Consider the following 115343-nt stretch of genomic DNA (forward strand, 5'->3'; position numbering starts at 1 on the left):
GACCTGCACCACGCCCGGCAGCACCGGCGTCACCGGGAAGTGGCCGCTGAAGTAGGCCAGGTCCGGCGGGATGCTCAGTTGCAAGGTCCATTCGCCATCGGCTTCGACTTGCTCCAGCACCTCCGGGGCTTTCGGCCGGGGCGCCAGCAGCAGCGCTTCGATCTCGGCCTGGGGCAGCTTGCCTTGGCTGTTCAGCGGCAACTGTCGCAGTAAACGCCAGCGACGCGGCAGGGCCAGGGCTTCGCAGTGCTGGCTCAAGTGTTGGCGCAGGGTTTGCGTGACGGTGCGCCGGCCCTGGTTGCGCAGGGCATGCAGGCCGTCGGTGCTCAGCACCACGAGGGCGCCGAGGCTGGCGCGGTTTTCCTGGACCACGCCCAGGCGCGTTTCGGCGACCCAGGGGTGCGCCATCAGGGCCTGTTCGAGCATGGGCAGGGAGATACGTTTTTCTTCCAGTTTGACGATGCGATCCAGGCGCCCGAGCAGCTCGAAGCGGCCGTCGGCATGCAGGCGGGCGGCGTCGGCGGTCTGTTCGATATGCCCGGCGGGCAGGTACGGCGAGGCAATGCGCAGGGCACCGTCGGCGTCCTGGCTCAGTTCTACCCCGGCGAACGGCTGCCACGGCTGCGCGCCTTGGCGCCAGGCAATGCCGCCGGTTTCCGAGCTGCCGAGGATTTCCGTCGGCCATTGTTGCAAGCGTTCGTACAGGCTGGCGGCCGCGTCGAGGGGCAAGGCGCCGCCGGAGGAGAACACCCGCGACACTCGGCTCAGGGCCGGCCAGTCGAGGTTGTCGCCCATCCGCTTGAGCAGCGCCGGGCTGGCGACCCAGGCGAACCGTGGGTGCTCGCGGCTGGCGCGCTGCAAATCCTCCGGGAAGGCCAGCTGGCGGCGCACGAAGCTGCGGCCGGCGCACAACGGCCACAGCACGCGGAACAACAAGCCGTAGATGTGTTGGGTGGCGACGCTGCCGATGATGCAGGCGTCGTTGAGGTCCGCGCCCCACAGCGTTTCCAGGGCCTGCACCTCGTTGGCCAGTTGGCGCAGGGTCTTGTCGATGCGCTTGGGTTCGCCGCTGGAGCCGGAGGTACACAGGCTCAATTGGCACGCATCCAGGTCGAGGGCGGCCGGGCTCAACGGCGCCTGATACAACGCGTCCAGGTCTGCGGCGTCGGTCAGCCAGGTGTCGACGGCGTCGGCCCAGCGTTGGCGAGTCTGCGGTTGCAGGTCTGCGGGCAGCAACACGCCGACCCCGGCGCGCCAGGCCCCCAGCAGGGCGATCGCCAGCAGGCCGGCGTCTTCCAGATGCACCGCCACGCGCTGGATACCGCGCGCGTGCAGGCCTGCCGCCAGGCGCAGGGATTGCTCCCACAGCTGGGCGTGATTCATCGCAGGCTCGGTAGTGACCAAGCGCTGTTCCAACGGCTCAAGCAGCAGGTGCTCAAGTTTCAACCCATTCATACGCGGCCTCGAACCCTTTGTCGTACCAGCCATTCCACGGCAAACAACAGCCCCATCAGCCCGTAGGCGATCAGGCCGTTGTACAACGTCCACCAGCTCAGCGGCGCCCACAGGGTGAGGGCGGCGGCCAGCAGGCCATTACACAGAAAAAACACGCTCCACACCACGGTGACCTGGCGCGTATACACAATGGCTTTCGGCGGCAGTTGCGGGTCGGTCATGCGTGCCAGGCGCTCGACCATCGGCGGGCCGTATTTCAGGCTCAGGCCGAACAGCGCCAACATGAACGCGCTGACCAGGCTCGGGTACCAGCGCAGCAGGTGCGGGTTGTCGAACCAGGCCAGGGCCAAGCAGAACAGGATGATCGCCACCGCCATCCAGCGGCTGCCGGGGCGCCGCGCACCCGTGAGCGCGCGCAGCAACCACAGGCTGCCGAGCAGCAGGCCGAATTGCCACGGTGCAAAGTGCTCGGTGCCGTAATACACCGCGAAAGGGTACAGCAACCCCGCCAGCAACAGGCCAAGGCCGATCAGCCGGCTCATGCGGCCGGTTGGACCAGACGGTACACCGCCTCAACCACGTCGTTCACGGTACGCACAGTCTTGAACTCTTCGGCGGCGATTTTTTTGCCGGTCTGGCGTTTGATGTGGTCGATCAGGTCCACGGCGTCGATGCTGTCGATTTCCAGGTCCTGGTACAGGTTGGCTTCGAGGGTGATGCGTTCAGGTTCCAGTTCAAACAGTTCCACCAAGGCAGCGCGCAGGGTGTTGAAAATATCGTCACGAGTTTGCATGGTACGGTCTCAAGCTGCCTGTTTGGCCGTGACGAACGCCGCAAGGCTGGCCACGTTGGTGAAGTGATTGCGGGTGTCCTTGGCGTCGGCATCGATCTTGATGCCGTACTTTTTCTGGATCGCCAGGCCCAGTTCCAGGGCGTCGACTGAGTCCAGGCCGAGGCCTTCGCCGAACAGGGTTTGGTCGCTGTTGATGTCGTCGACGCTGATATCTTCCAGGCCCAGGGCCTCGATGATCAGCGTCTTTATGTCGTGCTCAAGGCTGTTTGAGTTGCTCATCTTCGGCGAGCTCCTTAATAAAATAGTGATGCAGGTAATCGTTGAGCTTGCGTGAGGCCTGGGGCGCGGGGCCGAGTGCGGCGAACGCTTGTGGTTCTATATCGGCACCCACCCGTAAACTGAAGTGAAAGCGGCGTTTGGGAATGCGATACCAGGGTTCGGCCTTGGTCAGGGTGGAGGGGCTGACCTTGATTACCACGGGGGTAATGATTGTCGCACCACGCAACGCAATCGCGGCGCCGCCGCGATGAAAGGCAGGCGCCGCGCCGGGTGTGGTGCGGGTGCCTTCTGGAAAGATGATCAGGGTCTGACCTTCGCGCAGCGCATCGGCGGCGGCGTCGAGCATGTCCGCGCTGCCGTCATTGCTGATGTAGCCGGCATCGCGCACCGGCCCACGGGTGAACGGGTTTTGAAACAGGCTCTGCTTGACCACGCAGTTGGTCTGGCGCATCAGGCCGATCAGGAACACCACGTCGATCAGTGACGGGTGGTTGGCGACGATCATCTGGCCGGGGCGCCCGAGTTTGTCGGCGCCGTCGACGCTGAACGTGAGGATGCCCAGGCGCTGCATCCACCGAATGAACAACCAGAACAGGCGACTGATGGTATGCCGCGCGCGCCGTTGGTGCTGGCTGGCAGTCCCCGGCAGGCAATTGAGCAACGGAAACACCAGTAAGCGCAGGCACAGCCCGCCGACGCCAAACAGCGCGAAGCTGGCGGCGGTGGCGAACAGGCGCCAGTAGTAGGCGTCCCGTGGCTTGTCGTTCAGGGCTTGCGTTGCCAGTTCCATACGCGGTTCTTCCAGGCGTGTTGGCAGGCGCCCTGTTCGGTCAACAGGGTGCGTAGCAGGTTCAGGGCATGAGGCCACTGGGTGTGAGTGTGTTGGACAGTGCCGGTGTGCAGTTCCAGTTGCCACTCGTCGCCCGGCGTCAGTAACAGGCCGAGGGCGTAGGGGAAGGGCACGTCGTGGATCCAGTTGGCGTAGGCCTCGGGGGGCTGTTCCTCGCTGATCACCAGCAATACCGCCGGGGCGCCTTCGTTGAGCAGGGCCGCCGCTTCGAGCATGCCGTGTTCCAGGCCATCGCCGGCGGCGGCGAGGGCGGTCATTTCGCTGGTTTCATTGCGCAGGATCGACCACAGGCCAATCACCGCGTTATGCACCGACAGGCTGAACTGGGTCGGCGACAGCGGCTGGTCGTTGGCCAGGTCGCTGAGGATGTCGAGGGTGCGCGGGGTTTCGCCGTGGCGGGAAACGAACACCAGCGGCAGGTCTTGCAGGCCCTCGGCCAGCGGCCAGCCCACGCTGAAAGCCATGCGCGCCAGACGGCTCAGGCGGCGGCGCTGCATGGCCGGTAAAAACGAGACGTCGGGGGAGGCTTCGCTGGCGGGTAGCAACACTGGCGCCTGGCACCAGGCGCGCCAGTCGTCCGCACTTTCGAGGCCCGGAGCCCAGGCGCGCCATTGGCTGATATTGAAATTGATCACTGAGAAGATATCCCGCCCCTGCGGGCTTCCATGCGCGGCCACTGGCCCCGAATACCGGGACAGGGAGCAGCAGCCGAATGGCGCGCATTATCCCGGTGCTGTGGGGTTCTAGCAAACTTTGGTAAATATTTGTTCACGGCCGATTACAATTTGCTGGGGAAGATTTACAGATTGTCCTTCACTGAGAACCGAGCTGGATTGTCGGACTGTTCCTTTTCATTTGTACGTTAGATGCTAGCCCGGACCATTAATGCAGCAGTGCATGGATGAACGAGGTAGCTAACCGGCGCTTTTGCCCTCTACACTCGGGCATTCATTGGTACACGGAGGTTTTTCCATGCGGCGCGTGGTGTTCAATCAAAAAGGCGGGGTTGGCAAGTCCAGCATCGCCTGCAACCTGGCGGCGGTCAGCGCCAGTGAAGGTTATCGAACCCTGTTGGTGGACCTCGATGCACAAGCCAACTCTACTCAGTACCTCACCGGGCTGACCGGCGACGATATACCGATGGGTATTGCCGAGTTCTTCAAGCAAACCCTGTCTTCCGGGCCGTTCGCCAAGAAAAACCGGGTGGATATCTACGAAACGCCCTTCGACAACCTGCACGTGATCACCGCCACCGCTGAGCTGGCGGACTTGCAGCCCAAGCTCGAAGCCAAGCACAAGATCAACAAGCTGCGAAAGCTGCTGGATGAACTGAGCGAAGACTACGACCGGATTTACCTGGATACCCCACCAGCGTTGAATTTTTATGCGGTTTCGGCGCTGATTGCTGCTGATCGTGTGTTGATCCCCTTCGATTGCGACAGTTTCTCGCGCCAGGCGCTGTATGGCCTGCTGGCGGAAATCGAAGAATTGAAGGAAGACCACAACGAAGGCCTGGAAGTCGAAGGCATCGTGGTCAACCAGTTCCAGGCGCGGGCGAGCTTGCCGCAGCAGATGCTCGATGAGTTGATTGCCGAAGGCTTGCCGGTGCTGCCGGTGTACCTGGCGAGTTCGGTACGCATGCGTGAGTCGCACCAGCAGAACAAGCCGCTGATCCACCTGGACCCACGGCACAAGCTGACGCAGCAGTTTGTGGAGTTGCATAACCTGCTGGAAAACGCCTGACCTAAAGCACCACACAAAACCGATGTGGGAAGGGACTTGCTCCCGATGACGGTGGGTCAGGCGCAACATAAGCTGATTGATACACCGTCATCGGGAGCGAGCTCCCTCCCACACTAGACCCCTTGGCTGCGCAACCAGCTCATCAACTGCGGCAACGGAAACGCCCCACTCTGACGCGCCACTTCGCGGCCGTTCTTGAACAGAATCAAACTGGGAATCGAGCGAATCCCCAGCTGCGCCGACAACTGCTGATTGGCCTCGCTGTCGAGCTTGGCCAGCCGGCACTTGCCTTCCAACTGCGCGGCGGCCTGCTCGAAGATGGGCGCGAACGACTTACACGGCCCGCACCAATCGGCCCACACATCCACCAGCAACGGCAGGTCGCCCTTGATCTGGCTGGCGTAGTCGCCCTGTTTCAGTTCAAAAGGTTTGTTCAGCAGCACCGGCTGCTTGCAGCGCCCGCACTTCGGCGCATCGCCCAGGCGTTCGCCGGGGATGCGATTGAGGCCGTTGCAGTGCGGGCAGGGAATGACGAGAGGGTTGGACATGGTGGCGCTCCTTTGAGACTGGCCAATAGATCCTATTTGGAGTCGGGCATAGGTTTTATCAAGATCGAGGGTGGCGACGCATATGTTCACAGATTCGCCTGGGTTGATTTGCGCGTGGCTATCTAGGCTTTGAGGGCTTGTTCGACATAGCACCATTGGTCCGTTCGCGGTTATAGCAAATTGCGATAATTGGCGGTCGGGTTTAACCTTCATAGCAAGATGCGATAGGGATGTTGCATGCGAGTGATTAGTGCGAAGCAAATCCGAAATGCCAAGGAAAAATGGCCCCATTCAGCCAGTGCGTTGGATGAGTGGTATCGGAAAATAAAAGTCATCAGTCCTGAGGACTTTGCGGCGTTGAGATCGGTCTTCCCCGCGGTGGATAAGGTGGGCGTGCTGCACGTCTTCAATATTGGTGGCAACAAGCTAAGACTCATTGCGGCTGTGCGCTACCGAATGCAACGCCTTTATATCCGGCATGTTCTGGACCACCGGGAATACGACAAGGGTAAATGGAAGGAGTAACTGGAAAATGAGTGTACTGATCGAGCAAGTAGCCGAGCATTGGCAATTCATATCGCCCCTGTTGCGTAAGCCTAAAACGGAGGCTGACTATGACGTCTTGGTGGAAGCGCTCGACGAATTGTTGGATATCGTCGGGGAAGACGAAGCGCACCCGTTGATGGGGGTGGTCGATATCATCGGTGATTGGGTCGAGGCGTATGACTTGGAGCATTGGCCAGTGCCAGAGGCGAGCGGTGTCGACGTATTGCGATCGATGATGCAGGAGCACGGTTTGACGCAGAGTGATTTGCCAGGTGTTGGTGCTCAATCGGTTGTCTCGGAAATCCTCAGTGGAAAACGCCAGCTCAACGTGCGACAGATTCGTTGGCTGGCGGAGTTCTTCAAGGTGCCGGTGGACATGTTCATCTGATCACGACCAGGGTGATGGGCGATTTGTTGTCGATGTCATTCTTAAGATGAACAACTGATCTCCAAATGCTTGCCCCAATCCGGCGGCCGCTGCGCGTACTGCTCCATTCCGGCCTGCTCCTCGAACGGTTTGCGCAACACCTCGTGCAGCCGCCGCACTTCGCTGTAATCCCCCGACTCGGCGGCGCTGATGGCGTTCTGTGCGAGGTAGTTGCGCAGGATGTACAGCGGGTTGACCGCATGCATCCGTGCTCGGCGCTGTTCTTCGCTGTACTCTCCATCGCGCGCCACGCGGGCCTTGTACGCGTCTGCCCAGGCATCGAAGCCGTTCCTGTCGACAAACTCGTCGCGCAACCGCGCCACTGCGAGCGCCGCCGGTTCATCGCCCAGGTGGCGGAAGAACAGCGTGTAGTCCACGCCGCTGTTCTGCATCAATTGCAGCAGGCGCTCCAGCAGTTTCTGGTCATCGTCTTCGGCGCTGGTCAGCCCCAACCGGCGGCGCATCAGGTCCAGGTAGTGCGCCTGGTACAGCGGCAGGTACAGGCCGAGGGTTTCCTTCAAGGCGTCGACGCTGATAAACGGTGTGAGCGCCTGCGCCAGCGCGCTGAGGTTCCACTGCCCGATCGGCACCTGATTGCTGAAGGAGTAGCGCCCTTCATGATCGGAATGGTTGCAGACGAAGTGCGCGTCAAAATCGTCGAGAAACGCAAACGGCCCGAAATCGAAGGTGATGCCGAGGATCGACATGTTGTCGGTGTTCATCACCCCGTGGCAGAAGCCATAGGCCTGCCATTTGGCGATCAGTGCGGCGTTGCGTTCGACGACTTCGCGGAACATCGCCAGGTACGGTTCGGGCTGTTCCCGGCACTCGGGGAAGTGCAGCTTCAACACGTGTTCGGCCAGTGCCGCCTGCTGCTCGGGCTTCTGGGTGTAGTAGAAGTACTCGAAATGGCCGAAGCGCACATGGCTACGGGCCAGGCGCAACACCATCGCCCCGCGTTCCTGCTTCTCGCGCCAAACCGGGGTGCTCGAGCCGATCACACACAGCGCCCGGCTGCTAGGGATGTTCAATGCATGCAGGGCTTCTGATGCCAGAAACTCCCGAATCGAAGAGCGCAGCACGGCGCGGCCATCGCCCATCCGCGAGTACGGCGTCTGCCCGGCGCCCTTGAGGTGCAAGTCCCAGTGTTCGCCGGCGCGGTTATACACCTCGCCGAGCAGCAAGCCACGGCCATCGCCCAACTGCGGGTTGTAGGAGCCGAACTGATGCCCGGAATACACCATCGCCCGCGGTTCGGCTTCGGCCCACAGCTTGTGGCCGCCGAACAGTTCGGCGAACACCGGCGTTTCGGCCACGGCCGGGTCGAGGTCGAGCAGGGCCATGGCGGCGTCGCTCGCCACGACCAGGCGCGGTTCGTCGAGGGGCTCGGGCAGGACGTGGGTTGAGAACGCGTCGCCCAGGCGTGCGAAGCGATTGTCGAAGGTCAGTTCGTCGAGGGCTTTCACCGGCCATCTCCAGCAGAATGTCCGAGCATTCTGCTGGGGATAGGCGTTTTAGTCGAGCTTGGAGGGTGGCGGCTCGGGGGCGTCCACCACTTTGCCCGGCGGCGGTTCCGGTGCGTCGTGCGTCTCGGCCGGGTTGGCGATGGTGCGTTTTTCGTCTTCTACCGGCACCAGCTTGTACTCCTGGCCGTGCAGGTTTTTCAGGTAAACCTCCATCTGCCGGAACGAGATGTTGATGTGGTTGTTCTTGAACTCGCGGTTGATAAAACGGTTCACCTCGTCGATCACCGGGTTGCGGTCACCGAGGTCGCGCACGTGCATGCGCAGTTCGTGGTCGAGGGTGCTTTCGCCGAAGTTGAGGAAGTACACGTGGGGTTCGGGTTCTTTCAGCACCCGCGGGTTTTCGCGCGCGGCCTGGAGCAACAGGGCCTTCACCAGGTCGAGGTCGGAGCCGTAGTCCACGCCGAGCTTGAGGGTGACCCGGGTGATGGTGTCGGTCAGCGACCAGTTGATCAGTTGCCCGGTGATGAACGTCTTGTTCGGGACAATGATGTCCTTGCGGTCGAAGTCGGTGATGGTGGTGGCGCGGATGCGGATCTTGCTCACCGTGCCCGACAGGTTGCCGATGGTGATGGTGTCGCCGATCCGCACCGGGCGCTCGAACAGGATCATGATGCCGGAGATAAAGTTGGCGAAGATCTCCTGCATACCGAAGCCCAGGCCCACCGACAGCGCCGCCACCAGCCATTGCAACTTGTCCCAGCTCACGCCGAGGGTCGATAGGGTCGCCACAAACCCCACGCCGGCAATCACGTAGGACAGCAACGTGGTGGTGGCGTAGGCGCTGCCCTGGGCCAGGTCCAGCTTGGACAGCACCAGCACTTCCAGCAAGCCGGGCAGGTTGCGCGCCAGGGCGAAGGTGATGCCGATGATGATCAGCGCGCCGAGCATGTCGCCGATGCTGATCGGCACCATGCTGATATTGGCCCCGGTGCCGCTGGTGTATTCGTAGAGGGTGACGTTGTCGAGGTAGGAGAACACCGAGATCAGGTCCGACCACACCCAGTACAGCGCCGCGATGAAGCCGCCGAGCAGGGCCAGGCGGATCAGGCGCATGGATTGTTCGTTGACCTGTTCGATGTCCAGGGTCGGCTCTTCGATCACCGCTTCGCCTTCGCCGGCTTCCTTGGCGGCCTGGCGTTTTGCCAATGCCCGCGAATAGGCCAGGCGCCGGGCGGCGACGCCCAGGCCGCGGGCGAATGTGGCTTCGATCACCAGCCAGAACATCAACAGGTACAGGGTGTTGATCAACCGGTCGCTGAGCTTCAGCGCGGTGTAGTAATAGCCGAAGCACACGGCGATAAACAGTGCGATGGGCAGTGCGGTAAACAACAGGCCCGCGGTTTTGCGGAACAGTGAGGCTTTCTCGTGGGTCGTGCTGTGCAACAGCAGGCGACCCAGCAGCCAGGCCATCAGCGCATAGCAGGTCAGCACCACGCCGATGCCCAGTACGTCGTCGGCCAGGGCTGCCGGCTGGTGCTCGGCAATGGCCACCACGGCCACCAGCGCCAGCACCACCAGCCCGAGCTTGCGTACCCAACCTTGCAGGAATGCGACCTGCGGTCGTTCCCAGCGGAAGTGCAATTCGGCGACGCCGCCTGGCGCGAGGATTCGGTAGGCGGTGTAGAACACCAACCACGCCTGGGCGATCTGCAACAGCGCGGCACCCAGGTTGGCGTTTTGCCCGCGGGCGTCGATCTGCAACGCATAACCGCATAACGCCAGGCCCAAGGCCACGGGCATGGCCAGCAGGATATTCACCAGGATCGCCTGGGGCGTGTGCCATTGGCTGTCACGCTTGAAGTGGCCGATGTCCATGTGAACCTTTTTCAGCCGCGCGTACAAGGCATTGCGCCGCCACAACAGTGCGCCGATCAACAGCAGCAACGGCAGGAACAGCAGCGGGCGCTGGGTCAGGCCGTCGTACAGTTCGCTGACGCTGGAGGCCCAGGGCAGGGAGGTGACTTGCTTGCTCAGGTGATCCGGGACGGTTTCCAGCCACTCGGTGTCCAGCGGCTTGTTGCTGGGAATCCAGAACATCTGCTCATCGAGGGTCGCACGCAGGGTGGTGGCGGTGCTCAGCAGTTGTTTCTGGTTCAGTTGCAGGGTGATCGATTCATTGAGCAGCGCGCTCAGCTCGCGGCTCAGGCGCTCGAGCAGGTCGCTGCGGGTGATCGCCAGTTCCAGCAGAGTGCGCCGCAATTGCGGGGTGACCTCATCCGGCGGCTGGTTGGCCAGCAGGTTATCCACATAGGTGCTGGGCGAGCTGATCAGTTCGCGCTGCTGGTTGACCTCGAACTGGTACAGGCGAATGTTGGCGATGTCGTCGGCGAGGTTGCGGTCGACCGTGAGGCGCGGCAAGGCCTGTTTCTGTTTGTACAGAATCTTCGACAGCAGCAGGCTGCCCTTGAGCACGTTGATCTGTTCGTCCAGCGCCGAGTCGCTCTGGGTCACGGTGTCCAGTTGCTGCTTGGTCTGCAGGTTCTTCTGGGTCAGGTCGTTGAGGCGGTCGGTGCTTTTGAGCAGGTAGTCGGACAGCTTCAGGTTGGCCGCGCTTTCCGTGGCCAACAGGCTGCTGCTGCCGGCTTTCTGCGCTTCGATGGACTGTTGGGTCACCGTCTGTTGGGACTGGGCCAGGCGTTTCTGGTTGATCAGGGTTTGCAGGTCCTGGATCTCTTGTTCCAGGCGCGCGGTTTTTTCCACCACCAGGTCATGCTGGCTGTTGCCCAGGTCTTGCAACTGGCTGTTGCCGGCCAGTTCCTGGCGGCGCAGCGGGATCAGGGCATTCAGCGACGCCAGTTCGGCGTTCAACTGGTTGCGCTGGTCGGCGCTGAGGGTTTTGCCATTGTCCTTGCCGGCCTTGAGGGTCGCGTTGATCTGTTGGATGCGCGTCTGGCTGCTGCTGATTTCGGTCTGCGCGCGTTCGGGGCGGGTCTGGGCGGCGATGGTCAGGCTGTTGGCGTCGGCCAGGTCTTTTTGCAGGTCGCCTTGCTGGGTGGTGCGCTGCACCAGCAGTTGTTCCAGTTGCGGCACCGGCAAGGTGGCGTAGCGCTGGGCCACAGGGACGACTTTGGTGGCCTTGAGCCGGGTCAGTTCGCGCTGGTTTTCGCTGGTCTGGCGCGGGGCGTCTTGCAGCTGGCGCTTGAGATCGGCCAGGCGCTGCTCGTAATCCTGCTTGTTGCCCAGGTGGGTCAGCGTCTGCTGCAGGATCGCCTGCAGCGCCTTCATGTCGGCGTCGGGCAGCTTGCGGTCGGGCAGCTTGTCCAGGGTTTGCTGGATAGCGTCGGCGCTGGGCGGGTCGGCGGCGTATACGCTGCCGACACAAAGGGTCAGGCCCAGCAGGGCAGTGGCGAGAAAAGTGCGCAGGGTTGGCATAGAGACCGGTCGAGCAAGGTGAAGAATCGGGGCAGTATTGCCCCGCAGTTTAGAGGAAGAGTCCGGGGCCCGGGCGACTTCCTTCGGGGAATCTGACGCCGACTTTGCCAATCTTGTTCCCGTCCATGACTGCGACGGTCCAGATCGTGTTGTTCCACTCCACCTGGTCGCCGACCACCGGCGCGCCGCCGACTTTCTGGGTGATGAAGTGGCTCAAAGGCATGTCCGGGTCGATGCCTTCGAGCTGCAGGCCGTACAGCGCCGAGACCGCGCCCAGCTGGGCGTCGCCTTCGAGGACGAAGTCGCCGAAGAAGCGCAAATCCAAACCGCGTTGCGGCGCCTGGCTGAACAGTTTGCCCAGGGCCGGCAGGTTGTGTTCGTGACCGATCACGCAGAGCAGATCGTCGGCTTCCAGCACCGTACTACCCGACGGATGGAGCAGTTGTTGGCCACGGAACAGCGCCGCGATACGTGTGCCTTCGGGCATTTTCAGCTCGCGCAGGGCTGCGCCGATGCACCATTTTTCCGCGCCCAGGCGGTAGACGAACAGCTCCCACTCACTGGTGACGTGAACTTCCAGGGCTGCGCGGGAAATCGGTGCCGGCTCCGGTGGCACGGTCACTTTCAGCAGCTTGGCGACCCACGGCAGGCTGGTGCCTTGCACCAGCAGCGAGACCAGCACGATAAAGAACGCCAGGTTGAAGTAAAGCTGTGCATGGGGCAGGCCGGCCATCAGCGGGAACACCGCAAGAATGATCGGCACTGCGCCGCGCAGGCCGACCCAGGCGATAAAGGCTTTTTCGCGGCCGTGGAACGCCTTGAACGGCAGCAGGCCGACCATCACCGACAGCGGCCGCGCAAACAGGATCATCCACAGCGCCAGGCCCAGGGCGGGCAGCGCAATCGGCAGCAGGTCGTGGGGCGTGACCAGCAGGCCGAGCACCAGGAACATACCGATCTGGGCGAGCCAGGCCATGCCGTCGAGCATATGCAAAATGCCATGACGGCTGCGCACCGGGCGGTTGCCGATCACCAGCCCGCACAGGTACACGGCGAGGAAGCCGCTGCCGTGCAGGGCGTTGGTCAGAGCGAAGACGAACAGGCCGCCGGCGATCACCAGGATCGGGTACAGGCCGTTGGCCAGGTTGATGCGGTTGACCATCTGCAGCATCAGCCAGCCGCCGCCCAGGCCGATGAGGCCGCCGATGCCGAACTCGCGCACCAGGTGCAACAGCAGGTTCCAGTGCAGGCCGGTCTGGCCGCTGGCGAGCATGTCGATCAGGGTGACGGTGAGGAACACCGCCATCGGGTCGTTGCTGCCGGATTCGATTTCCAGGCTGGCGGAGACCCGTTCGTTGAGCCCCTTGCCGCCGAGCAGCGAGAACACCGCGGCGGCGTCGGTGGAGCCGACAATCGCGCCGATCAGCAAGCCTTGAATGATGTTGAGGTCAAACAGCCAGGCCGCGGCCATGCCAGTGAGGCCGGTGGTAATCAACACCCCCACCGTGGCCAGCGACAACGCCGGCCAGAGTGCCACGCGAAAACTCGCCACCCGGGTGCGCAAGCCGCCGTCGAGCAGGATCACGGCCAGGGCGAGGTTACCCACCAGGTAGGCGGTCGGGTAGTTATCGAAGATGATGCCGCCGCCGTCGACGCCGGCGACCATGCCCACGGCCAGGATGATCACCAGGATCGGAATGCCCAGGCGGGACGAAAGAGAGCTCACCAGAATGCTCGCACTCACCAGCAACGCGCCGATCAAGAACAGGCTGTTGATGGTGGTCGCATTCAAAGGCAGTACTCCATGGGCAAAATAAGACGGACGCATTCTGACCATGCAGTCTGCGTGCCAGCGATTCTAACCTGTTGAATTGCCGCGCTGTCAAAAAGGTTTTAGCGACGGGCGCCGATCTAAATGTGGGAGGGGGCAAGTCGAATCGTCGCACCGCCCCTCCCACATTCTTAGAGGCGAAACCGCCCGACCATCCCGTTCAAGTCCACCGCCAGGCGCGACAACTCGCTGCTCGCGGCACTGGTCTGGCCGGCGCCGGTTGCCGATTGCACCGACAGATCACGAATGTTCACCAGGTTGCGGTCCACTTCCCGTGCCACCTGCGCTTGTTCCTCCGCCGCGCTGGCGATCACCAGGTTGCGTTCATTGATCTCGACAATCGCCGTGTTGATCGTATCCAGCGACATCCCCGCGCCTTTGGCGATGTTCAGCGTCGATTCCGCGCGCTCGGTGCTGTTGCGCATCGAATCCACGGCATGCTCGGTGCCGGCCTGGATACTGCCGATCATCCGTTCGATCTCGCTGGTCGACTGCTGGGTGCGATGCGCCAGCGCACGCACTTCGTCGGCCACTACGGCAAAGCCACGGCCGGCTTCCCCGGCACGCGCCGCTTCAATCGCCGCGTTCAGGGCCAGCAGGTTGGTCTGGTCGGCGAGGCCGCGAATCACGTCGAGCACCTTGCCGATGTCGCGCGACTCATTGGCCAGGTCGCCGATCAGCGTCGCGGTGGCTTGTACGTCGCCGCTCATGCGCTCGATGGCGCTGACGGTTTCCTGCACCAGGTCGCGGCCGTCACCGGCGGAGGTGGTGGCGTTGCGCGAGGCCTCGGAGGTGCTCACCGCATTGCGCGCGACTTCCTCGACGGCGCTGGTCATCTCGTTGACCGCGGTGGCGGCCTGTTCGATTTCGTTGTTTTGTTGGGTCAGGCCACGGGCGCTTTCGTCGGTCACGGCGTTGAGCTCTTCGGCGGCAGAAGCCAACTGAGTGGCCGAGCCGGCGATGCGTTGCAGGGTGTCGCGCAGCTTGTCCTGCATCTTGGCCATGGCGGCCAGCAGGCGGCCGGCTTCGTCGTCGCCATCGACCTTGATCGGGCGTGTCAGGTTGCCTTCGGCGATTTCTTCAGCCGCGTCCAGGGCCTGGGCGATCGGCAGGGTGATGCTGCGGGTCAGCAGCCAGGCGAACAACAGGGTCAGCGTCGTGGCGATGACCAGCAGCCCAACCACCAGGTCGAAGGCCAGGTTGTATTGGTCTTTGGCCTGCTGATTGGTGGCCAGGGCCATCTTGTTATTGATGTCCGCCAGGCGCGCCAGCACGGCGTTGATCTGCTCGGCGTTGCTCAGCAACTCGCTGTTGAGCAACTCGCGCAGCTCGTCGACCTGATTGGCCCGCGACATGCTCTTCATGCGCTCTTCGATCTGATGGTACTGGGCTAGCAGGCGCACGTATTCGTCGTAGGCCGCGCGTTCTTCGCTGCTGTCGATGAGTTTTTCGTAGATGCCCTGGGCGGTCCGAATCTGCTGGTTGCGCTGTTCGATGGTTTCCAGGGTTTTTTGCTGCGCGTCCGGCCTGCGGTTGGTCAGCAAGCGGTATGACAGCACCCGCAGGCGCAATGTCAGCTGGGTGAACTCATCGAGGGCGCGAATACTCGGGACGCTGGACAGCGTGATGTCTTCTGCCGCCGCGCGGATTTTGCTCATTTGGTTCAGGGCGAACACACCGAGAAACAACATGAGTGCGCCAATCATCGCGAAGCCTAGGAACGCGCGCGGCGCGATATTCATATTACGAAGAGACATGCGGGAGTCCTGGGGAGAAGCGCGATCCATGCGGCTATGAGACAGGGTGAGTATTACCTATCGGCAGTACGACTAAAGTCTATAGTGGCGTGTGTTTTTATCGCATCGGACGAGGGGCCGGGCCGATTCAGGAACCAGATGGGGGAAATGCAGTCACTAAGGCTCGAAAGTGCGGCCCGGCCCTTAACAATCGGGCTGCGCGCCGGGGATAACCCTGGCATCCGAGGTGAATTTTCTTTATCGTCACCGCCCTTTTAAAAAGCCCAGGAAATCAAAATGTTAGAAGCATCCCTCAGCCAACTGGAACAACTGGTCAGCGACCTGGTACAGCAGAATCAAGACCTGTTGGGCACCAATGAATCCCTCAAGGCGCAATTGGCCCGCGCCAAGGATGAGAATGACAGCCTGCAATTGAACCTGATGGAACAGGAAGAAAAGAACGGCGCGACCGCTGCGCGTATCCAGGCGTTGGTTGAGCGTGTGAGCGCAGGGCCTGTCAGCGCATGAACGAAGGGATAAAGGTCGTTTCGATTCTCGGAGAGGATTACTCGATCAAGGCTCCGGCCGGGGAAGATCAAACCCTGATGCACGCCGTGACCCTGCTCAAGGCCTCCCTGGCCACCACCAAGAAAAAGTACCCGACCCTGATCGGTGACAAGCTATTGGTACTGGCCGCGCTGAACCTGTGCGCCGAGCAGATCGAAATGCAACAGCGTCACCAGCAGGAACTCGACCGTTACCAAGAGCAAGTCAGCGCCACGGTCGAGGTGATTTCCAAGGCTATCGGACAGCCTTAGAACCACTCATCCTGCATGCCGAGGCACGTATCGTCGCGGGCCTCCAGTATTGCCAGTTCATGATGGCAGCCCGGTACTTCCCAGGTCAGGAAGTAGCGGGCCGCCTGGAGCTTGCCTTTATAGAACGCGGTGTCCGCCGCATTGCCCTTGGCCAGGCCTTCTTCGGCGCGAATCGCCTGTTCCAGCCAGCGCCAGCCAATCACCGTGTGCCCGAATACCTTCAGGTACAGCGCCGAATTCGCCAGGCTGCTGTTGACCTTGCCTTGGGCGAGATCCGTCAGCAGGCCGATCGTCACGCTTTGCAGGCGCGCCACCAACTGTTCCAGCGGTTCTCTCATGGCCTTCAGCGATGGATATTGCTGCGCCCGTGCGCCTGTTTCGGCGATCAACCGAATCAGTTGCTTCAGGCCCGCGCCGCCGTTCTGCGCGAGCTTGCGCCCCAGCAGGTCGAGGGACTGGATACCGTGGGTGCCTTCATGGATCGGGTTGAGGCGGTTGTCGCGGTAATACTGTTCCACCGGGTATTCGCGGGTGTAGCCGTGGCCGCCGAGGATCTGGATCGCCAGCTCGTTGGCCTTGAGGCAGAACTCCGAGGGCCAGGATTTGACGATCGGCGTCAGCAGGTCGAGCAGTTCGTGAGCGCGCTTGCGCTCGACGTCGGTTGCCAGGGTGGTGGTGTCGTCGAACAGGCGCGCGGCAAACAGGCCGAGGTCGAAGGCGCCTTCGACGTAGGCTTTCTGGGTCAGCAACATGCGTTTGATATCGGCGTGCTGGATGATCGACACCGGCGCGGTACTCGAGTCTTTGCTGTCCGGCAGGCGGCCTTGCGGGCGTTCGCGGGCGTATTCCAGGGAATACAGGTAGCCGGCGTAACCGAGCATCACCGCGCCCATGCCGACGCCGATGCGCGCTTCGTTCATCATCTGGAACATGCAGCTCAGGCCCTGGTGCGGCTTGCCCACCAGATAGCCGACACAATGCCCGTTATCGCCGAAATTCAGCGCCGTGGACGTGGTGCCACGCCAACCCATCTTGTGAAACAGCCCGGCCAGCAACACATCGTTGCGCTCACCCAGGCTGCCATCGTCGTTGACCAGGAATTTGGGCACGATAAACAGCGAAATGCCCTTCACCCCGGCCGGCGCGTCCGGCAGCTTGGCCAGCACCATATGCACGATGTTTTCCGACAGCGGGTGGTCGCCGCCGGAGATAAAGATCTTGTTGCCCTTGAGCCGATAGCTGCCATCCGGTGCAGGCTCTGCGCGGGTACGAATGTCCGACAGCGACGAGCCGGCATGCGGCTCGGTCAGGGCCATGGTGCCGAAGAAGCGGCCCTCGATCATCGGCTGCAGGAAGCGTTGCTTCTGCTCCTCGGTGCCGAAACTTTCGATCAGGTTGGCGGCGCCCATGGTCAGGAACGGGTAGGACGTTGACGCCGCGTTGGCCGCCTGGAAGTGCGCGAAGCAGGCCTGGGACAGCAATGTCGGCAACTGCATGCCGCCGGCTTCGAAACTGCGCGCGGCATTGAGGAAGCCGGCTTCCAGGAAGGCGTCCACGGCCGGTTTGACTTCCGGGATCAGGATGGCCTTGCCGTCCTCGTAGCGCGGTTCGTTTTCGTCGTTTTTGCGGTTATGCGGTGCGAAGTACTTTTCGGCAATGGTGCGGGCGGTACTGATGGCCGCGTCGAAGGTTTCGCGATTATGTTCGGCAAACCGCTCGCGCTGGGTCAGGCCCTCGGCATCGAGGACTTCGTACAGCTCGAAAGCCAGATTGCGGGAACTGAGGAGCGTCTCGGACATGGCGGCTTACCTGTGTGGGAAGGAGCCTGAGTCTAAGTGCGCGAATAGAGGCTGGATAGCAAGATTGATCTGGGTGATGGAGGGGCAGAACGCGGACGAGGAATTGAAATACAGCCAAAATGTGGGAGGGGGCTTGCCCCCGATTGCAGTGTGTCAGTCAGTTCAGCTGTTACTGATCCACCGCCATCGGGGGCAAGCCCCCTCCCACATGTTTACCGCGTTCCGGCAGTTAGCCGATGGTCATCAGGCTGGCGTTACCGCCCGCCGCTGCGGTGTTGACGCTCAGCGCACGCTCGATCACCAGACGCTCCAGGGCAATTGCTGTCTCGCCTTGGGACAAACCATGTACCCCGACAATCGCCCCGCCACGCTGGGCCACTTGCTGGCAAACCGCGCGCAGTTGATCGGAATCGCCGTGGTGCAGGACTGCGTCGAACAGCACATCGTCCTTGGTCCAGTCGGCCACGCGCTTGATCTTCGCCTGAATCGCCTTCGGCAGGCGTGGGAACAAGGCTTTGGTCAGCTCGGTTTCCGGCCATACCGCCGAACCGCCGACGGCTAATACCGCCGCCAGTTGGGTCAGCAGGTCACCTTCTACTTCTGCCAGGCACAGTACGTGCTCGCGGGGCAGGATGGCGTAGCTGTTGCGCTCGCCGGTCGGGCCGGCCAACAGGCGGGTGATACCGCTTTGCGATTGCGTGGCGAACCGGCTGCACAGGGCGCTCAGGTCGCTGAGCGTGTGGCTGTCGGCCCAGGCTTTCAAGGCGGTCAGCGGTTGGCTCATGGCGTCGCGTAGGCGCACGTCCGGTGCGGACAATGCATCGCCGCGAACGAAGGACTGCTCGATCGCATCGGTAGGACGCGTCGACAGCAGGCGGTACAGGTACAGCGGACCACCGGCTTTCGGGCCGGTGCCCGACAAACCTTCGCCGCCAAACGGCTGCACGCCGACCACCGCCCCGACAATGTTGCGGTTGACGTAGACGTTGCCGGCATGAACGTTGTCGATCACCTTGGCGATGGTCTCGTCGATGCGCGTGTGTACGCCCAGGGTCAGGCCGTAGCCGGAAGCGTTGATCTGGCCGATCAACTGGTCGATCTCCTTGCGCTTGTAGCGCACCACGTGCAGCACCGGGCCGAAGATCTCCCGTTGCAGCTCGTCGAAGCTTTCCAGTTCGATCAGGGTGGGCATCACGAAGGTGCCGCGCTTGATCTCTTCGCCGTCGGCGATCGCCACTTGGTACACCGCACGGCCTTTGTCGCGCATGGCCTGGATGTGTTTCTCGATGCCGGCCTTGGCTTCGGCGTCGATCACCGGGCCGATATCCACCGACAGGCGCTCCGGGTTGCCCAAACGGCATTCAGCCATGGCGCCCTTGAGCATTTCGATGACGCGGTCTGCAGAATCTTCCTGCAGGCACAGCACACGCAGGGCCGAGCAACGCTGGCCGGCGCTGTCGAAGGCCGACGACACCACGTCGATGACCACTTGTTCGGTCAGGGCCGAGGAGTCGACGATCATCGCGTTCTGGCCACCGGTTTCGGCGATCAGCGGGATCGGTCGGCCCTGGGCATCCAGGCGTCCGGCGACATTGCGTTGCAGCAGGCGCGCGACTTCGGTGGAACCGGTGAACATCACGCCTTTGACGCGATCATCGCCGACCAGGCGCGCACCAACGGTTTCGCCCTGGCCCGGCAGCAGTTGCAGCACGCCTTCCGGAATACCGGCTTCGAGCAGGATACGTACCGCTTGTGCGGCTACCAGCGGGGTTTGCTCGGCAGGTTTGGCCAATACCGGGTTGCCGGCGGCCAGTGCGGCGGCGACTTGCCCACTGAAAATCGCCAGCGGGAAGTTCCACGGGCTGATGCAGACCACCGGGCCCAATGGGCGGTGGGCGTCGTTGGTGAAATCGTGACGCGCCTGCACCGCGTAGTAACGCAGGAAGTCCACGGCTTCGCGCACTTCGGCGATGGCGTTGGCGAAGGTCTTGCCGGCTTCGCGGGCCAGCAGGCCCATCAGCGGCTGGATCTCGCCTTCCATCAGGTCGGCGGCGCGTTCAAGGATCGCGGCGCGCTCGGCGGGCGGGGTCGCCTGCCAGATCGGGCCGGCGTTGATGGCGCACTGGATCGCGTTGTCGACGTCATCGACGGTGGCTTCCTGTACGTGGCCGACCACATCACGCAGGTCGGACGGGTTCAGCACCGGCGTCGCAGCTTCATTACTGGCGGCGCAACCCAACATCGGCGCGGCTTTCCAGTGGTTGTGCGCGGTGGCCAGCAGGGCGCAGGACAGCGACGCCAAACGGTGTTCGTTGGCCAGGTCGATACCGGCCGAGTTGGCGCGGTCGCTGCCGTACAGATCGCGTGGCAATGGAATACGCGGGTGCGGCAGGCCGAAGCCGCCTTCCAGCGTCGCCATTTGCTCGATGCTGGCCACTGGATCGGCCACCAGCTCCTGGATCGAGATGGACTGGTCGGCGATACGGTTGACGAACGAGGTGTTGGCGCCGTTTTCCAACAGGCGACGTACCAGGTAGGCCAACAGGGTTTCGTGGGTGCCGACCGGGGCGTACACGCGGCACGGACGGTTCAGCTTGCCCTCGGCCACTTTGCCGACGACCTGTTCGTAGAGCGGTTCGCCCATGCCGTGCAGGCACTGGAACTCGTACTGGCCGGGGTAATAGTTCTGACCGGCGATATGGTAGATAGCCGACAGGGTGTGGGCGTTATGCGTAGCGAACTGCGGGTAGATGACTTCCGGCACCGACAGCAGTTTGCGTGCGCAGGCGATGTAGGACACGTCGGTGTACACCTTGCGGGTATAGACCGGGTAGCCTTCCAGGCCTTCGACTTGGGCGCGCTTGATTTCGCTGTCCCAGTACGCGCCTTTTACCAGGCGGATCATCAGGCGGTGGCGGCTGCGGCGCGCCAGGTCGATGACGTAGTCGATCACATACGGGCAGCGCTTCTGGTAGGCCTGGATCACGAAACCGATGCCGTTCCAGCCGCTCAGTTGCGGCTCGAAGCACAGGCGTTCGAGCAGATCCAGGGACAGTTCCAGGCGGTCGGCTTCTTCGGCATCAATGTTCAGGCCGATGTCGTATTGCTTGGCCAGCAGGGTCAGGGACAGCAAGCGCGGGTACAGCTCGTCCATCACCCGTTCGTACTGGGCACGGCTGTAACGTGGGTGCAGGGCCGACAGCTTGATGGAAATGCCCGGGCCTTCATAAATCCCACGGCCGTTCGAGGCTTTGCCGATGGAATGAATGGCTTGTTCGTAAGAGGCGAGGTACTTCTGCGCATCGTGTTCGGTGAGTGCGGCTTCACCGAGCATGTCGTAGGAATAGCGGAAACCCTTGGCTTCGAACTTGCTCGCATTGGCCAGGGCTTCGGCGATGGTTTCGCCGGTGACGAACTGCTCGCCCATCAGGCGCATGGCCATGTCGACGCCCTTGCGGATCATCGGCTCGCCGCTCTTGCCGATGATGCGGCTCAGGGATGAGGTCAGGCCCGCTTCGTTGTGGGTGGCGACCAGTTTGCCGGTCAGCAACAGGCCCCAGGTAGCCGCGTTGACGAACAGCGACGGGCTGTTGCCCAGGTGCGGTTGCCAGTTGCCGGTGCTGATCTTGTCGCGGATCAGTGCGTCGCGGGTGCCTTTGTCGGGGATGCGCAGCAGCGCTTCGGCCAGGCACATCAGTGCCACGCCTTCCTGGGACGACAGGGAGAATTCCTGCAGCAAACCCTGGACGATGCCGGCACGGCCGCCGGCGCTCTTCTGATTGCGCAGTTTTTCTGCAATCGACGCGGCCAGCTTATTCGTGGCTTCGGCCATCTGGGCCGGCAGGCGAGCCTGTTCGATCAGCATCGGCACCACTTCCGGCTCCGGGCGGCGGTAAGCGGCGGTGATCGAGGCGCGCAGTACGGATTGCGGCAGGATGCTCTCGGCGAACTCGAGGAAGCACTGATGGGCGTGGTCGGCCTGGACCTCGCCGGCGTCGTCGGCCTCCTTGCTGCTCAAGCCATTGAGCTCGGTCAGGGTTGCACCACCCTCGAGTTTCTCCAGGTAATTGAAAATCGCCTGCTTGATCAGCCAGTGCGGCGTGCGATCAATGGAGGTCGCGGCCGCCTTCAGGCGCTCGCGGGTCGGGTCGTCGAGTTTGACCCCAAGGGTGGTTGTAGCCATTTTCTTATCCTCATGGGTGCCACTACCGAGTGGCATCAGTTGGCGGCAAGATTAGCTTCGGTCTGGAAGAGGTGCAACCGGGTGCAACCCTTTTTATGCATGAAATTTTCGAGGTTCAATCGGAAAAAATCCCGGACTCGACCGATTCTGCTTCTAGTTGGTGCATTTGCTTCTGAGTTCGGCTGTTCTTGCTCCGAAAAGGAGCAAAAACGCGGTGTTTTCTGTAAAATACATCAAGGTGCAACTTATTCGCGAGAAACTGGTTGCACCTTATTTGCTTTGTTGAATAGCATTCGCAGCCAAGGTGCAACCACCCGCATGGTGTGGTTCATCGGCTGACGGCTTTCCTGGGGAAACGTCAGTCATAAATGCGCGCGATGCAGCTACGTTTACTCACTGGATCAGTGGGTGGCCGTCTGACAGACCGCCGCTACATAAAAACAAAGCCAGGGCGTCACTTCTATGAGCGTTAGTAATCCAACCCTGATCACGTTCGTGATCTACATCGCAGCAATGGTGCTGATCGGCTTCATGGCCTATCGCTCCACCAACAACCTTTCCGATTACATCCTGGGCGGTCGCAGCCTCGGTAGCGTGGTGACTGCCTTGTCAGCCGGTGCTTCCGACATGAGCGGCTGGTTGTTGATGGGCCTGCCGGGCGCGATCTACATGTCCGGCCTGTCGGAAAGCTGGATCGCCGTCGGCCTGATCGTCGGTGCGTACCTCAACTGGCTGTTCGTGGCCGGTCGCCTGCGCGTGCAGACCGAGCACAACGGTGACGCCCTGACGCTGCCGGATTACTTTTCCAGCCGTTTCGAAGATAAAAGCGGCCTGCTGCGGATCATCTCCGCAGTAGTGATCCTGGTGTTCTTCACCATCTATTGCGCTTCCGGCATCGTGGCCGGTGCCCGCCTGTTCGAAAGCACCTTCGGCATGTCCTACGAGACTGCGCTGTGGGCCGGCGCTGCGGCGACGATTGCCTACACCTTCGTCGGTGGTTTCCTGGCTGTGAGCTGGACTGACACCGTACAAGCCACCCTGATGATCTTCGCGCTGATCCTGACGCCGATCATCGTGTTGCTGGCCACCGGCGGTATCGATACCACGTTCCTGGCGATCGAAGCGAAGAACCCCGACAACTTCAACATGCTGAAAAACACCAGCTTCATCGGCATCATCTCGCTGATGGGCTGGGGCCTGGGTTACTTCGGCCAGCCGCACATCCTCGCGCGCTTCATGGCGGCGGATTCGGTGAAGTCGATCGCCAAGGCGCGTCGCATCTCCATGACCTGGATGATCCTGTGCCTGGGCGGCACCGTGGCCGTGGGCTTCTTCGGCATCGCCTACTTCTCGGCGCACCCGGAAGTGGCCGGCCCCGTGACCGAGAACCACGAGCGCGTGTTTATCGAGCTGGCCAAGCTGCTGTTCAACCCATGGATTGCTGGCGTTCTGCTGTCGGCGATTCTGGCGGCGGTCATGAGCACCTTGAGCTGCCAATTGCTGGTGTGCTCCAGCGCCCTGACCGAGGACTTCTACAAGACCTTCCTGCGCAAGAACGCTTCCCAGGTTGAGCTGGTGTGGGTCGGTCGTGTCATGGTGCTGCTGGTGGCGTTGATCGCCATCGCTATGGCTGCCAACCCGAATAACCGCGTGTTGGGCCTGGTGAGCTACGCCTGGGCCGGTTTCGGCGCCGCGTTCGGCCCTGTGGTACTGATCTCGGTGATCTGGAAGCAGATGACCCGCAACGGCGCACTGGCTGGCATTCTGGTCGGTGCGATCACCGTGATCGTGTGGAAGCATTTCGAATTGCTGGGTCTGTACGAAATCATCCCAGGCTTCATCTTCGCCAGCCTGGCGATCTACATCGTCAGCAAGCTGGGCGCGCCGACTGCGGGTATGGTTGAGCGCTTTGATGCTGCGGAAAAAGACTACAACCTCAACAAATAAAGCCTCGGGCGTTATGCGCCCGATGTGTTGAAGAAAACGGCTCGCTATCTTTTGGATAGCGGGCCGTTTTTTTCCTCAACTGGTCAGTCAAAGTAAATGACGATCAGACCTATCAATCCGGCTGCGCCAATAAGCGCCGTGCCATGAAGCATGAGCTTTGTGCTGCGCGGAAAGGCTTGTACCTGCGGGAGGTCAATGACTCCCCGTCTTGCATTTAGCCTGGGTAGTGCGACGGCCACATACACTGCGCAAAGCCTCATCATCCTTTCGCGCGGTGAGTTTCCCCAGTAGCTGCTGTGGAAGGCGACCAGGCGGCACTTGTTCAAGAGCGCTTCCATGGGTTCAAGTTTTCGGTAACACAAGAAGAGCCCGATGATGGTGGTGATGATGACTGCGGATGCAGAGCTGATGGCAATCAAGGAAGTAGCAGGGAGATTCAAGAAGTCATCAATACTCATACAAAAGCTCTCCTACCTTCTCGCCGCCTTCCCCACCTAAGTACCCACCGGCCGCACCTCCGGCTCCCCCGGCGAATAGCATGCAAGCTAAGGATACCGGACCAGTGGTGGGGGCCAATATGGCAAAGCATAGGAGTGATCCGGCAGCGCCGCCCACCACGCCGCCTGACACACCTAACGTCAGTTTCCCAAGTTCCACATATTTTGCTCTTCTGCATTGTTCTTCCCTCCCGGTAGAACACGCCTCCTTGATCTCCAACGCCGTCGCAGTCGTACTCAACGCAATGCCCAGCGGCGTGCCCTTTTTCAGCAGTTTTGCTGTCTTCGAAACTCGCGCAATCGTTTCGCTGTACCTCTTTATCTCTCCGCTGTGCAAATAGCTCTTGGTCGAGATTCCCAGCATTTTTTTGATCGAACCTTCATTGCGTAGCCCTGTGCCATAACGCGCAAAACTACGCATTTGCGCGTCCAGTTTGGCAAACAGGGTTTGGCGTCGAGCGAGGAACTCATCTCGCGCAGCACCGCCACCCCGGCGCAGGAATTGTTTGTGCAGTGCATCAATTTCTTCGAGGGTCTTTGCAATGTTTTGCAAGTGTCGACTCCAGGCATCACCCGCCGTGCCTATCCCCAGCGAAGCGTAGCCCAACAACTTTTTCAGCAAGTCATAGTTGTGCAGTGCAAAAGCATCCCCGCCTTCGGCCATCACGCTATGCCGAATATCCCAGGCGGCTCGCATCAAGTGTGACTCTTGCGGGGTGCAGATCGCAGTGGTTTCGTCACCGATGATCACTAACTGCCCTGGCAGTACGACAACATTGCGAATGTGGGTATTGAGGGTGTCGAACTTGGCTTCGGCGTATGGGCTCAAGCGCAAGCTTGCCTTGAGCTCCACCGAGGTTTGTTGGCGGTCATTGATGAAGGCATAGGGCTGAGGCATTAGCGACTCCCCAACCATGGTGATCGGTTCGAAGGGAGGTCATTGCTTGCCATGGAAACAGTCCTTTTTGAATGAGCATGGCTGCGCAATTTAAATAGCGGTTCGAGCGGTGTCGTGGTTTTGGCGGGGGATTTTTCGGTGGTTTTTTGCTTTTGGGAAAAGGGCTACTGAGTTGCGCCAGGTTTCCGACAGAGGCGTGAATTTTCACTGCCTTTACGCCGACGACCTTGCGGCACAAGGTCGCCTGCTTCACGCGCCATGCAGATGTTAGCCATGGCGCGCGGGTCGCTTATCTGGCCTCAGGCGTGCGTTGCAGCCAGCGCCTGTTGCAGATCTTCGATCAAATCTTCAATCGCCTCGATCCCCACCGACAGGCGAATCATCTCCGGCTTCACGCCGGCCTTGGCCTGTTCCTGCTCGTTCATCTGCCGATGGGTGGTGGACGCCGGGTGGCAGGCCAGGGATTTGGCGTCGCCGATGTTCACCAGGCGTTTGAAGATTTGCAGGGCGTCGTAGAAGCGTACACCGGCTTCGTAACCGCCCTTCAGACCAAACGACAGGATCGCCGACGGTTTGCCCTGCATGTATTTCTGCGCGAGTGCGTGGTGCGGATGATCGGGCAGCCCGGCGTAGCTGACCCATTCGACTTCGGCGTGATCTTGCAGGAACTGCGCGACCTTCAAAGCATTCTCGGTGTGGCGTTCCATGCGCAGGGCCAGGGTTTCCAGGCCTTGCAGCAGCAGGAAGGCGTTCATCGGCGCCAGCGCTGCGCCGGTGTTGCGCAGCGGCACGGTGCGGGCGCGGGCGATGAAGGCGGCGGGGCCGAATTTTTCGGTGTAGACCACGCCGTGGTAAGCCGGTTCGGGCTGGTTGAGGCCGGGGAATTTTTCCGCGTATTTCGCCCACGGGAACGTGCCGCTGTCGACAATCACACCGCCCAGGGAGTTGCCATGGCCGCCGACGTATTTGGTCACCGAATGCACCACGATATCGGCACCGAACTGGATCGGTTTGCACAGGATCGGCGTGGCCACAGTGTTGTCCACCATCAGCGGTACGCCACGGGCGTGGGCCACGTCGGCGAGGGCTTGCAGGTCGATGATGTTGCCCGCCGGGTTGCCGATGCTCTCGCAGTAGACCAGTTTGGTGTTGTCGTCGATCAGTTCGGCGATGGCGGCGGCGGAATCGTCGCGGGCGAAGCGCACATCGACGCCAAAGCTCGGCAGCAGGTGGGAGAACAGGGTGTAGGTGCCGCCATAGAGCTGCGGCGTGGTGACGATGTTGTCACCGGCGCGGGTCAGGGTCTGGATCGCATAGTGGATCGCTGCGCTGCCGGCGGACACGGCCAGCGCGGCGATACCGCCTTCGAGCGCGGCCATGCGTTGCTCCAGCACATCGTTGGTCGGGTTCATGATCCGCGTGTAGATATTGCCGGGTACGTCCAGGTTGAACAGGTCGGCACCGTGCTGGGCGTTATCGAATTCGAAGGCGACGTTCTGGTAGATCGGCACCGCGACGGCCTTGGTGGTCGGGTCGGACTTGAAGCCGTGGTGCAGGGCGATGGTGGCGTCTTTCATGGTTATTGTTGACCTCCTTGGTTTTTAAGGGCGCCCCCGGGCAGGGTGGGAGCTGGCTTGGCTGCGATGGCATCATCGCGGAGTGCAGGTAATACCGCGTCGCTTGTGTCGCGGGCAAGCCCGCACATGCTGTAAGGATTAGATTGTTTTCACAAGGACGCCTGTCTTTGCGGCATAAGCACCGCCCGGCATGCGGCCCTGCACCTTTGCCCGTGTAGCAGGTAAACTTCGCCCCCTGCGCAGGAGCAACCATGAATTATCGTCACGCCTTTCACGCCGGCAACCACGCCGATGTCTTCAAACACCTGACCTTGACCCGCCTCATCGCCTTGATGTCGCGCAAGGAGCAGCCGTTCGCCTACCTCGATACCCATGCCGGTATCGGTCTGTACGACCTGCAGGGCGATCAGGCCAACCGTACCGGTGAATACCTGGAAGGCATCGCCCGTCTGTGGGGCAAGAGCGATCTGCCGCCATTGACCGCCGACTACATGCGCGTGCTGCACGAGATGAACCCGGATGGCCAGTTGCGCTACTACCCCGGTTCGCCGGAACTGGCACGCCGCCTGACCCGCCCCCAGGACCGCGTGCTGCTCAATGAAAAGCACCCGGAAGACGGCGTGCTGCTCAAGGACAACATGAAGGGCGATCGTCGGGTCAAGGTTCACCTGGGCGAAGGCTGGCATGTGCCACGCGCGTTGCTGCCGGTGCCGGAAAAGCGTGCGCTGATGCTGATCGACCCGCCGTTTGAACAGCTCGACGAAATGCAGCGCTGCGCGGCGTCGCTCAAAGAGGCGGTCGGCCGCATGCGCCAGACGGTCGCGGCGATCTGGTACCCGGTGAAGGACCAGCGCATGCTGCGCCGTTTCTACCAGGACCTGGCCGGCACCGGTGCGCCGAAGTTGTTGCGCGTCGAATTGCTGGTGCATCCGTTGGACACGCCCAACACCCTGACCGGCTCGGGCCTGGCGATTGCCAACCCGCCGTGGGGCTTGGAAGAGGAGTTGCGTGAGCTGCTGCCGTGGCTGTCCAAGCAACTGGGCCAGACCCAGGGCGGGTGGCAGATGGATTGGCTGATTGCCGAGTAACCGAGTCTGGCGCAACACCAATGTGGGAGGGGGCTTGCCCCCGATAACGGTGTGTCAGTCCATACATCTGTACCTGATACATTGCTATCGGGGGCAAGTCGAACCGTCGCACCGCCCCTCCCACATTTTTTTAGATCGGGCAGGTCACGCCTGTACCGCCGATCCCGCAATAGCCCTGCGGATTCTTCGCCAGGTACTGCTGGTGATACGCCTCGGCGAAGTACACCGTCGGGGCCTCGTCGATTTCCGTGGTGATGGGGCCCAGGCCAGCCTTGGTCAGCTCTTGCTGATACGCCTGCGCACTGGCCTGCGCCGCCGCCAATTGCTCCGGCGTGGTGGCATAGATCACTGAACGGTACTGGCTGCCGATGTCGTTACCCTGGCGCATGCCCTGGGTCGGGTTGTGCAGTTCCCAGAACATCTTCAGCAAGTCTTCGTATTTCACCTTGGCCTGGTCATACACCACCAGCACCACTTCGCTATGGCCGGTCAGGCCCGAGCAGACTTCTTCGTAAGTCGGGTTCGGCGTGTAGCCGCCGGCATAACCGACCACGGTGCTGACCACGCCATCGCGCTGCCAGAATTTGCGTTCTGCGCCCCAGAAGCAGCCCAGGCCGAAGATCGCGAAGCCGACGTCGTCGAGGAACGGGCCGAGCAGCGGGTTGCCGTTGACGAAGTGCGTCTCCGGCAGCGTCATCGGGGTTTCGCGGCCAGGCAAAGCTTGTTCTGCAGTAGGAAGCACGTTTTTGTTCACCAGAATTTCCGAGCGCAAGACCATGATCAGTCCTCTCGTCAGGTTGAGTTAACAGTAAAGAATCAGACAACCAGTGTGCCCGAGTGTTACAGCGCTGTCAGGCGATTGGCCCGCGTGGGTAGCGTTTAAGCTTCTCGAGCAGCTCTGAACCGGGGATGGGCCGGTCGAACAGATAGCCCTGGCCGACGTCGCAACGGTGCCGACGCAGGAACGCCAACTGCTCGGCGGTCTCGATGCCTTCGGCCACGACCTTGAGCTTGAGGTTGTGGGCCATGGCGATCACGGCGGAGGTGATTTCCATGTCGTCCTGGTTGTCCGGGATTTCGTGGATAAAGCTGCGATCGATCTTGATGATGTCGATCGGGAATTTTTTCAAGTAGCTCAGCGACGAGTAACCGGTGCCGAAGTCGTCCATGGCCAGGGTCAGGCCCAGGCTTTTCAACTGGTCCAGTTGCAGACGGGTGTCCTCGGTGGCCTCCAGCAGCAGGCCTTCGGTCAACTCAAGTTCGAGCAGGTTGGCCGGCAGTTCTTCTTCCTTGAGGATCGAGGCAATCGAGGCCACCAGGTCCGGGTCGGAGAACTGTTTGGGCGACAGGTTGATCGCCACCTGCAGGTTGCCCAGGCCGGCGGCGCTCAGTTGCTTGCTCATGCGGCAGGCCTGGCGGGCGATCCATTTGCCGATGGGGATGATCAGGCCGGTTTCTTCGGCCACGCTGATGAACTGGTCGGGGCGGATCATGCCCTTTTCCGGGTGGTTCCAGCGCAGCAGCGCTTCCATGCCCAACAAGCGGCCACTGCGCAGGCACAGCTTGGGCTGGTAGAACACGTCCAGCTCGTTCTGGGTCAGGGCGCGGCGCAGGTTGTTTTCCACGAACAGTTTGTAGCTGGCCTCGGCGTTCAGCGCTTCGGTAAACACTTGTACCTGGTGTTTGCCGTTGGCTTTGGCCTTGTGCAGGGCCAAGCCGGCGTTGCGCATCAGGGTTTGCGGGTCGCGGCCATGCAGCGGCGCGCAGGCCAGGCCCACGGAGCCGGTGACGCTGATCAATTGGTTGTCGACGAACATCGGCTTGTCGAGGGTCGCCAGCAGTTGGCTGGCAACGAGCTGGCCGCTCTCCAGGTCGGTGTCGTCGAGCAATACCGCAAATTCGTTACTGGCAAAGCGCGCCAGGCTGCCGCCGGCGCTGAGGCTGTTGCGCAGGCGCCGGGCCAGGCTGATCAGCAGCTTGTCGCCGGTCTGGTGGCCGAGGCTGTCGTTGATCCGCTTGAAGTTGTCGATGTCCACCAGCAACAGGCAGATCGGGCTGTCGCTGTCGCGGGCAAAGCGTTCGTCGAGGTTGCGGATAAACGCCGGACGGTTGCCCAGGTTGGTCAGGTTGTCGGTATAGGCCAGGCGCTCGATGCGCTGCTGGGCCAGCTTGGTCTGGGTGATGTCTTCGTAGATGCCGATATAGTGGGTCAGCTCGCGATTGTCGCCATAGACCTTGGAGATCGACAGCTGGCCCCAATAGGGTTCCAGGTTCTTGCGTCGGCTCTTGAACTCGCCCTGCCAGCTGTTGCTCTTGGCCAGGCTCGACGGTGCGTCGAACAGTAATTCGCTGAGGTTTTCCAGCGCGGGCAATTGCGCCAGGCGATGGCCGTGGACCTCTTCGGTACTGTACTGGGTGATCGCGGTGAAACTGGGGTTGACGTACTCCACCACGCCATCGCAATTGACCAGCAGGAAGGCGTTGGCGCTTTGTTCCACCGCGCGCTGAAACAGGTGCAGGGCGCTGGTGGCGGTACGACGGTTGTGATTGTTGATCACTTGCGCGAACTGATCCGCCAGCTCGCCGGCAAAGGCGATCTCGTCGGACTGCCAGGCGCGCGTGCAGCCGTTTTGTTCCAGGCACAACACGCCAACGACCTGGCCATCGACACGGATACTCGCGTCGAGCATCGCATGCACGTCGTTGGCCTGCAGCGATTCGGCCATTTCGCGGGTGCGTGGGTCGCGCATGACATTGGTAGCATCGATCGCCCGGCTGGTCTGCAGGGCTTCGAGGTAGTCCGGAAAGCCACTGGCATCAATCGGTTCGGGCAAGTGGTGGCGCTGATCGGCGCGCTGGTACGCCGAAATCGGTACCAGGCGCTGGCCTTCGAGGTTCCAGATGCTGGCGCAATCGATCTGGTAGATATCGCAGGCGCTGCGGGTGATCAGCTCGGCGGCTTCCTGCAGCGAATTATTCGTGGTGTAGCGCTGGCGCGCGAGCAGCAGGATCAGCTCTTGCTGCGCGCGTACCCGTTCCAGGTGCAGCAACTGTTCCTGTTGCGCGCGCTGGTTGAGTTCCAGGGCGATCTGCAGGCGGCTGTTCTGGTTTTCCAGGTCTGCTGTCGGCGCCGTCGACGGGATCTCGCTGAACAGGCCGTCGACCACCATCAGGTAGCCCCGCAGCAGGTGGCGATTGTGTTGTTTGTAGGCTTCGCCCAGTTCCAGCAAGCTTAGAGGGCCGTCGTTGGTGTGCAGGGTGTAGCGCACCAGGTAATGAGGGCTCTCGGCCAGTTGCTGCTGGATGGCATCGTGCAGTTGATAACGCGCCTGTGGCTCCATCAGGCTGGCGTAGGGCGAGCCGATCAGCGCGCACAGTTCAACCGCCGGCAGGCCGAATTGGCGCTCGCAATTGGGGTCGAGGTAGAGCAGGGCCCAGCTTGCCTCATTCAGCCGCTCGAAACGCAGCATACCGAGGCGCGAAGGCACCGGTAATTGCGTCACTACCTCGGCCGCCGTCCGGGCGACATCGGGTTGGCTTTTCATGGGGAAGCTCACTTGAAAAAACGCACTCGGCGCCGGGCTCACGCCCTCTTTACTGTTGCCTGCAGCAAGGTTGCATCATGCAGCCCAGGCTGACAAGAGAGGATGAAGGCTAAGTGCTATAAGGGTTATATCGGCTGCGCGGTCGATTTCTGCAATCGGGGTGATAGGTGGTGTACAACCCTGTTTTTACTGTCCAAGAAACGCGCAAAAAAAGCCCCGCCAAGTGGCGGGGTTGAGGTACGAGCGTGGCGCTCGGAAATCGATGCAATCGGGCCTCCCTCGTGCAAGGGAGGCCCGTCGCGGCTTACAGCAAGATGGTGCGGATGTCGTTCAGCAGTTGGCTCAGGCGCTGGGTGAAGCGTGCCGCCGCGGCGCCGTTGATCACGCGGTGATCGTAGGACAGCGACAGTGGCAGCATCAGCTTCGGCTGGAAGGCTTTACCGTCCCAGACCGGCTGGATGGTCGCCTTGGAAACGCCCAGGATCGCCACTTCCGGCGCATTGACGATTGGCGTGAAGCCAGTGCCGCCAATGTGGCCGAGGCTGGAGATGGTGAAGCATGCGCCCTGCATGTCGTCCGCGGTGAGCTTCTTGTCGCGGGCCTTGGCAGCCAGCGCAGCGGCTTCGGCAGCCAGTTGCAGCAGGCTCTTCTGGTCGACGTTCTTGATGACCGGTACCAGCAGGCCATCCGGGGTGTCGACGGCAAAGCCGATGTGAACGTACTTCTTGCGAATGATCGCCTTGCCGCTTGGCGCCAGCGAACTGTTGAAGTCCGGCAGCTCCTTGAGCAGGTGCGCGCAGGCCTTGAGCAACAGTGGCAGCACGGTCAGTTTCACGCCGGCCTTCTCGGCCACGGCTTTCTGCGCAACGCGGAAAGCTTCCAGGTCGGTGATGTCGGCCTGGTCGAATTGGGTTACGTGCGGGATGTTCAGCCAACTGCGGTGCAGGCTCGACGCGCCGATTTGCATCAGGCGGGTCATCTGCACTTCTTCGGTTTCGCCGAAGCGGCTGAAGTCCACGACCGGGATCGGCGGAATGCCCGCACCACCGGTAGCATTGCCGGCAGCCGGGGCTTCCTTGGCTTTCTGCATCATGGATTTGACGTAAACCTGCACGTCTTCCTTGAGCACGCGACCGTGCGGGCCGGTGGCCGTGACGGCGTTCAGCTCGACGCCGAACTCGCGGGCCAGTTGGCGCACGGCAGGGCCGGCGTGAACCTTGGCACCGCTTCGTGCCGGTGCCGCCGCCGGGGCCGGTGCGGCCTCGGCTTTTGCGGCAGGCGCTGGAGCTGGAGCCGCGGCGGCCGGTGCGGCTTCAGCCTTGGCAGCCGGCGCAGCGGCCGGTGCCGGGGCAGCAGCCGACGCAGCGCCTTGGACTTTCAGCTTGAGGATGAAGTCGCCAGTGCCGACTTCGTCTTCCAGCTTGACCGCGATGCTTTCCACCACGCCGGCAGCCGGCGAAGGGATTTCCATGGAGGCCTTGTCGGACTCCAGGGTGATCAGCGACTGGTCGGCTTCGACGGTGTCGCCGACCTTGACCAGCAGTTCGATGATCTTGGCCTTGCCCGACGAGCCGATGTCCGGGACATGAATGTCCTGGATGGTGGCTGCGGTCGGTGCGGCAGCCGGGGCCGCAGGGGCCTCGGCAGCAGCAGGTTTTTCAGCCGGCGCTGGCGCTGGCGCCGGTGCTGCCGCGGCAGCTGGAGCAGGGGCCGCAGCGGCGGCGCCCTCGATTTCCAGCTCCAGCAGTTCGTCGCCTTCTTTCAGGCGATCGCCCAGCTTCACTTTCAGGCTCTTGACCACGCCGGCCTTGGGAGCAGGGATTTCCATGCTCGCCTTGTCCGATTCCAGGGTCAGGATGCTCTGGTCGGCTTCGACGGTGTCGCCGACCTTCACAAACAGCTCGATTACTTCACCTTCACCGCTGCCGATGTCAGGTACGCGAATGAGTTCGCTCACAAAAAGTCTCCTCAGCAGTCCAGTGGGTTGCGTTTTTCCGGGTTGATCCCGAACTTGACGATGGCGTCAGCCACCACCTTGGGTTCGATCTCACCGCGGTCAGCCAAGGCTTCCAGGGCTGCCAACACCACGAAGTGACGGTCGACTTCGAAGAAGTGACGCAGCTTCTTGCGGCTGTCACTGCGGCCGAAACCGTCGGTGCCCAGGACTTTGAATTCCTTGGACGGGACCCACTGGCGAATTTGTTCAGCAAACAGTTTCATGTAGTCGGTGGATGCGATCACCGGACCTTTACGGCCAGTCAGGCATTCTTCGACGTAGCTCACTTCAGGCTTCTGACCTGGGTGCAGGCGGTTGTTGCGTTCTACGGCCAGGCCGTCGCGACGCAGTTCGTTGAAGCTGGTCACGCTCCACACGTCGGCGCCGACGTTGAATTCGTCACGCAGGATCTTCGCCGCTTCACGCACTTCGCGCAGGATGGTGCCGGAGCCCATCAGTTGCACGTGATGCGCTGCTTCCTTGGTGTCTTCTTCGAGCAGGTACATGCCCTTGATGATGCCTTCCTCGACACCGGCCGGCATGGCAGGTTGCTGGTAGGACTCGTTCATCACGGTGATGTAGTAGAAAACGTCCTGCTGCTCCTGGGTCATCTTCTTCATGCCGTCCTGGATGATCACCGCCAGCTCATAGCCGTAGGTTGGATCAAAGGTGCGGCAGTTCGGAATGGTGGCCGCCAGGATGTGGCTGTGACCGTCTTCGTGTTGCAGGCCTTCGCCGTTCAGCGTGGTGCGGCCGGCGGTGCCGCCGATCAGGAAGCCACGGGTACGGCTGTCGCCTGCTGCCCAGGCCAGGTCGCCGATACGCTGGAAGCCGAACATCGAGTAGAAGATGTAGAACGGCAGCATCGGCTGGTTGTGGCAGGAGTACGACGTACCGGCCGCGATGAAGGAACTCATGGCGCCCGCTTCGTTGATGCCTTCTTCGAGGATCTGGCCCTTCTTGTCTTCCTTGTAGAACATCACCTGGTCTTTATCGACTGGCTCGTAGAGCTGGCCGACGGAGGAGTAGATGCCCAACTGACGGAACATGCCTTCCATACCGAAGGTACGGGCTTCGTCCGGGATGATCGGCACGATGCGCGAACCGACTTCCTTGTCCTTGACCAGTTGCGCGAGGATTCGCACGAAGGCCATGGTGGTGGAGATTTCACGGTCGCCCGAGCCGTCGAGGATGGCCTTGAGGGTATCCAGCGCCGGTGTTGGGATGTTGACGCTCTTGGCACGGCGCTGTGGCACGAAACCGCCCAGCGCGGCACGACGCTCGCTCAGGTAGCGGGCTTCAGCGCTGTTCGGCTCTGGCTTGAAGAACGGCAGGTTCTCCAGCTCTTCGTCCTTGACCGGGATGTCGAAGCGGTCGCGGAACAACTTCAGGCTGCCGACATCGACTTTCTTGGTGTTGTGCGCAGTGTTCTTCGCTTCGCCGGCACCGGTGCCATAACCCTTGATGGTCTTGGCCAGGATGACGGTCGGTTGTTCTTTGTGGTTGACCGCTTCGTGGTACGCCGCGTAGACCTTGTACGGGTCGTGGCCGCCACGGTTGAGTTTCCAGATCTCGTCGTCGGACAGGTCGGCAACCATCGCCTTGAGTTCAGGCGTGTTGAAGAAGTGTTCACGCACGAACGCGCCGTCTTTGGCCTTGTAGTTCTGGTACTCGCCGTCGATGACTTCGTCCATGCGACGTTGCAGGATACCGTCGACGTCCTTGGCCAGCAGTGGGTCCCAGAAACGGCCCCAGATGACTTTGGTCACGTTCCACTGAGCACCGCGGAACACGCCTTCGAGTTCCTGGATGATCTTGCCGTTGCCGCGAACCGGGCCGTCGAGGCGCTGCAGGTTGCAGTTGATGACGAAGATCAGGTTGTCCAGCTTCTCGCGGCCGGCCAGGGAGATGGCACCCAGGGATTCCGGCTCGTCGCACTCGCCGTCGCCCAGGAAGCACCAGACTTTCTGCTTGCCTTCGGGGATGAAACCACGGGCTTCCAGGTACTTCATGAAGCGCGCCTGGTAGATCGCCTGGATCGGGCCCAGCCCCATGGAAACGGTCGGGAACTGCCAGAAATCAGGCATCAGCCAAGGGTGCGGGTAGGACGACAGGCCCTGACCGTCGACTTCCTGGCGGAAGTTGTTCATCTGTTCTTCGCTGATGCGACCTTCCATGAACGCACGGGCGTAGACGCCTGGCGAGGTGTGGCCCTGGAAGTAGATCAGATCGCCGCCGTGTTCGTCGGTCGGGGCCTGGAAGAAGTAGTTGAAGCCGATGTCATAGAGCGTTGCGCTGGAAGCGAAGCTGGAGATGTGACCGCCCAGGTCAGAATCTTTCAAGTTCGTACGCATTACCATCGCCATGGCGTTCCAACGTACCAGCGAGCGAATGCGGCGTTCCATGAACAGGTCGCCAGGCATGCGTGCTTCGTGGGTAACAGGGATGGTATTGCGATATGGCGTGGTGATGGCGTAGGGCAGTTGCGAGCCGCTGCGGGTCGCGAGTTCGCCCATACGGGTCATCAGATAGTGAGCACGGTCTTCGCCTTCTTTGTCGAGAACCGATTCCAGGGCGTCCAGCCATTCCTGGGTTTCGACGGGATCGAGGTCTTGCATGGCTTGCTCCAGGGCGGAAAGGCTACCAGAATCGGTTGCCTGAAGTTTGCGACTGGCCTTGTGGGCAGACGACATAAATTCTTGGATGGCCGGAGGTTGCTCCGGCGTCCTGTAGTTTTACTACAAATCGTCGGCCATTTCAGCCTTTCGAATGTATATACGAGTAGTAAAACTACACAAGACTGAGCGGATTGCTCGGTCCGTTAGGTGAGCATAATCGTTATTGTTGATCTTTTGCGAAGAAGAAAAGGTAGAAATTTAATGTTACCTGCCAAAATTTATGAATTTTCAGCTATTTCTAACTTTTGTTCGACAGTCATTCATCGCGCCTGCCTCCTGCGTTCACCGCAACAAGCCCTTTACGCGCCGTTCAAGGATAGACCATGAGCCTTCCAACGCTGGCCGAGCTGCCGGCCGTTCTCTTGCCGTTCGCCATTCGGGCCGAACAGTCATTCCGTGACGCAGTGGCCGCGCTGGACGACGATCATGGCCTTTCTGAATGGACGCCGCAACGCTGGGCCGATTTCGCGCGGGTGTGCGCGGCCAGTGATTTCGTGATTGAACAGAGTGTTCGTGACCCGTTGATGTTGCTCGAACTGGTCGCCTGGGGCGAGTTGGACCGTGGCTTTGCGCCGGGCGAGCTGTGCGGGCAGATCGCCGGTGCCGTGCAACAGGCTGAAACAGAAGATGAGTTGGGCCGCGTGCTGCGCCGCCAGCGTACCCGCCAGCAAGTCCGCATCATCTGGCGCGACCTGACCCGCCAGGCGGATCTGGTGCAAACCTGTCGCGACCTCTCCGACATGGCCGACGCCAGCATCGACCAGGCCTACCAGTGGCTGTACCAGCGCCATTGCGCGCAGTTCGGCACGCCGACCGGGCGCCGCAGCGGTGAGCCGCAGCAGATGGTGATCCTCGGCATGGGCAAGCTCGGCGCGGTGGAGCTGAACCTGTCATCCGACATCGACTTGATCTTCGCCTACCCCGAAGGCGGCGAGACGGTGGGGGTGAAGCGCGCCCTGGATAACCAGGAGTTCTTCATTCGCCTGGGGCAAAAACTGATCAAGGCCCTCGACCCGATGACCGTCGACGGTTTTGTCTTCCGTGTCGACATGCGCCTGCGGCCTTACGGTTCGGCGGGCGCGCTGGTGCTCAGCTTCAATGCGTTGGAACAGTATTACCAGGACCAGGGCCGCGACTGGGAGCGCTACGCCATGATCAAGGCGCGCGTGGTGGCCGGCGATCAGGTGGCCGGTGCGCAACTGCTCGACATGCTGCGACCGTTCGTCTACCGCCGCTATTTGGACTTCTCCGCCATCGAAGCGCTGCGCACCATGAAGCAGTTGATCCAGCAGGAAGTGCGGCGCAAGGGCATGGCCGACAACATCAAGCTCGGTTCGGGCGGCATCCGCGAAGTGGAATTTATCGCCCAGGCGTTCCAGCTGATCCATGGCGGGCGCGACCTCAGCCTGCAGCAACGGCCGTTGCTCAAGGTGCTGGGCACCCTGGAAGGCCAGGGCTACCTGCCGCCGGCGGTGATCGCCGAGTTGCGCGATGGCTACGAATTCCTGCGTTACACCGAGCATGCGATCCAGGCGATTGCCGACCGCCAGACCCAGATGCTGCCGGACAGCCCCGAAGACCAGGCGCGCATTGCCTTTATGCTTGGCTTCGCCGATTGGGCCGCGTTCCATGAGCGCCTGATGTACTGGCGTGGGCGGGTGGACTGGCACTTCCGCCAGGTGATCGCCGATCCGGATGAAGAAGACGGCGAAGAAAGCGAATTGGTCGTCGGTGGGGAATGGTTGCCACTGTGGGAAGAGTCCCAGGACGAAGACGCGGCCTGCCGCCAACTGGCCGAAGGTGGCTTCACTGACGCGCCCAAAGCGCTCAAGGCCTTGGCCGGCCTGCGCGGCAGCCCGCAATTGCGCGCTATGCAGCGCCTCGGTCGCGAGCGTCTGGATGCGTTTATCCCGCGTCTGCTGGCGCAGGCCGTCGAGCACGCCAACCCGGACCTGGTGCTGGAGCGCGTCTTGCCGCTGGTGGAAGCCGTCGCCCGGCGGTCAGCCTACCTGGTGTTGCTCACGGAAAACCCCGATGCCCTGCGGCGCCTGTTGACCTTGTGCGCCGCCAGCCCGTGGATCGCCGAACAGATCACCCGCTTCCCACTGTTGCTCGACGAATTGCTCAACGAAGGCCGCTTGTTCAAGCCGCCGTTGGCGCCGGAACTCGCCGCCGAACTGCGCGAACGCCTCACGCGTATCCCCGAAGACGACCTTGAGCAGCAAATGGAAGCGCTGCGGCACTTCAAGCTGGCTCACCGCTTGCGGGTGGCCGCCTCGGAAATCGCCGGCAGCCTGCCGCTGATGAAAGTCAGCGACTACCTGACCTGGCTCGCCGAAGCCATCCTCGAACAAGTGCTGGCCCTGGCCTGGCGCCAGACCGTCGCCCGCCACGGCGCGCCGCAACGGTTGGATGGCAGCGTGTGCGATCCTGGGTTCATCATCGTCGGTTATGGGAAAGTCGGCGGCATCGAATTGGGGCATGGTTCGGACTTGGACCTGGTGTTTATCCATGACGGCGACCCGCAGGCCGAAACCGATGGCGCCAAGCCGATCGACGGCGCGCAGTTCTTCACGCGCCTGGGCCAGCGGATCATTCACTTGCTGACCACGCAGACCAACTCGGGGCAATTGTATGAAGTGGACATGCGCCTGCGGCCGTCGGGCGCATCCGGTTTGCTGGTGAGTTCCCTCGGCGCCTTCGCGCGCTATCAGGAAAACGAAGCCTGGACCTGGGAACATCAGGCGCTGATCCGCGCGCGGGTGTTGGTGGGCAGCCAGGACGTGGGCCGCGCCTTCGAGCAGGTGCGGGCCAAGGTGTTGGGCCGTGAACGCGACTTGACGAAGCTGCGCCAGGAGGTCAGCGAGATGCGCGCCAAGATGCGCGATAATCTCGGGACCCGGGCCACGGCGGCCGGTACCGGCGCGAATGCCTTCGAACCGACGGTGGCGTTCGACCTCAAGCAGGACGCCGGAGGTATCGTCGATATTGAATTTATGGTGCAATACGCCGCTTTGGCATGGTCTGCGCAACATCCATCGTTGCTGCGCTACACCGACAATATCCGCATTCTGGAGGGTCTGGAGCAGGTCGGGCTGATGCCCGCCGCCGATGCCCATTTACTGCGCGAGGTATATAAGGCCTACCGTTCCGCGGCGCACCGCCAGGCTTTGCAGAACGAAGCCGGTACGGTGGCCGGGGATCAGTTCGCCGACGAACGGCGCCAGGTGATGCGAATCTGGCAGGCGCTGGGGTTAAGCTGACACTCGATTAAATGAGCGACGCCAATCTAATGTGGAAACCGGCTTCATGTGGGAGCAGGCTTGCTCGTGATGCAGGCGCTGCGGTCTGTCTAGCGGACCGCGGTGATGCTATCGCGAGCGAGCCCGCTGCCACACAAAGTGCGATCTACAGTAATCATCGAGGCGGGGAGGCGTAAGCCTCCCCGCATCGTTTGTGGAAACTACATGAATATTCTGATCGTTGGGCCCAGCTGGGTCGGTGACATGGTGATGGCGCAGACACTGTTCCAGTGCCTCAAACAACGTCATCCCGACTGCCAAATCGACGTGCTCGCCCCTGAGTGGAGCCGGCCGATCCTTGAGCGCATGCCGCAAGTGCGCCAGGCCTTGAGCTTCCCGCTCGGCCATGGCGCTCTCGAACTGGCGACCCGCCGTCGCATCGGCAAATCCCTGGCCGGGCAGTACGACCAGGCGATCTTGCTGCCCAACTCGATGAAGTCGGCGCTGGTGCCGTTTTTCGCCGGCATTCCCAAGCGCACCGGCTGGCGCGGCGAGTTTCGCTACGGTCTGCTCAACGACGTGCGCAAGCTCGACAAGGCGCGCTACCCGCTGATGATCGAACGCTTCATGGCCCTGGCCTACGCGCCGGGTGCCGAGTTGCCGACGCCGTATCCGCGCCCGAGCCTGCAGATCGACCCGATCACCCGCGACGCGGCCCTGGCCAAGTTCGACCTGGCCCTCGACCGTCCGGTGCTCGCGCTGTGCCCCGGTGCCGAGTTTGGCGAGTCCAAGCGCTGGCCGTCGGAGCATTACGCCAAAGTCGCGGAGACGAAGATCCGCGAAGGCTGGCAGGTGTGGCTGTTCGGTTCGAAGAACGACCATGCGGTGGGTGAAGACATCCGCCAGCGCCTGATCCCCGGCCTGCGCGAAGAAGCGGTGAACCTCAGTGGCGACACCTCGCTGGCCGAGGCCATCGACTTGCTGTCCTGCGCGGATGCGGTGGTGTCCAACGACTCCGGGCTGATGCACGTCGCGGCGGCGCTGAACCGCCCGCTGGTCGCGGTGTACGGCTCGACCTCCCCAGGGTTTACCCCGCCGTTGGCCGACAAGGTCGAAGTGGTGCGCCTGGGCCTGGAATGCAGCCCGTGTTTTGACCGCACCTGCCGTTTCGGCCACTACAACTGCCTGCGCCAGTTGTTGCCGCAACCGGTCAACGAAGCCTTGCAGCGGTTGCAGGGCTCTGTGGTCGAGGTTCACTGAGTTGCGGGTACTGGTAATCAAGACCTCATCCCTGGGCGACGTGATTCATGCGTTGCCGGCACTGACCGATGCGGCGCGGGCGATCCCGGGCATTCGATTCGACTGGGTGGTGGAAGAAGGCTTTGCCGAGATCCCCACCTGGCACCCGGCGGTGGACAAGGTGATCCCGGTGGCGATTCGCCGCTGGCGCAAGAACCTCTGGCAAACCTTCAAAAGTGGCGAATGGCGGCGCTTCAAGCAGCGTATCCAGTCAACCAAATACGACCTGGTGATCGACGCCCAGGGCCTGCTCAAAAGCGCCTGGCTGACCCGCTACGTGCGCGCCCCGGTGGCCGGGTTCGACAAAAACTCGGCGCGTGAACCGATCGCGGCGCGCTTTTATTCGCGGCGCCTGGCCGTGGCCCGCGGGCAGCACGCGGTGGAGCGCCTGCGCCAGCTGTTCGCCGTGGCCCTCGGCTATGACTTGCCCAAGGCCCTGGGCGACTACGGCCTGAGCGTCGACAAGCTGCTCGGCCTGCCGCCGAAAAAGCCGTTTGTGTTGTTGCTGCACGGCACCACCTGGGACACCAAGCACTGGCCCGAAGCCTACTGGCGCGAGCTGGCCGAGCGCATGGGCCGCCTGGGCGTGGACGTGAAGTTGCCATGGGGCAATGCCGCCGAAAAGGCCCGCGCCGAACGCCTGGCCCTGGGCCTGGACAACGCCGAGGTGCTGCCCAAACTGAACCTGGCCGGCGTCGCCCGCGTGCTCGCCGGCGCCCGCGCCTGCGTTGCGGTGGACACCGGCCTCGGGCACCTGGCTGCAGCCCTGGACGTGCCGACCATTTCGCTGTTCGGCCCCACCAACCCCGGCCTGACCGGCGCCTACGGCAAGAGCCAAATTCACCTGGCCAGCGACTTCCCGTGTGCGCCCTGCCTGCTGAAACAGTGTACCTATCAACCCACGGCCGACGATCTGCGTCGGTTCGACATCAAGCGCGAATCGCCCCTGTGCTTCACGCGGCTGAACCCTGAGCGTGTGGCGAGCCGGCTGAGCACGTTGTTACTGGCCGAGGAGATGCACTGATGCAACTGGCGTTTGTTCTGTACAAGTATTTCCCGTTCGGTGGCTTGCAGCGCGACTTCATGCGTATCGCCCTGGAGTGCCAGCAGCGCGGTCATCAGATCCGTGTCTACACCCTGATCTGGGAGGGTGATGTGCCGCCCGGCTTCGAAGTGCTGGTGGCGCCGGTCAAGGCGCTGTTCAACCATCGCCGCAACGAAAAACTCTACGCCTGGATTCGGGCCGACCTGGCCAAGCGCCCGGTGGATCGTGTGGTCGGGTTCAATAAAATGCCCGGGCTGGACCTGTACTTCGCCGCCGATGGCGTGTTTGAAGACAAGGCGCAAACCCTGCGCAACCCGATGTACCGCTGGTTCGGCCGCTACAAACACTTTGCCGAGTACGAGCGCGCCGTCTTCGAACAGAGCGCCAAGACCCAGATCATGGTGCTCTCGGCCCATCAGCAGGAATTGTTCACGCGTTACTACGGCACCCAGGCGCAGCGCTTTCATTTGCTGCCGCCGGGCATCGCCCGTGACCGGCGCGCGCCGCCGAATGCCGCGCAGATCCGCGCACAGTTTCGCGATGAGTTCGGCCTGGCCGAGGACGATTTGCTGTTGGTGCAGATCGGTTCCGGCTTCAAGACCAAGGGCGTCGACCGCAGCCTCAAGGCCGTGGCCGCATTGCCGTCGGCGCTGAAGAAACGTGCCCGGCTGTTTGTAATCGGCCAGGACGACCCCAAAGTATTCCAATTACAGAGCGCCGCACTGGGCCTGGGCGAGCAAGTGCATTTCTTCAAAGGGCGCAGCGATATTCCGCGCTTTCTGCTGGGGGCCGACCTGTTGATCCACCCGGCCTACAACGAAGCGGCCGGCATGGTGCTGATCGAGGCGGTTGTCGCCGGCCTGCCGGTGCTGGTGAGCAAGGTCTGCGGTTATGCCTTCTATATCGACAAGGCCGGTAATGGCCGGGTGTTGGACGAGCCGTTCGAACAGGCGCAACTCAATCAATACCTGGTCGATATGCTCGACGATCCACAAGCGCGCGCGACCATGAGTCGCAATGGTCTGGCCTTCGCCGAGACGGCCGACCTCTATAGCATGCCGCAGTACGCTGCGGACCTGATCCTGGCGGAGCCGAACCGATGAAGTTGATGCTTGCCGAACCGTTCAAGACCCTTTGGGCCGGACGCGATGCGTTCGCCGAAGTCGAGAAGCTGGACGGCCTGGTGTACCGCGAACTCGATGCCCGCCGTACCTTGCGTACAGAGGTCGAGGGCCGCGGTTATTTCGTGAAGATTCACCGTGGTATCGGCTGGGCCGAAATCCTCAAGAACCTGATCACTGCGAAGTTGCCGGTATTGGGCGCCGGCCAGGAATGGCGGGCGATCCAGCGCTTGCAGCAAGTCGGCGTGCCGACCATGACCGCCGTGGCTTATGGCGAAAAGGGCAGCAACCCGGCCGACCAGCATTCGTTTATCGTCACCGAAGAGCTGGCGCCCACCGTCAGCCTCGAAGACCTGAGCATGGACTGGCTCAAGCAACCGCCATCGCCAGTCATCAAGCATGCGCTGATCGCCGAAGTGGCGCGCATGACCGGCATGATGCACCGCGCCGGGGTCAACCATCGCGACTGCTATATCTGCCATTTCCTGCTGCACACGGACAAGCCGCTGGTGGCCGATGATTTCAAGTTGTCGGTGATCGATCTGCACCGTGCGCAGGTCCGCTCGAAGATCCCGCTGCGCTGGCGCAACAAGGACTTGGCGGCGCTGTATTTTTCGGCGCTGGATATCGGCCTGACCCGGCGCGACAAGCTGCGTTTTCTCAAGGGCTACTTCCAACAGCCGTTGCGCCGGATTCTCGCCGAAGAGGCCGCGCTGCTGCAGTGGCTGGAGCACAAGGCGGCCAAGCTCTACGCGCGCAAACAACGTTACGGGGATGCGCTCTGATGGCGGGTTGGAACCTGGAACCCGCATACGCCGGCCTCGCGGATGATTTTGGAAGCCTTGAAGCGGTGTTCGCCCTGCAAGGCGAGCGGCTGACCCGCGACCCGCTGTCGGAAGTGATCCGGGTGGCGCGCGGCGGGGTCAATTACTACGTCAAGCGCTACGTCGGTGCCGGCAAGGGCCTGCGCCGCTACCTGGGCAAGCCGCGGGTGAAGTCCGAGTGGCAGAACCTCAAGCGTTTCGCCAAGTGGGGCATTCCCACCGCCGACGTGGTCGCCTGGGGCCTGGAGCGCAATGGCCTGGCCTACGCCCGTGGCGCGCTGATCACCCGTGAGTTGCCCAAGACCGAAGACTTGTCGGTGCTGGCCGAGCGCAACGACGTGCGCCTCAAAGACCCCAAATGGGTCGATGCGGTCAGCCGCCAGCTCGCCGAATACACGCGTACCATGCACGATCATCACTTCACCCATAACGACTTGAAGTGGCGCAACCTGCTGATCGACGACCAGCACACCCTGTACCTGATCGATTGCCCCAACGGCGATTTCTGGCGCGGGTTCTGGCTCAAATACCGCATCACCAAAGACCTGGCCTGCCTGGACAAGGTGGCCAAGTATCACCTGTCGGCCACCCAGCGCCTGCGCTTCTACCTGCAATACCGCCAGCGCGCGCACCTGAGTGCGTCGGACAAACAGCGAATTCGCCATGTGGTGAAGTTTTTCGAGGGACGCGAATGAGTGATTTCCTGGCGGCCGAAGACCGCGCTCTGCTGGAGCGCAACGGTCTGGCCAGTTTCGATGCCCTGTGGGCCAAGCAACTGGACGCGGTGGACGAGCCGAACACCAGCCGTGGCGGCTGGAGCAGCGTGTTCCGCCTGGAGCTCGACGGCCACGGTTACTACCTCAAGCGCCAGAGCAACTACCTCACGCGCAGCTTGCACCGACCGTTTGGCGAACCGAGTTTTTCCCGCGAGTTTCGTAACATCAGCCGTTATCGCGCGTTGGGTATCCCGGCCTTGCAGGCGGCGTTCTACGGTGAGCGCAAAGTCGCTGGCGAGCACCGCGCGATGCTGTTGACCCGTGCCCTGGACGGCTGGAATGACCTGGACTCGTTGCTCGAACAGTGGCCGCAACTGAGCGACCCCCAGCACCGTGCGATCCTGTGGGCCTGCGGCCAATTGGCGCGCCGTCTGCACGGCGTGGGACAGGTCCACGGGTGTTTTTACCCCAAGCATATTTTCCTGCAGGCCACCGGCGACGGTTATGCCGCGCAGTTGATCGATCTGGAGAAAACCCGCCCGTTGCTGTTTGGCTGGCGTGACCGGGTCAAGGACCTGGAGCCGCTGTTGCGCCGTGCGCCGCAGTGGTCGGATGCGCAAACGCGTCACCTGCTGGCGGCGTATCTGGAACAACCTGAAGACAGCCCGCTGGTCGCCACCTGGCAGCAGCGCCTGACCGCTCGCCGCAGCCACAAGGAGCACCGTTGATGCGTTTATCCGCGCTGAAGCAGGCCGGGCGCAGCCCAAGCCTGCCGCTGACCATCGAACTGGCGGACGCCGCAGGCCCTGGTCAATTGCAATTGCTCAGCCTGTTGCGCGTGTTGCCGGGCCAGCGCTATGTGGGCGCCGGTGTCTGGCGCGGTCGCGCGGTGTTGGCCAAGTTGTTGGTGGGCAGCAAGGCGGCGCGGCATTTTCAGCGTGAGCTCAACGGCGTGCGCCTGCTGGCCGAACAGGGCCTGACCACGCCGCTGCTGCTGGCCGACGGTTTGCAGGAAGGCGAGGGCGGCTGGCTGCTGTTTGAGTTTATCGACGGCGCCGAAAGCCTGGCCGATGCCTGGCAAGCGGTCGAAGGCCTGCCGCCGTTGGCCGATGAGCAGACCGCTGTGCTCGCCGAAGCGCTGGACGCGATCGCCCGCATGCATGCCAAGGGCCTGTGGCAGGAAGACCTGCACCTGGACAACCTGCTGCGCCAGGGCGGCAAGCTGTACCTGATCGATGGTGCCGGGATCTGCGTGGAACAGGCGGGTCAGCCGCTGTCGCGCAACCGGGTGCTGGAAAACCTCGGGGTGTTTTTCGCCCAGTTGCCGAAAAACCTCGCGCCGTTTACCGAAGAGTTGCTGGTGTATTACCTGCTGAGCAACGGCGAGCATGCGTTACCGCTCGAAGCCCTGGAGAAGCAGGTGCGCAAGGTCAGCGCCTGGCGCCTGAAGGACTTCCTCGACAAGGTCGGCCGCGAATGCACGCTGTTCAGCGTGGTGCGCGGCGCGTTTGGCTTGCGGGCGATCCGTCGCGAGGAGGAGCGCGCGATGCTGCCGGTGCTGGAGCAGGCCGATGCCTTGCTCGACCAGGGGCATTTGTACAAGACCGGCGGTGCGGCCAGCGTGGCCAAGGTCGAAGTGGCCGGCCGGCCGCTGGTGATCAAGCGCTACAACATCAAGGGCTTCGCCCATTGGCTCAAGCGTTTCTGGCGCCCGAGCCGCGCCTGGCATTCCTGGCGCGAAGGCAATCGCCTGGCGTTCCTCGGCATTGCCACACCCAAGCCGCTGGCCGTGCTGGAAAAGCGCTTTTTCTGGCTGCGCAGCCGCGCTTACCTGGTCACTGAATACCTGCCGGGGCCGGACATCATCGAGCGCTTCGCACCGTATGTGGAGCAGGGCGACGCGCCTGAAAACGAACTGCTGGCGCTGGACCACCTGTTCGCCGAGCTGATACGCGAGCGCATCAGCCATGGCGATTTCAAGGGCCATAACCTGTTCTGGCACGAAGGCCGTTGGGCCTTGATCGACCTGGATGCGATGCGCCAGCACCGCTCCGATGCCAGCTTCGCCGCGGCGTTTGCCAAGGACCGCGCACGCTTCATGCGTAATTGGCCGCAAGGCAGTGCGCTGTATCAGGTCATTGATCAGCGTTTGCCGAAGGAAGTCGGCGGCGCCGGCTGACGGTCGAGCGGGTTTTTCAGGTAGAACGTGGTCAAGTGTGGGGGCGGGCTTGCAGGGGCCTGTCCCCCAGCAGCCAGTTGGCCTGCACGAACTGCTCGAATCTGGCAATTATGTATCATTTTATACAATGCCCGGTTGCGAGGCTGTCTTGATACGGGTTGCGGGCTTTAAGTAAGTTAGAAGTTGAAACGGATTCGGCGGATAGCGCGAAGTGTGCTGGTTTATATCAGACTTGTCCTAGAGCAATTTATTGGGGCAAGGTATTTGTTTGGTTGTATTGTACTTCTTGTTTTAAACGGATACATGTGTGGCGCATGTTGCGGGTTGAGCATTCTTTTATCGTTCTATAAATTTGTTCTACAACCGATGAGGTTGTTCAATTATTTGTAGGAGGTTTTTATGTCGTCTATCAATGCTAACTCAAACGTGGCTGCTGATTATCAGAGGTACGAAAGTAATAACTTTAATGAGAAGGGGCAAAACAATCCGCTGGATCAGGCGGCCGGGGAAGATGCTGAGTATTTGGATGCGCAAAATCAGCCGATTGATCATGAGATTCAATCCGACGGTAACGGTGGTTTCTATCAGCCAGGTACGGGCAGGGGGCAACCGGGTAATGGTGAGCCAGGGTTAGGAAGCATCAACGTTGGAGCGGGGCATCAAATTGACTTTGATGGTGCGGAGCCTCCGCGGTCGCTGCACTATTAAGGCGCCCGTGGGCGTGTAAGGTCGAAAAGAATGCTGCTGCATGAGTATGCGCAGCATTCATGTCGTCTCGTTGTTATTGCGTTTTTTGGGTAATGGGTTTTATGCCGTTCATCATGTTGATAGTTGCAGGTACGGTTTAAAGGAGAGGGTGGTTTGAATATTAACCAGACGTGTTGATTTTCCCGTCAGCGCTCTTTGCTCCGGTGTGTTCGCGGCGCGAAGCAACTAATCCTGTATTGTCTTATCGGAGCTTTCTCACATGACGTATCGGTGTGTCGGTGTAGGCTATCTTCGCTGGCGATGTTAGTGTGGTCGACCCTCTATGCTGAACGGTGTCGTTCATGATCCGTATGTACTCTGTGTTGCTTGCTGCTCTCCTGGCAATCTCCGGTTGCGGGACCATCAACACCGTCTTTCGCCCGGACGCTGTCGCCAGCCAGAACCTCAAGGAGTCGCGCAGCTACTGCGAAAATATCCCGCGCATCTACAGTGGGGTGATCTACGGGTTTTGTACGCTCAATGCTGAGCCCGCCCCTGAAAAAAGCCTGAATGACCGAGCCCTGTCGGACCACGAGAACAATGCTTTCCCGATCATCGCCATCGAGTTCATCGGCTCTGGCGTGCTGGACACCCTGGTCCTGCCCTACACGATCTACCGTCAGAACAAGGACGGCAGCATCGAGATCTTCCGCTGAACCTCCTCGACGCTCGCCGCTAACAGCTTTCTCCGGCTTTTGAGCTATAATCCCGCCCTTTAGCTGTTTCTCGCCCAGGCGAGAGGCACACTTTTTTCAGGCGTAACGCGCCTGCATGCAGACTAAAAGAGGCTAGACCCCTGTGGCATTGACGATTCTTGGCCTGTCCGGCGCCCTTAGCCATGATCCTTCCGCAGCCCTGTATATCGACGGCAAGCTGATCGCGGCCGCCGAAGAAGAACGCTTCGTGCGCGACAAGCATGCAAAGCACCGCATGCCCTACGAATCGGCGAAATTCTGCCTGGAACAAGCCGGCATCAAGCCTTCCGACGTTGATGTGGTCGCGATCCCGTTCGCCCCGATCAGCCTGTTCGGCGAAGCGCGCTGGCACTATGCCAAGCGTTACTGGTACGCCCCGGACCGCGCTCTCGATGCGATCCTGATGGGCAACCGGCGCTACAAGCGCTACCGCAACAAGATCGTCTGGTGCCTGGAACAGCTGGGCTTCGATCCGAAGAAGATCAAGATCGAGCCGGTAGAACACCACTTGGCCCACGCCTCCAGTGCCTACCACTGCTCCGGCTTCAAGGAGAAAACCGCGATCCTGGGGATCGACGGCAAGGGTGAGTACGCCACCACGTTCTTCGGCTACGGCGAAAACGGCAAGATCCACAAGATCAAGGAATTCTACGATCCGGACTCCCTCGGCGGCCTGTACGGCGCGGTCACCGAGTTCCTCGGTTTCGAGATGCTCGACGGCGAGTTCAAGGTCATGGGCATGGCGCCTTATGGCGATGCCAGCAAGTACGATTTCTCGCGCCTGGCCTCCTTTGAAAACGGCGAGCTGGTGATCAACACCGACTACGCCAACGTCATCGGCCTGCGTCGTTATAAAGAGAAGGGCAAGGGTTTCTACTTCTCGCCCAAACTGATCGAGTGGCTGGGGCCCAAGCGCGAAGGCGACATCGCCGACGAGCCGTACATCCACTACGCGGCCAGCATGCAGGCGCTGTTCGAGAAGCTGTCCCTGCAGATGATCGACTACTACCTGGGCGACATCCTCAAGGAAACCGGCAAGCTGGCCTTCGCCGGCGGCTGTGCGCTGAACGTCAAGCTGAACCAGAAGATCATTGCCCGTGACGACGTGAAAGAGCTGTTCGTGCAACCGGCGTCCGGCGATGCCGGCACCGCCGTGGGCGCCGCCGCTTACGTGTCCAACGCCCGTGGTGTGCCGGTGGAGAAGATGGAACACGTCTACCTCGGCCCGTCCTACAGCAACGAAGACGTGATCGCCGCTTGCGCCAAGCACCCGAGCAAGCCGGACTGGCGCAAGATCGACAGCATGCCTAAGCGCATTGCCAAGATCATGGTCGACGGCAACCCGGTGGCCTGGTTCCAGGGGCGCATGGAGTTTGGCCCGCGTGCCTTGGGCGGTCGTTCGATCATTGGTTGCCCGAGCGCTACCGGCGTGGCGGACCGCATCAACCATCAGATCAAGTTCCGCGAGCGCTGGAGGCCTTTCTGCCCGTCGATGCTCGACACCGTGGCCCCGCTGATGATCAAGGTCGATCACCCGGCGCCGTTCATGACCTTCACCTTTGAAGTGTCGGAAGAGTGGAAAACCCGCGTGCCGGAAGTGGTCCATGAGGACGGCACGTCCCGCGCCCAGGTGCTCAAGCGCGAATACAACCCGCGCTACTACGACATGATGAAAGAACTCGAAGTGCTGACCGGCAACGGCGTGTCCCTGAACACTTCGCTCAACCGTCGTGGCGAAGCGATGATCTGCTCGCCGACCGATGCGCTGAACATGTTCTTCGGTTCCGACCTGCAGTACCTGATCATGGAAGACATCCTGGTGGTCAAGGACGGCGTGGACCCTTATGACGCTGTGGTTTAAATGCTGAATCGCTTCCAGGGTTGGCGTGAACGCGGCTGGGTACCTGTCGAGGCCGAGGTCTACGCCCAGGCCTGGCAGCGGTTTGGCGGCAGCGTGGCGACGCATCCGCTGATCGTCGAGCGGTTGGCGGACCTGGCGCAGATTCCGGTGCGCTACCTGGGCTGGGAGCAGGATGGCGAGCTCAAGGGCGCGATTGCCACCTGGGGGCGCGACCTGGCCTTGTCCAAGGACGTGCTCAAGCGGCGCGGCAAGAAAGGCGTGTTCGATCTGGGCAATGCCGAAATCATCCTGCCGATCGCCGCCGACGCGCAGTTGCCGGTGCGCCACCGTGGGCGCTACCTGTCGGCGTTGAACGAGGGGCGCGTCAGCACCCTCAAGCCCCAGGCCGAGCAGTTGGCCATGGCGCGCACCCCGGAAGACCTGTCGAAGAAGTTTCGCTACAACCAGCGCCGCGAATTGCGGTTGCTCGAAGAAGCCGGCGGCGTGGTGCGGGCGGTGAGTGAGTTTTCCAGCAGCGAGCTGGCGGCCATCTACTGCGACCTGTTCCAGCGCCGCTGGGGCTTCCCGGCCACCGGCGCCGAGCATCTGGCGCAGGTGCTGGGCTTGCTCAAGGAGTTCCTGGTGGGCTCGGTACTGTTTCTCAACGATGCGCCGATTGCCGTGCAACTGGTGTATCGCGTCGAGGCGCCCGAGTGGGTCAGCATCGAATACGTCAACGGCGGTGTCGACCCCCAGACCCGTGAATTCAGCCCCGGCAGCGTGTTGAGTTTCCTCAATACGCAAAGCGCCTGGGAACAGGCGCGGGCCGTGGATAAACCGCTGCGCTTTTCCTTCGGGCGCGCCGACCGTGAATACAAGGAGCGCTGGTGCAACCCGGTGCCGGTGTTCAGCCTATGAGCCGCAAGCAGCAACTGCTCAAGCGTCATCGGCGCACCAAGCGCATCGCGCTGCTGATTGGCTTGCTGGTGCTGATCGCGGCCGGTGTGCTCGTGGCCTGGTGGCTGCCGTTGATTCTGGCGGTGGTGCTGTGGGCGGCCCATGAAGCCTGGTTTGCCGATCATCTGTTCTATTCGCCCAACGAGGATTATGCCTACGCATTCCCTCACGGCAGTGAAGTGCCAGGCCTGCGCCTGGACGCGGGGCGGCTGTTGCTGGACGCGCCGCTGGCGGCGGACGACACCCTGATCGTCGGCATCGAGCTGCAGAGCTCGTGGCTCGGGCGTTTCATCGACCCGGCGGTGGAACTGCTGGGCCTGCAAACGCCGGACCGGCAAGTGTTCGAGCGTGGCGTCGGCGGGCGCCGTTACCTCAACCTGACCGGCGCCGCCGACGCATTGGCCGCTGGCAAGCTACAGGTACGCGGGCGTTTTTGCCGGATCAACGGCCAGCCGACGCTGTGGCGTTTCCGCCAGCCGGATTATCGCCAGCAACGTGTGATGGTGATTGCGCCCCATGCCGACGACGCCGAACTGGCGGCCTTCAGCCTGTACAGCCAGGCGGCCGAAAGTTGGATCGTCACGTTGACCGCCGGTGAAATCGAAGCCGAGCATTATCAACAGATGGGCCTGCCCAAGGCGCAAGCGGCGCAACTCAAAGGGCGCCTGCGGGCCTGGGACAGCATTGCCGTGCCGCGCTGGGCCGGCGTTCCCGAAGCACAGTGCGTGCAATTGGGCTACTTCTGCATGCAGTTGGCGGCCATGCAGGCCGCGCCGGACCAGGCTCAAGCCTCCCGCGAGGCGCAATTGAGCGATACGCGGCTGTTTCGTCAGTTCAATGCCTTTGCGCTGCCCGGTGACGAGGACGGCGCGCCGACCTGGCACAACCTGATCGCCGACCTGCGCGCGCTGCTACTCAAGGCGCGGCCGCAGGTGATCGTGCTGCCGACGCCGTTGCTCGACCCGCACGCCGACCATATCTGCGCTCACGCGGCGATACTGGAAGCCCTGGAGGGCCTGGCGTGGCAGCCCGACACATTGCTCGGCTACGCCAATCACTTGCATGATAACGACCGCTGGCCCATGGGCGACTCGGGCGCCGGCGTGGCCCTGCCGCCGCGTTTCGACACCGCGGACGAACTGGTCCCCTGCAGTTTCACGCTCGCCTTGAGCCAGCAGCAGGACAAGGCCATGGCCCTGGGCATGATGCACGACCTGCAACCGCGCGCGCCGTTCAAGCGCCGTGTGCGTCGCTGGTTGCAACAGGTGCTGGCCGGGCGTAGCCCATCGCCATACGGAGAGAACGAATTCTTCCGCAAGGCTGTGCGTCGGCATGAATTGCTGTGGGTCCTGAAACAGGACTGAGACCTTATTTACGGCAGACCGCATCCGTTTGCCGCACCATTTTTTGCCGGGCTGCGCGCCCGCAGCCAGATCGCTGCATGGAGAGTTATGAAGCCTCGTTTCAAGGTTTTGCAGTTACAGCCGGACTACAACGTCAAGACCAATGACTTCGCCGACCTGGGTGAGCAGATCGTCAAATCGTTGCCGGTTGAACGCTTCGAGGTGACATCGGGGTATCTCAGTGGTCGCCCGTTACCGGGCCAGCCGCTGAGCGTGGCCGAGCACTCCCACTATTTTGAACTGCCGGAGAAGTCCCTCAAGGGCATCCGCTTTGGCGCCATGTGGCAGATCTACAAGTATTGCCGCGAGCAGAAGTTCGATGTGGTCATCTGCAACCGCTTCAAGTCGGTGAACATGATGCTGTCCCTCAACCGCTGGTTGAAGATCCCGCTGTGCATCGGCATCTCCCATGGTTTCGGCGAGTACGCCCGTGGCTACCGCCGGCGTCAGACCCAGCGCTGGGTGAGCCCGGCGTGGCGCTTCGTCGGCGTGTCGGAGGCGGTGCAGGAGTACCTGGTGGCGCTCAATTGCGGGTTCACCCGTGAAAACACCACCTATGTCACCAACGCCATCGACATCCCGCAGGCAGAAGCCTTGCAGTTGCCGCGCGATGAAGCGCGCAAGGCCCTGGGCCTGCCGCTGGACGCGCGGATGATCGGCGCCCTGGGCCGCCTGGTGCCGATCAAGGGCCACACGCATCTGCTGCAGGCGTTTGCCACGCTCAAGGACAAATACCCGCAGGCACAGGTGGGGATCATCGGTTCCGGCCGCGCCGAAGCCGACCTGCGTGCCGACATCGAGCGCCTCGGCCTGACCGGTCGCGCGCACCTGTTGGGGTTCCGTGAAGACGGCATGAAGTACGTGCGCGGTTTCGATATCTGGACCATGCCGTCGCTGTTCGAAGGCCTGGGCCTGGCGCTGCTGGAAGGCATGAGCGGGCATTTGCCGGTGATCGCCTCCAACGGCCCGGCGATGCTGCCGCTGGTGCAGGGCGCGGGCGGGCTGTCTCACGATCCGGGCAACGTCGAGCAACTGGCCGCGGCGCTGGATACCTACCTGGCACTGAGCGATGAGCAATTGCGTGCCAAGGGCGAGGAGGTGTTCCGTTACCTGGTAGCCAACCACACCCTGGACGAGTTCAAGCACAAGTACCTGACCCTGATTGAAACCGGTTTGCGTGAAGTAGGTAGAGCATGAATCAGCCACAACCCCTGGTCTCGGTGATCATCGCGTCCTACAACCATGGCCCGTACATCGAGCAGAGCATCCTCAGCGTGCTGGGGCAGACCTACGCGAACATCGAACTGTTGGTGGTCGACGATGGCTCCAAGGACGACAGCGTCGAGCGCATCCGGCGCTTGCAGGCCGAGCACGGCTTTGATTTCCAGGTCCAGCAGAACCAGGGGCTGACCAATACGCTCAACGGCGCGATCGCCCGGGCCAAAGGCACGCTGATCGCGCCGTTCGGTTCCGACGACATCATGTTGCCCGAGCGCATTGCGGCCCAGGTCGCCTACATGGAAGGCAAGCCCAAGGTCGGCATCTGCGCGGGCAACATCGAGTTGATCGATGGCGATGGCCAGCCCTATCCCGACAAGAAGCAGCACCGGGACCTGCCGTTTCGCAGCCTGGACTTCGATGACCTGTTCCTGGACCGCAAACCGTTCCCGCCGGCACCGACCCTGTTGATCCGCCGCGAAGCGCTGGAGCAGGTGGGCGGCTTCGATCCGCTGATTCCGCTGGAAGATTTGCTGATCGAATTGAAGATCACCCACGCCGGCTACACCATCGACGTGTTGAACATGGTCATGGCGCGCTATCGCCAGCACGCCACCAACACGTACAAGAACCATCGCTACATGATTCAGAACATCCTCAAAACTTATGGATTGTTCAGCGAGCACCCGTCGTATGACGCGGTGCGCTACAACTTCCTCAACTCGATGTTCCTCAAGACCGCCGACCGTGACCGGCCGCTGGCGCGGGAGATCCTCAAGCAGATCCCGTTGAAGTTCTGGGGGCGCAAGACCCTGCGCGGGCTGGTGCGGTTGTACCTGGCGCCCCTCAGAAGCTGAGGCGGCGGTGGCAGTGAAAAAGGCGACTATCAGCGGTGATAGTCGCCTTTTTTATCAGGCGGCCGGGCTAGCCAGGCCCTGGACCTGCTCGCGGATTTTTGCCGTGGCTTTTGGGCTGGCGATGCTGGCGTAACCCTTGGCCAGTTGCTCGAAGTGCGCTTCGAACAGCCAGTTGCGGTCCTGCGGGTAACGTTGCATATGGCGCAGGTTGCGTTGGCGCAAGGCATTGCGCAGGGCCGACGGGAAGATGCGCAGGTCGGCGATATCGATCAGCGCGAACTCGCCGTCATCCATCAGCAGCACGTTGCCCAGGTGCAGCGAGCGGAAGTACACACCACGCTCATGCAATTGGGCCATGAATCGACCGAAGCGCTCGATCAGCGATTCGCGCAGGCTGCTGTCCAGGCTTTGCAGGGCCTGGCGCAGGGTCAGGCCGGGCAGTGGCGAGTAGGTGACGGCACTGCTGGCGTCGCGCAGGCTGTAAACGCCGAGGATTTGCGGGGTGGGAATGCCCAGGCTGCGCAATTGTTCGGCGTTGCTGGCAAACCGCTCGGAATAAGGGTTGAAGCTGCCCGAGGTGTACCAGCGGCGTGCGCGGAAGACCTTGAGGAAACTGCCGTCTTCCAGGCGCAGGACTTTCGGGCCCAGGCCGTCGGCTTCAATCACATGGGCGTTGTGGCACAGTTGATCGAAGGCCTCGGTCTTGAGGGTTTGCACCGGCATGCGCAGCAGGCTGTGGCGGCGCTGGGCGATGCTCAGGCCGGCGATGATCGCCAAAGGAATCCACAGCAGGAACCAGTGTTCCTTGGGCCGCGACAGGATGCCGCCGCCCTCGGTCAGGCCGGCGCCGATGCCGTAGGCCAGCAGGGAGGAGGCGAGGATGAACAGCGGTTGCGCCCGTTCTTTGAGGCTTTTATACAAGCCCCAGCCGAGCATGAAGGCCCACGGGATAAAGCCGATGATGCCGACGTAATACAGCACGCCCAGGGCAAAACTGTGGGGTTCGCGCAGTTGGAAGCCGTTGGCCTGAGCCAGGGTCAGGTACAGCTCGGAATCGTAGCTGTGGCCTATCCACGGGTGTTCGGCGATGCGCTGCAGCGTCATGCTCCACAGTTCGAAGCGGAACGAGCTGCCGCGGTTGGTGATCAGTTCAGGGTAGAACAGCAAGAGCGCCGCGGCGCTCAGGACCAAGCCCGCGATCATCATGGCCGAGCGGCGGTTGCGGCTGACAAAACTCATCCACAGGATGGCCAGGGTCAGGGCCACCAACGGTGTGCGGGAACCGGTGGCCAGGACCGCGGCGGTCATGATGGCCAGGGCCGGTACGCTGAACCACAGCACCTGAAAGCGCTGGCTGGTCATGCAGACATACAACCAGTAGACGCTGAAAAAACCGAACACGTGGGAACTGAGCAGCGGGTTGTCGAGGGCGCCGCGGCCGCCGATCATGCGTATTTCAAGGCCCGGCTCAAACCCCTTGGCGAAGGCCACCAGGTTACACAGGGTCGCCACCAGTGCGATCACTGCCGCACTGAAGAACACGGGCTTGAACAGGTCGTTGCGGTAATGCAGCAACAGCCCGCAGCCGCCAAACAACATGAACGTGTGCAGCGGTCGCTTGAACAGGTCGGTGTCGGGATGAAACTCCGGGCTCCAGAACAGGCTGGTCAGGGCCCAGGCGGAGAAGACCAGGAATGCGATGGCCAGCGGCTCACGCAGCAATTCCATGAATTCCCTGGGGCGCAGGCACAATAGCAACAAGGTTGGCGCGCTGAACAGGACGTAGTAGAACCTGTGCAGCACGTTGCGATTGGTGACGAAGAACAGCGAACTCAGCAGAAGCAACAAGCCAATGGGCAAAATCCATAGGACCAGGAAGTCGAAGACGCGATTTGAGCCATAGGTAAGACGCTTGCACTGCATACGGTAAAAAGCCATTTCAGAAATAGAAAGCCGACCATCTTAGAGTAGTGGCTATATAATGTCGCCGGTTGGATTTCGCCGGCCCGCGGGTCATGTGGGGTGCAAGTACAACAGAGAAGCTGTGCTAAAGTCAGCCTCCTTTTTTAAAACGCCGCGTGATATGACCGACTCCAGTCCGAGCGCAAGCCCTTCGAGCTTGAAAATATACTTCCGCCTGCTCAGTTACGTCAGGCCCTATGCGGGTTTGTTCGCGCTGAGTATTGTCGGATTTCTGATTTTCGCGTCGACCCAGCCGATGCTGGGGTACATCCTCAAGTACTTTGTCGATGGCCTTTCGAACCCGCAAGCCGTGTTGTTCCCCAGCGTGCCGTTCCTGCGCGACCTGCAGCTGCTGCAGGCCGTGCCGCTGCTGATCATCCTGATCGCCGCCTGGCAGGGCCTGGGTTCGTTCCTCGGTAACTACCTGCTGGCCAAGGTTTCCCTGGGCCTGGTCCACGACCTGCGGGTGCAACTGTTCAACAACCTGCTGACGCTGCCCAACCGCTACTTCGACAATCACAACTCCGGGCACCTGATTTCCCGCATCACCTTCAACGTGACCATGGTCACGGGGGCGGCGACCGATGCGATCAAGGTGGTGATTCGCGAAGGCATGACCGTGATCTTCCTGTTCGCTTCGCTGCTGTTCATGAACTGGCGCCTGACGCTGGTGATGATCGCCATCCTGCCGTTGATTGCGGTGATGGTCAGCACGGCCAGCAAGAAATTCCGCAAACAGAGCAAGAAGATCCAGGTGGCCATGGGCGACGTGACCCATGTGGCGTCTGAAACCATCCAGGGGTACCGCGTCGTGCGCAGCTTCGGCGGCGAGGTCTACGAGGAAAAACGCTTCCTCAAGGCCAGCCAGAGCAACACCAACAAGCAACTGCGCATGACCCGCACCGGGGCGATCTACACCCCGGCGCTGCAACTGGTGATCTACACCGCCATGGCCGTGCTGATGTTCCTGGTGCTTTACCTGCGCGGCGACGCATCGGCCGGCGACATGGTGGCCTACATCACTTTGGCCGGTCTGCTGCCCAAGCCGATCCGTCAGTTGTCGGAAGTCAGTTCGACCATCCAGAAGGGTGTGGCGGGCGCCGAAAGCATTTTCGAACAGCTGGACGAAGAGGCTGAAGTCGACAACGGCACGATCGAGCGCGACAAGGTCAGCGGCCATCTGGAAGTGCGTCACCTCAACTTCACCTATCCCGGCACCGAACGTCCTGTACTCAAGGACATCAGCTTTACCGCCGAGCCTGGGCAGATGATCGCCCTGGTGGGGCGCTCGGGCAGCGGCAAGTCGACCCTGGCCAGCCTGATCCCGCGTTTCTACCACCATGCAAGCGGTGAAATCCTGCTCGATGGCGTCGAGATCGAAGACTACAAACTGCTCAACCTGCGCAAGCACATCGCCCAGGTGACCCAGCACGTGACCCTGTTCAGCGACACGGTGACCAACAACATCGCCTACGGCGACCTGGCCGGCGCACCACGGGCCGACGTCGAAGCCGCCGCGATGGATGCCAACGCCAAAGACTTCATCGACCAGTTGCCTAAAGGCTTCGACACCCAGGTCGGCGAAAACGGCGTGCTGCTGTCCGGCGGTCAACGCCAGCGCCTGGCAATTGCCCGCGCCCTGCTCAAGAATGCGCCGCTGCTGATTCTCGACGAGGCCACCTCGGCCCTCGACACCGAGTCCGAGCGCCACATTCAGGCGGCGCTGGACAAGGTCATGCAAGGCCGCACGACCCTGGTGATCGCGCACCGCCTGTCCACCATCGAGAAGGCCGACCTGATCCTGGTGATGGACGACGGGCGTATTGTCGAGCGCGGCACCCACGGTCAATTGCTTGCACAGAACGGCTACTACGCCCGCCTGCATGCCATGGGCCTGGATGCCCCGGTGTCGGCGGATATCACCTGATACCCTTGGTGGGGCGGGCAATCCGCCTCACCAACGTTCCTGCAACATCTTCTGTCACACCCCCACAAGCCTTCTGTAACCCTGTGCTAATATCGCGCCCCTGTTCATTTTGTATGTGGGTTGCTCCATGAAGTTGTCCATGCCGCGATTCGATCAAGCCCCTGTCTTGGTGGTCGGCGATGTCATGCTCGACCGTTACTGGCATGGCGGAACCTCACGGATTTCCCCTGAGGCGCCGGTACCGGTAGTCAAGGTCGAGCAAATCGAAGACCGTCCAGGTGGCGCTGCCAACGTTGCCCTCAATATTGCCGCCCTCGGCGCCCCTGCCTCCCTGGTGGGTGTGACCGGCGACGACGAAGCCGCCGACAGCCTGGCCAACAGCCTGCGCGGTGCCGGCGTGCGCGCGCTGTTCCAGCGCATCGCCCATCAGCCGACCATCGTCAAGCTGCGGGTCATGAGCCGTCACCAGCAATTGCTGCGCATCGATTTCGAAGAACCCTTCGCCACCGACGCCCTGGCCCTCAGCGCGCAGGTCGATGAGTTGCTCGAAGGCATCAAGGTGCTGGTGTTGTCCGACTACGGCAAAGGCGCGCTGAAGAACCACCAGATGCTGATCCAGGCCGCCAAGGCCCGCAATATTCCGGTGCTGGCCGATCCCAAGGGCAAGGACTTCTCGATTTATCGCGGCGCCAGCCTGATCACGCCGAACCTCAGCGAGTTCGAAGCCATCGTCGGCGGTTGCGCCGATGAGCACGAATTGGTGAGCAAGGGCGCGACGCTGATGGCCGAACTGGACCTGGGCGCCTTGCTGGTGACCCGTGGCGAGCACGGCATGACCTTGCTGCGCCCGGGCTATGCGGCGATGCACCTGCCGGCGCGTGCGCGTGAAGTGTTCGACGTCACCGGCGCCGGCGACACCGTGATTTCCACCCTGGCCGCCTCCATCGCGGCCGGCGAGGAATTGCCCCACGCCGTGGCCCTGGCCAACCTGGCGGCGGGCATCGTGGTCGGCAAGCTCGGCACCGCCGCGATCAGCGCGCCCGAACTGCGCCGTGCGATCCAGCGTTCCGAAGGCTCCGAGCGTGGGGTGTTGAGTCTCGAGCAATTGCTGCTGGCGATTGACGACGCGCGCGCCCACAACGAAAGCATTGTGTTCACCAATGGCTGTTTCGACATCCTGCATGCCGGTCATGTGACCTACCTGGAACAGGCGCGCGCCCAAGGCGATCGCCTGATCGTCGCGGTCAATGACGATGCGTCGGTCAGCCGCCTGAAAGGTCCGGGCCGCCCGATCAACAGTGTCGACCGACGCATGGCGGTCCTGGCCGGCCTGGGTGCGGTGGATTGGGTGATCAGCTTCCCCGAAGCCACCCCGGAAAACCTGCTGGCCCAGGTCAAGCCCGATGTGCTGGTCAAGGGCGGCGACTATTCCGTCGACCAGGTGGTCGGCGCCGACATCGTCAGCGCCTACGGCGGCAAGGTCAAAGTGCTGGGGTTGGTTGAGAACAGCTCGACGACCGCGATCGTGGAAAAAATCCGCAATCACGAATAAGGCCCGCGGCCGTAGGAGCGGGCCTGCTCGCGCCTACGGTCTGGCCTTCTTTGGCACGATCTTGCGCAACATCTGCCGCGCCTTGCCGGTCAGGCGCTTGAGCTTCGACTCTTTCTCCGGGACGGCCAGGCCTTGCTGCCTGAGCCAATCCTTCCAACGAATCCGCTCGTCGCGCACCACCCAGCCGTCCTGCTGGGCGAAGCTCTCCGCCAGGTACAAACCCCGCGTGCTCGCCGGGTACAGCTGATCTTTCTTGACGGTATACAGTTCGGCGAGCGGCTGCCCGTCCTTCAAGGGCATCAGGTACAGGTCCGGGCGCTGGCGGTCCAGGCGCGCGACCAGTTGATCGCCTTCGAGTCGCTCATCCACATGGAACAAGCTCAAGGATTTGGCTTCCTTGGGCACCTCCAGGCGCAAGTCATAAATCAATTGCAGCGAGGCCGTAGGCAAGTGGACGTAGGCCCGTGGGCGCTCGATCAGTTGCGTGGTCGCGCAGCGCACCGGGCGGGCCGCGCCGGACAAGGGGCTCAAGCGAAACGGCAAGGCTTCGCGGTAGTGCAGCGCGGCAGAGTAGGGCGCCGGCAGCCAGGTGTCGTTGAAGCGCCCGCTGAGCCAGCCTTCGGGCGTCTCCAGCAGGCACTCTTCGGCGATTTCCTGGATGGCGGTGTGCAGCGGCAGGTTCAGCTCATGGGCGGGGACATAGCCGGAAATCAGCTTGAGTACCACGTCGCCACGGTCCTGGCGGCGTTGGCGCACCAGCACCCAGTAATCCTTGTTTTGCCAATGCAGGGTCAAACGCACCGACACGCCGAGGTTGGCCAGCTCGAGGGCGAAACGCTCCGGGTCTGTCACTTCTACCGGCTTGCGCCGTTGCAGGGTCTGGGCAAAGTTGAGCGGCATGCCGACGCTCTGGTAGCTCAGGCCTTCGGGGGTGGCTTCGACATGCAGTGGCAGAGTCTTGAAGTTGCTGGGGTTTTTTCTTATGAGCGTTCGCGACATGTCGGCTCCTTCTTACGTCGGGGCGGCCGCGTCGGCGGCATCAGAGTTGACGAATGACCTGGGCAGCGGTCGCCACGTTGTGAGCCAGGTGCAGCGGATTAATGGTCCCGACAATAGCACTGGCGACACCCGTTTGCGCAAACAACAACATGAAACTGGCACGTATGGGGTCCATTCCCGGTTCCAGGCAGACGTGGCCGCTGGCGAGGGCTTTTTTCACCAGGATGCCTTTGCCATGGGCGGCCGCATAATCAATGACGGCTTTCTCGGCCTGTTCGTTCAGATTGTAGGTGACCATTGCGCAATCGCCCTGTTCCAGAGCCTTCACGCCGCCTTCGACGGTTTTGCCGGAGAAGCCGAAACCGCGGATTTTGCCCTCTCGTTTCAAGTCCGCGAGGGTCTGGTACACCTCGCAGTCGTTGAGAATGTGCAGGTCGTTGCCGTCGGAATGCACCAGCACCAGGTCGATAAAGTCGGTTTCCAGTCGTTTCAGGCTGCGTTCGATCGACATCCGGGTATGGGCCGCGCTGAAATCGTGACGGGACACGCCGTTGTCGAATTCTTCGCCGACCTTGCTGACAATCACCCACTCGTTGCGCTGGCCCCGCAACAGCGGCCCCAGGCGTTCTTCGCTGCGGCCATAGGCCGGCGCGGTATCGATCAGGTTGATGCCCAATTGACGGGCCTGGCGCAGCAGCAGGCGCGCTTCGTCGTCATCGGGAATCTGGAAGCCGCTGGGGTATTTCACCCCTTGGTCGCGACCGAGCTTGACGGTGCCCAGGCCCAGCGGCGACACCAGCAGGCCGGTACTGCCCAGCGGGCGGTGCAGGTCGTGCAGGGTGGGCAGGCTCATGGCAACAGTTGCTCCCAGGCCGGTTGGCCGATGGCGGGTTTGGGCAGCTCGGGCAGCGGGGTGGCAGGCCCGGGTTGGATGCCATCGCGTTCGAGGACGTGGAACACCCGGTCGGCGAAGTCCGGCGCCAGGGCCAGCTTGGTCGGCCAGCCCACGAGCAGGCGGCCCTGTTCGGCGAGGAAGGCGTTGTCGGGGCGAGTCAGGCCCGATTGCAGCGGCTCGGCCCGTTCGACGCGCAGGGTGGCCCATTCGGTGTGGCTCATGTCGATCCACGGCAGCAGAAGCGCCAACTCGTGCTGCGCGGTGGCGATCTGTTCCTGTGGCGTGCGTGCTACGCCGTCGGCCTCGGCGATGTCGCCGCCCATGTACCACACCCAGTTGCCATCGGCGGCCGGGTGTGTGGTCACGGTGAGGCGCGGTTTGGTGCCGCCGCCCAGGCAGTGGGCGTACAGCGGTTTCAGGCCTGGGCCTTTGGCGATGATCATGTGCAGCGCACGCTTTTGCATGGCCGGCTCGCTCAGGCCCAGAGCGGCGAGCAGATCGGCAGTGCCGCCGCCGGCGCTCAAGACGATGCGCTGGGCGCGGATCTCGCGGCCGTCGACTTTCAGACCGACCAGTGCGTCGTTTTCCCGCAGCGGTTCGATGTGTTGTCCGGCGAGCAAACCATCGCCGGCCAACTGCGCCAGGCGTCCGATCAGGCTCGGCACGTCGACCACCAATTCCGACAGGCGATAGACCTTGCCCTTGAAGCGGCGGTCCTGCAGGGCTGGCGGCAGGGCGTCGCCCTTGACCTGATCGACGCGGCCGCGCACGGCCTTGCTGGCGAAGAAGCTGGTGAGGTTGCCGGCGAGCGTGCCGGGGGACCACAGGTAATGGGCTTCGGAGAGCAGGCGCACGCCGGTCAGGTCCAGTTCGCCGTGACCGGCCAGGGCCTCACGCCAGCGCCGCGGCATATCGGCAATCGCTTCGGAGGCGCCGGTGAGCGCACCGTGCAGCGCGTATTTCGCACCGCCGTGAATGATGCCTTGGGACTTCACGCTTTGCCCGCCTCCCAGGGTGGCGTTTTCCACCACCACCGTGGAAAACCCCTGGCGGCGCAGGCGCGCATTCAGCCAGAGGCCGGCAACTCCGGCGCCGACGATCAGAACGTCGGTGGAAATAACGGATGGCATGGGCAACCTCAGTGTTCAAATCAAGGTGCCAAGTATACAGACTCAACGAATGGATCTTTGCGCGGGATCAATATTGACGCGTGAGGTCAGTGCCCCGCCGTTTTCGAGAACAGTTGAATCACCACCACGCCCAACACAATCAAGCCCATCCCCAGCATTGCCGGCAGATCGAGCTTCTGCCCATAGATGAACAGTGCCGCGACGCTGACCATCACGATGCCCATCCCTGCCCACACGGCATACGCCACGCCGACCGGCACTGTACGCACCACCAGGGTCAGCATCCAGAACGCCACGCCGTAGCCGACGATCACCAGCAGCAGTGGGATCGGTGTGCTCCAGCCCTTGATGGCTTTCATGGAAACGGTGGCGATGACTTCCGAGCAGATGGCGATGGCCAGGTAGTAGTAGGCAGGGGTCATGGTGCGGTCCTCGGTGTGTAGCGCGCTGGATAAGGTCGGCATTCTAGAGGCTCGTCAGATGGGGTAAAGTCATTACCTATCCGAATTAAAGATGGGTTGTGCCATGAATGTGCAGTGGAACCTGGAACAGATGCGCCTGTTCGTCAGCGTCGCCGAGCAGCGTTCTTTTTCGGCGGTAGCGCGTCAGCAGCGCAAGGCTCAGTCGGCGGTCAGCAACGGGATCGCCTTGCTGGAAGCGGACCTGGGCGTCAGCCTGTTCGAACGAAGCAGCGGCCGCCAGCCGCGCTTGACTGAAGCCGGCACGGTGCTGCTCGAAGAGGCTCGGGAAGTGCTGCGCCAGTGCGAACGCCTCAATGGCCGCGCACTGTCGTTGGTGCGCGGCGAAGAAGCCTGCCTGCGCCTGGCCCAGGATGAAGCGATGCTGTACCAGCCGGTCCTCGACAGTCTCGACGCCCTGGCCGGCCAGTTTCCCAACCTCGAGGTGCAGCTTTCCAGCGCTGCCCAGGGCGATGTCGCACGCAAACTGGTGGAGCGCAGGGCCGACCTGGGCATGTTGTTCTATCACGATCAAATCCCCGAAGCGCTGGAGCGGCGGGTCGTCGGCAGTGTGGAAATGGTCACGGTGTGCGGGCGCCGCCATCCGCTGGCGGCGCAGCAAACCGTGGACTGCCAGGGGTTGGCGCAGTATCGCCAGTTGCTGATGTCGACCCAGACCAGCGTCTACCCCGGCAGCGAGGCCGCCAGCCCGCAGGTGTGGCGCGCCGACAGCTTCTACGTGCTGGCCGAATGGCTTATCCGTGGCCTGGGTTGGGCCTGGTTGCCCCGGCATGTGGTGCAATACCCCGCGTACCAGAACCAAATGGTCGAACTCGACAGCGAATGGACCCCGCCGGCGCTTGTGGTCGAGCTGGTGTGGCGCCGCGATGAACCCCTGGGCCCTGCCGCGCGCTTTCTCGCCGAACGTTTTGCCGAGTGCTTGCAGGCGATCGATTGAAAAAGCCGATAAACTCCGCCGCCATGAATAGAACTCTCTACAGCTGTCTGTTTTACCTGGCGCTGCCGTTGGTGGCTTTACGTCTATGGCTGCGCGCGCGCAAGGCGCCGGCCTACGCCAAGCGCGTGGGCGAGCGCTTTTCCTACGGCTTGCCGCGGATGCAACCGGGCGGGATCTGGGTGCATGCGGTGTCGGTGGGCGAAAGCATCGCCGCCGCGCCGATGATCCGTGGCCTGCTGGAGCGTTATCCGCAGTTGCCGATGACGGTCACCTGCATGACGCCCACCGGCTCCGAGCGTATCCAGGCATTGTTCGCCGATGAACCGCGCGTCCAGCATTGCTACTTGCCCTATGACTTGCCCTGCGCGGCCAAGCGTTTTCTCGATCGTGTCCAGCCGAAACTGGCCGTGATCATGGAGACCGAGCTGTGGCCCAACCACATCCACGCCTGCGCCCAGCGCGGGATTCCGGTGGCGCTGGCCAATGCACGCTTGTCGGCGCGTTCGGCCAAGGGCTACGCACGTTTTGCCAGACTGACGGCGCCGATGCTGGCAGAAATGAGTCTGATCGCCGTGCAGACCGAGACTGAGGCCGAGCGTTTCCGCAGCCTGGGTGCGCGTGCGGACACGGTGCAGGTGACCGGCTCGATCAAGTTCGACCTGACCATCGACCCGCAACTGCTGGCGCGCGCGGCCGCGTTGCGCGAACAGTGGGGCGCCGGCGAGCGTCCGGTGTGGATCGCGGCGAGTACCCACGAGGGCGAAGATGAGGTGGTGCTGGCGGCCCATCGTCAACTGCTCGCCAGCTATCCCAATGCGCTGCTGATTCTGGTGCCGCGCCATCAGGAACGCTTCGGCCCGATGTTTGAGCTGTGCCAGCGACAAGGGTTCGCCACGGTGCGTCGCTCCAGCGGCGAGCCGGTCACCGCGCACACCGCCGTGTTGCTCGGCGACACCATGGGCGAGTTGCTGTTTTTGTATGCCTTGGCCGACAGCGCGTTGGTGGGTGGCAGCCTGGTCGCGACCGGCGGGCACAACCCGCTGGAACCGGCGGCGTTGGGCAAGCCGGTGATCATGGGGCCACACCGGTTCAACTTCCTCGAAATCAGCGCAATGCTGCGCGACGCCGGGGCGTTGCGTGAGGTGGATGATGCCGAAGGTTTGGCCGAGGCCGTGCGGCAGCTGTTCGAGCTACCGCAGGATGCCCAGCGGATGGCGCAGGCGGGGCTTAAGGTGATGCAGGCCAACCAGGGCGCTTTGAAGCGATTGTTGGATGGCCTTGATCGCCTGATGACTCACTGACGCAATGCCGATCCAAATGTGGGAGGGAGCAAGCCCCTTCCCACATTGGTTCTGTGGTGCGATCAATAACCCGGGCGGGCCTTGAGCTGCTCGGCGGCGGCCTTGGCCAGGTCCGGCGGCAGGAAGTCGCGGTCCGGGTTGTAGTCGGCCTTGAGATAGCGCGTCAGGTCTTGCAGGTCCCCAGGGTTCAACGTGCCGGCTGCCTGCTTCAAGCGCAGGTTGTCGAGGATGTAGTCGTAGCGGCTGTTGTTGTAGTTGCGCACCGACGCATAGAGCTGGCGCTGGGCGTCGAGCACGTCGACGATATTGCGCGTACCCACCTGATAACCGATTTCCGTGGCTTCCACCGCGCTCTGGTTGGAGATGATCGACTGGCGGCGTGCCTGCACCTGCTCCACGTCGGTGTTGACCGCGCGATGCAGGTTGCGTGTGTTTTCCACCACCTGGCGGCGCAGGCTTTCGCGTTGCTGCTCGGTCTGGCCCAGGCGCGAGTACGATTCGCGCACTTGCGAGCTGGTCAGGCCACCGCTGTACAGCGGGATATTCAGGCGCAGGCCAATAGTGCGTTGCGAGACATCGCCGCCATAAGGCGTGCCGAAGGCATTCGGGTTACTGAAGCCGAGCGCGTCGTTATCGCCCTTTTCATACTGCGCCACGGCGTCCAGGGTCGGCGCATGCCCGGCCTTGCGCTGCTTGAGGGTTTCCTCGGCGGCGGTGACGGCGTAGTTGCTGGCGAGCAGGTTCAGGTTCTGGCGGCCGGCGGTTTCGACCCAGGCCTTGGCGTCGTTCGGCAGCGGCGGCAGCACCGGCAGTGTATGCACAATGCCCTGGATCGAATTGTATTGACGGTTGGTCAGCGCGATCAGTGCTTCGAACGCGTCGTCCACCTGGCGTTGCGCGACGATCCGGTTGGCCCGCGCGGTGTCGTAGCTGGCCTGGGATTGCAGCACATCGGTCTTGTCCGACAGGCCCACGTCGAAGCGTTCGTTGGACTGGTCCAGTTGGCGCTTGAAGGCGTTTTCTTCGGCCTTGGTGGAGGCCAGGTTGTCCTGGGCGCGCAGCACGGCGAAGTAGTTCTCGGCGCTTTGCAGGATCAGGTTCTGTTCGGTGGCTGAAAGTTGCAGCGCAGCCTGTTCGTTGACGGCTTCGGCGGCTTGCAGCTGGAACCAGCGGTCGGCGCGGAACAGCGGCTGGCTCAAGGTCGCACGCCAGGAATGCGCGTCGCGGTTGGCGGTGGCGGCCGGGGTGTCGATCTGGGTGCGCGAATTGTTGATATCGGCACCGGCCGACAGGTTGGGCAGCAAGCCGGCGCGGGCCTGGGGCACCACTTCTTTCTGCGCACCGTACTGGGCGCGGGCGGCGGCCAGGTCGGCGTTGTTGTCCACCGCTTCCTGGTAGACGCTGACCAGGTCGGTTCGGGCGGACAAGGGCGCTTCAGCTGCCCAGACCATTCCGTTGGTCGCACAAGACACGGCGAGAGCCAGTGAGAGTTTGCGCAGCATGAATTGATCCCTAGGTTTAATATTACGATGATAATTTAACGCCCAAGGCTACGGTTGGCCATTCCTGGCGTCAAGCGTCGGGGCAGTCACCGAGTGTAGTGGTGGTTACACGGCGCAACAATCCTGCAATTGCGCCATTCATCACGCTGAATGCTCCGTTATTGGCAATTTGCCCTCACCCTGTCTAGACTGGCCGGGTTCTTGTCGGGGTGCCTTGTTGGAAGGCTGAGATCGGTAAATACCGGATCCCGTTGAACCTGATCAGGTTAACGCCTGCGTAGGGAACAAGATTTCTCGTCACCCGGCGAGTCCTCTTGTGCTTTGTCCGGGATGTTGTTCGACCTTCGAACAACCCTCGAGTACCCAGCACAGCACTGCTTCCAGTGCGTCCATCCGCCACAGGTTCGCTCCGACAAAAATCCACCGCCTGGATAGTTGGAGAGCCCGTGATGAGTACAACACCAAAAAATACCGTGCATTTGAGTGAATCGGCCAAGGTCGACTCCGGCTCCGTGCAACCGTTTACCCGCTCGCAGAAAATCTACGTGCAAGGCACTCGTCCGGACATCCGCGTGCCGATGCGTGAAATCAGCCTCGACGTCACCCCCACCGATTTCGGCGGTGAGATCAACGCCCCCGTGGTGGTCTACGACACCTCCGGCCCCTACACCGACCCCAACGTCATCATCGATGTGCGCAAGGGCCTGGGCGATGTGCGCTCGCCGTGGATCGAGTCGCGTGGCGACACCGAACGCCTGTCGGGCCTGAGCTCGCACTTCGGCCAGCAACGCCTGACCGATGCCGAACTGACTGCGCTGCGCTTCGCCCATGTGAAGAACCCGCGCCGCGCCAAGGCCGGTGCCAACGTCACGCAGATGCACTATGCGCGCAAAGGCATCATCACCGCCGAGATGGAATACGTCGCCATCCGCGAAAACATGAAGCTCGAAGAAGCCCGCGCCAGCGGCCTGCTCGACCAGCAACACGCCGGCTACAGCTTCGGCGCCAGCGTGCCGAAGATCATCACCCCGGAATTCGTGCGCGAAGAAATCGCCCGCGGCCGCGCGATCATCCCGGCCAACATCAACCACACCGAACTGGAACCGATGATCATCGGCCGTAACTTCCTGGTGAAGATCAACGGCAACATCGGCAACAGCGCCCTGGGTTCGTCCATCGAAGAAGAAGTGGCGAAACTGACCTGGGGCATTCGCTGGGGCTCGGACACGGTGATGGACCTGTCCACCGGCAAACACATCCACGAAACCCGCGAGTGGATCATCCGCAACTCGCCGGTGCCGATCGGTACGGTGCCGATCTACCAGGCCCTGGAGAAAGTCGGCGGCGCCGCTGAAGACCTGACCTGGGAGCTGTTCCGCGACACCCTGATCGAACAGGCCGAGCAGGGCGTCGACTACTTCACCATCCACGCCGGCGTGCTGCTGCGCTACGTGCCGCTGACCGCCAAGCGCGTTACCGGCATCGTCTCCCGCGGCGGCTCGATCATGGCCAAGTGGTGCCTGGCGCACCACAAAGAGAACTTCACCTACACGCATTTCGACGAAATCTGCGAAATCATGAAGGCCTATGACGTCAGCTTCTCCTTAGGCGACGGTTTGCGCCCGGGTTCGATCGCCGACGCCAACGACGCCGCGCAATTCGGCGAGCTGGAAACCCTCGGCGAGCTGACCAAGATCGCCTGGAAGCACGACGTGCAAACCATGATCGAAGGCCCCGGCCACGTGCCGATGCAGCTGATCAAGGAGAACATGGACAAGCAGCTCGAATGCTGCGACGAGGCGCCGTTCTACACCCTCGGCCCGCTGACCACCGACATCGCGCCGGGCTACGACCACATCACCTCCGGCATCGGTGCGGCGATGATCGGTTGGTTCGGTTGCGCCATGCTCTGCTACGTCACACCCAAGGAACACCTGGGCCTGCCGAACAAGGATGACGTGAAGACCGGGATCATCACTTACAAGATCGCCGCCCATGCAGCCGATCTCGCGAAAGGTCATCCGGGCGCGCAGATCCGCGATAACGCACTGAGCAAGGCACGCTTCGAGTTCCGTTGGGAAGACCAGTTCAACCTCGGCCTCGACCCGGACACCGCGCGTTCGTATCACGACGAAACGCTGCCGAAGGACTCGGCCAAGGTCGCGCATTTCTGCTCGATGTGCGGACCGAAGTTCTGCTCGATGAAAATCACCCAGGAAGTGCGTGAGTACGCGGCCAACCAGCGCATCGATGCGGTGGATGTGGAGGTGGCCAAGGGCTTGGCCGAGCAGGCGGAGCGGTTCAAGCAGGAAGGCAGCCAGCTCTACAAGAAGGTCTGACCCGAGGTTGTAGGCGCTTTCAAGGGCCTTATCGGGGGCCAGCCCCCTCCCACATTTTGAATTGTGAACACATTCAAGTGTGGGAGGGGGCTTGCCCCCGATAACAATCTTTCAAACAACAAATGCCCCTCAGAGATTCCATCCTTGAGCATTCAACCCAGCACCTATTCCCCTGACATCGCAGTGCCGACGAACAAACGCGTCTTCGGCGCCCGCGACCTCTTCTCCCTGTGGTTCTCCCTCGGCATCGGCCTGATGGTCCTGCAAACCGGCGCGCTGCTCGCGCCCGGCCTGGGCCTGGCCGGTGGGTTGCTGGCGATTTTCCTCGGCACCCTGGTCGGCGTGCTGCTGCTCGCCGCTGTCGGCGTGATCGGCAGCGACACCGGGCTGTCCGCCATGGCCGCGCTCAAGCTCAGCCTCGGCGCCAAAGGCGCGAGCCTGCCGGCATTGTTGAACCTGCTGCAACTGATCGGTTGGGGCGCGTTTGAAATCATCGTCATGCGCGATGCCGCCAGCCTGTTGGGCGCGCGGGCCTTCAGCGACGCCAGCCTGTTGGCCAGCCCGATGCTGTGGACCCTGTTTTTCGGTGGCCTGGCGACCTTGCTGGCGGTCAGCGGCCCGCTGACGTTCGTGCGCCAGATCCTGCGTAAATGGGGCATCTGGCTGCTGCTCGCGGCCTGCCTGTGGCTGACCTGGAACCTGTTCGCCAAAGCCGATCTCGCCACGCTATGGGCCCAGGCCGGTGACGGTTCGATGCCCTTCGCGGTGGGGTTTGATATCGCCATCGCCATGCCGCTGTCGTGGTTGCCGCTGATCGCCGATTATTCGCGCTTCGGCAAACGTGCGAAAAGCGTGTTCGGCGGCACGGCGCTGGGCTTTTTTATCGGTAATTTCTGGCTGATGAGCCTGGGCGTGGCCTACACCCTGGCGTTTGCGCCGAGCGGTGAAGTCAACGCGCTGTTGCTGGCGCTGGCCGGCGCGGGGCTGGGGATTCCGTTGTTGCTGATCCTGTTGGATGAGTCGGAAAACGCCTTTGCCGATATTCACTCGGCGGCCGTCTCCAGTGGGATTCTGTTGCACCTGAAGGTCGAGCACCTGGCCTTGGCCATCGGTGTGCTCTGCACGTTGATCGCCTGCTTTGCTCCGTTGGCGCAGTACCAGAACTTTCTGCTGTTGATCGGTTCGGTATTCGCGCCGCTGTTTGGCGTGGTGCTGGTCGATCATTTCATCCTGCGCCGCCGCGGCCAGGGCGCGCTCGCCACGCTACGCTGGACGGCGCTGCTGGCCTGGCTGGGCGGCATCGGCACCTACCACTTGCTGGCCAACCTGTATCCGGATATCGGCGCGACCCTGCCGGCACTGGCGCTGGCAGGGCTGTTGCAGTTCATCCTCGGGCGCGCCTTCAGCTGCGCGCGGGCACCAGCTCAGGCTTGATGATGCCTTCCAGGCGCGAGTAAGGAATCTGCAGCTCGATGTGGCCCAGGGCATACGGCGCGATCGTGGTGGTGGGGTACTTGAGGGTCACGCTGCCGGAGGTCAGCGCCACGTTCGGGGTTTTCTGGAACGGGTAGCGCTTGACGAACTCCGGCTCCAGGCTCAGGCGGGTGCTGATCAGCCAGCTGTTGTGCGCCACCTGGGCGGCCTTCCAGAATGCTTCTTCCTTGCCGGGCAGCAGCATGTCGCTCAGCGACAGGGCTTTTTGCTGCGGGCGCGAATAGTTGATGAAGGCGCGGCCCGGTTCGCCGTGGGTGGCGCCCTGGTCCAGGTAGCTGGACAGCTCGATGATCACCAAGCCGTCATGCTGTTCGCGTACCTTGGCCTGCAAGTACATGCTGTTGCGTGGCGCGGCGGTGCTCAGGAACTGCTCGCGGTACGTCGCCAGGCTCGACGGCAACGGGTCGCTCGACCGGGTGCGGGTCATTTCCAGCAGGCGTTGTTCGATCAGTGCGTCGAGCTTGGGCTCCTTGGCAAAATGCACGGTGTCGATATTCACCAGCGGGCAATCGGCGTTGGTGCAGTCCGGCTTGCTTTGCTCGCTGGCGTCGCGGGTGGCTTCCAGCGGGGTGCTGTAGTTCGGTTGGAACAGGCTCTGGCAGGCGCCGAGCGTCAAGGCGATACACGCCACGGAGGCGATTTTTAAAAGTGACATGTAGGGTCTTCGTCCGTCGATAAGAGCGAAATTCGTGGAGCTTCGACTACCGGCATGGCAGTCAGTTCGCCACTAAGCTCATTAGAGTGAGTTTGACGCCCGCCGTCTATCCCGGCAACCGTAAAGGGGCTGCGCCAACGGGCAGGAGCGCGTTAGGATGGCGCCAATTGCACGGGCATAACGAGGAAGGATATGACGGACATCGCGAAATCGACGCCGAGCACGATCGAGATTGTTCAGCGCGACAATGCCTATCAGGGTTTCTACAAGCTCGATCGCGTGCAACTGCGCCACGAAAAATTCGACGGCGGCATGAGCCGAGTGATCAACCGCGAGGTCTTCGTGCGGCATGACGCCGTGTGCGTGCTGCCCTACGACCCGCAGCGCGATGAAGTGGTGCTGATCGAACAGTTTCGCGTCGGCGCCATGGGCCGCGCCGCCAACCCGTGGCTGGTGGAAATGGTCGCCGGCCTGATCGACAAGGACGAACAACCGGAGGAGGTTGCACACCGCGAAGCCGAGGAGGAAGCTGGACTGACATTCTCCGCACTGTGGCCGATCACCCAATATTTCCCTTCGCCCGGCGGCAGTACCGAATTCGTCCACTTGTACCTGGGCCGTTGCGACAGTTCGGGCGCCGGTGGCGTCCATGGACTGGAAGAAGAGGCAGAAGATATCCGCGTCAGCACCTGGGCTTTCGAAGATGCCTTGCAAGCGGTGCGTGATGGTCGGATATCCAATGCGCCCAGCATTATTGCCTTGCAATGGCTAGCGCTCAATCGCGCGGAAGTGAGGGGGTTATGGCAGTAAAGGCACGGGAACGATACCGGGTTGACCTGATCGGGCTGCAAGCCGCCTGCGAGGCCAACTATGCGCGGCTGATGCGCCTGCTGCCGGACATGCGCCACACGCCCGAGGCACGGCGCATCGCCGTGACCCATGGCGACCAGATGCTCGGCGTGCTGACCCTGGAAGTCATCGTCAATTGCCCGTACACCACCACCCTGCGCGTGCGCCAGGAGCACAGCCTGCCATGGCTGCCGGTGCCGCAACTGGAAGTGCAGGTGTACCACGATGCGCGAATGGCCGAAGTCATCAGCGCCGAACATGCGCGACGCTTTCGCAGCATCTATCCTTACCCCAATGTGTTCATGCACCAGCCCGATGAGAAAGCACAGCTCAATGTGTTCCTCGGTGAATGGTTGAGTCACTGTCTGGCCCTGGGCCACGAGTTCGAAGTCGTGCGGTAGATGTGAACTGCATCTGCTTCCCTGGGTTTCCTCTTTGTGTCCTGCCCCAGCATAATCGCGCCATACGTCCATTCCTGTGATTGCCTTGGGAGAGCACCTTGCCCCGCGTACCCACCGTGACCCCCGATGCACCGGCAGTGCTGGTGCAACTGTCCGACAGCCATCTGTTTGCCGAGGCCGACGCCACGCTGGTGGGCATGAACACCCGTGAGAGCTTGCAACGGGTGATCGGCCTGGTGCGCGAGCAGCAGCCCCGGATCGACTTGCTGCTGGCCACGGGGGACTTGTCCCAGGACGGTACGCTGGCGTCCTATCAGCACTTCAGGGAGATGACCGCGCCCTTTGGCGTGCCGGCGCGCTGGATTCCCGGCAACCACGATGAGCCGCAGATCATGGCCCACGCCGCCCTGCACAGCGACCTGCTGGAGCCGGTGGTCGACGTCGGCAATTGGCGCATTACCCTGCTCGACTCCGCCGTACCCGGTTCGGTGCCGGGTTATCTGCAGGACAGCCAGCTGCAACTGCTGGCCCAAGCCTTGAGCGAAGCGCCGCACCGCCATCATCTGGTGTGTTTCCACCATCATCCGGTGCCCGTCGGCTGTGCGTGGATGGAACCCATCGGCCTGCGCAACCCCGAGGCACTGTTTGCCGTGCTGGACCGTTTCCCTCAGGTCCGGGCCTTGCTCTGGGGGCATGTACACCAGGAGATCGACCGCGAGCGCAACGGCGTGCGCCTGCTGGCGTCGCCGTCCACCTGCATCCAGTTCACGCCGGGCAGCGAGGACTTCAACGTCAGCACCGAGGCGCCGGGCTATCGCTGGCTGCGTCTGCATGCCGACGGGCGGTTGGAGACCGGGGTGGAGCGGGTCAAAGGCTTTGCCTTTACCGTGGATTACGCCAGCAACGGCTACTGAAGGTGGGAGGGGAAGACAGGGGACTCACCACTCCGATCCCTGTAAACTGCGCCTTTTTTGGCGCAAGCACGGAGAGCCCGGCATGTCCGCTTCGATCCTGTATATCCACGGTTTCAACAGCGCGCCTGCGTCGAACAAGGCCAGCCAGTTGATCCGCGTGATGGACACCCTCGGCTTGGCCGAACAACTGCGCGTGCCGGCCCTGCATCATCACCCTCGCCAGGCGATTCCTCAATTGGAGGCGGCCATCGCAGAACTGGGGCGGCCGCTGCTGGTCGGCAGCTCGCTCGGCGGCTACTATGCAACCTGTCTTGCCGAGCGCCATGGCCTCAAGGCGCTGCTGGTCAACCCGGCGGTCAGCCCCCATCGGATGTTCGACGGTTACCTGGGCACCCAGAAGAATCTCTATACCGATGAAACCTGGGAACTGACCCACGATCACGTCACGGCGTTGGCCGAGCTGGAAGTCCCGGCGCCCCAGGATGCCGCGCGTTATCAGGTGTGGTTGCAGACCGGGGACGAAACCCTGGATTATCGCCTCGCCCAGCAGTATTACCGGGCCTGTGCCTTGCGCATCCAGGCCGGTGGCGACCACGGTTACCAGGGGTTTGCCCGGCAGTTGCCGGCGTTGTTGAGCTTTGCCGGCATTGGCGCGGATCAGTATCAATCCTTCGATTTCTCGGCACTGTAATTGCCTTGGAAACCGCAGGTCACTTTTTAATCGAACGACTCACGACGAGACCCCATGGCCACTCCCAGCGCTAGCTCTTATAACGCCGACGCCATCGAAGTCCTCTCGGGCCTCGACCCGGTGCGCAAACGCCCCGGCATGTACACCGACACCAGTCGGCCGAACCACCTTGCCCAGGAAGTCATCGACAACAGCGTCGACGAAGCCTTGGCCGGGCACGCCAAGTCGGTGCATGTCATTCTCCACGCTGACCACTCCCTGGAAGTGTCCGACGACGGTCGCGGCATGCCGGTGGACATTCACCCGGAAGAGGGGGTGTCGGGCGTCGAGTTGATCCTCACCAAGCTGCACGCCGGCGGCAAGTTCTCCAACAAGAACTACCAGTTCTCCGGCGGCTTGCACGGTGTCGGTATTTCCGTGGTCAACGCCCTGTCGACGTTGGTGCGGGTGCGGGTCAAGCGCGACGGCAACGAATACGAGATGACCTTCGCCGATGGCTACAAAGCCACCGACCTGCAGGTGATCGGCACCGTTGGCAAGCGCAACACCGGCACCAGCGTGTACTTCGCCCCGGACCCGAAATACTTCGATTCGCCGAAATTCTCCGTCAGCCGCCTCAAGCATGTGCTCAAGGCCAAGGCCGTGTTGTGCCCGGGCCTGCTGGTCACCTTTGAAGACAAAGGCAGCGGCGAAAAGGTCGAGTGGCACTACGAAGACGGCCTGCGCTCCTACCTGGAAGACGCCGTCAGCGATTTCGAACGCCTGCCCAACGAGCCGTTCTGCGGCAGCCTGGCCGGGAACAAAGAAGCCGTCGACTGGGCGCTGCTGTGGCTGCCCGAAGGCGGCGACAGCGTGCAGGAAAGCTACGTCAACCTGATTCCCACCGCCCAGGGCGGCACCCACGTCAACGGCTTGCGCCAGGGCCTGCTCGACGCCATGCGCGAGTTCTGCGAATACCGCAGCCTGCTGCCGCGCGGCGTGAAGCTGGCGCCGGAAGACGTGTGGGAGCGCATTGCGTTCGTGCTGTCGATGAAAATGCAGGAGCCGCAATTCTCCGGCCAGACCAAAGAGCGTTTGTCGTCCCGCGAGGCGGCGGCGTTTGTCTCCGGTGTGGTCAAGGATGCGTTCAGCCTGTGGCTCAACGAGCACCCGGAATTGGGCCTGGCCCTGGCGGAACTGGCGATCAACAACGCCGGCCGTCGCCTCAAGGCCAGCAAGAAGGTCGAGCGTAAACGCATCACGGCGGGCCCGGCACTGCCGGGCAAGCTGGCCGATTGCGCCGGGCAGGACCCGATGCGCTCCGAGCTGTTCCTGGTGGAAGGTGACTCCGCCGGCGGTTCCGCCAAGCAAGCGCGGGACAAGGAATTCCAGGCGATCCTGCCGTTGCGCGGCAAGATCCTCAACACCTGGGAAGTCGACGGCAGCGAAGTCCTGGCCAGCCAGGAAGTGCACAACATCGCCGTGGCCATCGGCGTCGACCCCGGCGCGGCGGACATGAGCCAGTTGCGCTACGGCAAGATCTGCATCCTCGCCGACGCCGACTCCGACGGCCTGCACATCGCCACCTTGCTGTGCGCGCTGTTCGTGCAGCACTTCCGCCCGTTGGTGGACGCCGGTCACGTCTACGTCGCGATGCCGCCGCTGTACCGTATCGACCTGGGCAAGGAGATTTTCTACGCCCTCGACGAAGGCGAGCGCGATGGCATCCTCGACCGCCTGATCGCCGAGAAGAAACGCGGCAAGCCGCAGGTCACGCGATTCAAAGGCCTGGGTGAGATGAACCCGCCGCAACTGCGCGAAACCACCATGGACCCGAACACGCGGCGCCTGGTGCAGTTGACCCTGGACGACTTCGCTGCCACCTCGGAAATGATGGACATGCTGCTGGCGAAGAAACGCGCGCCGGACCGCAAGTCCTGGCTGGAGTCCAAGGGCAACCTCGCCGAGGTCCTGGGCTGATGCGTACAGGTTTCGCCCTGGCGATCCTGATGTTGAGCGGGTTGGCGGCCACCCAGGCGGTCGCCGCGCCCGTGGCTGAGCTCAAGCTGGTGTCCGAACACCCGGTGGACGGCATGCGCGGCGGTAACCTGTCGAGCCTGGCTTTGTGTGGCAACGCGTTGTGGGCGGTTTCCGACCGCGACGACGACCAGATCTACCGCCTGGATATCAGCGCGCCGACCTGGCAGGCCGAAACGGTCAAGCTCGACGTGCCGCCCGTGCCTGACTCCGGCCTGCCCTGGGGGCTGCGTTCGCGCACCAAGGCGGCGTCGCTGATTCGCGGCGGCGACCTGGATTTTGAAGGCATCAGTTGCGATGCCGCGGGTAACCGCTACGTGGTCAGCGAAGCCCATGCGGCGGTGCTGAAAGTGCCGGCGAGCGGTGCGCCCGAGTGGTTGAAGATTGCCCCCGGCATGGTGCGTGAAGCCCGCGCCAGCGGCATGTTGCTGCATTTCAATGCGTTGTTCGAAGGCCTCGCGGTGAACCCCGAGGGCAATCAGATCTGGCTGGCGGCGGAGCGTGAGCGGCGCGGGCTGATTTCCATCAAGCGCCAGCAAAGCGTGTGGGATTGCGCGGGGGCGTGCGTGCTGTTGAGCGAGGCCGGCCAGGAAGTGCAGCCGGCACAGTTTCCCAACGCCAAGGCGGTGTCCAAGGATTTTTCCGACCTGGCGCTGTTCAACGGTAAGTTGTTTACCCTGGAGCGCAATGCGTTCCAGATTTGTCGGCGCGATGCGGTCACGGCCAAGGTCGAGCTGTGCTGGTCGTTCGCCGACGAGACCCTGACGCCCGAACGGCGCTACGCCCAGCCTTATGGCCTGGCCGAAGCCCTGGTGCTGGATGCAGACGGTGCCTGGTTGGGCATCGATAGTAATTTCGGCGCCCGCGCCGATGGCGAAAAACGCCCGGTGGTCTATCGTTTCGCCGCCCCCGCCGGTGGCTGGAGCGCCCAGCCATGAGCCACCCCTGTTTTGAATTGACCCGGTGCCGCGGCATTTCCGCTGCGCCTTACCAAACAATGATGAGGCCCGCATGAGTGACATCCTCGCAGACAGCTTAGACGGCGTAGAACGCCGGTCGCTGGCTGACTTCACCGAAAATGCCTACCTCAACTACTCCATGTACGTGATCATGGATCGTGCCTTGCCGCATATCGGCGACGGCCTGAAGCCCGTACAACGGCGCATCATCTACGCCATGAGTGAGTTGGGCCTGGACGCTGATTCCAAGCACAAGAAGTCGGCGCGTACCGTCGGTGACGTGCTCGGTAAGTTCCACCCCCACGGCGACTCGGCCTGCTATGAAGCCATGGTGCTGATGGCCCAGCCGTTCAGCTACCGCTACACGCTGGTGGATGGCCAGGGGAACTGGGGTGCGCCGGATGATCCCAAGTCTTTCGCGGCCATGCGTTACACCGAGGCGCGCCTGTCGCGTTATTCGGAAGTGCTGCTCAGCGAACTGGGCCAGGGCACCGCGAACTGGGGCCCGAACTTCGACGGCACCCTCGACGAGCCCCTGGTGTTGCCGGCACGTTTGCCGAACATCCTGCTCAATGGCACCACCGGCATCGCCGTCGGCATGGCCACCGACGTACCGCCGCACAACCTGCGGGAAGTCGCCACGGCCTGCGTGCGCTTGCTCGATGAACCCAAAGCCACGGTCGAGCAGCTCTGCGAGCACATCCAGGGCCCGGATTACCCGACCGAAGCGGAAATCATCACGCCGCGCGCCGACCTGCTGAAAATGTACGAAACCGGCAAGGGCTCGGTGCGTATGCGCGCCGTGTACCACGTCGAAGACGGCGACATCATCGTCACCGCGTTGCCGCATCAAGTGTCCGGCGCCAAGGTGCTGGAACAGATCGCCGCGCTGATGCAGGCCAAACCGTCGAAATTGCCGCAGGTCGCTGACCTGCGCGACGAGTCCGACCACGAAAACCCGTGCCGCATCGTGATTATTCCGACCAACAGCCGGGTCGACCATGAAGTGCTGATGCAGCATCTGTTCGCCAGCACGGACTTGGAGTCCAGCTACCGGGTCAACATCAACATCATCGGCCTGGACGGCAAGCCGCAGCTGAAGAACCTGCGCAATCTGCTGGTGGAGTGGCTGGAGTTCCGCGTCCAGACCGTGCGTCGTCGCCTGCAGTTCCGCCTGGACAAGGTCGAGCGCCGCCTGCACCTGTTGGACGGCTTGCTGATTGCCTACCTCAACCTGGATGAAGTGATCCACATCATCCGTACCGCCGAGCACCCGAAAGCCGAGCTGATCGCGCGTTTCGAGCTGAGCGAGATCCAGGCCGACTACATCCTCGACACCCGCTTGCGTCAGTTGGCGCGACTGGAAGAAATGAAGCTGCGCGACGAACAGGACGCGTTGCTCAAGGAGCAAGCCAAGCTGCAAGCCCTGCTGGGCAGCGAAACCAAGCTCAAGAAGCTGGTGCGCAGCGAGCTGATCAAAGACGCCGAGACCTATGGCGACGACCGCCGTTCGCCGATCGTTGAGCGCGCCGAAGCGAAAGCGCTGACAGAAACCGAGCTGCTGCCAAACGAGAAAATTACTGTCGTTCTGTCGGAAAAGGGTTGGGTCCGTTCCGCCAAGGGGCATGATATCGATGCGACCGGCTTGTCGTACAAGGCTGGCGACGGCTTCAAGACCGCCGCCGCCGGGCGGTCCAACCAGTTTGCGGTGTTTATCGACTCCACCGGGCGCAGTTACTCGGTGCCGGCCCACACCTTGCCGTCTGCGCGCGGGCAGGGCGAGCCGTTGACCGGGCGCCTGACGCCGCCACCGGGGGCGAGTTTCGAATGCGTGCTGCTGCCGGACGACGACTCGCTGTATGTGATCGCCTCCGACGCGGGTTACGGCTTTGTGGTCAAGGGTGAAGACCTGCAGGCCAAGAACAAAGCCGGTAAAGCACTGTTGAGCCTGCCGAATAACGCCAAGGTGATCCTGCCGCGGCCGGTGGACGATCGCGAGGGTAATTGGCTGGCGTCGGTGACCACGGAAGGGCGTTTGCTGGTGTTCAAGATCAGCGACCTGCCGCAGTTGGGCAAAGGCAAAGGCAACAAGATCATTGGTATTCCCGGCGAGCGGGTGGCCAGTCGCGAAGAGTACGTGACAGACATCGCAGTGATCCCGGAAGGTTCTACCCTGGTGCTCCAGGCCGGCAAGCGCACGTTGTCGCTGCGCCCTGACGACCTTGAGCACTACAAGGGCGAGCGTGGCCGACGCGGTAATAAACTGCCTCGTGGCTTCCAGCGCGTGGATGCTTTACTGGTGGAAACGCCGGTTTAGCGCGGATTAGAGCTCTTGATCTACGATTTAACGCGTAGATCGACGCTTTCGCGCTGGAGTCATGGCGCATATTCACGGATGATATGGCCTTTCCAGCGCCGGCGTGGCCGAGCGTGTTTAGGTTATTTTTAGTATTACATTGTGGTTTGCCTTGTGGCAGCCGCCTGGATGGGATGATGACTGCTCCACGCCTTCCTTTTATTTTTATGCTCGCTGGCCTTCTGGGGTTGGCGGGTTGCAGCACGCACCAGCCGGTGTCGCTGTACCAGCTGGACAGCGGAAGTCCCGCTCAGCCAGCTCAATCCGCCGGCATGGCCGTCTTGCTCGGCCCGGTCGTCGTCGCTGACTACCTGCAACGCGAAACATTGCTGCAACGTCAGAACGACGGCAGCCTGCAAGGTTCCACCGATGGTCGTTGGGCGGGCAGTTTGTCGTCCGACATCAATCAACTGATGTTGCGCCAGGTGGCGGGTCAGTTGGACAGTCAGCGTGTGGTCCTGGCGCCTGCGCCCGCCGGTTTTTCCCCGGATGTGCAGGTGTTGCTGACCATTACCCGACTCGACTCCGGCACCTCGCAACCGGCGATCCTCGATGCGCAATGGCGCTTGATCGACCGCCGCGGCCAGGTGCGTGATAGCCGCATCGTGCATCTGCAGGAAGAGCATGCCGGCACCACGGCGTCCCAGGTCCAGGCCCAGGGCGTGCTGTTGCAGCATCTGGCGCAGCAGTTGTCGGTGGCCCTCAAGCCATTGGCCAACCAGCCACCAGTCGCCGAGGCGCCGCGCAAGCAAGCGCCGGTACAGGCCAAACCGGCGGCTCCAGGGAAACCGAAAATGCCGATGGCTACGCCGATCCGCACGGATATGGAAGTGTTCAGGTTCTGATCTGAATGGCTCCAACCCAAAAGGCCCGCTTATTCAGCGGGCCTTTTTGTTTGTGCGCGTTTTACTTGAGGCTTGTGGCGTCCAAATGTGGGAGGGGGCTTGCCCCCGATGACGGCGTGTCAGTCAAAACGGCGGCAACTGACACATCGCTATCGGGGGCAAGCCCCCTCCCACATTGGTTCAATGGTGTCCCTAGGGCTTGACGCGGGACTCGTGCATTCGCGCCAATTGCCGCTCCAGCATCGACGGATACGGCTCCATCAAGCGCTCTACGCAACTGGCGCCCTCGGGGCTGGCAATCGGACGGATGCGCGCGCGTTGGCGGATCAGCGTGTCTTCGCTGATCTTGCGCTCCACCAGCAGCAGGTTGCGGCTGTGTTGGGACAAGGCCAGGGCGTCCTGGGCGATTTCGGTCAGCAGCAGGTCGATCTGGGTCATGCCGAACAGGTCGTCGCCAACGGTCAGGCCCAGTTGCAGTTGCAGCGTGATGCCGCTGTCGGCCACTTCGATCTGCAGCTCATGGCCCAGGGCGCGCAGCAGTTCGCCGCAGCAGATGGCGTTGGTCAGGTAGTCTTCGCCGCTGTCTTCGCTGTGGAACAGCATCAGTGTGCTGCCATCGTTCAGGGTGTGCAGCTCGCTCTGGTAGAGCGAGGCGGCCTGGTCGAGGCAGTCGCGGTAGCGTTCCAGCAATTCCGTCAGGCGGGCGCGGGGCAGGCGGCGCAGTTGGTCCTGGGCGCCCAGTTGCACGGCCAGGACCGCACTGTGTTGGGGTTCGGCGTTCTTTGCCGGCACGGGCTTCGGCGCGACAGCCGGGCTGCTGGCCGAGGTGTCGCGCAGGTCGGCGAACGGGTCTTCGTCGTCCAGCTCGTCTTCTTCGGCCTTGATTACATGGCGTGGCGCAGGCTTCAGGCCCGCGACCGGCGCGCTTTCGTCAAAGCCCGGGTCGCGCAGGTTGCGCACTTCAAAGGCAGGTTCGTCGTAATCGCTGTCGTCGAACTCGGGCTCGGGTTCAACCTCGTGTACCACCGGTTCCGGGGCGAAGCTGGCGTGAAGCTGGCGCGCAAGGTCGCCGATCTCGTCCTGACGATCGGTGGCCGGGGTGTGCTCGTCGATATCCCGCAGCCAGATGCGCAGTTGCATCAACGGTGTGGAGATATGCCGCCCCAGACGCAGGCTCAAGGCCAGGGCCAGCGCCAGCAGGATCGCGCTGAGGATGCCCATGCTTTGCAGGCTGATGGTCATCGGCTGCTGGAATTGCTGCATGTCCAGGCTGATGCGCAATTGGCCGGCTTTCACATCCTGAAACGTGATATTGCTCTGGTACAGGCCTTCGGCTTCACCCAGCAGGCCGTTTTTCGGGCGTTGCCCGGCTTCGGCCATGATCCGGTTGTCCACGCTGTAGATGGCGGCATGGGCCACCAGCGGGTTCTTGGTCAGGTTGTTGAGCAGCACGTTGAGGCTGAGGATGTCGTTGGACACCAGCAGCTCGGTCGCCGAGGTGGCGGTCTGGGTGGTCAAGCTCTCGCCCAGGGCATCGGCTTGTTCGTGCATGGCCTGTTTGAACTGCAAACCCATCACGCAGGCGTAGATCACCAGGGCCAGGGCGACCAGGATCACGTTATGGCTGGCGATGCGTAATGCGATCGGTACACGGCGGTGGCGCAGTGCCCGGAAGATCAGCAGGAAGAAGTTGTCGGTTTTTACTGGCGTGGGCCGGTTCACTTGAGCTCGGCTCTTTAGTCCGTGAAGTTGACGCGCAGTATAGCGACAGGCCCAAGACCGGCAAAGCGCTGGCTGTGCCCGATGGTCACTGAAAGTGGGTAGAATGCGGTTTTTTTCCAGCCTGGGGGTGCGCTTTGCGCGAAATTGTCCTGATTAACATCACGGGGGAAGACCGGCCAGGTCTGACCGCCGCCATTACCGGGGTTCTGGCCCAGGGTGGTGTGAACATTCTCGACATCGGCCAGGCGGTGATCCACGACACCCTATCCTTCGGGATTCTGGTGGAAATCCCCAGCACCGAGCAGGCGTCGTCTGTCCTCAAGGACATCCTGTTTACCGCGTACAAGCTGGATCAGCAGGTGCGTTTCACCCCGGTGTCCGAAGAGGATTACCGGCATTGGGTGTCCGGCCAGGGCAAAAAGCGCCATATCGTGACCTTGCTGACCCGCAAGGTGACGGCCGAGCAGTTGCAGCGCGTCAGCTCGATCACCGCGCAATATGGCTTGAATATCGACCATATCGACCGTCTGTCGGGCCGCATGCCATTGGACACGCCAGATGACCAGGGCAAGGGTTGCATCGAGTTTTCCGTGCGCGGCGAACCGGCCGATCCCCAAGCCTTGCGTGCCGACTTCCTGAGCGTGGCCCAAGAGCTGAATGTCGATATCGCCTTCCAGGAAGATTCGCTGTTCCGCCGCAACCGCCGCCTGGCGGTGTTCGACATGGACTCCACGCTGATCGAAGCCGAAGTCATCGACGAACTGGCCAAGGCTGCCGGTGTGGGTGAGCAAGTCTCCGCGATCACCGAGCGCGCCATGGCCGGCGAGCTGGATTTCCGCGCCAGCTTCAAGGAGCGCCTGGCGTTGCTCAAGGGCCTGGATGTCAGCGTGCTGGATTCGATCGGCGCCTCCCTGCGCCTGACCGAAGGCGCCGAAACCCTGTTCGCCGAACTCAAGCGCCTGGGCTACAAGACTGCGATCCTGTCCGGCGGCTTCAGCTACTTCGCCAAGCAATTGCAGGCCAAGCTGGGCATCGACTATGTGTTCGCCAACGAGCTGGAAGTGGTGGATGGCAAGGTGACCGGCGTGGCCGTGGAGCCGATCGTCGACGCGCAGCGCAAGGCCGACTTGCTGCGGGAATTGGCTCACAAGGAAGGTTTGCGTCTGGAACAGACCATTGCGGTCGGCGACGGTGCGAATGACTTGCCGATGCTGGCGATTGCCGGGTTGGGCGTGGCGTTCCGCGCCAAGCCGCTGGTCAAGCAATCGGCCAAGCAGGCGATTTCGACCCTTGGGTTGGACGGAGTGCTGTATTTGCTGGGCTTTCGCGACCGCGACGGGCAGCTCTAACTGAAACAATGCGCTTAAAAATGTGGGAGGGGGCTTGCCCCCGATGGCGGTGGCTCAGCTACAAATAAGTGACTGACCCACCACTATCGGGGGCAAGCCCCCTCCCACATTGGATCTTTGCAGGCTTCGGATCAGGCTTTCGGTAACGCGATGCCCTGGCCCATCTGCACTGGCGAACCCGCCACCAGTGTTTCTGCCCACTGCACCTGATCCGGCCCGAACAGCACGATCGCGGTCGAACCCAGCTTGAAGCGACCCATCTCTGCGCCTTTCTCCAGGTGAATCGGCGCACGCGCGGCTTCGTCGTAGCGGAAGGTTTTCAGCTCGCGCTTGGGCGGCGTGACCAGGCCGGCCCACACGGTTTCGATCGACGCCACAATCATCGCGCCCACCAACACCACGGCCATCGGGCCGCGTTCGGTGTCGAACAGGCAGACAACCCGCTCGTTACGCGCAAACAGCTCCGGCACGTTTTCGGCGGTGGTCTGGTTGACCGAGAAAATCCGCCCTGGCACGTAGACCATCTCGCGCAAGGTGCCCGCCAGTGGCATATGCACCCGGTGGTAGTCTTTCGGCGACAGGTAAATGGTGGCGAAATCGCCGCCCATGAACGGCGTAGCCATGGCCGCATCGCCGCCCAGCAATTCCAGCACGCTGAAACTGTGGCCCTTGGCCTGGAACACGCGACCATGCTCGATCGGGCCGAGCTGGCTGACTGCGCCATCGGCTGGGCTCAGCACGGCGCCCGGGGTTTGATCGAGTGGGCGCGCGCCGTCTTTCAGGGCGCGGGTGAAGAACGCGTTGAAGTGTTCGTAGGCGCTCAGGTCTTCAACCAGGGCCTGGGACATGTCCACTTGATAGCGCTTGGCGAACCAGGCGGTGAAGGCGTTCTTGAACCAGCGCACGCGGCACTCGGCAATGCAGCCGGCCAGGCGCGACAGCAAGTGGTGCGGCAGCAAGTACTGGCTGAGGATGAACAACTGCTTTTTCATTAACTGTCCTTAAACCTTAAATCTCGACGGGGGTGTCGGGGTGGTTGCCCCATTCGCCCCAGGAACCGGCATAACCTTTGACTCGCGGATAACCGAGCGCCTTGGCCACGAGGTAGGTGAAGCCAGAGCGGTGGTGAGTCTGGCAGTGGGTGATGATTTCTTTGTCGCGGGTCAGCCCGAGGTTTTCGAGGATCTGCGGCATGTCGCGGCGGATGCGCAGGTTGCGCGCCTTGTCCATGCCGGCAGTCCACTCGAAGTTCACGGCGCCGGGGATGTGACCGCCCTTGGCTGCCAGGACCTTTTCGCCGGAATATTCCAGCGGGCCGCGTGCGTCCCAGATGCCCAGGTCGGCGGCGCCGAGACGGCTTTGCAGGTATTCGCGGGTCGCGGTGGGGCCGTCATGCAGCGTGAGGCTGACAGGCCCGCCAGCCGGGGCCGGCACCTCGGTGGACAGCGGGAGCTGGTCTGCCAGCCACGCCAGCAGGCCGCCGTCGAGGTAGTGGTATTTCGTGTGGCCGATCACGTCGAGCAGCCAGATGAAACGTCCGGCCCAGCCACCGCCTTCGTCGTCGTAGACCACGTAGGTCGCGTCCGGGGTGTGGCCCAGCTCGCCGAACAGTTTTTCCAGGTCTGCCTTGTTCGGCAGCAGGCCGGGGGCTGGCGGCTGGCCCAGTTGGGTGCGCTTGGGGTCAACGAAATGCGCGCCGGGGATATGCCCTTCGGCGTAGCGGGCGGCGCTGGTGAGGTCCACCAGAATCAGTTGGTCGGCATCAAGGCGGCCAAGCAGGTCGCTGGGTTCGATCACCAGCGGCAAGCCAGAGAAGTCAGGCATGTGAGGTCTCCTGGGCACAAATGTTGGCGATAAAAGAGGGCGATTGTAGCGCAAGCATCAGCCGGTGCGGTTGGTAAAGCTGTGCAGGGCTTTCTCGATGCATTGAGCGGTTTTGCCGAAGGCCTGCACGGTGGTTTCCGAGAACGGCCCGCCGCCCTGGTCGGCGATCATCAGCATGACCACCCGGCCGTTGCAGCTCAGTGAGCGCAACAGCAGGTGTTCACCGTTGAACAGGCGACGCAGGATCGGCGGCAACAGGGCGGCAAATTGCGCGTGATTGTCGGGCGTGAGGCGCACCTGGGCGGATTTTTCCAGCATGCGTTGCAGCAGCGTGCTGTTGACCACGTCCAGGCTCAAGTTCGCGGCGTCCTTCGGCAGGCCGGCGGCCTGGTGGACGCGCAGGGTGCTCAGGGCGCGATCGGCCATGAACAGCAAGACGCGCTGCATGCCGCTGGCCTCCAGGGCTTCCTTGGCGCAGGTGGTCAGGTGCATGGCGTTGGCGAAGCGGCTTGGCTCCACCAGCAGTTCGGTGCAACGGCTGCGCCAGACGGCCAGGGCCTCGGCGGTTGGCGGCGGTGCGGGCAGCAGGCCGCGATGGATTTTCTGTACATTCCACGGCCAGATCAGCGACAGCGCCGGGTGCCAGAGGTCGGGCATCAGGGTTGCGCGAGCGCTGATCACCGCTTGCTGGTGAACCTGTTGCTGCACCTCGCTCAACGGCTGTTGCAGGTACAGCGCGGTGAGGTATTGCCAGCGCTCGGTATGCGGGCAGGTCCAGGATTCCTGGGCCGACATCGCCAGGCCGTTGGCCAGCAACACCGTATTGGCCGGCTGGTTCAGCCAGCGCCGCAAACTGGGTTCGGCATCCAGCAGTTGTTGCTGGCGCAGTGGGTCGTCTTCCCGGGCGATGCGCAATGCCTTGACCAGCAAGCGTTGCTCGGTCAGCAGCAGGTGATAGCCCTGGGATACCCAGATCGGCAGGTGCCAGGTTTCGGTCAGGCCAAGGCACAGGTCGAGCAGGCGCACGCCGAACAATTCCTGTTCGACCTGACGCGCCGATTGGCCTTTGTGGATCACCCGCAGTTCCCATTCTTCCAGGAGCTTGGGATAGGCCACCGCCATCGGCCACAACGGCGCCAGGAACAGCAGGCTGCCCCAATGAATGTCTTGCCACAACCGCGCCAGGCGGCTGGCGAACAAGCCGCTGGCTTGCTGCGACGCGTGGCGGCTGACCAGCACCAGTTGGCGAAAGGCGACGGGGATTTCATTCATCGGCACCGACGGCAGCCGTTCCAGCAGGTCCTCGGCGCGTTTGAGGCCGAGACGGTTAAGCGCCACCTCAAGGTTTTCTGCCGGTTCCGCCATGCTGCCATGGGTGTGGCTGTTGGCCTCGCGCATTACGCTGAGTACCAGCGACGGGCTGTTCTGCATCAGCTCGGCAATATCTCGCAAAGAACTGCGGCTATCGCGGATGGCTTTGCACACGCGCTCGTGGCTGGCCTGGGGAACGGGCAACCGGACTTCGTCCAGGCACTTGATCCAAGCGGCGAGAGAGATGGGTCTTACAGATGGGGCTGTCTTTTCATTGGCCATGATTGGGGCGCGATCATCACTTACTTCAACACGCCCTGAACGGGCCGAACTGGCTTTTCGCCTTGACGGCCTATAGTCTGGCGCAGTTTTGCCGATAAGTAGAACAAGAGTTTTTCAGTTACCCCAAATATGTCCATGAACCCGACGGCGCAAGTACAAAACCCCTATGGCTAAAATAATCGGCATCATCGTCGTCTTTGCAAGTGTGCTCGGTGGCTATGTCCTGTCTCACGGCAAGATTGCAGCGTTGATCCAGCCCTTCGAAGTGATGATTATTGGCGGCGCGGCATTCGGCGCATTCTTGCAGGCCAACCCCGGCTACATGACCATGCACGTGATCAAGAAGTCGCTGGGCATGTTCAGCTCGCGCTTCTCCCACACCTTCTACATGGAAGTGCTGGGCCTGGTTTATGAGATCCTCAACAAGAGTCGCCGTGAAGGCATGATGGCCATCGAAGCGGACATCGAAGACGCTGCAGCGAGCCCGATTTTCGCCAAGTACCCGGCAGTGCTCAAAGACGAGCGCATGACCGCCTACATCTGCGATTACCTGCGCATCATGTCCTCCGGCAACATGGCCCCCCACGAGCTGGAAGGCCTGTTCGACATGGAACTGTTCAGCCTCAAGGAAGAGCTGGAGCACCCGTCCCACGCCGTCACCGGTATTGCCGACGGCATGCCCGGCTTCGGTATCGTTGCGGCGGTACTCGGTATCGTGGTGACCATGGCCTCCCTCGGCGAGGGCGACCAGGCGGCCATCGGCATGCACGTAGGTGCGGCGCTGGTGGGTACGTTCTTCGGTATTCTCGCGGCCTACGGTTTCTTCGGTCCGCTCGCCACCTCCCTGGCCCACGATGCCAAGGAAGAAGTCAATCTGTATGAAGCGATCAAGGCCAGCCTGGTGGCTTCGGCCTCCGGCATGCCGCCTTCGCTGGCGGTGGAATTCGGTCGCAAGGTGCTGTACCCGAAACATCGCCCGAGCTTTGCCGAGTTGGAACAAGCGGTTCGCGGTCGCTAAGCCATGGAAAACAACCAGCCGATAATCATCAAGCGCGTCAAGCGCTTCGCTGCGGGGCACCATGGTGGCGCCTGGAAAATCGCCTTCGCCGACTTTGCAACGGCGATGATGGCGTTCTTCCTGGTGCTGTGGCTGATGTCCACCGCGACCCCCGAGCAGAAGATCGCCATCGCCGGTTACTTCAAGGACCCGATTGGCTTCTCGGAAAGCGGCACACCCTTCGTGATCGACCTGGGCGGTTCGCCGCAGTTGGCGCCGGAGCGCACCATCAACCCTGAGGTCAAGACCGAGGCGCCGCAGGAAAAAATTCCGATCGAGCGCGACACCGTCGAGAGCCTGGCCGAACAGGTCGAGCAGGAACGCCTCGAATTGTTGCTGAAGGAATTGCAGACCAAGGTCGAAGAAAACCCGCAGTTGCTGAAATTCAAGGATCAGATTTCCTTCGAGATCACGCCGGATGGCTTGCGCATCCAGATCACCGACGCCGCCAACCGGCCGATGTTCGACTCTGGCAGTGCGCGGTTGAAGCCGTACTTTGAAGACATCCTGCTGGCCATGGCCGACACCATCAAGGCGGTGCCGAACAAAATCAGCATCAGCGGTCACACCGATGCCAAGCCGTATTCGGGGCAGGGCGACTTCGGCAACTGGGAGCTTTCGGCCAACCGCGCCAACGCCGCCCGACGTGCGCTGGTGGCCGGCAGCTACCCGGACTCGCAGGTGGCGCGGGTGGTGGGTTTCGCTTCGTCGCAGCTGTTTGATTCGAAGGACCCATTCAACCCGATCAACCGTCGGATCGATATCGTTGTGCTGACCAAAAAGGCCCAGCGCGCGATTGAAGGTGATCAGCCGCCACCGCCACCGCCCCCAGATACGGGCACGCAGGGCGCAGCACCGGCCGACCCGAACGCGATCCCGCCGGGGCAGGAACCGTTGCCGGCGCATGAGCTGCGGCAGAAGCTGAACCTGTTCGAGGGCGGCGGGATGAAAGACCCTACGGTGCCGGGTACGGGATCGTAAGCTGTATACGACAAGGCCGCGATAAACGCGGCCTTGTCGTATGTGCTGTTTAGTAACTGCTCTCGGGCAAACTCGCAATAATCGACCGATAGCTGTTCATCCGTTGCTGCTGCACGCGGCCATCTTCCAACGCCTTGAGCAGGGCACAACCGGGTTCGCGGTCGTGTTTGCAGTCGCGGAAGCGGCAGGTGCCGATCAGGTCGTTGAACTCGATGAAACCGGCTTCCACGTCGCTGCGGCTGACATGGCCGAGGCCGAATTCACGAATGCCCGGGGAGTCGATCAGCTCACCGCCGCCGGGGAAGTGGAACAACCGCGCGGTGGTGGTGGTGTGGGTGCCCTGGCCGGACAGCTCCGACAGCGGGCCGACACGGGTGTCGACTTCCGGCAGCAGGCTGTTGACCAACGAGGACTTGCCCACGCCAGACTGGCCGACGAACACGCTGATGCGCCCGTCCAACTGGTGTTGCAGCTGTTCCATGCCATTGCCGTGATGAGCCGACACTTCCAGCACCGGGTAACCCAGGGTGCGGTAGACCGCGAGCAACGCGTTGAGCGCCGGGGCGTTCTGTTCGTCGATCAGGTCGAACTTGTTCAGCAACAACAGCGGGCGAATGCCGGCATGCTCGGCGGCGACCAGGTAACGGTCGATCAGGTTGGCATGGGGCTCGGGCAGCGGTGCGAAGACGATGACGATCATGTCGACGTTGGCCGCCACCGGCTTCAACTGGCCGCGGCTGTCGGGACGGCGCAGTTCGGTGGTGCGGGGCAGTTGCGCGACGATCACGCCGATGCCTTGGTTGCCGGCACGCCACACCACTCGGTCGCCGGTCACCAGCGCCGGCAGGTTGGCGCGCAGGTGGCAGCGGAAGACCTGGCCGGCGAGTTCGCCTTCGAGCGCCTCGACCTCGACCTGCACACCAAAGTGCGCGATCACCAGGCCCGTTTGTTCGGGGCCCAGGTCGCCGCCCTCGAGCGCTTCCACGGCGGAGGATTCACGTTTGGCGGCGCGTGCGGCGCGTTCGCCCTGAATCTTTTCGATGCGCCAGTTTTGGCGACGGTTGAGCTGGCGTTTGGCCATTGGTGTTCCGTGTCGATAATGCAAAGGTTGGGTGAAACGGTCGCGAGTCTAGCACGGCCCCGCCTGCTAAACTGCGCAGCTACGCCAAGGTGCCAAGAGAATCAAGCCATGCAAAACCCACAGAATCTGATTTGGATCGATCTGGAAATGACCGGTCTGAACCCCGACACCGACGTCATCATCGAGATGGCGACCATTGTCACCGACAGCAACCTCAACACCTTGGCCGAAGGTCCGGTGATCGCCATCCACCACAGCGACGCCGTCCTCGCCACCATGGACGAGTGGAACACCCGCACCCACGGCAACTCCGGCCTGACCCAGCGCGTGCGCGACAGCCGTGTCAGCATGGCCGAAGCCGAAGCCGAAACCATCGCCTTCCTGGAAAAGTGGGTGCCCAAGGGCAAGTCGCCGATCTGCGGTAACAGCATCTGCCAGGACCGCCGCTTTCTTTATAACCACATGAAGGCGCTGGAAAGCTACTTCCACTACCGCAACCTGGATGTGTCCACGCTCAAGGAGCTGGCCGCGCGCTGGGCGCCGGAAGTCAAAGACAGCTTCCATAAAGGCAGCACTCATTTGGCGCTGGATGACATTCGTGAGTCGATCGCCGAGTTGCAGCACTACCGCAAGCACTTCATCAAGGCTTGATGCTGGGGGCGCCTCGGTCTTTCGCCAAGCGCCCTCTTTTGGTGCCGTCAGCAAATGATTAGACTGCGCGCCTCTTTGTAAGGATCGCCATCATGCTGCTGATGCTCTACCTCGTCGCCATCACCGCCGAAGCTATGACTGGCGCCTTGTCTGCCGGTCGGCGCGGCATGGATTGGTTTGGCGTGGTGCTGATCGCCTGCGTGACGGCGTTGGGTGGCGGTTCGGTGCGCGATGTGCTGCTCGGGCATTACCCGCTGACCTGGGTCAAGCACCCGGAATACCTGGTGCTGACCTCCGTTGCCGCGCTGGTGACGATCTTTATTGCGCCGCTGATGCGCCGCCTGCGCTCGCTGTTTCTGGCGCTGGATGCCGTGGGGTTGGTCGCCTTTACCCTGATCGGCTGCATGACCGCCCTGGAAATGGGCCACGGTATGTTGGTAGCGTCGGTCAGTGGCGTGATCACCGGGGTGTTCGGTGGGATCCTGCGGGATATTTTCTGCAACGACATCCCGCTGATCTTTCGCCGTGAGCTGTACGCCAGCGTGTCATTCCTCGCCGCTTGGTTCTACTTGCTGTGCCTTTACCTGCAATTGCCGGGCGAGCAGGCGATTATGCTCACCCTGTTCAGCGGCTTTCTCCTGCGCCTGCTGGCGATCCGTTTTCACTGGGAAATGCCCAAGTTCATCTACAACGACGACGTTCACTGACGCTCGGCGTGCTGCTTCAGCGCCCATTCCACATGTTCGCGCACCAGCTCCGACGGATAGTCCCGGCGCGCCTTCAAGGCTTCCAGCACCGGAATGCTCGATGGCGCATTGCCCAGGCCTACCGCCAGGTTGCGCAGCCAGCGCTCGTAACCTGCGCGGCGTAGGGGCGAGCCTTCGGTGCTGCTGAGGAATTTTTCCTCGTCCCACATGAACAGTTCGGCCAGTTGTGCGTTATCCAGGTTGTGTCGTGGCTTGAAATCGCTTTCGGCGGTGGTGCGGGCGAAACGATTCCATGGACAAACGATCTGACAGTCATCGCAACCGAAAACCCGGTTGCCGATCAGCGGGCGCAAGTCTTCGGGGATCGCGCTCTTGAGTTCGATGGTCAGATAGGAAATGCAGCGCCGCGCGTCCAGCACGTAGGGCCCGACGAACGCGTTGGTCGGGCAGATATCCAGACAGGCGGTACAGCGGCCGCAGTGCTCGGTGGCGTGGGGCGGATCGACCGGCAGCGGCAAGTCGACAAACAGCTCGCTGAGGAAGAAGTAGCTGCCGGCCTTGCGATTGAGGACCAGGGTGTTTTTGCCGATCCAGCCCAGCCCGGCTTTCTCGGCGATGGCTTTCTCCAGCACCGGCGCGCTGTCGACAAAGGCGCGAAAGCCGAAGGGGCCGATTTGTGCCTGGATGCGTTCGGCCAGTTGCTGCACGCGCTTGCGGATCAGTTTGTGGTAGTCGCGGCCCAGGGCGTAACGGGAGATGTAGGCTTTTTCCGGTTGGGCCAGCTGTTGCGCCATGTGCGTGTCGCCGGGCAGGTAATCCATGCGCAGCGAGACCACGCGCAAGGTGCCCGGCACCAATTCATCGGGGTGCGAGCGTTTGCTGCCGTGGGCGCCCATGTATTCCATCTCGCCGTGGTAGCCCGCGTCGAGCCAGCGTTGCAGGTGCTGTTCATGCTCGGCCAGGTCCAGGCCGCTGATGCCGACTTGTTGAAAGCCCAGCTCGCGGCCCCAGTCTTTGATCGATTGGGCTAGCGCGGGCAGATCGGAAGTAATAGCAGGCATGAGACACGGGAAACCACAGGTTAGATGAGTATAATTCTGCCAGACATCGGAGCTTGAAGACGCATGCCGCAGACAAAACACGCAATAACCGACGTTCAGCCCCTGTTGCCCGGCAATTTGCCGCAACTGGCTGCGCGTTCCCCGGACGCCCATAAAGGCCGCTTCGGTCACCTGCTGGTCATCGGCGGCGACCGAGGCTTTGGCGGCGCTGCGTTGCTCAGTGCCGAAAGTGCGCTGCGCAGCGGGGCGGGCATGGTGTCCCTGGCGACTCGCCTTGAACATGTGCCCGCCGCGCTGGCGCGCCTGCCGGAAGTCATGAGCGTCGGCGTGAGTTCGGCCAACCAATTGATGGGTTTGCTCGAAAAGATCTCGGTTATCGTCATTGGCCCGGGCCTGGGCCATGCCGCCTGGGGCAAGAGCCTGCTGTCCGTCGCCGCCAACGCCAAGCAGCCGCAAGTCTGGGACGCCGATGCCTTGAACCAGTTGGCGACCGGCAGCGTCAGTCTTCCCGCCAACTGCGTGATCACCCCGCATCCGGGCGAAGCGGCGCGCTTGATGGGTATTTCGACAGCTGAGGTTCAGGCGGATCGTCTTAAGGTGGCGCGCGCGTTGAGCCAGAAATTCAAGGCAGTGGCTATTCTCAAGGGGGCGGGCAGTCTGATCGCCAGCCCGGACGGTCGCGTCGCGCGATGTGACCAAGGCCATCCGGCCATGGCGACCGCGGGGCTCGGCGACGTATTGGCCGGCCTGGTGGGCGCGTTACTGGCACAAGGCATGCCCGCTTATGAAGCCGGCTGCCTGGCCGTGTGGCTGCACGCCACGGCGGGAGCCCGGCAGGGCGCCTTTGGTCGCGGCCTGGCGGCCAGTGATCTGATACCTGCCATTCGTCAATTGCTCGAGGAACAGTCGCCGTGCCTGAAGTAAACCTTTTCCTGGCGGATGAAGCGGCAATGGTCGCCTTCGGTCATCGGATTGCCCAGGTGACAGGCGGCGCGGGGCTGATCTTTCTCGAGGGCGACCTGGGGGCGGGCAAGACCACGCTGTCGCGGGGCATCATTCGCGGGTTGGGCCATGCTGGGGCGGTGAAAAGTCCGACCTTTACGCTGGTCGAGCCTTATGAGATCGGGGCGATAAGGGCCTTCCACTTTGATCTCTATCGTCTGGTGGACCCCGAAGAGCTGGAGTACATGGGGATTCGGGATTATTTCGAGGATGACGCGCTGTGCCTGATCGAGTGGCCAGATAAAGGCACAGGCTTTTTGCCAAAGCCGGACCTGACCATTACCATTACGCCGCATGAGCACGGACGTCGGCTGAAGTTGTTGCCTCAGGGTGCGCGCGGTGAGTCGTGGTGCGCTGCTCTGGCATTGGAATTCAAATAATTGGTGGGGTTAGGTATGCGCTTTCGCGCGTTGGTTGCTGTCGTAGGGGTGTTGCTTGCGGCAATGACTGTCAATGCTCTGGCTGCTTCACAGGTGAAGAGTGTTCGCCTGTGGCGAGCGCCGGATAACACGCGACTGGTGTTCGACCTGTCTGGCCCGGTCCAGCACAGCGTCTTTACCCTGACGGCGCCTGATCGCCTGGTGATCGACATCAACGGTGCGACCCTGGCCGCGCCGCTGAAAATCTCCACTGCCAACACGCCGATTACCAGCATGCGTTCGGCCCAGCGCACGCCGAGCGATCTGCGCGTGGTCATCGACCTGAAAAAGGCCGTGACCCCGAAAAGTTTCTCCCTGGCGCCCAACGCCCAATACGGCAACCGCCTGGTAGTCGACCTGTTCGACAACGCCGCCGATGCCGCACCGCCGCCCGCGCCGACGCCGAGCGTGGCGACCGTACCGGCCGTGCCGGTCAACCCGTCGCAACCGCAGGTCAAGTTGCCACCGCCGCCGCCGGCGCCAGCGGGTAAACGCGACATCATCGTGGTGATCGACGCCGGTCACGGTGGTGAAGACCCGGGCGCTTCCGGCTCGCGTGGCCAGCATGAAAAAGACGTGGTGTTGGCCATCGCCCGTGAATTGCAGCGCCAGGTCAACGGCATGAAAGGTTATCGCGCCGAGCTGACCCGTACCGGCGACTACTTCATCCCGCTGCGCGGTCGCACCGAAATTGCGCGCAAGAAGGGTGCCGACCTGTTCGTCTCGATCCATGCCGACGCCGCGCCGTCGGCTGCCGCCTTCGGCGCCTCGGTGTTTGCCCTGTCGGATCGCGGCGCCACATCCGAGACGGCCCGCTGGCTGGCTGACAGTGAAAACCGTTCCGACTTGATTGGCGGGGCCGGCAACGTGTCCCTCGACGACAAGGACAAGATGCTCGCCGGTGTACTGCTCGACCTGTCGATGACCGCCTCGCTGACCTCCAGCTTGAACGTCGGGCAGAAAGTCCTGAGCAACATCGGTCGCGTGACATCGCTGCACAAACAGCGCGTGGAGCAGGCCGGGTTCATGGTGTTGAAATCGCCGGACATCCCGTCGATCCTGGTGGAAACCGGGTTCATTTCCAACGCCAACGAAGCCTCGAAACTGGCCAGCGCCAGCCATCAGCAGGCATTGGCACGTTCCATCAGCTCCGGCGTGCGCCAGTTCTTCCAGCAGAACCCGCCACCGGGCTCGTATGTCGCCTGGCTGCGCGACTCCGGGAAAATCGCCCAGGGCCCACGTGACCATCGTGTACAGCCTGGCGATACCCTCGCCATGTTGGCGGTGCGCTTCCAAGTGTCGTCTGCGACGTTGCGCAGCGCCAACCACCTGAAAACCGATGAGCTGAAAGTCGGCCAGGTGTTGACCATCCCCGGCACTGAATTGGCGGCACAGTAATGAGCGAATCGATCCTCAACAGCGGCTCGCGCATCGAACTGCTCAGCCCGCGCCTTGCCAACCAGATTGCGGCGGGCGAGGTGGTCGAGCGGCCGGCGTCGGTGATCAAGGAGTTGCTGGAAAACAGCATCGACTCCGGCGCCAAGCGCATCGATGTCGATGTGGAGCAAGGCGGCGTCAAGCTGCTGCGGGTGCGTGACGACGGCAGCGGCATCTCCTCCGATGACCTGCCGCTGGCCTTGGCGCGGCACGCCACCAGCAAGATTCGCGACCTGGAAGACCTTGAGCGGGTGATGAGCCTGGGCTTTCGCGGTGAGGCCCTGGCCTCGATCAGTTCCGTGGCGCGCCTGACCCTGACCTCCCGCACGCGCAGCGCCGACCAGGCCTGGCAAGTGGAAACCGAAGGCCGCGACATGGCGCCTCGGGTCCAGCCGGCTGCGCATCCGGTGGGCACTTCGGTGGAGGTGCGCGACCTGTTCTTCAACACCCCGGCGCGGCGCAAATTCCTCAAGGCCGAGAAAACCGAATTCGATCACCTGCAGGAAGTCATCAAGCGCCTGGCCCTGGCGCGCTTCGACGTGGCATTCCACCTGCGCCACAACGGCAAGACCATCCTCAGCCTGCACGAAGCCAACGACGACGCCGCGCGCGCTCGGCGGGTGGCGGCGGTGTGCGGCGCGGGGTTCCTGGAGCAGGCGCTGCCGATTGAAATCGAACGCAATGGCCTGCGCCTGTGGGGTTGGGTGGGGTTGCCGACGTTCTCCCGCAGCCAGGCGGACTTGCAGTATTTCTTTGTGAACGGCCGGGCGGTGCGCGACAAGCTGGTGGCCCACGCGGTGCGCCAGGCGTATCGCGACGTGCTGTTCAATGGGCGGCACCCGACGTTTGTGCTGTTTTTCGAGGTCGACCCATCGGTGGTCGACGTCAACGTACACCCGACCAAGCATGAAGTGCGCTTCCGTGACGGGCGCATGGTGCATGACTTCCTCTACGGCACCTTGCACCGCGCGCTGGGCGATGTGCGCCCGGATGACCAACTGTCCGCGCCGATCGTGACGGCGGTGGTTCGTCCGAGCGGCCCGCAAGCCGGCGAGTTCGGTCCGCAGGGCGAAATGAGCCTGGCGGGCAACCTGCTGCAGTCGCCGCAACCCCAGCCGAGCTACACGGCGCCGGGTTCGGGTTCGGGGGCGGGCTATCAGTATCAATACACCCCGCGTCCGCAATCGGCGGTGCCGGCGGCCGAGGCCCAGGCGGCCTATCGTGAATTCTTTGCGCCGCTGCCGGGCGCCGAGCCGAGCGCGGTCGCGTTGCCCGAAGGTGGCGGGGATATTCCGCCACTGGGCTATGCATTGGCGCAGCTCAAGGGTATCTACATCCTCGCGGAAAACGCCCACGGCCTGGTGCTGGTGGACATGCACGCGGCCCACGAACGGATCATGTACGAGCGCCTGAAAATCGCCATGGCCAGCGAAGGCCTGAGCGGTCAGCCGCTGTTGGTGCCGGAATCCCTGGCGGTCAGCCAGCGCGAAGCCGATTGTGCCGAAGAGCACGCCAGCGTGTTCCAGAAACTCGGTTTTGAACTGCAACGCCTGGGCCCGGAAACGCTGGCGATTCGCCAGATTCCCGCGCTGCTCAAGCAAGCCGAGGCCAACCGGTTGGTGGCCGACGTCTTGGCGGACCTGATGGAGTACGGCACCAGTGATCGTATCCAGGCGCACATCAACGAGCTGCTCGGCACCATGGCCTGCCACGGCGCGATCCGCGCCAATCGCCGCCTGGCCTTGCCGGAAATGAACGGCCTGCTGCGCGACATGGAAAACACCGAGCGCAGCGGACAATGCAACCATGGCCGACCGACCTGGACCCAAATGGGCCTGGACGATCTGGACAAACTGTTCTTGCGCGGCCGCTGATGAGTGCCTTGCCCCCCGCGATCTTCCTGATGGGCCCCACGGCCGCCGGCAAGACCGACCTGGCTATCGAGCTGAGCAAAGTGCTGCCCTGCGAACTGATCAGCGTCGACTCGGCCCTGGTTTATCGCGGCATGGACATCGGCACGGCCAAGCCTTCGAAGGAGTTGCTGGCGCAATATCCGCACCGCTTGATCGACATCATCGACCCTGCGATGAGCTATTCGGCGGCGGATTTCCGCAGCGATGCCCTGGCGGCCATGGCCGATATCACTGCGCGTGGCAACATCCCGCTGCTGGTGGGCGGCACGATGCTCTACTACAAGGCTTTGCAGGAAGGCCTGGCGGATATGCCGCCGGCCGACGCTCAGGTGCGCGCCGAGCTTGAAGAAGAAGCGGCGCGCCTTGGCTGGCAAGCCCTGCACGAGCAACTGGCGGCGGTCGATCCGGTGTCCGCTGCGCGCATCCACCCCAACGATCCGCAGCGCCTCAGTCGAGCTCTGGAAGTCTGGCGGGTAAGTGGTCAGACCATGACCGAGCATCGGCAGCGACAATCTGCGCAAAGTGCTGACGCAGGCGCATCGGGGCGCTCACAATTGCCCTATACTGTGGCGAATCTGGCGATTGCTCCGGCAAATCGCCAGGTGCTGCATGAACGAATTGCACAAAGATTCACAATTATGTTGGAACAGGGGTTCGTGGAGGAGGTCGTAGCACTGCGTTCAAGAGGTGACCTGCATCCGGGGTTGCCTTCGATACGTGCTGTAGGCTATCGCCAAGTCTGGGATCATCTGGATGGCAAGCTGACGTCAGCCGAAATGCAGGAGCGCGGCATCATTGCCACGCGCCAATTGGCGAAGCGCCAGTTCACCTGGCTGCGCAGCTGGAGCGATTTGCACTGGCTGGACAGCCTGGACAGCGACAATCTGTCACGCGCCTTGAAATACTTGGGAACGGTCTCCATATTGAGCTGAGTCCTTGCAATTGCCGTCTATCCTTGGGGGTGTGACGGCCATAAGCTATTTATTTTCCGATTTTTTATTATTGATCCTTAAAGGAGTGCGGCACATGTCAAAAGGGCATTCGCTACAAGACCCTTACTTGAATACTTTACGTAAAGAGAAAGTGGGGGTTTCCATCTACCTGGTCAACGGTATCAAGCTGCAAGGTACGATCGAATCGTTCGACCAGTTCGTTATCCTGCTGAAAAACACCGTCAGCCAAATGGTTTACAAGCACGCTATCTCGACAGTCGTTCCCGTCCGTCCAATCCGTCTGCCTAGCGCGACTGATGGCGAACAGGGTGACGCTGAGCCAGGTAACGCCTGATAGGAGTCTCCTTTGTTCTTTGAGCGCCACGGTGGTGGTGAGCGAGTGATCCTCGTTCACTTGGATGGACAGGACCCTGAGGCGCGCGAAGATCCGCAGGAGTTTCAGGAGTTGGCTAATTCGGCCGGCGCCGAGACCGTTGCGTTTTTTAACGTGCCGCGTCATCGGCCAACCGCCAAATACCTGATTGGCAGCGGCAAGGTCGAGGAACTGCGCGACCTGGTCCATGCCGAACAGGCCGATCTGGTGATCTTCAATCACATCCTCACGCCCAGTCAGGAACGTAACCTCGAACGTGTTTTCGAGTGTCGCGTGATCGACCGTACCGGCCTGATTCTCGATATTTTCGCCCAACGCGCGCGTACCCATGAGGGCAAGCTCCAGGTTGAACTGGCCCAGCTTGACCACATGAGCACCCGGCTGGTGCGCGGCTGGACTCACCTTGAGCGTCAGGGTGGCGGTATCGGCATGCGTGGCCCGGGCGAGACCCAGCTGGAAACCGACCGGCGACTGTTGCGGGTTCGCCTGCGTCAGATCAAGGGCCGGCTGGAAAAAGTCCGCAGCCAGCGCGAACAATCGCGACGTGGCCGCAGCCGTGCGGATATCCCGACCGTTTCCCTGGTGGGTTACACCAACGCCGGCAAGTCCACGCTGTTCAACAACTTGACCAAGTCGGACGTGTACGCGGCCGACCAACTGTTCGCGACCCTCGACCCGACCCTGCGCCGCCTGGAACTGGCCGACCTGGGGCCGATCGTGCTGGCCGACACCGTGGGCTTCATTCGGCACTTGCCGCACAAGCTGGTCGAGGCGTTTCGGTCTACGCTCGAAGAGTCGAGCAACTCCGACCTGCTGTTGCACGTGATTGATGCGGCCGAGCCGGATCGCATGTTGCAGATTGAACAGGTGATGGTGGTGCTGGGCGAGATTGGTGCCCAGGACTTGCCCATCCTCGAGGTCTATAACAAACTCGATTTGCTTGAAGGCGTTGAGCCACAAATTCAGCGCGACGAGGACGGCAAGCCCCAGCGGGTCTGGCTGTCGGCGCGTGATGGCCGGGGCCTGGACTTGCTCGAGCAAGCGATTGCCGAGTTGCTCGGCAACGATTTGTTCGTCGGCACCTTGCGCTTGCCTCAGCGTTTTGCTCGACTGCGTGCACAGTTTTTCGAGCTGGGCGCGGTACAGAAAGAAGAACACGATGAAGATGGCGTCAGCTTGCTGGCCGTTCGATTGCCGCGCTCGGAGCTGAATCGGCTGGTCAGTCGCGAAGGCGTTGTACCGACAGAGTTCATCGAGCAACACACTTTGCAATAAAAGCCTGAGAAAGCGGTTGTGCCGCAGTAGCAGGCATTCTGTAGCATTGGTCGGCGCGCCGTGGGTGCGTCTTTGCTTTATCAGATGGAGAGCGCTATGGCTTGGAATGAGCCGGGTGGCAACTCGAATAATCAGGATCCTTGGGGTGGTAAGCGCCGCAATAATGGCGACCGCAAGGGGCCGCCGGATCTCGACGAGGCCTTCCGAAAGCTGCAGGAAAGCCTGAATGGGTTGTTCGGTGGTGGAAAAAAACGCGGTGGTGACGATGGCGGTCGCACAAGCAAGGGCGGCGGCTATGGCCTGCTGGGCCTTGGGCTTGTCGTGCTCGCGGCCGTGTGGCTATACAGCGCGGTCTACGTGGTGGACGAGCAGGAGCAAGCCGTGGTGCTGCGCTTCGGCAAATACTACGAGACTGTCGGCCCGGGCCTGAACATCTACTTCCCGCCGATCGACAAGAAGTACATGGAGAACGTCACGCGTGAGCGTGCCTACACCAAGCAGGGCCAGATGCTGACCGAAGACGAGAACATCGTCGAAGTGCCGCTGACCGTGCAGTACAAGATCAGCAACCTGCAGGACTTCGTGCTGAACGTCGATCAACCTGAGATCAGTCTGCAACAGGCGACTGAGAGCGCCCTGCGCCACGTGGTGGGTTCCACCGCGATGGATCAGGTGCTCACCGAGGGTCGTGAATTGATGGCCAGCGAGATCAAGGAGCGCCTGCAACGGTTCCTCGACACCTATCGCACTGGTATCACCGTCACCCAGGTCAACATACAGAGCGCAGCGGCACCGCGTGAAGTGCAGGAAGCCTTCGATGACGTGATCCGCGCCCGTGAAGACGAGCAGCGTTCGCGCAACCAGGCTGAAACCTACGCCAACGGCGTCGTGCCGGAAGCCCGTGGTCAGGCCCAGCGCATCCTTGAAGATGCCAACGGTTACCGCGATGAAGTGGTCTCCCGCGCCAAGGGTGAGGCGGATCGCTTTACCAAACTGGTCGCCGAGTACCGCAAGGCACCGGAAGTCACGCGTGAGCGTCTGTACCTGGACACCATGCAGGAAGTCTTCAGCAATACCAGCAAGGTTCTCGTGACCGGCGGCAAGGGTGGGCAGAACAACCTGCTGTACCTGCCGTTGGACAAGATGATCGAGGGTGGACGTAGTGGCGCCAGCGCACCGGCCACCGGTTCGAATGCCGCTGCCAACGAAGCGAGCGCCCGCGCGGCCGCTGACTTGCTGCAACAGCAAACACGTACCAGGGAGAGTCGTTGATGAGCAATAAATCGCTGACCGCCCTGATTGTGGGCGTCGTCGTGGTCATCGCTGCCTGGAACTGCTTCTACATCGTCGCTCAGACCGAGCGTGCGGTGCTGCTGCAATTCGGTCGCGTGGTCCAGGCAGACGTCCAGCCGGGCCTGCATGTGAAAGTCCCCTACGTCAACCAGGTGCGCAAGTTCGACGCGCGCCTGATGACCCTGGATGCACCGACACAGCGTTTCCTGACCCTGGAAAAGAAAGCCGTGATGGTTGACGCCTACGCCAAGTGGCGCGTCAAGGATGCCGAGCGCTTCTACACCGCGACCTCCGGCCTCAAGCAGATTGCCGACGAGCGTTTGTCGCGTCGTCTGGAATCGGGCCTGCGTGACCAGTTCGGTAAACGCACCCTGCACGAGGTGGTGTCCGGTGAACGTGATGCGCTGATGGCGGATATCACCCGTTCGCTGAATACGATGGCGGAAAAAGAGCTGGGGATCGAAGTTGTCGATGTCCGGGTCAAGGCCATCGATCTGCCGAAGGAAGTGAACCGCAGCGTGTTCGAGCGCATGAGCACCGAGCGTGAGCGTGAAGCGCGTGAGCACCGCGCCAAAGGTAACGAACTGGCCGAGGGTATCCGTGCGGATGCCGACCGTCAGCGTCGCGTACTGCTGGCCGAGGCCTATCGCGAGTCTGAAGAGGCGCGTGGTGACGGTGATGCGCAAGCCGCGTCGATCTACGCCAAAGCCTACGGCCAGGATCAGGAGTTCTACGCGTTCTACCGTAGCCTGCGTGCCTACCGTGAAAGCTTTGCGAACAAAACCGACGTCATGGTGCTGGACCCGAGCAGCGACTTCTTCCGCTACCTGGAAAAGTCCAAGTAACTCATTGTTCACTCCCGTCGGGCGGCTAAAACGCCTGGCGGGGTGATCCTTTGAGAAAACGGGTGTATGATGCGGCAGCCGGGAAATTCCCGGCTTTTTTGCGTCTGCATGTTTGATTCGGCAGGCGCGACAGGTTTTTCGAGGAAAGTGCCCGACGAGGCCGTTTGCAGGCCGTTCGTCACGTCGCTCTTGCGCGTGGTTTATGCCGGGGGCGGGCATTTTCTGCTTCACTCAAGGCTCGGCCGAGGGCTGGCCGCCCGGATCATAGGGGAATGGCGTAATGGCAACGGTAGACCGCTGGCTGCTGCCAGATGGCATCGAAGAAGTACTGCCACCAGAAGCTGCGCGCATTGAAGTAGCGCGTCGCCAGGTGTTGGATCTGTTCCAGAGCTGGGGTTACGAGTTTGTCGTGACCCCGCATATCGAGTACCTGGAATCCCTGCTGACCGGCGCGGGCCAGGACCTCGATCTGCGCACGTTCAAGGTCATTGACCCGCAATCGGGCCGGCAAATGGGGTTCCGTGCCGACATCACGCCGCAAGTGGCGCGCATTGATGCACACACCCTGCGTCGCGAAGGCCCGAGCCGCCTGTGCTATGCCGGCAGTGTGCTGCATGCAAAGCCGCGGGCGTTGTCGTCGTCGCGCAGCCCGATCCAGTTGGGCGCCGAGTTGTATGGCGATGCCAGCCCGAGCAGCGACGTGGAAGTCATCAGCCTGATGCTGGCCATGCTGCAACTGGCTGACGTGCCGGATGTCCACATGGACCTGGGCCACGTCGGTATCTACCGTGGCCTGGCGCGTGCGGCCGGTTTGTCCGGTGAAGTGGAGCAACAGTTGTTCGATGCCCTGCAGCGCAAGGCAATCGATGAAGTCGTCGCCCTGACCGAAGGCGTGCCGGCCGAACTGGCTGACATGCTGCGTGCGCTGGTGAACCTGTGCGGCGGCCGCGAAGTCCTGGACGCTGCCCGTGAGCGCCTGGCCAATGCGCCGGCGCCAGTATTGGCGGCACTGGATGACGTGCTGGCGATTGCCGCGCAGTTGTCGGCGCGGTTCCCGCAACTGCCGCTGTATTTCGACCTGGGCGAGTTGCGCGGTTACCACTACCACACCGGTGTGGTGTTCGCTGTGTTTGTGCCGGGTGTTGGCCAGGCCATCGCCCAGGGCGGTCGTTATGACGATATCGGCGCCGACTTCGGTCGTGCGCGTCCGGCCACCGGCTTTTCCACCGATTTGAAAACCCTGGTGACCCTGGGGCGTGCTGAGGTCGAGCTGCCGTCTGGTGGCATCTGGATGCCCGACAGTACGGACGCAGCACTCTGGCAGCAGGTTTGTCAGTTGCGCGGTGAGGGTCAGCGTGTCGTCCAGGCGTTGCCTGGGCAGCCATTGGCCGCCGCCCGTGAAGCGGACTGCGACCGGCAATTGATTCTGCAGAACGGGCTTTGGCAAGTATCGCCACTGGCTTCTTGAGTTTTCCTGCCGGCCATCGCCGGCACCAAGTTTGCGCGAATGAGGACAAGTGTTATGGGTAAGAATGTCGTAGTCCTGGGCACCCAATGGGGTGATGAGGGCAAAGGCAAGATCGTTGATCTGCTGACCGAACATGCTGCCGCCGTAGTGCGCTACCAAGGTGGCCACAACGCTGGCCACACCCTGGTCATCGATGGCGAAAAAACCGTCTTGCACCTGATCCCGTCGGGCGTCCTGCGCGAAGGCGTGCAGTGCCTGATCGGCAACGGCGTGGTGGTTGCACCCGACGCCCTGATGCGGGAAATCACCAAGCTGGAAGAGAAAGGCGTACCGGTGCGCGAGCGCCTGCGTATCAGCCCGGCCTGCCCGCTGATCCTGTCCTTCCACGTCGCGCTGGACCAGGCTCGTGAAAAGGCCCGTGGCGAGCTGAAGATCGGTACTACCGGTCGCGGTATCGGCCCAGCCTACGAAGACAAGGTTGCGCGTCGTGGCCTGCGTGTTGGCGACCTGCTCAACATGCCGCGCTTTGAAGACAAACTGCGTGAGTTGGTGGATTACCACAACTTCATGCTGGTGGGTTACTACAAAGAGCCAGCCATCGAATTCGACAAGACCCTGGCCGAATGCAAGGAATACGCTGAGCTGCTCAAGCCGCTGATGCTGGACGTGACGGCCGAGCTGCACGACCTGCGTCGCGCTGGCAAAGACATCATGTTCGAGGGCGCCCAAGGTTCGTTGCTGGACATCGACCACGGTACCTACCCCTACGTGACCAGCTCTAACACCACCGCTGGCGGCGTCGCTACCGGTTCGGGTGTTGGCCCGATGTTCCTGGACTACATCCTGGGCATCACCAAGGCTTACACCACGCGGGTCGGTTCGGGTCCATTCCCGACTGAACTGTTCGACGAAGTGGGCGCGCACCTGGCTAAACAAGGTCACGAGTTTGGCGCGACTACTGGCCGTGCTCGTCGTTGTGGCTGGTTCGATGCCGTTATCCTGCGTCGCGCTATCGATGTGAACAGCATCTCGGGTATCTGCCTGACCAAGCTGGACGTACTCGACGGTCTGGAAACCATCAACATCTGTGTCGGTTATAAAGATGCAGAAGGTAAGGTCGTTGCCCCGACTGACGCTGACAGCTACGTAGGTCTGCAGCCGGTGTACGAAGAAGTACCGGGCTGGGTCGAATCGACCGTGGGTGCCAAGACCCTGGAAGAGCTGCCCGCCAACGCTCGTGCTTACATCAAGCGCGTTGAAGAGCTGATCGGCGCACCGATCGACATTATTTCGACGGGCCCGGACCGCAACGAGACCATCGTTCTGCGTCACCCGTTCGCTTAATAAGCTGTTGATGTAAAACGCAAAGGGCTCCTCAGGGAGCCCTTTTTCGTTTAAGTTCGCCAAACGGCACGACCCTTGCTGTATTTCCTTCTTTCGCGGTGCTATCAAATTAATGGCACCCGTGGTGGAGGGATTCCCGATGTCTGCCGTTCTCTCATTGTTACAAAGTCGTCTGTTGCGGCCGGTGTTCGTTACCCTAGGTATCGCTCTTTTGGTGCAAGTGCTGGTGGCGGTCGCTCTTACTCGGAGCACAGTCACGGCGCTGGAAGCTGATTTGGGCAATCGCCTGGGGGTCGACAGTCAGAAACTGTCCGGCGAATTGGCCCAGGCCGGCAAGGAAGTCACATCCAGCCTGGACAGCTTGTCCAGCAGTACCCGTCAGCGTCTGACCGCTGGGCTTTCTGCGCGCCTGCAGGAAGAGCAGAAGCAACTGCGTGCGACCCTGGAAAAAGACTTGCAAGACTCCGCTAACGACATGGCGCAACTGCTGGCCTCCGTGGCGCCTCGCGCCATGTGGGACAACGATGTGCCGACGCTGTCGGAGTTCGCCCGCCGGGCCCAGCGCAATCCCAACGTGTTGTTCGTGGTTTACGACGACGCCGCCGGTGAGCATCTGACCCGCTATCTGAACCGGGAAAACCCGATCAACCAGGCGCTGCTGGAAAAGGGCAAGGGCGACCGCGCCCTGGATAAAGTGCTGGACGCCGCCAAGGCGGACTCTTCCGTGTACTACGTCGAAGCGTCCATCAGCCCCAACGGTGTCGAGATCGGCAAGGTTCGCATGGGGGTCTCGACCGCGTCGGTGGAAGCCAACCTGCAGGCGCTGGATAAGCGCTTTGCGACACTGATCGCCAGCGGCGATCAGTTGGTGGGCGATAGCCTCAAAGGTGCGGCGGCCGATAGCGCGGCCGCCATGGGCGCGAGGTTGCAGTCGGCGCAGGCGACCGCCACCCAGATGACCGCCAACACCACCAATGCCGTGCAGGACGCGGCGGGCACCTTGCGCTGGCGCATCGGTATGGGGCTCGCGGCGGTCGGCTTCGGTGTGCTGCTGTTGATCGCGGTGGTGCTCGGGCGGCGGGTGGTCAATCGCCTGAAACTGTTGATCGCGGCCATGGATGATCTGGCGGCGGGCGAGGGCGACCTGACCAAGCGTGTGCAGATCAACAGCAAAGATGAGATCGGCGACATGGCGTCGGCGGTCAATCGCTTTGTGGATAAGTTGCAGCCCATCGTGCGCGAGGCCGGCGATGTGGCGCAGCGTACCGGTGTGGAAATCGGCGCGATGACCTTGCGCAATGCCGGCGCCGATGCGGCTGCCGGTTTGCAGCGCGACGAAGTGGCCGAGAGCCTGCGCGCGCTGTCGCAGATGGCGGATGAGGCGCAGGCCGAAAGCCATGCGATGCAAGCCGCTCTGCAGCAGGTGGTGGATATTCGCCAGGCCACGGATGAAAACTCACGCACTTCGGCTGAAGTCGGCAGCTTGATCGAAGCGCTGGCGGGCCAGGTGCAGGCCGGTTCCAAGGTCATCGAGCGCCTCGCCGCGCAAAGCGAGCAGATCGAAGTGGTATTGACGGTGATCCATGGCATCGCCGAGCAGACCAACCTGCTGGCGCTCAACGCGGCCATCGAAGCGGCGCGTGCCGGTGAGACCGGGCGTGGCTTTGCGGTGGTGGCGGACGAGGTGCGTGCGCTGGCGAGTAAAACCCAAAGCTCCACCGGCGATATCCAGGCACATATCGTGGCGTTGCAGCAGGGCGCGCGCGAGGCCGTCGAAACCATCGGCAAGGCCGGGCGCCAGGCCAACGAAGGCTTGCTGGTGCTGCGCGACAGTGTGCGCTTGCAGCAGACGGTGCAGGCCTCGGTGGAGCAGGTACATGCGGCGATTGGCCTGGCCACTCGTGCGGCCGAGCATCAGGCCCAGGGCGCGCATGCGGTGCGTGGGCGGGTCGAGGTGATCCATGCCCAGGCCGAGCGTGCCGCACAGGCTGTGGTGGAAACCACGGCCAGCGGCAAGGTGCTGGATGGCTTGGCGGCGCAGTTGAAGGCGAGCCTGGGGCAGTTCCGGGCTTAGTGTGGTCTGTGCCGTCGCTATCGGGAGCAAGCTCCCTCCCACATTCGACTGCATTCCAAAGCTGGAACCCGGTCAACTGTGGGAGGGGGCTTGCCCCCGATAGCGGTTTCAGCGACTCAGATACATCCGCGTCGTGAGCAAATAAACCGGCAACCCCGACACCAGAATCAACAACGCCGCATACGGCGCCGCCGCCGCGAATTCGATATTCGAGGTATGCGCCCACACCGCTGTCGCCAGGGTATTCAGCCCGGTTGGGCTGAGCAGTAATGTCGCGGTCAATTCCTTCATCGCATCGAGAAACACCAGCGCGAATGCCGCCCCCAAAGCCGGGAAAATAATCGGCAGGGTCACTCGGCAAAAGGCACTGAACGACGACGCACCCAACGTGCGTGCAGCCTCTTCCAACTGCGGTGCCGCCTTGTTCAAGGCCGTCCGGATCGGCGCCTGGGCCAGCGGCAGAAACAGCAGCGCATAGGCAATCAGCAGCAGTGCCGACGTCTGGTACAGCGCCGGAACGTAGTGCAAGGCGAAGTACACCAGCGTCAGCGCAATCACCAGGCCGGGCAGGGCGTGCAGCAAGTACGGCAGGCGCTCGGCCCAGAGCGCCAGCGGGCCTTTGTAGCGCACCACCAGCAACCCCACCGGCACCGCGAGTGCCAGGCACAGTGCCGCGCCGCCCAGCGACAGCGCCAGGGAGGACAGCAGCGCCTCACCAATCTCGGCCACCGGGAACGCGGCCGACGAGCCCACCGCCAGCCAATAGCCGAGCATCCCCAGCGGAATGCCGCTGCCGATGATCGCCAGCGCCAGGCAATACAGCTGCCCCAATGGCGCCCACTTGCCCAGTCGGACCTGTTCCGCATGCCGCGCCGCGCCCTGGCCGATCCGCACATGTCGGCCCTTGCCGCGCACGCGCAGTTCCAGCCACAGCAGCGTCAAGCACATTGCCAGCAACACCGCCGACAGCATCGCTGCATTGGCGTTGCTGAATTCCAGTTCGAATTGCTGATAGATCGCTGTAGTAAAGGTCTGCAGGCCGATGATCGACAGCGCGCCGAATTCCACCAGCATATGCAGCGCGATCAACAATGCCCCGGCCAACAGCGACGGCCACAGCAAGGGCAGGGTGATGCGCCGGAACACGCCCCAGCGATTCAGCCCCAGGGTGCGCGCGGACTCTTCGAGGGAGGGGTCGAGATTGCGCAGGGTCGCCGCCACCGGCAGAAACACCAGCGGGTATTTCGACAGGGTCATCACCAGGATCGCCCCGCCGAGCCCTTCGAAGTTAGCGCTCAGCGACACCCAGGTGAAGCCGCTGACAAACGCCGGCACCGCAAACGGCAGGCACAGGATCACGCCCCAGAGACGGCGCCCCGGCAGGTTGCTGCGCTCCAGCAGCCAGGCGAGGGATAGGCCGATCACGCCGCACGCCAGCGTCACCCCGACCATCAGCGCCAGGGTGTTGCGCAGCAGCCCGAACACATACGGGCGCCACAGCAGATGCACGGCCTCCGCCCAGCCCGCTTGCCAGGCCTTGAGCCCGACATACGCCAGCGGCAGCAGGCTCAAGCCCACGAGAAGCAGCACGGGTAGTAACAGCCAGATCGACGGGCGCTTGCGTCGCGGGCTGTAGCCCCCGCGCAGGGCGGCAGCGCGGAGCGATGCGTTCATCAGTTCAGGCCAACGTCACGTTCCAGGTCCAGGGCTTCTTGCGCGTTGCCCAGGTCGGCGGGGGTGACTTTCGGCGGTTGCAGCTCGCTGAACGGCTTCAGGCCGCGACTGGACTCCATGCCCTTGCGCAGCGGGTATTCGGCCGAGGTGTTGGTGATTACGCGCTGGCCTTCTTCGCTGACCATGAACGCCAGCAGTTGCTGGGCTTCTTGCGGGTGCTTGCTGGATTTCAGTGCGGCAGCGGAAGACACGGTGATCAGGCCGCCGGCATCGCCGTTGGTGAAGTAGTGCAGTTGCGAGTCCAGGTTGGTTTTTTCCTTCTTCAGGGCAAACCAGTAGTAGTTGTTCACCAGCACGCTGGCGACTTCGCCGTTTTCCACGGCTTTGAGGGCGACCATATTGTTGCTGTACACCTTGCCGAAGGCGCGCAGGCCGGTCAGCCATTCTTCGGCGGCTTCGCGACCGTGCAGCTTGATGATCGCCACGGCTTGCTCCTGGAACGCGCCGCTGGTGGGCACGAAGCCGACCTTGCCTTGCCATTCGGGGCGGGCGAAATCCAGGACCGACTTGGGCAGGTCTTTCTCGGCAATCAGTTTCGGGTTGAAGGCCACGACGCGGGTGCGTGCGGTCACGCCCATCCAGTCACCCTGGCTGCCGATGTAATCCTTGGGCAATACCTCGAGGGTGCCGGCGTCGATTTTCGCCAGCAGGCCTTGCTCGCCGAGTTTGTTCAACGGCGGCGATTCTTCGGTGTAGATCACATCGGCCGGGGAGCGCGCGCCTTCTTCGACGACCTGGCTGGCCAGTTGGTTGCTGCTGCCTTTGCGCACGTTGACGTGAATGCCGGTCTTGGCTTCGAAGGCTTTGGCGAGTTCATCGCCGACTTCTTTGTGTTGGCCGTTGTACAGGGTCAGGGCAACCTTGTCGGCGCAATAGGCGGTGGGCGAGAGCAGGGTCAGGCCGAGCAGAGTGAGGCTAAGGCCACGCAGAAGGGATGTCTTGAGATGGGTGCCACGGGTCATCATCCGGAAGTTTCCTCGCTTGAGTGCAACAAATCGTTGCAAGGATAAACGATAAAGCTTCTCAAGTGCGGATGAGGGAGAAATCCAGGGGGCGGTTTTCACACCCCGGAAACGAAAAAACCCGCTTTCGCGGGTTTGATCTGAATTTGGTGCCCAGGAGAAGACTCGAACTTCCACGACCTTGCGATCACCAGCACCTGAAGCTGGCGTGTCTACCAATTTCACCACCTGGGCATTATCAAGCAACGTTGCCGCTGTTGATGGAGCGAACTATACGGAGCGCTTTTTGATCTGTAAACCCCTGATTCGAAAATATAAATCAGTTTTTCGTTAAGAATCAAAGGACTGTAACGCAAAAACCCGCTTTCGCGGGTTTCTGGATAACTCAAGGCTGACCTCGAGTTTTGAATTGGTGCCCAGAAGAAGACTCGAACTTCCACGACCTTGCGGTCACCAGCACCTGAAGCTGGCGTGTCTACCAATTTCACCATCTGGGCAGTATCTTCAACGTTGCCGTCGTCGATGGCGCGCACTATACGGAGTGGCTTTTGAACTGTAAACCCCTGCCATGAAAAAAGCCTGGAAAATTTCGCCAATGGTCGTACAAGGTGCGTGTTGGGGGTCACAAAGTGCTTTAAAACGCTTGTTGACGCCTGAAATTTCCCGTTTCAATACGCGTATGCCAAACTAACCCGCATATAGACAAGGTGAAAACTCTCTAATGGCCGATTGGCAGTCCCTCGATCCCGAGGCCGCTCGTGAAGCGGAAAAATATGAAAACCCTATTCCTAGCCGCGAACTGATCCTGGCGCATCTCGCCGATCGTGGTTCGCCTGCTAGCCGCGAGCAGCTGGTTGAAGAATTCGGTCTGACCACCGAAGACCAGCTCGAAGCCCTGCGCCGCCGTCTGCGTGCCATGGAGCGCGATGCTCAGTTGATCTACACCCGCCGTGGCACCTATGCGCCCGTGGACAAGCTCGACCTGATCCTGGGTCGCATTGCCGGCCACCGTGACGGCTTTGGCTTCCTGATCCCGGATGACGGCAGCGACGACCTGTTCATGAGCCCGGCGCAAATGCGCCTGGTGTTCGATGGCGACCGTGCGCTGGCGCGCGTGTCGGGCCTGGACCGTCGCGGCCGCCGTGAAGGCGTGATCGTCGAAGTGGTGTCCCGTGCCCATGAGTCCATCGTCGGGCGTTACTTCGAAGAAGGCGGCATCGGCTTCGTCATTCCGGACAACCCGAAGGTCCAGCAGGAAGTGCTGGTGACCCCGGGCCGCAATGGCGCGGCCAAGGTCGGTCAGTTCGTGGAGGTGAAAATCACCCACTGGCCGACCCCGCGCTTCCAGCCTCAGGGCGATATCATCGAAGTGGTCGGCAACTACATGGCGCCGGGCATGGAAATCGACGTCGCGCTGCGCACCTACGATATTCCTCACGTCTGGCCCGAAGCCGTGCTCAAGGAAGCCGCCAAGCTCAAGCCGGAAGTCGAAGAGAAGGACAAGGAAAAGCGCATCGACCTGCGCCATCTGCCGTTCGTCACCATCGACGGCGAAGACGCCCGCGACTTCGACGATGCGGTGTATTGCGAAGCCAAGCCTGGCAAGTTGCGCCTGTTCTCCGGCGGCTGGAAGTTGTACGTGGCGATTGCCGACGTCTCCAGCTACGTGAAGATCGGTTCGGCGCTGGATAACGAAGCCCAGGTGCGCGGCAACTCCGTGTATTTCCCTGAGCGCGTGATCCCGATGCTGCCTGAGCAGCTGTCCAACGGCCTGTGCTCGCTGAACCCGAAAGTCGACCGTTTGGCCATGGTGTGCGAGATGACCCTCTCGAAAACCGGCGAAATGACCGACTACCAGTTCTACGAAGCGGTGATCCACTCTCAGGCGCGCCTGACCTACAACAAGGTCAGCACCATCCTGGAAACGCCGAAGACCAGCGAAGCCAAGGCCCTGCGTACCGAATACGCCGGTGTGGTGCCGCATCTCAAGCAGCTGTATGCGCTGTACAAGGTGCTGCTGGGCGCACGTCATGTGCGTGGCGCGATCGATTTTGAAACCCAGGAAACCCGGATCATCTTCGGTTCCGAGCGCAAGATCGCCGAGATCACCCCGACCACCCGCAACGACGCGCACAAGCTGATCGAGGAATGCATGCTGGCGGCCAACGTGGCCACCGCTGAATTCCTGAAGAAGCACGAAATTCCTGCGCTGTACCGGGTACACGACGGCCCGCCGCCGGAGCGTCTGGAAAAACTGCGCGCCTTCCTCGGCGAGCTCGGCCTGTCCCTGCATAAAGGCAAGGACGGCCCGTCGCCGAAGGATTACCAGGCACTGCTGGCCAGCATCAAGGACCGTCCGGATTTCCACCTGATCCAGACCGTGATGCTGCGTTCGCTGAGCCAGGCGGTGTACAGCGCCGACAATCAGGGCCACTTCGGCCTGAATTACGAGGCGTACACCCACTTCACCTCGCCGATCCGTCGTTACCCGGACTTGCTCACGCACCGCGCGATCCGCAGCGTGATCCACTCCAAGCAGGACACCCCGCACGTCAAGCGCGCCGGTGCCATGACCATTCCGAAGGCGCGGATCTATCCTTACGACGAAGCGGCCCTGGAACAGCTCGGCGAGCAGTGCTCCATGAGTGAGCGCCGTGCCGACGAAGCCACCCGCGACGTCGTGAACTGGCTCAAGTGCGAGTTCATGAAGGACCGCGTGGGCGAGTCGTTCCCTGGCGTGATCACGGCCGTGACCGGCTTTGGTCTGTTTGTCGAGCTGACCGATATCTACGTCGAGGGCCTGGTGCATGTCACCGCCTTGCCGGGTGACTACTACCACTTCGATCCTGTGCATCACCGCCTGGCGGGCGAGCGTACCGGTCGCAGTTTCCGCCTGGGCGACACGGTCGAAGTGCGCGTCATGCGCGTCGACCTGGACGAACGCAAGATCGACTTCGAGATGGCCGAAAAAACCATCGCCGCGCCGATCGGCCGTAAAAAACGTGGCAGCGAAACCGCCGCGCCGGCCACCCAAGGCAAGGGCGCTCCTGCGAAAGCCGCGGTTGCCGAGCCTGCGCCGGCCAAGGCTGGTCGTCGTCCGGCGGCCAAGGACAAGGTTCCCGAGGCCTACCGCCCAAGTGACGCAGCGGCGAAAAACGCCGAACTGCGCAGAAGCCGTGAGTTGAAGCAGCAGTTGCTCAACGAAGCCAAAAGCGGTGGTAAAGCGGCGTCTGGGGGAAAGCCCCACACGGCGGAAAAGCCGTCGAGCAAGCCCAGTAAACACCGTAAAGGCCCGCCAAAAGCGGGTTCGGCTCCCGCGAAAAGCGGCGGGTCGCGTAAACCTAAGGCCAAGTCATGAGTCTGGAAAAAATCTACGGCGTCCACGCCGTAGAAGCGCTGCTGCGTCATCACCCTAAACGCGTCAAACAGGTTTGGCTGGCGGAAGGTCGCAGCGAGCCGCGCGTGCAGGCGCTGGTCGAGTTGGCCAACGAAAACCGTGTGGCGATCGGCCAGGCCGAGCGTCGCGAAATGGACGTGTGGGTTGAAGGCGTCCACCAAGGCGTCGTCGCGGATGTCAGCCCGAGCCAGGTGTGGGGCGAGGCGATGCTCGACGAGCTGCTCGACCGCACCGAAGGCGCACCGCTGTTGCTGGTGCTGGACGGCGTGACCGACCCGCATAACCTCGGCGCCTGCCTGCGTTCTGCGGATGCTGCCGGTGCGCTGGCGGTGATCGTGCCCAAGGACAAGTCGGCCACGTTGACGCCGGTTGTGCGTAAAGTCGCGTGCGGCGCGGCGGAAGTGATTCCGTTGGTGGCCGTGACCAACCTCGCGCGCACCCTGGAGAAACTCCAGCAGCGCGGCCTGTGGGTCGTGGGTACGGCGGGGGAGGCCGAGGTCAGCATTTATGACCAGGACCTCACCGGCCCGACCATCCTGATCATGGGCGCCGAAGGCAAGGGCATGCGTCGCCTGACTCGCGAGCATTGCGATTACCTGGTTCATCTGCCGATGGCTGGCAGCGTCAGCAGTCTCAACGTATCGGTCGCTACCGGCGTGTGCCTGTTCGAAGCCCAGCGCCAGCGCGGTGCGAAGGGCAAGACCAAGAAGTAATGTCGGGCCTGGCATAGATGCAAAATGTGGGAGGGGGCTTGCTCCCGATTGCGGTAGATCAGTTACCTATAATGTGACTGCCTCACCGCAATCGGGAGCAAGCCCTCTCCCACTTTTGTTTTGTGGTGCCTGGAAGATTGTTCAAATAATCACCAATCACCTTGCGCCCTTCCTCCCCCTTCTCTACAATTGCGCCCCTTGCCTTCCTGGCAGGCACCGATGTGCCTCCCTGCGGCAAGATCCATAAGTGTCATTCACTCCTTGTCTGACCGTTTTTGAGCGGCAGGCTACAACCCGTAAGGAGCATTCATGCGTCATTACGAAATCATCTTTTTGGTCCACCCGGATCAAAGCGAGCAAGTCGGCGGCATGGTAGAGCGTTACACCAAGCTGATCGAAGAAGACGGCGGCAAAATCCACCGTCTGGAAGATTGGGGCCGTCGTCAACTGGCCTACGCAATCAACAATGTTCACAAGGCTCACTACGTGATGCTGAACGTTGAATGCACTGGCAAGGCCCTGGCCGAGCTGGAAGACAACTTCCGCTACAACGATGCTGTGATCCGTAACCTGGTCATCCGTCGCGAAGAAGCCGTTACCGGCCAATCCGAGATGCTCAAGGCTGAAGAAAACCGCAGTGAGCGCCGTGAGCGTCGCGACCGTCCTGAGCACGAAGGCGCTGAAAGCGCTGATAGTGATGACAGCGACAACAGCGATAACGCTGACGAGTAATCCACGGACCTTTTAAGGAGCCTATCAAATGGCACGTTTCTTCCGTCGTCGTAAATTCTGCCGCTTCACCGCTGAAGACGTGAAAGAGATCGATTACAAAGATCTCAACACTCTGAAAGCCTACGTATCCGAGACCGGCAAAATCGTTCCAAGCCGTATCACCGGTACCAAAGCACGTTATCAGCGTCAGCTGGCCACCGCTATCAAGCGCGCCCGCTTCCTGGCCCTGCTGGCCTACACCGACAGCCACGGCCGCTGAGACCGGGCAGTCGACAAGTAGTAAGGGATTGAATGCATGCGCGCCTTAGCTGAGTTCATCATGCGCGGTCGCGTGCAGGCCACTCTGGTAGTGGCTGGATGTGCAGCATTGCCGTTGTTGTATTGGTTGGGTGCTGCCGCGGGATGCCTTGTGCTTCTGCGGCGCGGTTTGCAGGATGCCGTTGGCGTCCTGGCCCTGGGGTTGCTGGCCGCCTTGATCTGGTGGCTGCAATTGGGCGAACCCAAAGTGCTTATGGTGCTGCTGGGGTCGTCGAGCCTTGCGTTGGTTTTACGCGCAAGTGAGTCCTGGGTCCGCACGCTGCTGGTCAGCGTGGCATTGGGGTTGGTGTTTTCAGTGTTGCTCGGCGCGGCTTTCCACCCGCAAATCGAGGCGCTGGCGCAAGAGATCGTCAAGGTCCTGCCGCTGGCTCTCGGGGAGCTCTACCAGCAATTGTCGGTAGACGAGCGAGCGCGCCTTGCGGCGCTGATAGCACCGGCCCTGATCGGCCTGATGGCGGTGGTGTTGCAGATTGTCAGTGTGCTGAGCCTGATGCTTGGGCGTTACTGGCAGGCGTTGTTGTACAACCCGGGTGGTTTTGGTCGCGAGTTTCGCCGTATCAGAATCCCCGCAGGCCCGGCGATGTTGC

93 protein-coding genes, 2 tRNA genes, 1 pseudogene and 1 riboswitch (2 of these 97 running past the window's edge) are annotated in these 115343 nt (G+C 62.1%); of the genes and pseudogenes, 58 read left to right on the forward strand and 38 right to left on the reverse strand.

Annotation, left to right across the window (positions count from 1 at the left end; all coding sequences use genetic code 11):
• The 6 genes in view from MOQ67_RS03310 to MOQ67_RS03335 are tightly spaced (at most 9 nt apart) and all read right to left on the reverse strand, a layout consistent with a single transcriptional unit that may run on beyond the window.
• Nucleotides 1-1455, reverse strand: the 5' portion of a protein-coding gene (locus MOQ67_RS03310) for an acyl-CoA synthetase family protein (RefSeq protein WP_198718323.1). Its footprint begins 216 nt before the window's first position; the window shows 1455 of its 1671 coding nt (coding positions 1-1455); the start codon lies at nt 1453-1455; its stop codon lies beyond the left edge, outside the window.
• The gene (locus MOQ67_RS03315; protein WP_017849834.1) at nt 1452-1997 is read right to left on the reverse strand and encodes a COG4648 family protein; all 546 of its coding nucleotides are present in this window, start codon (nt 1995-1997) and stop codon (nt 1452-1454) included. Before MOQ67_RS03315 ends, MOQ67_RS03310 begins: the two co-directional genes overlap by 4 nt.
• Nucleotides 1994-2248 (reverse strand): acyl carrier protein, encoded by a 255-nt coding sequence (locus MOQ67_RS03320; protein WP_198718324.1) that lies wholly within the window; start codon nt 2246-2248, stop codon nt 1994-1996. The genes MOQ67_RS03315 and MOQ67_RS03320 overlap by 4 nt, the downstream gene beginning before the upstream one ends.
• 9 nt (nt 2249-2257) lie before the next feature.
• Nucleotides 2258-2527, reverse strand: coding sequence for a phosphopantetheine-binding protein (locus MOQ67_RS03325; RefSeq protein ID WP_102617199.1), 270 nt, complete (start codon nt 2525-2527; stop codon nt 2258-2260).
• Nucleotides 2505-3317: a lysophospholipid acyltransferase family protein gene (locus MOQ67_RS03330; protein ID WP_198718325.1), complete on the reverse strand. Its 813-nt coding sequence runs from the start codon at nt 3315-3317 to the stop codon at nt 2505-2507. Before MOQ67_RS03330 ends, MOQ67_RS03325 begins: the two co-directional genes overlap by 23 nt.
• Nucleotides 3293-4012, reverse strand: a complete 720-nt coding sequence (locus tag MOQ67_RS03335; protein WP_017849830.1) for a beta-ketoacyl synthase chain length factor — start codon at nt 4010-4012, stop codon at nt 3293-3295. Before MOQ67_RS03335 ends, MOQ67_RS03330 begins: the two co-directional genes overlap by 25 nt.
• Nucleotides 4013-4349: 337 nt before the next feature.
• Here MOQ67_RS03335 and MOQ67_RS03340 point away from each other — a divergent pair, with 337 nt between their 5' ends.
• The gene (locus MOQ67_RS03340) at nt 4350-5120 is read left to right on the forward strand and encodes a ParA family protein (RefSeq protein ID WP_017849829.1); all 771 of its coding nucleotides are present in this window, start codon (nt 4350-4352) and stop codon (nt 5118-5120) included.
• Nucleotides 5121-5233: 113 nt separating this feature from the next.
• Here MOQ67_RS03340 and trxC read toward each other — a convergent pair whose 3' ends face one another.
• Nucleotides 5234-5668, reverse strand: coding sequence for a thioredoxin TrxC (gene trxC, locus MOQ67_RS03345; protein WP_017849828.1), 435 nt, complete (start codon nt 5666-5668; stop codon nt 5234-5236).
• A 237-nt stretch (nt 5669-5905) separates the two neighbouring features.
• On the opposite strand from trxC, the gene MOQ67_RS03350 reads away from it, so the two are divergent.
• Together MOQ67_RS03350 and MOQ67_RS03355 are read left to right on the forward strand one after the other, a co-directional pair.
• Nucleotides 5906-6193 carry a type II toxin-antitoxin system HigB family toxin gene (locus MOQ67_RS03350; RefSeq protein WP_198718326.1) on the forward strand — a complete coding sequence of 96 codons (288 nt, stop codon included), beginning with the start codon at nt 5906-5908 and terminating at the stop codon, nt 6191-6193.
• A gap of 7 nt (nt 6194-6200) precedes the next feature.
• Nucleotides 6201-6602 carry a helix-turn-helix domain-containing protein gene (locus MOQ67_RS03355; RefSeq protein ID WP_198718327.1) on the forward strand — a complete coding sequence of 134 codons (402 nt, stop codon included), beginning with the start codon at nt 6201-6203 and terminating at the stop codon, nt 6600-6602.
• A gap of 41 nt (nt 6603-6643) precedes the next feature.
• On the opposite strand, the gene selO is transcribed toward MOQ67_RS03355, so the two are convergent.
• From selO to MOQ67_RS03380, 5 genes and pseudogenes are all read right to left on the reverse strand, one after another.
• The gene (gene selO / locus MOQ67_RS03360; RefSeq protein ID WP_169884401.1) at nt 6644-8107 is read right to left on the reverse strand and encodes a protein adenylyltransferase SelO; all 1464 of its coding nucleotides are present in this window, start codon (nt 8105-8107) and stop codon (nt 6644-6646) included.
• A 48-nt stretch (nt 8108-8155) separates the two neighbouring features.
• On the reverse strand, nt 8156-11539 hold the full coding sequence (gene mscK / locus MOQ67_RS03365; protein WP_017849824.1) for a mechanosensitive channel MscK: 3384 nt from the start codon (nt 11537-11539) through the stop codon (nt 8156-8158).
• Between the two features lie 49 nt (nt 11540-11588).
• Nucleotides 11589-13331, reverse strand: a complete 1743-nt coding sequence (locus tag MOQ67_RS03370) for a potassium/proton antiporter (RefSeq protein ID WP_017849823.1) — start codon at nt 13329-13331, stop codon at nt 11589-11591.
• Between the two features lie 170 nt (nt 13332-13501).
• Complete coding sequence (locus MOQ67_RS03375; RefSeq protein WP_371928164.1) at nt 13502-14374, reverse strand: methyl-accepting chemotaxis protein; 873 nt, start codon at nt 14372-14374, stop codon at nt 13502-13504.
• Nucleotides 14357-15157 (reverse strand): annotated as a pseudogene (locus tag MOQ67_RS03380) (MCP four helix bundle domain-containing protein); the annotation flags it as partial. The pseudogene MOQ67_RS03380 and the gene MOQ67_RS03375, both read right to left, overlap by 18 nt.
• A gap of 246 nt (nt 15158-15403) precedes the next feature.
• On the opposite strand from MOQ67_RS03380, the gene MOQ67_RS03385 reads away from it, so the two are divergent.
• Both MOQ67_RS03385 and MOQ67_RS03390 read left to right on the forward strand, forming a co-directional pair.
• Nucleotides 15404-15634 (forward strand): hypothetical protein, encoded by a 231-nt coding sequence (locus tag MOQ67_RS03385; protein ID WP_017849821.1) that lies wholly within the window; start codon nt 15404-15406, stop codon nt 15632-15634.
• Nucleotides 15631-15924: a cell division protein ZapA gene (locus MOQ67_RS03390; protein ID WP_017849820.1), complete on the forward strand. Its 294-nt coding sequence runs from the start codon at nt 15631-15633 to the stop codon at nt 15922-15924. The genes MOQ67_RS03385 and MOQ67_RS03390 overlap by 4 nt, the downstream gene beginning before the upstream one ends.
• Here MOQ67_RS03390 and MOQ67_RS03395 read toward each other — a convergent pair.
• Both MOQ67_RS03395 and putA read right to left on the reverse strand, forming a co-directional pair.
• On the reverse strand, nt 15921-17723 hold the full coding sequence (locus tag MOQ67_RS03395; protein WP_198718328.1) for an acyl-CoA dehydrogenase: 1803 nt from the start codon (nt 17721-17723) through the stop codon (nt 15921-15923). The two genes, MOQ67_RS03390 and MOQ67_RS03395, sit on opposite strands and share 4 nt — an antisense overlap.
• Nucleotides 17724-17952: 229 nt before the next feature.
• Nucleotides 17953-21906: a trifunctional transcriptional regulator/proline dehydrogenase/L-glutamate gamma-semialdehyde dehydrogenase gene (gene putA / locus MOQ67_RS03400; RefSeq protein WP_198718329.1), complete on the reverse strand. Its 3954-nt coding sequence runs from the start codon at nt 21904-21906 to the stop codon at nt 17953-17955.
• 462 nt (nt 21907-22368) lie between these two features.
• Between putA and putP the strand changes: the two genes are divergently transcribed.
• On the forward strand, nt 22369-23853 hold the full coding sequence (gene putP / locus MOQ67_RS03405; RefSeq protein WP_017849816.1) for a sodium/proline symporter PutP: 1485 nt from the start codon (nt 22369-22371) through the stop codon (nt 23851-23853).
• Between the two features lie 83 nt (nt 23854-23936).
• Here the strand turns inward: putP and MOQ67_RS03410 are convergent, their stop codons facing one another.
• From MOQ67_RS03410 to MOQ67_RS03420, 3 genes are all read right to left on the reverse strand, one after another.
• Nucleotides 23937-24311: a hypothetical protein gene (locus MOQ67_RS03410; RefSeq protein WP_126585360.1), complete on the reverse strand. Its 375-nt coding sequence runs from the start codon at nt 24309-24311 to the stop codon at nt 23937-23939.
• Nucleotides 24301-25248, reverse strand: a complete 948-nt coding sequence (locus MOQ67_RS03415) for a hypothetical protein (protein WP_198718331.1) — start codon at nt 25246-25248, stop codon at nt 24301-24303. Before MOQ67_RS03415 ends, MOQ67_RS03410 begins: the two co-directional genes overlap by 11 nt.
• Nucleotides 25249-25547: 299 nt before the next feature.
• Nucleotides 25548-26825, reverse strand: a complete 1278-nt coding sequence (locus tag MOQ67_RS03420; protein ID WP_198718332.1) for an O-acetylhomoserine aminocarboxypropyltransferase/cysteine synthase family protein — start codon at nt 26823-26825, stop codon at nt 25548-25550.
• Between the two features lie 251 nt (nt 26826-27076).
• Between MOQ67_RS03420 and MOQ67_RS03425 the strand changes: the two genes are divergently transcribed.
• On the forward strand, nt 27077-27913 hold the full coding sequence (locus MOQ67_RS03425; RefSeq protein WP_017849812.1) for a 23S rRNA (adenine(2030)-N(6))-methyltransferase RlmJ: 837 nt from the start codon (nt 27077-27079) through the stop codon (nt 27911-27913).
• 130 nt (nt 27914-28043) lie between these two features.
• Here MOQ67_RS03425 and msrA read toward each other — a convergent pair whose 3' ends face one another.
• The 4 genes from msrA to aceE form a co-directional block, all read right to left on the reverse strand.
• On the reverse strand, nt 28044-28691 hold the full coding sequence (msrA, locus tag MOQ67_RS03430; RefSeq protein WP_017849811.1) for a peptide-methionine (S)-S-oxide reductase MsrA: 648 nt from the start codon (nt 28689-28691) through the stop codon (nt 28044-28046).
• 73 nt (nt 28692-28764) lie between these two features.
• On the reverse strand, nt 28765-31458 hold the full coding sequence (locus MOQ67_RS03435; protein WP_046490774.1) for a putative bifunctional diguanylate cyclase/phosphodiesterase: 2694 nt from the start codon (nt 31456-31458) through the stop codon (nt 28765-28767).
• A 304-nt stretch (nt 31459-31762) separates the two neighbouring features.
• The gene (gene aceF / locus MOQ67_RS03440) at nt 31763-33415 is read right to left on the reverse strand and encodes a dihydrolipoyllysine-residue acetyltransferase (protein ID WP_198718333.1); all 1653 of its coding nucleotides are present in this window, start codon (nt 33413-33415) and stop codon (nt 31763-31765) included.
• An 11-nt stretch (nt 33416-33426) separates the two neighbouring features.
• Nucleotides 33427-36072: a pyruvate dehydrogenase (acetyl-transferring), homodimeric type gene (gene aceE / locus MOQ67_RS03445; RefSeq protein WP_046490768.1), complete on the reverse strand. Its 2646-nt coding sequence runs from the start codon at nt 36070-36072 to the stop codon at nt 33427-33429.
• Nucleotides 36073-36455: 383 nt separating this feature from the next.
• Here aceE and glnE point away from each other — a divergent pair, with 383 nt between their 5' ends.
• From glnE to MOQ67_RS03520, 15 genes are all read left to right on the forward strand, one after another.
• Entirely contained in the window at nt 36456-39395 is a 2940-nt protein-coding gene (gene glnE / locus MOQ67_RS03450; RefSeq protein ID WP_046384938.1) for a bifunctional [glutamate--ammonia ligase]-adenylyl-L-tyrosine phosphorylase/[glutamate--ammonia-ligase] adenylyltransferase, read from the forward strand.
• 204 nt (nt 39396-39599) lie between these two features.
• Nucleotides 39600-40634 (forward strand): lipopolysaccharide heptosyltransferase II, encoded by a 1035-nt coding sequence (waaF, locus tag MOQ67_RS03455; protein ID WP_046490763.1) that lies wholly within the window; start codon nt 39600-39602, stop codon nt 40632-40634.
• 1 nt (nt 40635) lies between these two features.
• On the forward strand, nt 40636-41697 hold the full coding sequence (waaC, locus tag MOQ67_RS03460) for a lipopolysaccharide heptosyltransferase I (protein WP_017849805.1): 1062 nt from the start codon (nt 40636-40638) through the stop codon (nt 41695-41697).
• The gene (locus tag MOQ67_RS03465) at nt 41697-42821 is read left to right on the forward strand and encodes a glycosyltransferase family 4 protein (protein ID WP_198718335.1); all 1125 of its coding nucleotides are present in this window, start codon (nt 41697-41699) and stop codon (nt 42819-42821) included. The genes waaC and MOQ67_RS03465 overlap by 1 nt, the downstream gene beginning before the upstream one ends.
• Nucleotides 42818-43624 (forward strand): lipopolysaccharide core heptose(I) kinase RfaP, encoded by an 807-nt coding sequence (rfaP, locus tag MOQ67_RS03470; protein ID WP_046490762.1) that lies wholly within the window; start codon nt 42818-42820, stop codon nt 43622-43624. Before MOQ67_RS03465 ends, rfaP begins: the two co-directional genes overlap by 4 nt.
• Nucleotides 43624-44358: a lipopolysaccharide kinase InaA family protein gene (locus tag MOQ67_RS03475; protein ID WP_017849802.1), complete on the forward strand. Its 735-nt coding sequence runs from the start codon at nt 43624-43626 to the stop codon at nt 44356-44358. The genes rfaP and MOQ67_RS03475 overlap by 1 nt, the downstream gene beginning before the upstream one ends.
• On the forward strand, nt 44355-45107 hold the full coding sequence (locus tag MOQ67_RS03480) for a lipopolysaccharide kinase InaA family protein (RefSeq protein ID WP_046490759.1): 753 nt from the start codon (nt 44355-44357) through the stop codon (nt 45105-45107). Before MOQ67_RS03475 ends, MOQ67_RS03480 begins: the two co-directional genes overlap by 4 nt.
• Nucleotides 45107-46558 (forward strand): lipopolysaccharide kinase InaA family protein, encoded by a 1452-nt coding sequence (locus tag MOQ67_RS03485; RefSeq protein WP_017849800.1) that lies wholly within the window; start codon nt 45107-45109, stop codon nt 46556-46558. Before MOQ67_RS03480 ends, MOQ67_RS03485 begins: the two co-directional genes overlap by 1 nt.
• 399 nt (nt 46559-46957) lie before the next feature.
• Nucleotides 46958-47266, forward strand: a complete 309-nt coding sequence (locus MOQ67_RS03490; RefSeq protein WP_102617188.1) for a hypothetical protein — start codon at nt 46958-46960, stop codon at nt 47264-47266.
• A gap of 341 nt (nt 47267-47607) precedes the next feature.
• Entirely contained in the window at nt 47608-47961 is a 354-nt protein-coding gene (locus tag MOQ67_RS03495; RefSeq protein WP_017849798.1) for a YceK/YidQ family lipoprotein, read from the forward strand.
• Nucleotides 47962-48103: 142 nt separating this feature from the next.
• Nucleotides 48104-49861 carry a carbamoyltransferase family protein gene (locus MOQ67_RS03500; protein WP_017849797.1) on the forward strand — a complete coding sequence of 586 codons (1758 nt, stop codon included), beginning with the start codon at nt 48104-48106 and terminating at the stop codon, nt 49859-49861.
• Complete coding sequence (locus MOQ67_RS03505; RefSeq protein ID WP_046490751.1) at nt 49862-50758, forward strand: antimicrobial resistance protein Mig-14; 897 nt, start codon at nt 49862-49864, stop codon at nt 50756-50758.
• Complete coding sequence (locus tag MOQ67_RS03510; RefSeq protein ID WP_198717398.1) at nt 50755-52161, forward strand: PIG-L deacetylase family protein; 1407 nt, start codon at nt 50755-50757, stop codon at nt 52159-52161. Before MOQ67_RS03505 ends, MOQ67_RS03510 begins: the two co-directional genes overlap by 4 nt.
• A gap of 87 nt (nt 52162-52248) precedes the next feature.
• Nucleotides 52249-53397, forward strand: coding sequence for a glycosyltransferase family 4 protein (locus tag MOQ67_RS03515; protein WP_017849794.1), 1149 nt, complete (start codon nt 52249-52251; stop codon nt 53395-53397).
• On the forward strand, nt 53394-54275 hold the full coding sequence (locus tag MOQ67_RS03520; RefSeq protein ID WP_017849793.1) for a glycosyltransferase: 882 nt from the start codon (nt 53394-53396) through the stop codon (nt 54273-54275). Before MOQ67_RS03515 ends, MOQ67_RS03520 begins: the two co-directional genes overlap by 4 nt.
• 54 nt (nt 54276-54329) lie before the next feature.
• Here the strand turns inward: MOQ67_RS03520 and MOQ67_RS03525 are convergent, their stop codons facing one another.
• Nucleotides 54330-56198, reverse strand: a complete 1869-nt coding sequence (locus MOQ67_RS03525; RefSeq protein WP_198717397.1) for a bifunctional O-antigen ligase/aminoglycoside phosphotransferase family protein — start codon at nt 56196-56198, stop codon at nt 54330-54332.
• A gap of 160 nt (nt 56199-56358) precedes the next feature.
• On the opposite strand from MOQ67_RS03525, the gene msbA reads away from it, so the two are divergent.
• Together msbA and hldE are read left to right on the forward strand one after the other, a co-directional pair.
• Nucleotides 56359-58164, forward strand: coding sequence for a lipid A export permease/ATP-binding protein MsbA (gene msbA, locus MOQ67_RS03530; RefSeq protein WP_026140387.1), 1806 nt, complete (start codon nt 56359-56361; stop codon nt 58162-58164).
• A 127-nt stretch (nt 58165-58291) separates the two neighbouring features.
• Nucleotides 58292-59716, forward strand: coding sequence for a bifunctional D-glycero-beta-D-manno-heptose-7-phosphate kinase/D-glycero-beta-D-manno-heptose 1-phosphate adenylyltransferase HldE (gene hldE, locus MOQ67_RS03535; RefSeq protein ID WP_026140386.1), 1425 nt, complete (start codon nt 58292-58294; stop codon nt 59714-59716).
• A 33-nt stretch (nt 59717-59749) separates the two neighbouring features.
• Here hldE and MOQ67_RS03540 read toward each other — a convergent pair whose 3' ends face one another.
• The 4 genes from MOQ67_RS03540 to MOQ67_RS03555 form a co-directional block, all read right to left on the reverse strand.
• Nucleotides 59750-60715 carry a hypothetical protein gene (locus MOQ67_RS03540; protein ID WP_017849789.1) on the reverse strand — a complete coding sequence of 322 codons (966 nt, stop codon included), beginning with the start codon at nt 60713-60715 and terminating at the stop codon, nt 59750-59752.
• Between the two features lie 40 nt (nt 60716-60755).
• Complete coding sequence (locus MOQ67_RS03545; RefSeq protein ID WP_017849788.1) at nt 60756-61568, reverse strand: aldo/keto reductase; 813 nt, start codon at nt 61566-61568, stop codon at nt 60756-60758.
• Nucleotides 61565-62740, reverse strand: coding sequence for an NAD(P)/FAD-dependent oxidoreductase (locus MOQ67_RS03550; RefSeq protein ID WP_198717396.1), 1176 nt, complete (start codon nt 62738-62740; stop codon nt 61565-61567). Before MOQ67_RS03550 ends, MOQ67_RS03545 begins: the two co-directional genes overlap by 4 nt.
• An 86-nt stretch (nt 62741-62826) precedes the next feature.
• Nucleotides 62827-63162: a DMT family transporter gene (locus MOQ67_RS03555; RefSeq protein WP_026140385.1), complete on the reverse strand. Its 336-nt coding sequence runs from the start codon at nt 63160-63162 to the stop codon at nt 62827-62829.
• Nucleotides 63163-63265: 103 nt separating this feature from the next.
• Between MOQ67_RS03555 and MOQ67_RS03560 the strand changes: the two genes are divergently transcribed.
• Complete coding sequence (locus MOQ67_RS03560) at nt 63266-64156, forward strand: LysR family transcriptional regulator (RefSeq protein WP_017849785.1); 891 nt, start codon at nt 63266-63268, stop codon at nt 64154-64156.
• Between the two features lie 23 nt (nt 64157-64179).
• A complete protein-coding gene (gene waaA, locus MOQ67_RS03565; RefSeq protein WP_198717395.1) occupies nt 64180-65457 on the forward strand; it encodes a lipid IV(A) 3-deoxy-D-manno-octulosonic acid transferase in 1278 nt (425 codons plus the stop codon).
• Between the two features lie 62 nt (nt 65458-65519).
• Here the strand turns inward: waaA and MOQ67_RS03570 are convergent, their stop codons facing one another.
• Nucleotides 65520-66959 (reverse strand): TolC family outer membrane protein, encoded by a 1440-nt coding sequence (locus MOQ67_RS03570; protein WP_017849783.1) that lies wholly within the window; start codon nt 66957-66959, stop codon nt 65520-65522.
• A 195-nt stretch (nt 66960-67154) separates the two neighbouring features.
• A riboswitch (TPP riboswitch) is annotated at nt 67155-67260 on the forward strand.
• A gap of 148 nt (nt 67261-67408) precedes the next feature.
• On the opposite strand from MOQ67_RS03570, the gene thiC reads away from it, so the two are divergent.
• Nucleotides 67409-69298 carry a phosphomethylpyrimidine synthase ThiC gene (gene thiC / locus MOQ67_RS03575; protein ID WP_017849782.1) on the forward strand — a complete coding sequence of 630 codons (1890 nt, stop codon included), beginning with the start codon at nt 67409-67411 and terminating at the stop codon, nt 69296-69298.
• A gap of 144 nt (nt 69299-69442) precedes the next feature.
• Nucleotides 69443-70732, forward strand: coding sequence for a putative hydroxymethylpyrimidine transporter CytX (cytX, locus tag MOQ67_RS03580; RefSeq protein WP_198717394.1), 1290 nt, complete (start codon nt 69443-69445; stop codon nt 70730-70732).
• On the opposite strand, the gene MOQ67_RS03585 is transcribed toward cytX, so the two are convergent.
• Nucleotides 70701-71447 (reverse strand): RsiV family protein, encoded by a 747-nt coding sequence (locus tag MOQ67_RS03585; RefSeq protein ID WP_198717393.1) that lies wholly within the window; start codon nt 71445-71447, stop codon nt 70701-70703. The two genes, cytX and MOQ67_RS03585, sit on opposite strands and share 32 nt — an antisense overlap.
• 192 nt (nt 71448-71639) lie before the next feature.
• Here MOQ67_RS03585 and MOQ67_RS03590 point away from each other — a divergent pair, with 192 nt between their 5' ends.
• The 8 genes from MOQ67_RS03590 to MOQ67_RS03625 all read left to right on the forward strand — a co-directional run bounded on the left by MOQ67_RS03590 (nt 71640) and on the right by MOQ67_RS03625 (nt 80478).
• On the forward strand, nt 71640-72257 hold the full coding sequence (locus MOQ67_RS03590) for an NUDIX domain-containing protein (protein ID WP_017849779.1): 618 nt from the start codon (nt 71640-71642) through the stop codon (nt 72255-72257).
• A complete protein-coding gene (locus tag MOQ67_RS03595; RefSeq protein ID WP_003209507.1) occupies nt 72248-72697 on the forward strand; it encodes a DUF1249 domain-containing protein in 450 nt (149 codons plus the stop codon). The genes MOQ67_RS03590 and MOQ67_RS03595 overlap by 10 nt, the downstream gene beginning before the upstream one ends.
• A gap of 98 nt (nt 72698-72795) precedes the next feature.
• Nucleotides 72796-73611, forward strand: a complete 816-nt coding sequence (gene cpdA, locus MOQ67_RS03600; RefSeq protein WP_017849778.1) for a 3',5'-cyclic-AMP phosphodiesterase — start codon at nt 72796-72798, stop codon at nt 73609-73611.
• An 82-nt stretch (nt 73612-73693) separates the two neighbouring features.
• Complete coding sequence (locus MOQ67_RS03605; protein ID WP_046490732.1) at nt 73694-74302, forward strand: YqiA/YcfP family alpha/beta fold hydrolase; 609 nt, start codon at nt 73694-73696, stop codon at nt 74300-74302.
• A gap of 54 nt (nt 74303-74356) precedes the next feature.
• Nucleotides 74357-76261: a DNA topoisomerase IV subunit B gene (gene parE, locus MOQ67_RS03610; RefSeq protein WP_046384916.1), complete on the forward strand. Its 1905-nt coding sequence runs from the start codon at nt 74357-74359 to the stop codon at nt 76259-76261.
• Nucleotides 76261-77256, forward strand: coding sequence for an esterase-like activity of phytase family protein (locus tag MOQ67_RS03615; protein WP_104904055.1), 996 nt, complete (start codon nt 76261-76263; stop codon nt 77254-77256). Before parE ends, MOQ67_RS03615 begins: the two co-directional genes overlap by 1 nt.
• Nucleotides 77257-77329: 73 nt before the next feature.
• Nucleotides 77330-79594 carry a DNA topoisomerase IV subunit A gene (gene parC, locus MOQ67_RS03620; RefSeq protein WP_017849774.1) on the forward strand — a complete coding sequence of 755 codons (2265 nt, stop codon included), beginning with the start codon at nt 77330-77332 and terminating at the stop codon, nt 79592-79594.
• Between the two features lie 173 nt (nt 79595-79767).
• Complete coding sequence (locus MOQ67_RS03625) at nt 79768-80478, forward strand: PqiC family protein (protein ID WP_026140384.1); 711 nt, start codon at nt 79768-79770, stop codon at nt 80476-80478.
• Between the two features lie 192 nt (nt 80479-80670).
• Here the strand turns inward: MOQ67_RS03625 and MOQ67_RS03630 are convergent, their stop codons facing one another.
• The gene (locus MOQ67_RS03630; RefSeq protein WP_017849772.1) at nt 80671-82200 is read right to left on the reverse strand and encodes an AhpA/YtjB family protein; all 1530 of its coding nucleotides are present in this window, start codon (nt 82198-82200) and stop codon (nt 80671-80673) included.
• Between the two features lie 134 nt (nt 82201-82334).
• On the opposite strand from MOQ67_RS03630, the gene serB reads away from it, so the two are divergent.
• Entirely contained in the window at nt 82335-83549 is a 1215-nt protein-coding gene (serB, locus tag MOQ67_RS03635; protein ID WP_017849771.1) for a phosphoserine phosphatase SerB, read from the forward strand.
• A gap of 131 nt (nt 83550-83680) precedes the next feature.
• Here serB and asd read toward each other — a convergent pair whose 3' ends face one another.
• Genes asd through MOQ67_RS03650 form a run of 3 tightly spaced genes read right to left on the reverse strand, consistent with a single transcriptional unit; the run spans nt 83681 to nt 86966 of the window.
• Complete coding sequence (asd, locus tag MOQ67_RS03640) at nt 83681-84541, reverse strand: archaetidylserine decarboxylase (RefSeq protein WP_198717390.1); 861 nt, start codon at nt 84539-84541, stop codon at nt 83681-83683.
• A gap of 16 nt (nt 84542-84557) precedes the next feature.
• Nucleotides 84558-85373 (reverse strand): thiosulfate sulfurtransferase, encoded by an 816-nt coding sequence (gene rhdA, locus MOQ67_RS03645; RefSeq protein WP_046490724.1) that lies wholly within the window; start codon nt 85371-85373, stop codon nt 84558-84560.
• A 57-nt stretch (nt 85374-85430) separates the two neighbouring features.
• Complete coding sequence (locus tag MOQ67_RS03650; RefSeq protein WP_046384912.1) at nt 85431-86966, reverse strand: HDOD domain-containing protein; 1536 nt, start codon at nt 86964-86966, stop codon at nt 85431-85433.
• 166 nt (nt 86967-87132) lie between these two features.
• On the opposite strand from MOQ67_RS03650, the gene motA reads away from it, so the two are divergent.
• Nucleotides 87133-87984: a flagellar motor stator protein MotA gene (motA, locus tag MOQ67_RS03655; protein WP_017849767.1), complete on the forward strand. Its 852-nt coding sequence runs from the start codon at nt 87133-87135 to the stop codon at nt 87982-87984.
• 3 nt (nt 87985-87987) lie between these two features.
• Complete coding sequence (gene motB, locus MOQ67_RS03660; protein WP_046490721.1) at nt 87988-89004, forward strand: flagellar motor protein MotB; 1017 nt, start codon at nt 87988-87990, stop codon at nt 89002-89004.
• Between the two features lie 49 nt (nt 89005-89053).
• Here the strand turns inward: motB and rsgA are convergent, their stop codons facing one another.
• A complete protein-coding gene (gene rsgA / locus MOQ67_RS03665; protein WP_017849765.1) occupies nt 89054-90085 on the reverse strand; it encodes a small ribosomal subunit biogenesis GTPase RsgA in 1032 nt (343 codons plus the stop codon).
• A gap of 108 nt (nt 90086-90193) precedes the next feature.
• Between rsgA and orn the strand changes: the two genes are divergently transcribed.
• Together orn and MOQ67_RS03675 are read left to right on the forward strand one after the other, a co-directional pair.
• Nucleotides 90194-90736 carry an oligoribonuclease gene (gene orn, locus MOQ67_RS03670; protein WP_017849764.1) on the forward strand — a complete coding sequence of 181 codons (543 nt, stop codon included), beginning with the start codon at nt 90194-90196 and terminating at the stop codon, nt 90734-90736.
• An 89-nt stretch (nt 90737-90825) separates the two neighbouring features.
• Nucleotides 90826-91443, forward strand: a complete 618-nt coding sequence (locus MOQ67_RS03675; RefSeq protein ID WP_169850564.1) for a trimeric intracellular cation channel family protein — start codon at nt 90826-90828, stop codon at nt 91441-91443.
• On the opposite strand, the gene queG is transcribed toward MOQ67_RS03675, so the two are convergent.
• Complete coding sequence (gene queG / locus MOQ67_RS03680; RefSeq protein ID WP_198717389.1) at nt 91437-92504, reverse strand: tRNA epoxyqueuosine(34) reductase QueG; 1068 nt, start codon at nt 92502-92504, stop codon at nt 91437-91439. The genes MOQ67_RS03675 and queG overlap by 7 nt on opposite strands.
• 63 nt (nt 92505-92567) lie before the next feature.
• Here queG and MOQ67_RS03685 point away from each other — a divergent pair, with 63 nt between their 5' ends.
• The 12 genes from MOQ67_RS03685 to MOQ67_RS03740 all read left to right on the forward strand — a co-directional run bounded on the left by MOQ67_RS03685 (nt 92568) and on the right by MOQ67_RS03740 (nt 106900).
• Nucleotides 92568-93428, forward strand: coding sequence for an NAD(P)H-hydrate dehydratase (locus MOQ67_RS03685; protein ID WP_198717388.1), 861 nt, complete (start codon nt 92568-92570; stop codon nt 93426-93428).
• Nucleotides 93416-93886, forward strand: coding sequence for a tRNA (adenosine(37)-N6)-threonylcarbamoyltransferase complex ATPase subunit type 1 TsaE (gene tsaE, locus MOQ67_RS03690; RefSeq protein WP_198717387.1), 471 nt, complete (start codon nt 93416-93418; stop codon nt 93884-93886). The genes MOQ67_RS03685 and tsaE overlap by 13 nt, the downstream gene beginning before the upstream one ends.
• A 15-nt stretch (nt 93887-93901) precedes the next feature.
• Nucleotides 93902-95323: an N-acetylmuramoyl-L-alanine amidase gene (locus MOQ67_RS03695; RefSeq protein WP_017849759.1), complete on the forward strand. Its 1422-nt coding sequence runs from the start codon at nt 93902-93904 to the stop codon at nt 95321-95323.
• Nucleotides 95323-97236, forward strand: a complete 1914-nt coding sequence (gene mutL, locus MOQ67_RS03700) for a DNA mismatch repair endonuclease MutL (protein WP_017849758.1) — start codon at nt 95323-95325, stop codon at nt 97234-97236. Before MOQ67_RS03695 ends, mutL begins: the two co-directional genes overlap by 1 nt.
• Nucleotides 97236-98207, forward strand: coding sequence for a tRNA (adenosine(37)-N6)-dimethylallyltransferase MiaA (gene miaA / locus MOQ67_RS03705; protein ID WP_017849757.1), 972 nt, complete (start codon nt 97236-97238; stop codon nt 98205-98207). The genes mutL and miaA overlap by 1 nt, the downstream gene beginning before the upstream one ends.
• A 94-nt stretch (nt 98208-98301) precedes the next feature.
• Entirely contained in the window at nt 98302-98562 is a 261-nt protein-coding gene (hfq, locus tag MOQ67_RS03710) for an RNA chaperone Hfq (protein ID WP_017849756.1), read from the forward strand.
• 12 nt (nt 98563-98574) lie between these two features.
• On the forward strand, nt 98575-99876 hold the full coding sequence (gene hflX, locus MOQ67_RS03715; protein WP_046384903.1) for a ribosome rescue GTPase HflX: 1302 nt from the start codon (nt 98575-98577) through the stop codon (nt 99874-99876).
• Between the two features lie 96 nt (nt 99877-99972).
• Nucleotides 99973-101148 carry an FtsH protease activity modulator HflK gene (gene hflK / locus MOQ67_RS03720; protein ID WP_017849754.1) on the forward strand — a complete coding sequence of 392 codons (1176 nt, stop codon included), beginning with the start codon at nt 99973-99975 and terminating at the stop codon, nt 101146-101148.
• Complete coding sequence (gene hflC, locus MOQ67_RS03725; RefSeq protein ID WP_017849753.1) at nt 101148-102014, forward strand: protease modulator HflC; 867 nt, start codon at nt 101148-101150, stop codon at nt 102012-102014. Before hflK ends, hflC begins: the two co-directional genes overlap by 1 nt.
• Nucleotides 102015-102294: 280 nt before the next feature.
• On the forward strand, nt 102295-103482 hold the full coding sequence (locus tag MOQ67_RS03730) for an ATP phosphoribosyltransferase regulatory subunit (RefSeq protein WP_017849752.1): 1188 nt from the start codon (nt 102295-102297) through the stop codon (nt 103480-103482).
• A gap of 54 nt (nt 103483-103536) precedes the next feature.
• On the forward strand, nt 103537-104826 hold the full coding sequence (locus tag MOQ67_RS03735; RefSeq protein ID WP_017849751.1) for an adenylosuccinate synthase: 1290 nt from the start codon (nt 103537-103539) through the stop codon (nt 104824-104826).
• Nucleotides 104827-104965: 139 nt separating this feature from the next.
• Nucleotides 104966-106900 (forward strand): methyl-accepting chemotaxis protein, encoded by a 1935-nt coding sequence (locus tag MOQ67_RS03740; protein ID WP_026140382.1) that lies wholly within the window; start codon nt 104966-104968, stop codon nt 106898-106900.
• A gap of 108 nt (nt 106901-107008) precedes the next feature.
• On the opposite strand, the gene MOQ67_RS03745 is transcribed toward MOQ67_RS03740, so the two are convergent.
• From MOQ67_RS03745 to MOQ67_RS03760, 4 genes are all read right to left on the reverse strand, one after another.
• Nucleotides 107009-108574, reverse strand: a complete 1566-nt coding sequence (locus tag MOQ67_RS03745) for an ABC transporter permease (protein WP_017849749.1) — start codon at nt 108572-108574, stop codon at nt 107009-107011.
• Entirely contained in the window at nt 108574-109599 is a 1026-nt protein-coding gene (locus MOQ67_RS03750) for an extracellular solute-binding protein (protein ID WP_017849748.1), read from the reverse strand. The genes MOQ67_RS03745 and MOQ67_RS03750 overlap by 1 nt, the downstream gene beginning before the upstream one ends.
• Before the next feature lie 144 nt (nt 109600-109743).
• Nucleotides 109744-109830 (reverse strand) — tRNA-Leu (locus MOQ67_RS03755).
• A gap of 176 nt (nt 109831-110006) precedes the next feature.
• A tRNA-Leu gene (locus MOQ67_RS03760) sits at nt 110007-110093 on the reverse strand.
• A 224-nt stretch (nt 110094-110317) separates the two neighbouring features.
• On the opposite strand from MOQ67_RS03760, the gene rnr reads away from it, so the two are divergent.
• From rnr to MOQ67_RS03785, 5 genes are all read left to right on the forward strand, one after another.
• The gene (gene rnr / locus MOQ67_RS03765) at nt 110318-112954 is read left to right on the forward strand and encodes a ribonuclease R (RefSeq protein ID WP_017849747.1); all 2637 of its coding nucleotides are present in this window, start codon (nt 110318-110320) and stop codon (nt 112952-112954) included.
• Nucleotides 112951-113706, forward strand: coding sequence for a 23S rRNA (guanosine(2251)-2'-O)-methyltransferase RlmB (rlmB, locus tag MOQ67_RS03770; protein WP_017849746.1), 756 nt, complete (start codon nt 112951-112953; stop codon nt 113704-113706). Before rnr ends, rlmB begins: the two co-directional genes overlap by 4 nt.
• A 309-nt stretch (nt 113707-114015) precedes the next feature.
• Entirely contained in the window at nt 114016-114438 is a 423-nt protein-coding gene (gene rpsF, locus MOQ67_RS03775) for a 30S ribosomal protein S6 (RefSeq protein ID WP_003217491.1), read from the forward strand.
• A 28-nt stretch (nt 114439-114466) separates the two neighbouring features.
• Nucleotides 114467-114697, forward strand: coding sequence for a 30S ribosomal protein S18 (gene rpsR, locus MOQ67_RS03780; protein WP_002551829.1), 231 nt, complete (start codon nt 114467-114469; stop codon nt 114695-114697).
• 36 nt (nt 114698-114733) lie between these two features.
• A protein-coding gene (locus tag MOQ67_RS03785) for a hypothetical protein (RefSeq protein WP_026140381.1) crosses the window boundary here: on the forward strand, nt 114734-115343 show its 5' portion. Its footprint extends 284 nt past the window's final position; only the first 610 of its 894 coding nucleotides appear in the window; its start codon is at nt 114734-114736; the stop codon falls past the right edge of the window.

It is taken from the genome of Pseudomonas sp. LY-1 (assembly GCF_053502595.1).

Bases quoted from the DNA above. Each gene is read 5' to 3' on its own strand.
- MOQ67_RS03475 (WP_017849802.1), top strand. From the start codon at position 43,624: ATGGCGGGTTGGAACCTGGAACCCGCATACGCCGGCCTCGCGGATGAT.
- queG (WP_198717389.1), bottom strand. From the start codon at position 92,504: ATGCCTGCTATTACTTCCGATCTGCCCGCGCTAGCCCAATCGATCAAA.
- trxC (WP_017849828.1), bottom strand. From the start codon at position 5,668: ATGTCCAACCCTCTCGTCATTCCCTGCCCGCACTGCAACGGCCTCAAT.
- MOQ67_RS03485 (WP_017849800.1), top strand. From the start codon at position 45,107: ATGCGTTTATCCGCGCTGAAGCAGGCCGGGCGCAGCCCAAGCCTGCCG.
- MOQ67_RS03570 (WP_017849783.1), bottom strand. From the start codon at position 66,959: ATGCTGCGCAAACTCTCACTGGCTCTCGCCGTGTCTTGTGCGACCAAC.
- MOQ67_RS03425 (WP_017849812.1), top strand. From the start codon at position 27,077: ATGAATTATCGTCACGCCTTTCACGCCGGCAACCACGCCGATGTCTTC.
- rpsF (WP_003217491.1), top strand. From the start codon at position 114,016: ATGCGTCATTACGAAATCATCTTTTTGGTCCACCCGGATCAAAGCGAG.
- MOQ67_RS03740 (WP_026140382.1), top strand. From the start codon at position 104,966: ATGTCTGCCGTTCTCTCATTGTTACAAAGTCGTCTGTTGCGGCCGGTG.
- MOQ67_RS03325 (WP_102617199.1), bottom strand. From the start codon at position 2,527: ATGAGCAACTCAAACAGCCTTGAGCACGACATAAAGACGCTGATCATC.
- MOQ67_RS03550 (WP_198717396.1), bottom strand. From the start codon at position 62,740: ATGCCATCCGTTATTTCCACCGACGTTCTGATCGTCGGCGCCGGAGTT.
- MOQ67_RS03745 (WP_017849749.1), bottom strand. From the start codon at position 108,574: ATGAACGCATCGCTCCGCGCTGCCGCCCTGCGCGGGGGCTACAGCCCG.
- MOQ67_RS03585 (WP_198717393.1), bottom strand. From the start codon at position 71,447: ATGTCACTTTTAAAAATCGCCTCCGTGGCGTGTATCGCCTTGACGCTC.
- rsgA (WP_017849765.1), bottom strand. From the start codon at position 90,085: ATGGCCAAACGCCAGCTCAACCGTCGCCAAAACTGGCGCATCGAAAAG.
- mutL (WP_017849758.1), top strand. From the start codon at position 95,323: ATGAGCGAATCGATCCTCAACAGCGGCTCGCGCATCGAACTGCTCAGC.
- rpsR (WP_002551829.1), top strand. From the start codon at position 114,467: ATGGCACGTTTCTTCCGTCGTCGTAAATTCTGCCGCTTCACCGCTGAA.
- motA (WP_017849767.1), top strand. From the start codon at position 87,133: ATGGCTAAAATAATCGGCATCATCGTCGTCTTTGCAAGTGTGCTCGGT.
- MOQ67_RS03420 (WP_198718332.1), bottom strand. From the start codon at position 26,825: ATGAAAGACGCCACCATCGCCCTGCACCACGGCTTCAAGTCCGACCCG.
- hldE (WP_026140386.1), top strand. From the start codon at position 58,292: ATGAAGTTGTCCATGCCGCGATTCGATCAAGCCCCTGTCTTGGTGGTC.
- MOQ67_RS03615 (WP_104904055.1), top strand. From the start codon at position 76,261: ATGCGTACAGGTTTCGCCCTGGCGATCCTGATGTTGAGCGGGTTGGCG.
- parE (WP_046384916.1), top strand. From the start codon at position 74,357: ATGGCCACTCCCAGCGCTAGCTCTTATAACGCCGACGCCATCGAAGTC.
- MOQ67_RS03395 (WP_198718328.1), bottom strand. From the start codon at position 17,723: ATGTCCGAGACGCTCCTCAGTTCCCGCAATCTGGCTTTCGAGCTGTAC.
- MOQ67_RS03410 (WP_126585360.1), bottom strand. From the start codon at position 24,311: ATGAGTATTGATGACTTCTTGAATCTCCCTGCTACTTCCTTGATTGCC.
- MOQ67_RS03505 (WP_046490751.1), top strand. From the start codon at position 49,862: ATGCTGAATCGCTTCCAGGGTTGGCGTGAACGCGGCTGGGTACCTGTC.
- MOQ67_RS03625 (WP_026140384.1), top strand. From the start codon at position 79,768: ATGATGACTGCTCCACGCCTTCCTTTTATTTTTATGCTCGCTGGCCTT.
- parC (WP_017849774.1), top strand. From the start codon at position 77,330: ATGAGTGACATCCTCGCAGACAGCTTAGACGGCGTAGAACGCCGGTCG.
- putP (WP_017849816.1), top strand. From the start codon at position 22,369: ATGAGCGTTAGTAATCCAACCCTGATCACGTTCGTGATCTACATCGCA.
- MOQ67_RS03350 (WP_198718326.1), top strand. From the start codon at position 5,906: ATGCGAGTGATTAGTGCGAAGCAAATCCGAAATGCCAAGGAAAAATGG.
- MOQ67_RS03510 (WP_198717398.1), top strand. From the start codon at position 50,755: ATGAGCCGCAAGCAGCAACTGCTCAAGCGTCATCGGCGCACCAAGCGC.
- hfq (WP_017849756.1), top strand. From the start codon at position 98,302: ATGTCAAAAGGGCATTCGCTACAAGACCCTTACTTGAATACTTTACGT.
- MOQ67_RS03320 (WP_198718324.1), bottom strand. From the start codon at position 2,248: ATGCAAACTCGTGACGATATTTTCAACACCCTGCGCGCTGCCTTGGTG.
- MOQ67_RS03385 (WP_017849821.1), top strand. From the start codon at position 15,404: ATGTTAGAAGCATCCCTCAGCCAACTGGAACAACTGGTCAGCGACCTG.
- MOQ67_RS03520 (WP_017849793.1), top strand. From the start codon at position 53,394: ATGAATCAGCCACAACCCCTGGTCTCGGTGATCATCGCGTCCTACAAC.
- MOQ67_RS03315 (WP_017849834.1), bottom strand. From the start codon at position 1,997: ATGAGCCGGCTGATCGGCCTTGGCCTGTTGCTGGCGGGGTTGCTGTAC.
- rfaP (WP_046490762.1), top strand. From the start codon at position 42,818: ATGAAGTTGATGCTTGCCGAACCGTTCAAGACCCTTTGGGCCGGACGC.
- glnE (WP_046384938.1), top strand. From the start codon at position 36,456: ATGAGCCTTCCAACGCTGGCCGAGCTGCCGGCCGTTCTCTTGCCGTTC.
- msrA (WP_017849811.1), bottom strand. From the start codon at position 28,691: ATGGTCTTGCGCTCGGAAATTCTGGTGAACAAAAACGTGCTTCCTACT.
- rnr (WP_017849747.1), top strand. From the start codon at position 110,318: ATGGCCGATTGGCAGTCCCTCGATCCCGAGGCCGCTCGTGAAGCGGAA.
- MOQ67_RS03560 (WP_017849785.1), top strand. From the start codon at position 63,266: ATGAATGTGCAGTGGAACCTGGAACAGATGCGCCTGTTCGTCAGCGTC.
- MOQ67_RS03515 (WP_017849794.1), top strand. From the start codon at position 52,249: ATGAAGCCTCGTTTCAAGGTTTTGCAGTTACAGCCGGACTACAACGTC.
- hflC (WP_017849753.1), top strand. From the start codon at position 101,148: ATGAGCAATAAATCGCTGACCGCCCTGATTGTGGGCGTCGTCGTGGTC.
- MOQ67_RS03685 (WP_198717388.1), top strand. From the start codon at position 92,568: ATGCCGCAGACAAAACACGCAATAACCGACGTTCAGCCCCTGTTGCCC.
- msbA (WP_026140387.1), top strand. From the start codon at position 56,359: ATGACCGACTCCAGTCCGAGCGCAAGCCCTTCGAGCTTGAAAATATAC.
- MOQ67_RS03735 (WP_017849751.1), top strand. From the start codon at position 103,537: ATGGGTAAGAATGTCGTAGTCCTGGGCACCCAATGGGGTGATGAGGGC.
- mscK (WP_017849824.1), bottom strand. From the start codon at position 11,539: ATGCCAACCCTGCGCACTTTTCTCGCCACTGCCCTGCTGGGCCTGACC.
- hflK (WP_017849754.1), top strand. From the start codon at position 99,973: ATGGCTTGGAATGAGCCGGGTGGCAACTCGAATAATCAGGATCCTTGG.
- MOQ67_RS03390 (WP_017849820.1), top strand. From the start codon at position 15,631: ATGAACGAAGGGATAAAGGTCGTTTCGATTCTCGGAGAGGATTACTCG.
- orn (WP_017849764.1), top strand. From the start codon at position 90,194: ATGCAAAACCCACAGAATCTGATTTGGATCGATCTGGAAATGACCGGT.
- MOQ67_RS03495 (WP_017849798.1), top strand. From the start codon at position 47,608: ATGATCCGTATGTACTCTGTGTTGCTTGCTGCTCTCCTGGCAATCTCC.
- MOQ67_RS03605 (WP_046490732.1), top strand. From the start codon at position 73,694: ATGTCCGCTTCGATCCTGTATATCCACGGTTTCAACAGCGCGCCTGCG.
- MOQ67_RS03465 (WP_198718335.1), top strand. From the start codon at position 41,697: ATGCAACTGGCGTTTGTTCTGTACAAGTATTTCCCGTTCGGTGGCTTG.
- waaF (WP_046490763.1), top strand. From the start codon at position 39,600: ATGAATATTCTGATCGTTGGGCCCAGCTGGGTCGGTGACATGGTGATG.
- motB (WP_046490721.1), top strand. From the start codon at position 87,988: ATGGAAAACAACCAGCCGATAATCATCAAGCGCGTCAAGCGCTTCGCT.
- MOQ67_RS03355 (WP_198718327.1), top strand. From the start codon at position 6,201: ATGAGTGTACTGATCGAGCAAGTAGCCGAGCATTGGCAATTCATATCG.
- MOQ67_RS03555 (WP_026140385.1), bottom strand. From the start codon at position 63,162: ATGACCCCTGCCTACTACTACCTGGCCATCGCCATCTGCTCGGAAGTC.
- MOQ67_RS03750 (WP_017849748.1), bottom strand. From the start codon at position 109,599: ATGATGACCCGTGGCACCCATCTCAAGACATCCCTTCTGCGTGGCCTT.
- MOQ67_RS03415 (WP_198718331.1), bottom strand. From the start codon at position 25,248: ATGCCTCAGCCCTATGCCTTCATCAATGACCGCCAACAAACCTCGGTG.
- MOQ67_RS03525 (WP_198717397.1), bottom strand. From the start codon at position 56,198: ATGCAGTGCAAGCGTCTTACCTATGGCTCAAATCGCGTCTTCGACTTC.
- thiC (WP_017849782.1), top strand. From the start codon at position 67,409: ATGAGTACAACACCAAAAAATACCGTGCATTTGAGTGAATCGGCCAAG.
- asd (WP_198717390.1), bottom strand. From the start codon at position 84,541: ATGAAAAAGCAGTTGTTCATCCTCAGCCAGTACTTGCTGCCGCACCAC.
- MOQ67_RS03695 (WP_017849759.1), top strand. From the start codon at position 93,902: ATGCGCTTTCGCGCGTTGGTTGCTGTCGTAGGGGTGTTGCTTGCGGCA.
- MOQ67_RS03480 (WP_046490759.1), top strand. From the start codon at position 44,355: ATGAGTGATTTCCTGGCGGCCGAAGACCGCGCTCTGCTGGAGCGCAAC.
- MOQ67_RS03435 (WP_046490774.1), bottom strand. From the start codon at position 31,458: ATGAAAAGCCAACCCGATGTCGCCCGGACGGCGGCCGAGGTAGTGACG.
- MOQ67_RS03595 (WP_003209507.1), top strand. From the start codon at position 72,248: ATGGCAGTAAAGGCACGGGAACGATACCGGGTTGACCTGATCGGGCTG.
- miaA (WP_017849757.1), top strand. From the start codon at position 97,236: ATGAGTGCCTTGCCCCCCGCGATCTTCCTGATGGGCCCCACGGCCGCC.
- rlmB (WP_017849746.1), top strand. From the start codon at position 112,951: ATGAGTCTGGAAAAAATCTACGGCGTCCACGCCGTAGAAGCGCTGCTG.
- MOQ67_RS03540 (WP_017849789.1), bottom strand. From the start codon at position 60,715: ATGTCGCGAACGCTCATAAGAAAAAACCCCAGCAACTTCAAGACTCTG.
- rhdA (WP_046490724.1), bottom strand. From the start codon at position 85,373: ATGCCTGACTTCTCTGGCTTGCCGCTGGTGATCGAACCCAGCGACCTG.
- aceE (WP_046490768.1), bottom strand. From the start codon at position 36,072: ATGCAAGACCTCGATCCCGTCGAAACCCAGGAATGGCTGGACGCCCTG.
- MOQ67_RS03590 (WP_017849779.1), top strand. From the start codon at position 71,640: ATGACGGACATCGCGAAATCGACGCCGAGCACGATCGAGATTGTTCAG.
- MOQ67_RS03375 (WP_371928164.1), bottom strand. From the start codon at position 14,374: ATGGCCAAGATGCAGGACAAGCTGCGCGACACCCTGCAACGCATCGCC.
- MOQ67_RS03650 (WP_046384912.1), bottom strand. From the start codon at position 86,966: ATGGCCAATGAAAAGACAGCCCCATCTGTAAGACCCATCTCTCTCGCC.
- MOQ67_RS03490 (WP_102617188.1), top strand. From the start codon at position 46,958: ATGTCGTCTATCAATGCTAACTCAAACGTGGCTGCTGATTATCAGAGG.
- MOQ67_RS03330 (WP_198718325.1), bottom strand. From the start codon at position 3,317: ATGGAACTGGCAACGCAAGCCCTGAACGACAAGCCACGGGACGCCTAC.
- MOQ67_RS03340 (WP_017849829.1), top strand. From the start codon at position 4,350: ATGCGGCGCGTGGTGTTCAATCAAAAAGGCGGGGTTGGCAAGTCCAGC.
- putA (WP_198718329.1), bottom strand. From the start codon at position 21,906: ATGGCTACAACCACCCTTGGGGTCAAACTCGACGACCCGACCCGCGAG.
- waaA (WP_198717395.1), top strand. From the start codon at position 64,180: ATGAATAGAACTCTCTACAGCTGTCTGTTTTACCTGGCGCTGCCGTTG.
- MOQ67_RS03730 (WP_017849752.1), top strand. From the start codon at position 102,295: ATGGCAACGGTAGACCGCTGGCTGCTGCCAGATGGCATCGAAGAAGTA.
- MOQ67_RS03545 (WP_017849788.1), bottom strand. From the start codon at position 61,568: ATGAGCCTGCCCACCCTGCACGACCTGCACCGCCCGCTGGGCAGTACC.